Origin of the sequence: Sphingomonas oligoaromativorans (genome assembly GCF_011762195.1) — a bacterium.
In the GTDB taxonomy this organism is placed as follows: domain Bacteria; phylum Pseudomonadota; class Alphaproteobacteria; order Sphingomonadales; family Sphingomonadaceae; genus Solisphingomonas; species Solisphingomonas oligoaromativorans.
In genome coordinates this window covers 107,489-218,341 of record NZ_JAASQK010000001.1, presented here as the reverse complement: position 1 = coordinate 218,341, position 110,853 = coordinate 107,489, and the positions used below count along the sequence as shown (strand labels likewise).

The window sequence follows — 110,853 nt, the reverse complement described above, 5'->3', positions numbered from 1 at the left end:
GATTGCGAACTGCTCCTCGGTGAAGCCGCCCGAGGTCGCCGGATCGGGGAGCAGCGTGATCGTCTCGCCCTCCCACTGCGCCCAGGCGCGGGCGGCCGAGACCTTCTCGCCTTCGTCGTCGCCGGTCAGCCGCTTGCGGAAGGCTTCGAGCAGGTCGCCGCGCTCGGCCTCGGGGATGGGGGCGAGGAAACGCTCCCACTTGTCCGGGAAGAGCCACGCCGCCCCGCCCTGATAATACCAGTCCACCTCCATCCGACGCAGCAGGAAGATGCCGCGCAGGATCAGCTCGGACACGCGCCCCGGATGCGTCTCGGCATAAGCGAGCGAGAGCGTCGAGCCCCAGCTTCCGCCGAACACCAGCCATGCCTCATGCCCGCATATCTCCCGCAGCCGCTCGATGTCGGCGACGAGATGCCAGGTGGTGTTGGCCTCCAGCTCGGCATGGGGCTCGGAGCGCCCACAGCCGCGCTGATCGAACAGCAGCACGTCGTAGCGCGCCGGGTCGAAGAGCTGACGATGCGCCGGGCTGCACCCGCCGCCCGGCCCACCATGCAGGAACACCGCCGGAATGCCGCCCGGTTTGCCTACCCGCTCCCAATAGACGCGATGCCCGTCGCCCACGTCGAGCAGGCCGGAGGCATAGGGCTCGATCGGCGCATAGGGCTGGCGCAGCGTCTCGGTCATGCGGGAATCTCCTGAAGCGTCGCCCGGCATCGCAGAGCGCGCGGCGTTCGCCAAGTGCGCTTGCCGCCGTTCCCCGCCGGGGACTAGCATCGCGCCACGCCGGGCGGACTCGGCACCCGTTGAGGGAGCAGCAGCATGAGCGACGAACTCGTCTTCTACACCAATCCCATGTCGCGCGGGCGGATCGCGCGATGGATGCTCGAAGAGGTCGGCCAGCCCTATCGCACCGAAGTCCTCGAATATGCCGCCTCGATGAAGGGCGCCGCCTATCTGGCGATCAACCCGATGGGCAAGGTTCCGGCGATCACCCATCGCGGGCAGACCATCACCGAATGCGCCGCGATCTGCGCCTATCTGGCCGATGCCTTCCCCGAGGCCGGGCTCGCGCCCCCGCCGCAGGATCGCGCCCGTTATTATCGCTGGCTGTTCTTCGCCGCCGGGCCGGTAGAGCAGGCCGTCACCATCAAGGCGCTCCAGGTCGAGGTGCCGGCCGAGCGCGAACGGATGGTCGGCTACGGCACCATGACCTGTATGCTCGACGCGCTGGAAGGCGCGCTCGACGGGCGGGACTATATCGCCGCCGACCGCTTCACCGCGGCGGACTGCTATGTCGGCGCGCAGCTCAACTGGGGGATGATGTTCGGCACGGTGGAGAAGCGGCCGACCTTCGAAGCCTATGTCGCGAGGCTCTCCGAGCGCCCCGCCTACAAGCGCGCCGTGGAGATCGATGACGCCCTCATGCCCGCGCCCGCGCCGGCCGGCTGATCCATACGGAAAAGGCCCGGCGGAGCGATCCGCCGGGCCTTTTCGCATTCAGGCCTGAGCCCCGATCAGTTGCGCTGGTTGCCCATGAAGCGCAGCAGGAAGAGGAACAGGTTGATGAAGTCGAGATAGAGCTGCAACGCGCCCATCACCGCCGACTTGCCGGCATAGGCCGTGCCGCGCACCGCGAAATAGCCGCTCTTGATGCGCTGCGTGTCATAAGCGGTGAGGCCCGCGAACAGCAGCACGCCCACGGCCGAGATCAGCAGGTTCATCGCCGACGAGTGGACGAACATGTTGATGAGCATCGCCACGATCAGGCCGAACACGCCCATGATGAGGAAGGTGCCGAACGCCGACAGATCCTTCTTCGTGGTATAGCCGAACAGGCTCAGCGCCGCGAAGCTCGCCGCCGTCGCGAAGAAGGCCTGCGCGACCGAACCGCCGGTATAGACCAGCAGGATCGTCGACAGCGACAGGCCCATCAGCACGGCATAGGCCCAGAACAGCGCCTTGGCGGTGCCTTCCGAGATGCGGTTGATGCCGAAGCTCAGCCACATCACGACGCCCAGCGGCGCGAGCATTACCAGGAAGCGCAGCAGGCCGCCCTGCATGAAGAGCTGCGCGGCCATCGAGTCCGCACCGCCGCGCGCGAACAGCATCGCGGTGATGCCGGTCAGCAGCACGCCCGAGGCCATGTAATTGTAAACGGACAGCATGTAGGACCGCAGCCCTGCGTCGAACGCCGCCTCACGGGCGCCCGTCGCAGCGCGAGGCACCGCGGTCGTCCGGGGGTCAGACCAGTTCGCCATCGAAGATACTCTCCTTGCCATCGACGATCAGCGTCGACACCGGCAATATCAGGCTTCCCGGTCCGGCTTTCAAGCGAAACCGGACCAGAGCCGGAAGGAGGAGCATGGCGCATCACCGCCTTTTCGTCGCGTTGAGGCCGCCGGCGGCGGTACGCGGGGCTTTGCTGAGGGCGATGGGTGGCGTGCCCGGCGCCCGCTGGCAGAGCGACGAACAGCTCCATATCACGCTGCGTTTCATCGGCGAGGTGGACCGTCACCGGGCCGAGGATATCGCCGCTTCGCTGGGCCATATCCGCCACCCCGGCTTCCCGCTGACGCTGACGGAGAGCGGCACGTTCGAGCGCAATGGCCGGGTCGACGCGCTGTGGATCGGCGTGCAGCCCCGAGAGCGGATCAAGGCGCTCCACGACAAGATCGACCGGACGCTCGCTCAGGCCGGAGTCGCGCCGGATGGCCGCGCCTTCCTGCCCCACATCACCCTCGCCCGCTTCGCCCGCAGCGCCGCGCCGCCACCGGATGCAGCGGCCGGAATCGTCGCGCCGTCGCTCGATCCGTTCGCGGTCACCAGCTTCGAGCTGTTCGAAAGCCATCTGGGCTCCGAAGGCGCCGTCTACGATACGATCGCGCGCTATCCGCTCGATCCGGTCGAGACCTGACGACAGGTCGGACCGCGAAGCCTCCCGACTCTCCGACAACCGCTCCCGCCTCGGCGTTCGGAGCACCCTCCTGCGATTATCGCGCGCCCGTCACTCCAAACCCGACGCACAAAAAAAGGGAGCCGGCATAAAGCCGACTCCCCTCTTTTCCGTCGAGCCTCGTAAAGAGGCCCTCGCGGGAAGACCTTACTGACCCGAACCCGGACCGAAGGTGATTTCCACGCGACGGTTCTGCGGCTCGCGCACGCCATCGGCGGTCTGCACCAGGAGGTGCGTTTCGCCGAAGGCCTGGGTCTGGAGCGCCGTGTCCGGCACGCCCTTGCCCGCGAGGTACGACTTCACCGAGTCCGCGCGACGCTGCGACAGGCCCATGTTGTACTTCGGCGTGCCCGACGTGTCGGTGTAGCCGGCCAGCATGACCGAAGCCGAACCGGTCTGCGCATAGGCAGCGGCGGCGTTGTCGAGGATCGAAGCCGCTTCCGGCGTGATATCCGACTTGTTCCAGTCGAAGAACACGATGAACGGACCCGGGTTCGCCGGCGGAGGCGGCGGCGGCGGAGGCGGCGGCGGAGGCGGCGGAGGCGGCGGCGGCGGAGGCGGCGGAGGCGGCGGAGCAGCCGGTTCGCCGAAGTTGAAGATCACGCTCGCCAGAAGGCTGTGCGACCGGAAACGACCCTTGGTCTGCTCGCCGTCGAGGTCCGTCAGCTTGACGTTGCGGACGTTGAAGAAGCGATACTTCAGACCCACGTCGATCTTGTCGGTGACCGGCGCGCGGACGCCGGCGATCGCCTGCCACGCGAAGCGCGTGCTGCTGTCGTCGACCAGATCCGGGAAGTCGGCACCGAAGCGCCAGGAATCGGCCTTCACGCGGGCGACACCGGCACCACCGCCGACGTAGCCGCTGATGCCCTTCTCGTCACCGAAGTCGAGCAGAGCGTTGACCATGAAGCTGAGAGCGCTGGTGTTGCCGGTGCGCGAGTTCTTATACTCGCCCGGCAGCGCGCCGCCGACGGCAATCGTGTTGGTCAGCTTCTCGACTTCGGAACGCTTGTAGCCGACTTCGCCTTCCACGCGGACAGGACCGAAATCATAACCCGCGACGCCGTCGACGTCGAAGCCGACCTTCTGGTCGACCTTGAGGGCGCCACTGGTCGATCCAATGCTGTAGTGCGAGTCTTCGACGAGCATTGCGCCGCCTTCGACACCCACATACCACGCCTTGTCCTTCGCGAAGGCGGGACCGGCCAACGCGGTGGAGGCCAGCGCCACAACAAGGGCGAGCTTCCGCTGCATATTAATCCCCTTTCTATCAATTCCCGACTGGGAACGAAAAAAGCCTAACCAATGAGGAATATCCGCGCAAGCGCGCATATTCGGCACCTGTTGCACATTCGCCACACTCGAATGGCCGTCGTTGATGTCCTCCCCGGCAGACTTCCCGAAAACCCATCGATCGCCAATCGGTTTCCCCCCGTCGCAAAAAAATCAGATCGCGACGAGACCGTGGTTTCTGAGCGCAGCGAGGATCGCAACGATCGCAGCCCGCGATTCTGCGTCCGAAACGGTTCCTCCGGCGGGGTCCGCGATGGCCGACTGTTGCACACTCACCACTTGCCGTCCTCCGACGATAACCCGCTGGGCGACGACATCGCCCATCCTCCACAGCGCGCCATCGAACCAGACGAACAGCTTGTCGGCATTCGACCAAAGGATCATCCCCGCCCTGCCCGCGACGAAGCGCCATCCGCCCTCCGTCCAACTGGCCAGCGCATCCGGCTGACCGGCCCATGCGCCCGTGGGGGCCGCGCCGGTGATCCAGCACTGCCCCGGAACCGGGGCCGAAGGCGGGTCGTCCACCGCCACCGCCTCCACCGCGGCCTGAAGCAGCGCGTCGATGCGGGTCAGGGCTTCGTTGTGGAACAGTTCCTTCTGCGCCTGACCGGGCGCGATGAAGGGCAGCGCGAGGCGGGCGGTGGCGTCGGACATCTCAGTCTCCCAGCGACAAGGTGAAGGTGGCGGGCGGCAGCGAGGCGGCACTGGTGCCCACCTGCGCGACCGACAGGAGGAGCGCGCCCTGCCCCAGCCCCGCGAGATCGGCGGCCGAAAGCGTCGCCGAGGGGGCCGCCGTCTCCAGCATCAGCGGCATCGGGCCGGAGCGGCCGGCGGTGAGGCGATACCGTTCGCTCTCCTCGGCGAGCGGCGCGTCGGTGTCGTCGAGCCAGTCCCAGCCGATGCGGCTCCGGCGCGTCCAGCCGATCTGGATCGAGCCATCGGCCTCTCTCGTCGCGGTGAGCGCCGCCGGCGCGGGCGGGCGGAGGGCGCGGGCCTGGAAGAGGATATCCGCTTCGCTCGCCGCCTCGTCGCCGATCCCGCTCGCGGCGATGCGGATCGTCCCGCCGGTCTGCCCGGCCGGAAGCGTCCAGGAGAAGAGCTTGTCCGGCTCGATCAGCACGAAGCTTTCGCCCGCGACATGGCCGGCCGTCGCCCATTCGCTCCCGCGCCGTCCACGCAGAAGGCCCGAAAGCCGGAACAGGCGCGGCCCGATCTGCTGCGCGGAGGCGAACTGGACCAGCTCGTCGCCGATCAGCGCCAGATTGGCCGAGGCCGATGCCCCCACGGCGTCGCTGCCCATGAGCGCCATCGCATCGTTGAGCAGTTCGACATCGACCGTCGACACCATGTCACGCAGCATCGCGCCGCCGGGCCGGAGCGCCGTCCGCGCCGTGCCCATCACCGCCGGCGGAGCCGTCTGCCCGATCGCCTGCCAGCTTGCGCCGTCGTCGAGGCTCGCCAGCAGCGTCGCCCCGCGCCAGCCGGCCGAGGCGCCCGCCGCCGCGATCAGCAGCGCGGCGCTCGATGGCGCGTCATGGCCGAGCGAGGGCAGGTCGAGCAGCGCGAGGTTACGCGTAGAGCATCGCCACCGGCTCGGCCCGCGCCGCCTTGCCCTGCCGCGCATGGACGAGCTGAACGGGCAGCCGCGAGTCCGCCGCGCGCAGCACGCTTTCAACCATCGCCCCGCCATTGTTCGCCTCGGCGACGATCCGATCGGCGCGGTGTCGCTCGGCGGCCGACGCCACGGCGCGCGCCCAGCCCTCCGGCCCGAGCCCCTGCACGCTCGCATCCTCGATCACATGGCCGACGCCCTCCGCATCGAGCGCGGCAACCACGATCCCGCACGCATCCGAACCCTCGCCAGCGCCCGCCGGGGGATCGACCCCGATCACGACGCGGACCGCCTCCGGCGCCGCGCGCACCCGGCAGCGCTCGATCAGCTCGCGGCTCCAGAGCGCGCCCTCGACCTCCTCGATCAGCTCGCCGTCCAGCTCCTGCCGCCCGAAGCGCGTGCCGCCATAGGCCTGCTCGACCGCGCCCAGGAAATCCGGCGGCAGGTTCGCGCGGTTATCCACGCTCCGCCCGCCGGTGACCGCGACATCCCCCCGTCCGACCAGCGCCCGCACCAACGGCACCGGGCGCGGCGTGGTGGTCGCGACGACGCGGGGCCGCTTGCCCAGCCTCAGGCCCAGCATCAGATTGTCCCACGCCATCGGGCCGTGCGGCCATTTGGCGATCTCGTCGCACCAGCCATGGCTGTGCTGCGGCCCGCGCAGACTCTCGGGCTCGGCGGCGGAGTAGAGGGTCGCGATCGCGCCGTTCGGCCATGTCAGCCGCCGCAGCGACGGCTCCCACACCGGGCGGGCGGCGTCGGGCGCGATCGCGAGAAGGCCGCTTTCCCCCTCCACCATCACCGCCCGCGCCTCGGCCAGCGTGCTGCCCACCAGCGCGATCCGGGCGCCGCCGTCGGTTTCGGCGATGGAGCGCACCCACTCCGCCCCGGCCCGCGTCTTGCCGAAGCCGCGCCCCGCCAGCAGCAGCCAGATGCGCCAATCGTCATGGTCGGGCGCAAGCTGCTCCGGCCTCGCCCAGAAGCGCCAGTCCGATCGAAGCGCCTCGGCCTGCGCCACCGGCATCAGCCGCAGCATCCGCGCCCGCTCCGTATCGGGCAGGCGCGCGAGATCGGCGGCGGTGTGCGTCTCGCTCCGCGTCATCCGGCTTCTCCTCTCTTTCGGCTGCTATATTCTTCGCGTCACCCCGGACTTGATCCGGGGTCCAGAGTTACAAGCGATACCGCCCGAGGCTCTGGATGCCGGATCAAGTCCGGCATGACGGAAGGGAACGGAGAGGCGCCCTCACCCCTCCTCGCCCAGCCGCCGATGCATCTCGGCGAGCTTGCGCGCGAGCCAGTCGCGGGCATTCTCCCCCTCCTCGCGCACGCCCGGCCGCGCCGCCATCGCGGAGGCCCGGTGCGCGGTCAGCAGCGCCATGCCGAGCCGGTCCGAATATTCGACCGTCTCGCTGCCATCCTCGGATTTCTTCACCCGCCGCGTGATGCCGAGCAGCGCGCGTTCCAGCATGGTGTGCTCGAGCCGCGCATAGCCTTCCGCCAGCGCCTCCCGCCACGCCGCTTCGAAGCCTGGCGAGCGGCGGCGTTCGCGATACGCACTGCCCACCGGCATCTTCGCCTTGCGCTCGGAAGCGGCGACGTTGGACGTCTGGGCCAGCGTTTCGAGGAAGGTCCGCTGGCGCGCCTGCGTCCAGCGACGCGGCGCTTTCTTCTTCGTCACGGTCATGGGGCAAGCCCTCCAGACATGCGAAGGGCCGGACACGGTGTCGCCACCGCCCGGCCCCAAACGCAATTCTCTAGCTTGCCCCGCTTATGTCACATCAGCGGTTCGCTGTCAATATGAAAAACACCAAACAGGTTCGTCATGCTTCACTCATGGCGCTTTCCAGCGCCTCGCTCGCCTCGACCCAATCGACCTCGACCGCCTCCAGCAATCCCTCGACGCTGCCGCGCCGCTTCATGAGCTGGCCCATCGTCATCAGCTTGAGCGTGGGGGTCGGCGTGCCGGCCAGCGCCTCGTCGATCTCGCCGAGCTGCTTCTGGAGGCGGGCGATTTCCGTCTCCGCCTCCTTCACGCGCTTGCGCAGGCCCTGCGTCGCCTCGCGCCGTTCGGCCGCCGCGCGGCGATCCTCCTTGCGGTTGCCGCCGGACGCCGCCGAGGCCGCGCTCGCCTTGGTCGCGTCGCTGCCGCCGGAGATCACGAACTTCGCATATTCCTCCAGCGTCCCGTCGAACTCCTTGACCGCCCCGCCGTCGACCAGCAGCAGCCGGTCGGCGACCAGCTCCAGCATATGCTTGTCGTGGCTGACCAGCACGACCGCGCCGCGGAACTCGGCCAGCGCCTGGACCAGCGCCTCGCGGGTATCGACGTCGAGGTGGTTGGTCGGCTCGTCGAGGATGAGCAGGTTCGGTGCCGAGTGCGTCACCAGCGCCAGCGCCAGACGCGCGCGTTCGCCGCCCGAGAGCTTGCCGACCTTGGTCAGCGCCTTGTCGCCGGAGAAGCCGAAGCGCCCGAGCTGCGAGCGCACCGCCACCGGAGTCGCGCCCTTCATGAGGCGGCCCATCAGGTCGACGGGCGTCTCGGTCGGGTCCAGCTCCTCGACCTGATACTGGGTGAAGTAGCCGACATTGAGCTTGGGCGCGCCGGTCATCACGCCGTCCATCGGCTTCAGCTCGCCGGCGAGCAGCTTGGCGAGCGTGGACTTGCCGTTGCCGTTGCGGCCGAGCAGCGCGACCCGGTCGTCCGGGTCGAGCCGGATGCCGAGCCGCGTCAGGATCGGCTTGCCCGCCTCATAGCCGACGCTGGCATTGTCGAGCGTGAGGAGCGGCGGGCGCAGCCCTTCCGGGTTCGGGAAGGAGAAGGTGAGCGAGGGATCGTCCGCCACCGCCGCGATCGGCTGCATCCGGGCGAGCGCCTTGACGCGGCTCTGCGCCTGCTTGGCCTTGGACGCCTTCGCCTTCCAGCGATCGACGAAGGCCTGCAACTTCTCGCGCTCGGCCTGCTGCTTCTCGCGGGCGGCGGTCTGCTGGGCGGCGCGCTCGGCGCGCTGGCGCTCGAAGGCGTCGTAGCCGCCGACATAGAGCGTCGTCTGCCCGCGATCGAGGTGGAGGATATGATCCGCCACATTGTTGAGCAGATCGCGCTCGTGGGAGATCAGCAGGATCGTGCCGCGATAGGCGCGCAGATAGCCTTCGAGCCACATCACCGCTTCGAGATCGAGGTGATTGCTCGGCTCGTCGAGCAGCAGCAGGTCCGGCCCGGTGAACAGCAGCGAGGCGAGCGCGACGCGCATCCGCCAGCCACCCGAGAAGCTCTCCATCGGCCGCGCCTGCATCGCGTCGTCGAAGCCGAGGCCCTTGAGGATGCGCCCCGCGCGCGCAGGCGCGGTGTGGGCGTCGATGGCGTTCAGGCGCTCGTGGATCTCGGCGATGCGATGCGGGTCGTGCGCCGTCTCGCTCTCGGCGAGGAGCTGGGCGCGCTCGGTGTCGGCTTCGAGCACCGTCTCGAACGGCGTCATCGGGCCGCCGGGCGCGTCCTGCCGCAGATAGCCGAACCTGGCGCCGCGCGGGATATCGACGCTGCCGCCGTCGGGCTCGATCATGCCCGCGAGCGCCTTCATCAGCGTCGACTTGCCCGCGCCGTTGCGGCCGATGAAGCCGACGCGCGCGCGCTGCGGGATGGCGGCGGAAGCGCCCTCGATGATGGCGCGGCCGCCGAGGCGCACCGTGATGTCCTTGAAGCTCAGCATGGCCGCGCGGTTAGCAGGGCGCGGCGGCGAGCCCAAGCCCGATATGCGGCGATGCGGTTGCGCGGCGGAGCGCACGCCCCGCCGCGCCCCATGCCATCAGAGGTTGGAACCGCCGCTCACTTCGATCGAGCGGCCGTCGATCCAGCGCGAGCGATCGGACGCGAGCAGCGCCACCGCGTCGGCGATATCCTCCGGCTGGCCGATTCGCTTCAGCGCCTGCATACCCTTCACGAATTCGCGGCTTTCCTCGGTGCCGAGGAAGTCCTGCGCCATGTCGGTGTCGATCGCGCCGGGGGCGATGGCGTTCACGCGGATGCCGCGCGGCCCCAGTTCCTTGGCGAGGTTGCGCGTCAGCACCTCGACCGCGCCCTTGGTCGCCGAATAGATGGCCGTGCCGTCGAACGCCACGCGTGCGACCACCGAGGAGAGGAAGATCACGCTGCTGCCCTCGCCGAGGATCGGCAGCAGTTGCTGGACGAGGAAGAAAGGCGAGCGGACGTTCACCGCGAACTGGCGATCGAAGGATTCGACCGTCTGCGTCTCGATCGGCTGCATCTCGGCGATGCCGGCATTGGCGACGAGCACGTCCAGCCGCGCGATGCCAAGCGCCTTGACGGCATCGGCCAGCTTATGCCCGCCATCCGGGGCGGCAAGATCGGCACCGAGCACATCGGCCTGGCCGCCCTTGGCGCGGATTTCGGCCGCCAGCGTATCGGCGGCATCCCGGCTGGCGCCATAATGCACGATCACGCGCGCGCCCAGCTCGGCGAGGCGCAGGGCTGTCGCGCGGCCCAGGCCCCGCGACGCGCCGGTGACGAGAGCGACACGGTTGGACAATTCGGACATGATATTGCTCCGTAGAAGAGGAGCCGCTGAGATAGACCCGCCTTGCCCGGCCCCAACCAAACGACTTCTATACCGGCCGTTATAAAAACTCGCCATCCCCCTCCCCGAGGCCCGCACGGAGAGGGGAACAGCCTTTACCGGAACGGCGGCTCGTCGAACGAACGCAGCTTGCGCGAGTGGAGCTTGGTGCCCTCCGAGCGCAGGATGTCGATCGTCTCCAGACCGATCCGCAGATGCTGCGAGATCGCCCGCTCGTAGAAGCGGTTGGCCTGGCCCGGCAGCTTGATCTCGCCATGGATCGGCTTGTCCGACACGCACAGCAAAGTCCCGTAAGGCACGCGGAAGCGATAGCCCTGCGCGGCGATGGTGGCCGACTCCATGTCGATCGCCACCGCGCGGCTCTGGTTGAAGCGCAGCGCCGAGAGCGTGTAGCGCAGCTCCCAGTTGCGATCGTCGGTGGTGACGACGGTGCCCGTGCGCAGGCGGCGCTTCAGCTCGTCGCCGCTCTCGCCCGAGACGCTCTCGGCCGCCGCGAACAACGCCTGCTGCACCTCGGCGATCGGCGGGATCGGGATCTCCACCGGCAGCACGTCGTCCAGCACATGATCGTCGCGCAGATAGGCGTGGGCCAGCACATAGTCGCCGATCGTCTGCGAGGGACGAAGCCCGCCGCAATGGCCGATCATCAGCCACGCCTCGGGGCGGAGCACCGCGAGATGGTCGCAGATCGTCTTGGCGTTGGACGGGCCGACGCCGATATTGACCAGCGTCACGCCGCGGCCGTTCGGGCCGATCAGGTGATAGGCCGGCATCTGCACCTTGCGCCACGGCCCTTCGGCGATCGCGCGCTCGGGGTTGGGCGTGTCGCGCGTCACCAGCACATGCCCCGCGACCGAGAGCGCCTCATAGGGGCTGTCGGGCTTCTTCAGCTCGGCGAGCGCCCAGGCGACGAACTCGTCGACATAGCGGATATAGTTGGTGAACAGGATGTAGGGCCGGAAATCCTCGGCCGGCGTGCCGCTATAATGCTTGAGGCGCGCGAGCGAGAAATCCACGCGCGGCCCCTCGAACAGCGAGAGCGGCCGGGTCGGATCGTTGGCGAGCGCGAACTGGCCGTCGGCGATCTCGTCGCCGATGTCGGAGAGGCGGACGCTCGGGAACCAGCGCGCCAGCTCCTGCGGCACGGCGCCGTCGAGCGACAGCTCGTCCGAACCGTCCAGCACATAGGGATAGGGGATTTCCTGATCCGACAGGCCGACCGACACGCGCACCTTATAGTCGCGCACCAGCAGCGTGAGCTGGTCCTCCAGATAGCGGCGGAACATGCGGGGGCGCGTGATGCTGGTCGCATAGCTGCCCGACTGGTTCAGGCGGCCGAAGGCGCGGGTGATGCGGGGATGCCCCTCCGCCTCATAATCGACGCGCAGCTCCGGGTAAGCGAACATGCCGCGACCGCGCGCCTCGGTGTCGGGCAGGGTCCGGTCGGAAAGATAGGCCGCAATCGCGCGACGCAGATTGGTGACGGAACGCTCGTGGCGTTCGATCAGCTCGTCGAGGATCGCGGGGATGTCCTGGATCGTGGTGTTCAAGCGGAAGGTCTCCTTCTCTTTTGTTGTTGGCGGATGCTTCGCACCTCGCAGGCCGGCGGTTAGCCGTCCGTTCCCCGCCCTAGCGCAAAATTGTGGCAAGGGGGAGACGGCGCGGGCACGAGCCGCCTCCCACGTCCGGTCAGGGCGCGATGGTATAGGTGACGGTGAGGCGGACTTGCGTCTCCACCGGTTGCGGCGTGAGCTTCACCGGCACGGGCGGTGGTGGTGGGGGCGCCGACGGAGCACGCATGGCGCTGACGACGACATCCTCCCCGAGAGCGCGCGGCTGGGCGTCCCCGACATAATAGAGATTGCCGAGCCGCACGCCCGCCCCTTTCGCGATCGCCTCGGCCTGCGCCCGCGCATCGGCCAGCGCGGCGGCCGTCGCCTTGCGACGCGCTTCGGCATCGTCGGACAGGGTGAAGCCGCTCAACTGCACCTCACTGCCGCCGAGCCGGGCGATGAGGCCCGTCGCCGTTCCCGCCTTGTCGACGCGGCTGAACTTCAGCGTCACATCCATGTTGGCGATATAGCCGCGCACTGCGCACTCCCCTTCGGAGAGACGGCCACGGGCCTGCCATTCGTTCTGGCACTCCTTGTCGCGCGCCTCGACGACGGAGAGATTGCTGGTCCTGAGCGGCGCGCCTCCCGTCATCGAGGCGATGCCGCTCTCGATCGCCTCGCGCCGACTGGCGAGCACGCGCACCGCCGCGTCGGATGTCGCCCCCTCGCCCCGGATATGGAAAGAGAGCGAGGCGGTGTCGGGCGGAGTTCGGACGATGCCCGTGCCGGCCACCACGATGCGGGGCGGCGGAGGCGCCTCCTGCGCCATCGCAGGCGCCGAGGCAGCAAGCAGGAGCGCGGCCATCGCCGGCGCCGGACATGGCGATACGGTTCGACTCACAGACATGTCTCCACGGAAATTCCCCCTGGACGAGCAAACTATGGCCCGCCCAGGACACCCACAAGCGATCAGGGCAATCCATAGAAATCCGCCAGCCGATCGAGCGCCAGCGTCAGCACCACGCGCCCCGCCCGCGCGGGCCAGCCGAGCGCGCGTTCGGCCGTCTCCATCCCCTCGCCCGCGCAGACGATCCGCCAGAGCACATCCCTGAGCCCCGGCCCGACAGCATCGAGCGCCGCCTCCATCCGCCGCTTCGCCGCGATCTGGGCGAGCGTCGGGTCGAGCGCATCGGGCGCGCCCCGCGCCGTCGGGGAGCGCGGCGTCGCGTCCCAGCGCATCGTCACGCGTGGGGCCATCTCGGCCATCGTCCAGTCGCCGCGCAGCCGCTCGCCGGCCTCGAACTGCCGATCGTCGACGAGGCCCCGCGCCTTCAGCCAGCCGAGCGGCGACTCGGCGAGGTTGACGGTGACGCTCCGCGCCCGGCGCGCGCCCTTCCCCTCCCCGTCCTGCGGCAGCGCGCGCTCGGCGAGCAAGCGGTTCGCGCCGCCCTCCCGCCGGCAGCACCAGGCAAGGCCGGCATCGCCCAGCACCAGCCCCTCACCCGCGCGGCGGACCAGCCCCTTGCGCTCCAGATCCGCGATCAGACTGTCCGGCGCGACCAGAGGCCCCGCCGCCCATCCGCCCGGCCGCCGCCGGAGTCGCCTCCCCGCGCCGATCGCCTCGACTACCCGTTGGCCCTGCACGCTCAGCGGACGAATCATGAATTTTGTTCTCCTTTCGTTCCGGCTGGCATCAGATGCCACAAAGGCTATGATGTAGGAAAGCGAATAACCGGTTCGGTTATGGAGGCAGTATGATAACTCGCATCCGCGATGTGCGCCGTGCCAAGGGCATGACACTCGCCGAAGTGGCGGAGCACTGCGAGCCCCCCACCACCGCGCAGACCATCGGTCGGCTCGAGACGGGCACGCGCACCGTGTCGGTCGGCTGGCTCAACCGCATCGCCAAGGCGCTGGGGGTGGAAGCCGCCGATCTGGTGCGCCTGCCCGATGTGGCGGATCTGCCGGTCGCCGCGATCCTCGGCGCCGGCGGAGCGGTCGCGCCGCGCCAGTCCTCGGTGGTGACGCCGCCCCGCCCCGAAGCGGGGGCGCTGGCGCTGATCGTCGAGGCCGGCCAGGGCGACTATCGCGCGGGCGATATCCTCTGGCTCGATCGGCTGGCCCCGGATGCGTTCGGCCAGGCGCTCAACCGCGACGTGCTGCTGCCGCGCCCGGCCGGGCGGTTCCTGTTCGGGCGGCTGATCGGGCGCGACCCGGATCGGCTGCATGTGCTGCCGCTGGCCGGCGGCGGGCGGCAGCAGGTGATCGCCGATCCGCCGTGGATCGGCGTCGCGACGCGGCTCGTGCGCTCGCTCGGTTGAACGATTCGGATTTCGGGGGGCAAAAAAAAGGCGGCTCTCGACGAGGCCGCCTGTTGCCATGAATGGCGCGAGTGACGGGACTTGAACCCGCGACCTCCGGCGTGACAGGCCGGCGCTCTAACCAACTGAGCTACACCCGCGTATCAGCGTCCCACGGCTGGGACGATACACCTTCCAAGGCACCGGGGATACCCGATCCTGTTCCGGGAGGCGGGAGCCTGCCGGGCGGTTGCGGCGCCCAGACTCCAATACCAAATGGCGCGAGTGACGGGACTTGAACCCGCGACCTCCGGCGTGACAGGCCGGCGCTCTAACCAACTGAGCTACACCCGCGCTTTGGCACCCCATCGCTGGGGTGGAGGGGCCTCTAAGGGACGCTCCCCACCCTGTCAACGGCCGAGTTGGCCCCGTCCCAATCTTTCTTCGCCCGCCCCGCCAGCGTGCCGCGCTCGAACAGGAAACCCGCGATATCCGGCCTGCCCGCCGTATCGAGCACGGTGTGGATGATGATGAGCAGCGGCACCGCCAGCACCGCGCCCACCGTGCCCCACACCCAGCCCCAGAAGCTGAGCGCGACGAGGATCAGCAGCGGGCTGAGCGTCAGTTTCCGGCCCACGATCATCGGCGTGACGATGTTCGCCTCGATCAGGTGGAGCCCGACGAAGATCAGCGGCGGCATCGCGGCGGCCCAGGGATCGGCGAAGGTCATGAGCCCGCCCAGCCCGAGCAGCGCGGCGGCCGCGATCGGCCCGAGATAGGGCACATAGTTGAGCAGCGCGACCAGCCCGCCCCACATCAGCGGCGTCGGCAGGCCGAGCAGGTAGACGGCCCCCGCCACGATCAGCCCCAGCGTCACGTTGATGGTGGTGATGGTGGCGATGTAGCGGGATGTCGCGTCGACCACGTCCTGGATCACGCGCGCCAGCGTCATGGCGCTGTCGAAGGTGGCGCGGCTGGTGATGGTGTGGCGGCGCGCCCGCGTCCATCCGGCGAGGAAGAAATAGATCACCAGCATCGCGAAGAAGATCTGGATGATCGCGAACGGTGCCGAGGTGGTCAGCAGCGAGAGCAGGGAGTTGGGCGTCTCGATCGTCACCGTGCGGGCGTGCGCCGCCTTGTGGAGCGCGATGGTGTTGGCCATCTCGTTGATCGATCGGTTCAGGCTCGAATAGACGTCGACCAGCGGGCGCACCGTGGTGCGGATGCGGCCCAGCCGCTGGGGCAGCAGCGAGACCCAGTTGCTCGCCGGCACGACGATCGCCGCGATCGCGACATTGGCGATGCCAAGGAAGAAGATCAGGCAGAAGAAGGCCGCCAGCCCCGACGGCACGCCGCGCCGCTCCAGCCATTCGAGCGGCGGCACCAGCGCGATCGCGATCACCAGCGCGGCGGTGACGGGCAGGAAGAACTCCGCCCCCGCCCGGAGCGCGAAGGGCAGCGCCAGCGCGAGGCCCAGCCCCAGCGCGAGCGCGATCGAGGCGAGCAGCCGGTCGCGATGATAGCCGCCCTCGGCCGCCGCGGCGGTCGCCTTCGATTCGGCGACGGAAGGCGCGGGTTCCGGCGCGGGCGCGGACGCCGTGAGGTCGGGCAATTCGCCCGCGTCCCCATTGTCGTTCGTCACGCCGTCCGCCTTGGACTGCCCCATCACCGCCGCCTTGCTCCACCGCCAGCCGCCCGGCCGCCTGTCCGCGCTTAGCACGACCGGCCGGGCTTCGCGATGTCGGCGCGAGACTTAAAAGGGGCGGCTCCCCAGCACGTTGCCGGGGCGGGCATAGCGGCAGACGAGGAAGTCATATTGGGAATTGCTGGCGATCGCGCAGCCCACCTCGCGCGTGTCGCGCCAAACCATCTGGGTGTAGTGGCCCACCGCCTCGAACGTCCGGCCATTCTGGTCCCAGCGGCGGACGCGGCGGAAGACGCGCTTTTCGTCGGACCAATATCCGATCATCTGGTCCACCCGATAGGCGCGGGCGGTGCCCATGAAGAGGTTCTCCCCCTCCCCGTTGTCGGGTTCGCCCATCGATCCGTAATGGATCATGGTGTTGATGCGCGCGAGGTGTACGGCCCAGCGCTCGGCATCGGCGGCGAGCTTCGCGCTCCACTGGATCGGCCCCACGCCGACGGCGGCGCGCTCGCTGTTGTGCGCGGCAAGCACGGTCGCCCGCTCGCCGAGCGTCATCCCCATCGAAAAGGCCGGCGCCGAAGGGAGCGCAGCCACCAACACCGCCAGCACGAAGCCAGAGCGCATCGTTCCGATCCTCGATTCCGTTGAAATCCGCGGCAACGATCAGGACCATCGGCCCGGAAGGGCCATCGCCGCCGCACCCCGCGACTCGTTCGCGCGAAGGCAGGGATCGCCTAAGCCCCACGTTGCAGATTGCAACCCTTCCGCCGCACGACAGGGCCAAGCAGAACACGCCTCGTCGCGCAGTTCGGTCATGTCATCGTCATGATCCCATTCCGCCGCCGTTCCGCAAAGGACACATACGCAACGAACCGATACACAAGCCGACTTGGCGACTTGTTCGAGGGGCAAGGGCAGATCTTCGCAAACCGCCACCCTCTTCGGCAGGGACTGTGAGCCCATGACGTTAACAGACCGTTTACCGCGCCCGTCAGGACAGGCACGGTTCGACCATCGGCTTAGGGTGACAGGAACAAGGAAAAGGCGCCGACTCCCGGTCGGCCGATGGTGCGGGCGGTCGGGCTCGAACCGACACTCCTTGCGGAACCGGATTTTGAGTCCGGCGCGTCTACCAATTTCACCACGCCCGCGCAGCCGCTCGGCTGGAACGGCGCCGGAGCGCCCTTCGCGGGCTCCTATGCAACAGGTGGAAGGCGAACGCCAGATGGAACGACGCCTCTCCCGCCGGACTTGACGACTACATCCGTAGTCATATACGACTACACCTGTAATCGATGGAGTCGTGCCCGGTGTCCGAGCGGATCAGCGAAGCGGAGCTTGTCGTGATGGAGGCGCTGTGGTCGGCTAACGAGCCGCTCACCGCCGCCGAAGTGACGGAACGCATCGACGCCTCCCGCGAATGGAGCGACCGGACGGTGAAGACCATGCTCGGCCGGCTGCTCGCCAAGGGCGTGCTGGCGCATGAGGAAGACGGCCGCCGCTATCTCTATCGCCCCGCGGTGGCGCGCGAACGCTATGTGGCGGGCGAGTCCCGCCGGTTGGTGGACCGCCTCTTCGGCGGCCGCGCCGCGCCGCTGGTCGCCCACCTCGCCGAGGGCGACGGCCTCACCCCCGACGACATCGCCGAGCTGGAAGCCCTCCTCAAGGAGCTGCGCCCGTGACCGAGTGGACCCTTCAGACCCTGATCGCCACCACCCTGCTGGCGCTGCTCGTGCTGGCGCTGCGCAAGCCGGCGGCCGCCGCCTTCGGGCCGCGCATGGCCTACTGGCTGTGGGCGTTGCCCGCGCTGCGCTTCCTGATGCCATCGCTGCCGGGCTGGCGGACGCTCTATGTGCCCGTGTTCCATATCGGCCACCAATATAAGCTCGTCGGGCTGGCCGATCATCCGAGCGCCGTGAAGATCGTCGCCGATCCGACCATCTCGCTCGCCCCGATGGCGCCGCTTCCATCGCTGCCGCCCGTCGTCGCGCCGTATCACCTGCCCTATGCCGAGATGCTGATCGCATTCTGGCTGGGCGGCGCGGCGCTGTGGTTCGGCTGGCAGATGCTGCGCTATTTCGGCTTCCTGCGCCATGCGATGCGCTCGGCCGTATTGCTGACCCGCGAGTGCGGGGTCGACATCCTCGTCACCGGGCAGGTGGACGGCCCGGTCGCGGCCGGTGTCCTCAAGCGCCGCATCTTCCTGCCCGCCGACTTCATGCAACGCTACAGCCCGGCCGAGCGGCGCCTCGCTCTGCTGCACGAGGGCGCGCATCATGACCGTAACGACATCCTCGCCAATCTGGTCGCGCTCTTCGTGCTGGCGCTCCACTGGTGGAACCCGCTGGCGCACAAGGCCTATCGGCTGTTCCGCGCCGATCAGGAGCTGGCCTGCGACGCCACCGTGCTGGCGGGCGTCAGCGCCGCCGAGCGCCATGCCTATGGCAGCGCCGTCCTCAAGTCCGTGTCCGCCCGGATGCCGGGCGTGGCCTGTGCGCTCAGCCACAAGGCCGAGCTGAAGCGCCGCCTCCAGACGATGGCGCGCCGGCCGATCGGCTCGGCCCGGCTGTGGCTGGGTGGTGTGCTGGCGCTGGGTGCGATCGGCGCCGGGCTGCTGGTCACCGCCTCGGGCGAGGCGAACGTCTCCGAGCCCGCCATCCTCTCGCAGGCCGACATCGCCCAGATCCGCGCCGACGCCGAACAGGCGCGTCAGGAAGCGCGCCGCGCCGCCGAGGAAGGCCGCCGCGAGGCCGCCGAAGCACGCCGCGAAGCCGCGGAAGGCCATCGCGAAGTCGCCGAGGCCCACCGTGCCGCCGCCCTCGCCCGCGTGGCGCATCCCGTCCGCCCGGTCGAGCCCATGATGGCGCGGGAGCAGATCGCCTCCACCCGCCACGCGATGGCCGCCACCTGCGGCGCGCAGGGAATGCCCGTCTCCGAAACCGCCGACTGGCAGACACTCGCGCTGTGCGGGCGGGACATCGACAAGATCGTCAGCGACGCGATGGGCGAGCGGGACCGCGCGCTCTCCGCCGCCGAGCGCGCGCGGGAGCAGGCCGAGGCGCGGCGCGAACAGGCGCTGGCCATGGCCGACGCGGAACGGGATCGCGCCCTCGCCCAGGCCGAGGCCCAGCGCGAGCGTGCGCTGGCGACCGCCGAGCGGGTTCGCGAACATGCCTTTGCCGAGCGTGATCGCGCTCTCGCGGCCGCCCGCAACGACGCCCGTTAAGCCCGCCGAACCGCGCCGGCTCCCTCGATCCGGTGCAACCCATCCGAAGGTCGCGGCCCTTCTGCCTCGCATTCTCTGATAAATGCGATATTTGGCGAAGTGAGCCTCAACGAGCCCAAGGATGACCATGAAAGAGACGACACGCCGCCTCCGCTGGCTGAGTTTGACGACGGCTGTTAGCGCTATCGGCCTTTCCACCGCCGCGCTGGCGGCTCCGATGGCCACTGTCGATCGCTATGGCGCGTTCGTCTCGGTCGAGCCCTATGCCGCCAACATCGTCCGCGTGACGATCGCCACCGACGAGTCGCTCTCGGCCGGGAAGCCCGGCTACGGCGTCTCCGCCCATGCCGACGCCACGGGCTGGACCCACTCGACCGACGCGAGCGGCGACGTCTTCGCCTCCTCGAAGCTCAACGTCACCGTGGCCACCGGGCCGCAGCCGACGCCGCCGACCCAGATGCAGCGCTATTTCGCGCCCGCTCTCCCCGGCGCGACCGTCATCATCAAGGGCGCGGACGGCAAGCCGATCGTCACCATGAACGGCTGGGACATGGCGCCCCACACCGTCAACGGCGAGAAGACCTTCCGGGTCGGCGCCAGCTTCTCGACAACGCCGGACGAGCATTTCTACGGCCTCGGCCAGAATCAGGAGGGCATCCTCGATCTGCGCGGCCGCACCATCGATTGCCGCCACAATTACGACGCGCCCGCCGGCGAGACGGTCTGCGTGCCCTATCTGCTCTCCAGCAAGGGCTACGGCATCCTGTGGGACAATCCGGCCGCGACCACGGTGTCCGCCGGGCTCAACGGCCGGACGCACATCACCTCGGAAGTGGGCGAGCGCGTCTCCTTCTTCGTCGTCACCGGCCCGACCAGCGACGATCTCACCGCCGGCTACGCCAGGCTGACCGGCCCGACCCCGCTGCCGCCCAAGGCCGCCTTCGGCCTCATCCAGAGCAAGGCCCGCTACGAAACCCAGGCCGAACTGATGTCGGTCGCGGAAGGGTATCGCCAGCGCAAGCTGCCGCTCGACGTGATGGTGCTCGACTGGTTCTACTGGACGCGGATGGGCCAGCTCGACATCGATCCCACCGCCTTTCCCGACCCCGCCGGCATGAACGCCAAGCTGCACGCGATGGGGATGCACTCGATCATCTCGGTGTGGCCGCGCTTCGAGAAGGAATCGCGCTACTTCAACTTCCTCGCCTCGAAGGAATGGCTGCTCCACGATAAGGACGGCAACCCGATCGACGGCCTCGCGATCCGATCGGACCGCGCCGGAGCGCTGCTCGACGCGACCAATCCTGAGGCCCGCCAGTGGTTCTGGGGCAAGATCCGCGACAATATCGCGTCCAAGGGATTCGACTGGTTCTGGCTCGACGAGACCGAGCCCGATCTGGTGCCGGACGGCGCCTTCTATTCGATCGGTTCGGGCGATCGTTATCACAACCTCTTCCCGCTGCTCCACACCAGCAGCGTGGCGGAAGGATCGGCCAAGGATCGCCCCGGCTTCCGCAACCTGATCCTGTGCCGCGCCGCCTATCTGGGCGCGCAGCGCAACGGCTGCCTGTTCTGGTCGTCGGACGTCGATTCGAGCTGGGAGGCGCTGAAGCGCCAGGTGCCGACCGGCCTGAACTTCACCGCCACCGGCCTCGCTTATTGGGGCAGCGACACCGGCGGCTGGCAGACCCCCGGCGCGCACACGCCCGAGCGCCCGCTGCTGCTCGATCCGGCCGGATCGGATGCCGCGAACCCGAACTACCCGGATTACCCGGATTACCCGGAGCTGTTCACCCGCTGGTTCGAATACAACACCTTCACCCCGACGCTGCGCATCCACGGCCAGCGCCCGGCGACGGCGCTCTGGTCCTACGGCAAGGCGGCGGAGCCGGTGCTGGAGAAGTTCCTGCGCCTGCGCTACGCGCTGATCCCCTATCTCTACAGCCTCGGCCATCACACCAGCGAGACCGGCACGCCCTTCATGCGCGCGCTGTTCATGGATTTCCCGAACGACCCGGCGGTCGCCAATATCGGCGACGAATATATGCTGGGTTCGGCCTTCCTCGTGGCGCCCGTCACCGATCAGGGCGTGACAGCCCGCAAGGTCTATCTGCCGACCGGCAGCGACTGGTATGACTGGTGGACCAACAAGCGCATCGCCGGCGGCCAGTGGATCGAGGCGGCGGCGCCGATCGACCGCATCCCGCTCTATGTCCGCGCCGGCTCGATCGTGCCGATGGGCGCGCAGGTGCCGAGCACGATGAACAAGCAGCCGCTGGAGGAAATCCGCGTCTATCCGGGCCGCGACGCGCGGTTCACGCTGTTCGACGACGATGGCGTCAGCACCAGGGCGGGCAAGACCGCCACGCTCGACTGGGACGACAAGGCCCGCCGCCTCACGGCGACGGGCACCCTGCCGACCGGTCAGGCCCCGGCGTCACTCCTCCGCATCATGGGCGAGTGACGCCGTAGGGGCGGCGCTCAGGCGCCGCCCTTCACACCCTGCCCTGCGGGGAGCCAGCGCTCGGGCAGCGTCACCTCCACGCTCTCCCCCTGATCCGCCGCCGAAGTGGCGAGCGTCACACGATAGCGGCCGGCGGCGACATGCCAGCCATGGCGCCCCTCGTCCCAGGTTGCGAGCAGACGCGGATCGATCGTGACGGTCGCCTCCTCCGCCTGCCCCGGTGCGAGCGTCAGCTTGCGGAAGCCGCCGAGCCGCTTGGCCGACTCCCAGCCGCCCGCCACAGGCGACACATAGATCTGGCCGACATCCGCGCCCGCCACCTTGCCGGTGTTGCGCAGGCGGAAGCTCACCCGAAGGTCCGCGCCGACCAGCTTCGCCGACACGCCGTCGCCCGCGAAGCTCGTGTAGCTGAGGCCGTGACCGAACGGGAACAGCGGGGTCGCGCCCTGCTTGTCCAGCCATTTGTAGCCGACCGCCGCGCCCTCGCTGTAGGTGACGTCGAACACCTGCTTCTCGGGCAGGCCTTTGCCGGCGATCGTGGCGCGGGGGAACTGCTCGGCCGAACGCGGAAAGCTGATCGGCAGATGGCCCGACGGGTTCACCGCGCCGGTCAGCACCCGCGCGATCGCCGGGCCGCCGCGCGTGCCGGGATACCAGGCCTCGACCACGCCCTTCACGCTGTCGATCCACGGCATCGTCACGGCGCCGCCCGTCTCCAGCACGACGATGGTGTTGGGGTTGGCCGCCGCCACCGCCGCGACCAGCGCATCCTGATCGTTCGGCAGCGTCAGCGGGAAATCGAGCGACTCCGCCGTCCATTGCGTCACGAAGACGATGGCGACATCCGCCCCCTTAGCCGCGGCGGCCGCCGCCGCCGGATCGGTGCCGGCGTTGTAGGAGATCGCGGCACCCGGCCGCTCGGCCTTGAGCGCCTCCACCGGCGAGGACTTGTCATAGACGATCGGCCCCGGCCACGCCTTCGGCCCGAGCCCGCGCACCGCATTGCCCCCCGGCGAATAGACCTGCGCCGAGCCGCCGCCCGACAGCACGCCGACATCGGCATGGCCGCCGATCACCGCGATCTTCCGCGCCGAACCGGCGAGCGGCAGGATGCCGCCCTCATTCTTGAGCAGCACGATGCCGGCTTCCGCATCGGCCTGCGACACCTTGGCATGGGCGGCGAAATCGATCGGCGCGAGGGCGACCGGATGATCGATCGCGCCGCTCGCGATCAGCGCGCGGGCGATGCGGCGCACCTTGTCGTCCAGCACCGCCATCGGCACCTTGCCTTCGGCGATCGCGGCCTTGAGCTTGTCGCGCCAGACATAATTGTCGGCCTTCGAGACGCCGGTCTCCTGATCGAGCCCGCCCAGCGCATCCTTCACCGTGTCATGCTGGGCGCCCCAATCCGACATGACGAAGCCCTTATAGCCCCAGTCGCCCTTCAGCACCTTGTTGAGCAGCCAGTCGTTCTGGCAGGCGTGCGTGCCGTTCACGAGGTTGTAGGAGCACATCACCGAGCCCGGATCGCCCTTCTCGATGGCGATCTGGAAGGCGAGCAGATCGGACATGCGCGCCGCCGTCGGATCGATATGGACGTCGACCGTGTTGCGGCCCGTCTCCTGATCGTTGAAGGCATAATGCTTGATCGTGGTGACGATCTTGTTGGACTGGATGCCCTTGATGAAGGCACCCACCATCGTGCCCGCGAGCAGCGGATCTTCGCCGCCATATTCGAAGTTGCGGCCGTTGCCGGGCTCGCGATCGAGATCGATGCCGCCGGCAAGCTGGACGTTGAAGCCCGACGCGCGCGCCTCCGCGCCGACCATGCGGCCGCCGGCCTCCGCCATCCCGGGATCCCAGGTCGAGGCGCTGAGGATGCCCGACGGCAGCGCGGTGCGCTCCAGGGCCGGGGTCGCCTCGCCCTGCGTCGCGACGCCGCTGCCGGCATCGCTCTGCCATTGCGGGGTGAAGCCGAGGCGCGGCACGCCCGGCACGAAGCCCGCCGACTGGAGCCGCGCCTCGGGGAAGCGGAACTTGTTCCAGTCCTGCTGCACGCCGAAATAGCCGGTGACGACCACCAGCTTCTCGTCCTCGGTCATCGCCTTCACCAGCAGGTCGGCGCGCTGATCGGCGGAGAGCGCGGTGTTCTTCCACGCGGTGGGGCTGATGGCGGGAGCAGCCTCGGGAGCGGCGGCGGTGGCCGCGCTCGCCAGCGCGCAGGCGATGGCGGTGGTCAGGAACAACGAAGCGCGCATGGGCATCCTCTCAGGTGGGCCGGACGGTCGGCGATGATGTCGGGGCAGGCCGGAACGACCGCCCCCCGGAGCACCGGCCAGGCGAGGTCCGGGAGGCGCGCGAACGCCCCGATCGCTGAACTGGCCATGCCCCTCCTCGCGCCGCCTGTCTGTGTCGCGGCGCGAGCCCATCGTCGGACGACAACGTTGTCCGGGTCAAGCCTCTAATGGTAGCGTTCGCACGCCCCGCCTAGCGGAACGTCTCGCTGAGATCGGACATGTCGGCCAGCGGATCAGGCCCGAAACGGTTGGGGCCGGGCGTGCCGCGCAGGCAGTACCAGACCAGCAGCACGATCGCGCCGACGAAGCCCAGAAACATCATCAGGCCGGCCACGATGAAGGTGTGGACGCTCGCCATCAGGATGAAGCCCAGCGCATAGGGTGCCACCGGCATCAGAATCCACCAGCCGCTGCGGTTGATGTCATGCAGCCGGCGGACGCTGACGGCGATGTTGGGCACCAGCACGGCCAGGCTGAACAGGCCGGTGAGCCAGCCGCCCCGCGTCGCGGCGCCATAGCTGAAACCGGACGCGTCAGGCCCGGCGAGGCTGGTATGCGTGAGGCTGTTGGAGCCGCCGAGCCCCAGCACCCCGTCGACGATGCTGAGCACGATCGACACGATGATGAGGAACACCACCCACATCCAGAATTCGCGCCGCGTCGAGCGGCCGTTGAATTGGGCGTAGCGCTTGAGCGGCAGGATCATCCATTCCATCTTCGTCCCTCCCCTGTCAGTTGACCGGCGCCCTCCGCCGATAGCTCAACGCCTCCGCGATGTGGACGCGCCCGACGATCTCCGCGCCGGCCAGATCCGCGATCGTTCGCGCGACGCGCAAAACCCGGTGATAGCCGCGTGCGGAGAGCCGCATCGCCTCCGCCGCCTGCGCGAGGAGCGCGCGGCCCGCCTCGTCGGGCGTGGCGACGCGATCGAGCAGATCGCCGTCCGCCTCCGCGTTGGTGCGGGCCGCATGTCCCCGGTAGCGCGCCGTCTGCACGCCCCGCGCCTCTGCGACGCGCCCCGCCACTTCGGACGACCCCTCCGCGGGCGGCGGCAGGACGAGATCGGCGGCCGACACCGCCTGCACCTCGACATGCAGATCGATGCGATCGAGCAGCGGCCCCGACACCTTGGCCTGATAATCGGCGGCGCAGCGCGGCGCGCGGGCGCAGGCCAGCGAGGCATCGCCGAGATGCCCGCACCGACATGGGTTCATCGCCGCCACCAACTGCACCCGTGCCGGGAAGGTGACATGCGCATTCGCCCGCGCGACCGACACCTTGCCCGTCTCGATCGGCTGGCGCAGCGAATCGAGCACCGGGCGCTGGAACTCCGCCAATTCGTCGAGGAACAGCACGCCGAGATGGGCGAGGCTCACCTCTCCGGGCCTGGCGCGCAGGCCTCCCCCGGTCAGCGCCGCCATCGAGGCGGAATGATGCGGGCTGCGGAACGGCCGGGCGCGGAGCAGCCTGCCGCCGGGCAGCTCCCCCGCGACGCTCGCCACCATCGACACCTCCAGCGCCTCGGCCGGCGCAAGATCGGGAAGAATTCCCGGCAGGCATGAGGCCAGCAGCGACTTGCCCGCTCCCGGCGGGCCGACCATCAGCATGTTATGGCCGCCCGCCGCCGCGATCTCCAGCGCGCGCTTGGCGGTCTCCTGCCCCTTCACTTGCTTGAGGTCCGGCCCCATCACCGGCGGCTCGACCTGCCCGGCGCCCGGCGGCGCGATCTGGCCGCTGCCCTTCAGATGATTGATGAGCGCCAGCAGGTCCGGCGCCGCGACCACCTCGATACGGCCCGCCCACGCCGCCTCCGGCCCCTGTGAGGCGGGGCAGATCAGCCCCTTCTCTTGCTCCGATGCATGAAGCGCCGCCAGCAGCACGCCGGGCGCGGGCGCGACGCGGCCGTCCAGCCCCAGCTCGCCCACCGCGACGAAACCGCTCAGCGTCTCATGATCCACCACGCCCATCGCGGCGAGCAGGCCGAGCGCGATCGGCAGATCGAAATGCGAACCCTCCTTGGGGAGGTCGGCGGGCGAGAGATTGACGGTGATGCGCTTGGGCGGCAGCGCCAGCCCGATCGCGGCGAGCGCCGCGCGCACCCGCTCCCGGCTCTCGCCCACCGCCTTGTCGGGCAGGCCGACCATCACGAACGCCGGCAGCCCCGCCGCGAGCTGCACCTGCACCTCGACGGCCCTCGCCTCCAGCCCCAGAAACGCCACGGTCGAGACAATCGCGACCACGCTACCCCCCGATATGCCCCGATCCGCACCCTAGCCGCGCCGAAGCGCCTGTCCAGCGATTGCGATTGTCATACGCATCCCCCACATTCATCCCCGATGACATGGCGCGCACGATGGCAGACATGGCGACGCACCCACGCGATGCGGCATATGCTGTTCGCGTTCGGCTGGGTGCTGATCCTGTCCGCGCCGATCGTCGGCCTGCTGCCGGGGCCGGGCGGCATCTTCGTGCTGGCGGCGGGCTTCGCGCTGCTGCTGGAGACGTCGCCCTGGGCGCGGCGCTTCTATGTCCGCACCAAGCGCCGCTGGCCCAGGCTCGGCGAATGGGTGGACTGGGGAATGCGCCGCCGCAGCGCCCGCCGGCGCCGCGAGAGGGAAAAACCGGCGCTCGCCGTCCCTCTGGATTGACTCCGCGCGCCCATTTCCCTATCGGACCGACCAACCGTGGCCGCCACCTTCCGGCGGCCCTTTTTCGTTCGCAGACGTTCAAGGGATTGACCGATGAAGCGCACTTTCCAGCCCAGCAACCTCGTGCGCAAGCGTCGCCATGGTTTCCGCAACCGTTCGGCCACCGCCGCCGGCCGCAAGGTTCTCGCCGCCCGCCGCGCGCGTGGCCGCAAGTCGCTCTCGGCCTGAGCGACCTCGTCCTCACGAAACTCCGGCGCCGCGCGGATTTCCTCGCGGCGAACGGAGGCTTGCGCCGGGCTATGCCCGGCTTCGTGCTGTTGGTGAGGAAGCGCGAGGATGATGACCCGACCATGCGCGTCGGCATCACCATCACCAAGAAGGTCGGCAACGCGGTGGTTCGCAACCGCATGAAGCGCCGTTTCCGGGCGCTCGCCGCCGAATTGCTGCCGGTCCACGGATTCGCGGGCGCCGATCATATCCTGATCGGCCGCAATGGCGGGATCGAGCGCGATTTCGCCCTGCTGCGCGACGAATTCGGCGCGGCGCTCCGAAAGCTCGCCCGGTGACATCGAAAGGCCTCGCCACGCGTGGCCTCGTCGCCGTGGCGCGCGCCTGGCAGGCAGGCCCTTCCGCGATGATGGGGCCGACCTGTCGTTTCATTCCTTCCTGTTCGGCCTATGCGATCGAGGCCTGGACGCGCTATGGCGCAGCGCGCGGCTCCTGGCTGGCGGCGCGGCGCATCTGCCGCTGCCACCCGCTGGGCGGCCATGGATATGACCCGGTGCCCTGACAGGGGCGTCCGAACCTGCTTTTCCTCTTGGGGGTGTTTCGGTGAACGAACAGCGCAATCTGATCCTCGCGCTCGTATTGTCCGCACTCGTGCTTCTGGGCTGGGCGCTGATCTCTGACCGCGTCTTCCCGACCGCCAACAAGCCCAGCACCCAGATCGTGCATGGCAAGACGGTTCCGCTGCCGAGCGCGACGCCCGTGTCCAACGGCCCCGCCGCCGTGCGGGATCGCAATGTGGTGCTCGCCGAATCGCCCCGCGTGAAGATCGAGACGCCGCTGCTCGCCGGCTCGATCGATCTCAAGGGCGCGCGCCTCGACGATCTGGTGCTCACCACCCAGCGCGAGACGATCGCCAAGGATTCGCCGCCCGTCCGCATCTTCTCGCCGGAAGGCAGCGCGGACGCCTATTTCGCCGGCTTCGGCTGGACCGGACAGGGCGTGGCGCTGCCCGACGCCAACACCGTGTGGACCGCGACCGGCGACGTGCTGGCGCCGAACAAGCCTGTGACGCTGACGTGGAGCAACGGCCAGGGCCAGGCCTTCGCCATCAAGCTCTCGGTCGACGACGGCTATCTCTTCACGGTCCAGCAGAGCGTCACCAACGGCGCGCAGACCGCGATCGTCACCCGCCCCTACAGCTTCGTGAACCGCACCGGCCAGTCGAAGGATCCGACCAGCCACGCGCAGCATGTCGGCCCGATCGGCGTGTTCAACAACGCCGCCGACTATTCGGTCGACTGGAAGGATCTCGACGAGGCCGGCGGCACCGGCAAGTCTTTCCAGACCACCGGCGGCTGGCTCGGCTTCGGCGACAAATACTGGCTGACGGCGGTCGCGCCCGACCAGTCGCAGCCGGTCGACGCCGAGTTCCGCGGGCAGAACGGCCAGTATCAGGCCGAGTTCAGCACCGCCCCCAAGACCGTGTCGCCGACCCAGTCCGCCACCGTGCAGTCCTATCTGTTCGCGGGCGGCAAGGATGCCGCGCTGCTGGATCGCTATGTCGGCAAGCCCGGCATCGCCAAGCTGGACCGCGCGATCGACTGGGGCTGGTTCATCTGGTTCGAGAAGCCGATCTTCAAGATCCTCGACTGGCTGTTCAAGCAGGTCGGCAATTTCGGCGTCGCCATCATCCTGCTGACCGTGCTGGTCCGCGCGGTGATGTTCCCGATCGCCCACAAGCAGTTCAAGTCGGCCCATCAGATGAAGCTGGTGCAGCCGAAGATGAAGGCCCTCCAGGAGCGTCACAAGGGCGACAAGCCCAAGCTCCAGGAGGAGATGATGAAGCTGTACCGCGAGGAGAAGATCAATCCCCTCGCCGGCTGCCTGCCCGTCTTCCTCCAGATTCCGATCTTCTACGCGCTCTACAAGGTGCTGACGCTGACGCTCGAAATGCGCCATCAGCCCTTCATGCTGTGGATCAAGGATCTCTCCGCGCCCGATCCGCTGACGCCCGTCAACCTGTTCGGCTTCCTGCCGTTCGAGCCGACCGGCTTCATGCATCTGTCGGTGCTGGCGATCATCCTCGGCATCACCATGTGGCTCCAGTTCAAGCTCAATCCGCAGATGACGATGGACCCGAGCCAGAAGCAGATCTTCGCGCTGATGCCGTGGTTCATGATGTTCATCATGTCGCCCTTCGCGGCGGGCCTTCAGATCTACTACATCGCGTCCAACCTCATCACGGTCGCGCAGATGCAGTGGCTGAACCGGCGCAATCCGGTTCCGGCGGCGACCAAGTGAACGACACGCTCACCCCTGAGGAGGCGGCCGAGCGGCTGGAGGCGGCGCGCAAACTGTTCGCCGGCCACGTCGCCTTCCTCAAGTCCGCGCCGGACCTGAAGTTCCTCCCCGATCCGAACGCCCCGGAAGTGGCGTTCGCCGGGCGGTCGAACGTCGGCAAGTCGACGCTCATCAACGCGCTGGTCAACCGCAGCGCGCTGGCCCGCACGTCGAACACGCCGGGCCGGACGCAGGAGCTGAACCTGTTCGACGTCGGCGATCCGCTGGCTTTCCGGCTGGTCGACATGCCGGGCTACGGCTTCGCCAAGGCCCCCAAGGACATGGTGAAGCGCTGGAAGTTCCTCGTGAACGACTATCTGCGCGGCCGGGCCGTGCTGTCGCGCGTGCTCGTGCTGGTCGACAGCCGCCATGGCCTGAAGGACGTCGATCGCGAGCTGATGACTATGCTCGACAAGGCGGCGGTGAGCTATCAGCTCGTCCTCACCAAGGCCGACAAGATCAAGCCGACCGAACTCGCCAAGGTGATGGCCGAGACGGAGGCCGAGGCGCGCAAGCATGTCGCCGCGCACCCGGTGATCCTGCCGACGTCGAGCGAGACGGGCGCGGGCATCCCGGAACTGCGCGCCGCCGTTCTGGACGCGATCGCGGCCTGAACTCCCCTCCCTCAGAGGGAGGGGTCGGGGGTGGGTTCGCTTGGGGCGGGTGGAACGCCGATACGGAGCCAGACCCACCCCAACCCCTCCCTTCCAGGGAGGGGCTCAAGAAGGTTGACCTCGGCCCGCCTCCCCGCGACAACCCGGCCCATGCTCAAGCTCATCATCGGCAACAAGGCCTATTCCTCCTGGTCGCTGCGCGGCTGGCTGGCGGTCAAGCAATCCGGCCTCCCCTTCGAGGAGATCGTCGTGCCGCTGTACGACGAGGCGTGGGACAAGGTGCGCGAGGGCGATGAGTTCGCCCCCTCCTCCGGCAAGGTGCCGATCCTGTGGGACGGCGACACCGTCGTCTGGGACTCGCTCGCCATCGTCGACTGGCTCGCCGATCGCGTCGGCCGCGAGAAATTCTGGCCGGAGGACGATGCCGCCCGCGCCATGGCCCGCTCGATGGCCGCCGAGATGCATTCGAGCTTCGCGGCGCTGCGCCGCGAATGCAGCATGAACATCCGCCGCCGCTTCCCGGACTATAAGCCCTCCGAAGCGGTCCAGGCCGATCTCGCGCGCCTCTACGAGCTGTGGGCGCAGGCCCGCGCCCGCTTCGGCAGCAGCGGCGAGTTCCTGTTCGGCCAGTTCAGCGCGGCGGACATCATGTTCGCGCCGGTCTGCACGCGGATCGTCACCTATGCCCTGCCGGTGCCGCGTTTCGCGCTGCCCTACATGCAGGCGATCTTCTCGCACCCCTTCATGCAGGACTGGATCGCCGGCGCGCAGGCCGAGGACTGGGTGATCGAGAAGTTCGAGACGCTCCCGGATCAGGAATAGGGCGTCCCGTCCCTGTGCAGATAGCGGTCGGCGGCCGCGTCGTAGAGCAGGTCGGCGTCGGGATAGTGGCAGAGGCTCGTCTCGGCCACCCCGATCACCACGAAGGTGCAGCCCCCGTCGCCCGCGATGACATGATGGCCGTTGCCGTCATTCCTGGGGAAGGCCGCGCAGTCGCCGGGGGCGAGCGGCGTCTCCCCCGAATCGTCGACCAGCATCGCGCTGCCGGCGATCATCACGAGGAACTCATCCTCCCCCTCATGCCAGTGCCGCTGGCTGGACCAGGCGCCGGGCGGCAGGATGACATGATTGGCCTCGAAGTCGGCCAGCCCCGCCGGGCGTGAGAGCGGCCGCACCTGCCGCTTCTGCGCGGCGAGGTTATAGGGCTCGGGATAGCCGCTGCCGGTCTTCGGCTCGATCATATTGAGGTCAATCCGGGGCATGGGGCACCTGTTCAAGTCGCGCCCATAAGGTTAACCGCTGTGGCATGACCGGTCCAATCGATCCCGTGGCGCTCACCGCCGATCTCATCCGCTGCGCCAGCGTCACCCCCGCCGATGCCGGCGCGCAGGATGTGCTGAGCCAAGCGCTGGAGGCTCAGGGCTTCACCGTCCACCGCTTCTCCTCGGGCGAGGCGCCGCATGGGCCGGTGGAGAACCTCGTCGCGATCCGCGGCCATGGCGCGCCGCACTTCGCCTTCGCGGGGCACAGCGACGTGGTGCCGGCGGGCGGCGGCTGGACCTCCGGCGCGTTCGAGCCGGTGATCCGGGGCGATCTGCTCTACGGACGCGGCGCCGTCGACATGAAGGGCGCGATCGGCGCCTTCATCGCGGCGGCGGAGCGCGTGCCCGAGCACAAGGGCACGATCAGCCTGCTCATCACCGGCGACGAGGAAGGCCCCGCCATCCACGGCACCCGCGCGATCATCGCGTGGATGGCCGAGCGCGGCATCCGCCCGGACATGATCCTCGTCGGCGAGCCCACATCCGACGCGCGGCTCGGCGACACGATCAAGATCGGCCGGCGCGGATCGATCAACGCGTGGATCGAGGTGCCCGGCACGCAGGGCCATGTCGCCTACCCCCACCTCGCGGACAATCCGGTGACGCGGCTGGTCCGCATCCTCGACCGGCTGAAGAGCTGGCGGCTCGATCATGGCAATGCCTGGTTCCAGCCCTCCAACCTGGAGGTGACCGACATCGAGGTGGGCAACAGCGCCACCAACGTCATCCCCGGCGGCGCGCGGGCGCGGCTCAACATCCGCTTCAACGACGAGCAGAAGGGCCATGCGCTGGAGGCGGAAATCCGCCGCATCGTCGCCGAGGAGGCCCCGCGCGCAAGCGTCGAGGCGATGATCTCCGGCGAGGCCTTCCTCACCGAGCCGGGGGCGCTGTCCACTTTGGTGTCGGAGGCGATCCACGAGGTGATCGACATCACGGCGCAGCTCTCGACCACGGGCGGCACGTCGGACGCGCGCTTCCTCTCCCAGATCGCGCCGACTGTGGAGTTCGGCCTGCCCAACGCAACAATGCACAAGCTGGACGAAGCGGCGGCAGTGGATGACCTGCGACAGTTGGCGGATATCTATGAAGCGGTGCTGCGGAAGGTGGTGGGGTGAGGCGGGGATTGGTGGACTTCGGTCAGATTCTCTACTGTTTTATTCACTGAATAACGGACGAAGACCCTGGAGTACCAAGATATTTTTGAATCACCCCTTGACTGATTAACGCTACTGCTGCGGCCGAAAACGCTTGGTCGATAATCAGATTGAGGCCGCTCGCCTGGAATTTTAACGATTGGCCAGTCCCCTCTGTCGTCACCGTTTCAACCACTTGCTGCTTACTACGGTCGTAAATTTGCCATTCAACAGAGATCGCGATAGCGCCTTTCAAGCCACCGATTGAATCGCAGACGTTAACAGTCTGTGGACGCAGCGTGGCACCAACCAAGAAATCTGGCTTGGCGCTGTTGCCTTCACCCTCAAACATATCCGCAGATTTCGCAATGGCTTTAAAACCATGGGCATTAAGCGCCGTTGAAAAAAGCCTATCAAATCTCTCGTAGTTAAGCGTGCGCTCTTGAGATCCAAAATTGATCGGGCTTCCAGCCCACAAGCAGATACTGCCTGACTTCACGTGCTGATTGGCTTTAGGGATATCCGGATTGATAACAATTTTACTTAGTTGCGCCGATTTTATCGAGGTTGCCACGACTTGAGCATTGCCCGCCGAAGAGATGCAGAGCCCTATACCCACCAATGCGTAATGAATTATATTCATAAGCCCCCCGTCTACTAAGAATACCACACACGGGAATTTTGACATCACTGGATAGAATCAATCTGGTGTTTTTATCTAAATGGTCTTCGACCGCAGGACAGGGTCGGATGGTCCCGATGCCGAAACGGAGGATGCTCGGCGGATCGGCCTATTGTGTCGCTATTTATAACCTACCCCCTAGTCCGCCGCAGCACCACATAGAGCGCCCCAGCCCCGCCATGCCTCGGGTGCGCGCTGCGCACCGCCGCGATGTGGCTGGAGTGCCGCGAATGGTGCAGCCAGTCCCCGATCGAGGCGCGGATGGCGCCGCGCACCGGTCGCCCGTCGATCCGCTCGGTGGAGTCGCGCGGCGGGCGGCCCGTCACCAGCAGCACCAGTCGCGCATGGCGCTGGATCGCACGGCCCAGCTCCGCCTCCAGCACCTCATGCGCGGCCGTCAGCGTGTAGCCGTGCAGGTCGATGGTGAGGTCCGGCCCCACCACGCCGCGCCGCAGCCGCCGGTCCCAGCCGCCATCGAGCGTGTCGCCAGGCGTGGTCGCCTTGGCGATCGGCCTGGGCGCAGGCGCGCGCACCGGGATCGGCTTTTCGACCGGCACCACCGGCAGCGCCGCCTTCCTGAGCAGGCGACGCCCCTTCAGAGGCCGGACGGTCTCGGCGACACGCTGCCAGAGCGCGCGCGCGTCAGGGTCGAGCGGCTTGTCCGGCATCGCCGTTCAGCCGTGCGACCGTGCCGACCGGCAACAGCAGGAACGCGGAGCCCCGCGCGGACATGCCGCCCGCGATCCGCGCCGCGTCGTCGCCCGCGCCCCAGAAGGTGTCGAAGCGGTTGGCGCCCTTGATCGCGCCGCCGGTATCCTGCGCCACCCACAGGCCAGCCGCGTCCGTCCGGTCCGCCGAGAGCCAGACCGGCGCGCCCAGAGGCGTGAAGGCCGGGTCAGCCGCCACCGTGGCGCGCGGCGTCACCGGCACGCCCATGGCGCCCAGCGGGCCGGCACCGGCCAACGGCTTGAAGAAGATGAAGCTGCGGTTCTGCCGCATCACGCCGTCCGCCTGATCGGGGTGCGCGCGCAGCCAGCCGACGATGCCCTGCATTGATCCCTGCGCGGGCGTGATGAGCCCCTGCGCGATCATCGCCTTGCCGATACCGGTGTAGGAGAGGCCGTTCTGCCCGGCATAGCCGATCCGCACCACGCTGCCGTCGGGCAGGCGCAGGCGGCCGGAACCCTGGATCTGGAGAAAGAAGAATTCGATCTTGTCGGCGGCATAGGCCAGCACCGGGGCATGGTCCTGCATCGCGCCGGCCTCGATCTGGGTGCGGTCGAAATAGGGGACGAACTTGCCGTTCACCGCATGGCCGCGAATCTTGCGGCCCTTGAGGTCCGCCGCCCACAGGCCGAGATCGGCCTCGGCCAGATCGTCGGGCACGCCGTAGATCGGCACGTCGTATCCGGGCGCCTGCTGAAGCGAGGCGGCGATCTCGGGTTCGAAATAGCCGGTGGCGTAGAGCCGCCCGCCGCCCACCTCGGCCGTCTCGAAATAACGCTGGAAGAAGCCGGCCGCCTGCGCATCCGGCCAGCCCGGTGCGGCGGTGCAGGCGGGCTGCCAGTCGGCCCCACGGGTGAGGCCGCTCCTGTCCGTCCGCTTGAGCAGCGCCGGGCAGGACAGGCGGAACGCGGCCAGCGCCCCCCGCGCCCGCACCGGATCGATCGGCAGCGAGGCGATCGACGGCCCCGGCCGCACGCCGGCGGTCAGCGCCGTGCCGGTGGTGACGGTGGGAACCGGCCCCTTGCCCGTGGAGGGCGGCGGCGCCGGATGGACGGGAGGCGGCGTCACGGGCCGCACCGGAGCCGCGCCATGCGGCGCGACGCAGGCCGATACGGTCAGCGCGAGCGCGGCAACGGCCGCGAGCCGGAGACGGCTCATGCCGCCTCGTCGGTCTCGATCAGGATCCAGTTGGGATCGTCGATCCGCACATTGCGGCTGAACGTCCACAGATCGTGGGTCTGCACGGCGTCGGTCAGCGATCCGGCGACGACATTGCCTTCGGCGTCGCGGGTGATGGCCGCGATATCCGCGTCGAATCGGACGGCGACCACCGCCATCTGCCCCGCCATGCCGGCACTGTGGATTTGCGAGCGCTCGATCGCGACGAGGCGATTCTCCACCGTCTCGCCCGCCTCGCGGCGCGCCTCGATGGATTCGCGGAAGGCGTCATACACCTCATCGTCGACCAGACGGCGCAGTTCCGCCTCGTCACCGCGCCAGAACGCCTCCAGCACCATGCGATAGGCCGAGCGAGCGCCATCGAGGAAGCCCGCCACGTCGAAATGCGGATCGGCGGAGACGACGGAGCGCACCCCGTCCAGCGCGTGCGGATCGATCATCGCGGAGGCGGCCCCCACGGCTTCGACCTTGCGCTCCACCACCGGTTCGGCGGCCGGGCGGACGACCAGCGGCGAAGGCTGCACGTCCGCGGGCTTGACGATCGACTGCTCATGGCCGGTGCGGCGGCCAAGCACGGCATAGAGCCGCAGGCCGACAAACAGGGCGACGCAAGCCAGGATGATGATCTCGGGCACCGAACCTCCACAGTCGGGCGCCAAGCCGCGCCCGCAGGTCATAACTCTCGCCCTACATAGGGGAGCCGGGCTCCGGTTTCAAATCTCGCACGGTCAGTCCGTCTCGCGGGCGGGTGGCATTGCCCTTGCCGGGCACGGCTGCTACGCGCCGAACATGCCTCGCGGCCACCGCAGGCAGCCAGATCAAGCCAACAAGGATGACGCCAGATGGCCGAGAACGAGGCCCCCGATTTCCTGACCGTGCCGCAGCCCAATGGCGAGGAAAGCGCGCCGCAGGTCGGCATGTTGGCGCAATATGTGAAGGATTTCTCCTTCGAGAATCCGAACGCCCCGGCCGTCTACAATTGGCAGAACCAGCCGCAGATCGATGTGCAGTTCAACATCGGCACCCAGCAGATCGCCGACGAGCTGCACGAATCCGCGCTGCGCATCGAGATCACCGCGACCGCGCCCGAAGGCGTCGCCTTCAAGCTGGAGCTGCTCTATGGCGGCCTCTTCGCGCTGCGCAACGTGCCGGCCGAGGCGACCCAGCCCTTCCTGCTCGGCGAAGCGCCGCGCCTGCTCTTCCCCTTCGCCCGCCGCGTGGTGGCCGATGCGGTGCGCGACGGCGGCTTCCCGCCGCTGATGCTCGATCCGATCGACTTCAACGCGCTCTATTTCTCGCAGCTTGCCCAGCAGGGCGGGATCATGGGCGAGCCGGCCGGCCAGGCCTGATCTTCCCGTTAGACTGACCAACGGCCGGGGGCGCGGGGGCGGATGAGTCTCGTCAGGAACACCGCCACCATCGGCGGGTTGACGCTCGTCAGCCGCGTCCTCGGTTTCGTCCGCGATCAGTTGATGGCGCATTTCGTCGGCGCGGGGTTCGCCAACGACGCCTTCCTGGTCGCGTGGCGACTGCCCAATCTGTTCCGCTCGCTGTTCGCCGAGGGTGCCTTCTCCGCCGCCTTCGTGCCGATGTTCAACCGCGTCGTGGGGCAAGCCGAAGCGGAAGGGCGAGAGGGCCTGCCCGATGGCCTGCGCTTCGCCGAGAATGTGCTCTCGGTGCTGCTGCCCTTCCTGGCGGTGTTCACCACGCTCATCATAGCCTTTCCCCGGCCGATCGTGTGGCTCATCACCTTCGGCTTCAAGGACGGCGGAGGACCGGCCAAGTTCGATCTGGCCGTCCACCTGACGCAGCTCACCTTCCCCTATCTGGCGCTGATCTCGCTGGTGTCGCTGCTCGGCGGCATCATGAACTCGCTCAACCGCTTCTGGGTGAACGCGGCGGCGCCGGTGCTGCTCAATATCTGCATGATCGTGGCGCTGCTCTTCTTCCGGGGCAACGACGCGATCGACATCGCCCATACGCAGGCGCTGGCCGTCACCATCTCGGGCGTCGCGCAATTGCTGTGGCTGATCCTCGCCGCGCGATCGGCGGGCGTGAAGCTGAGGCTCAAGCGCCCGACCCTCAATCCCGAGGTGAGGAAGCTGCTCTCGGTGATCTGGCCCGCCGCGATCGGCGCGGGGGCGGTGCAGTTCAACCTGCTCGTCATCACCATGCTGGCGGCCGGCTTCCTCGGCCAGGGCGCCGTCTCCTACATCTATTATGCGGATCGGCTGAACCAGTTGCCGCTCGCGCTGGTCGGCATCGGGGTCGGCACCGCGATCCTGCCCGTCATCTCCCGACAGATCGGCCAGGGCGACGAGAAGGCCGCGATCGTCACGCAGAACCGCGCGATCGAGCTGTCGCTGCTGCTCACCCTCCCCGCGACCGCCGGGCTGATGATCGGCTCGACCACGCTGATCCGCGCGCTGTTCCAGACGGGCGCCTTCACCGCCCACGACACGCAGGCGTCGGCGGCGGTGCTGACCGCCTTCTCGTGCGGGCTGCCGGCCTACATCCTCATCAAGGTGTTCACGCCCGGCTTCTACGCCCGCGCCGACACCAGGACGCCCGTCCGCATCGCGATGACCGAGATGGCGTGCAACATGGCGCTCAACCTGTTCTTCGTGTTCGGCACCAACCTCTCTTATGTCGGCCTCGCGATCTCGGGCGCGAGCTGCGCGTGGATCAATGTCGGCCTGCTCTACTGGGTGCTGCACCGGCGCGGGCATTTCGCGATCGACGCGCAACTGAAGCGCCGCGCGATCCGGCTGGCACTGGCCGCGCTGGCGATGGCGGCGCTGCTGCTGTGGCTCGATCCGTTCTGCGCGGCGCGGGCCGGCGGCTCGGTGGGCGCGCGGATCGTGGCGCTGCTGATGCTGATCGTGCCGGCGGGCATCTGCTATTTCGGCTGCGCCTTCCTGTTCGGCGCGTTCGACTGGCGCGAGACGAAAGCGCTGCTCCGCCGCCGCCGCGCTTGACCTGAGCCTCCGCGCGGGCGACACGCGTCGCCACTATGGCAAAACGCGTCGTCTCGGGCATCCAGCCCACCGGAAACCTTCATCTCGGCAATTATCTGGGCGCGATCCGCAACTGGGTCCGTATGCAGGACGAAGTGGCCCGCGATGGCGGCGAATGTTTCTTCTTCCTCGCCGATCTCCACGCCATCACCGTGTTCAACGAGCCGGCGCAGCTTCGCGCCAACGTCCGCTCGATGGCGGCGGCGCTGATCGCGGCGGGGGTCGATCCCGAGAAGTCCACCCTGTTCAACCAGGCGGCCGTCTCCGCCCATGCCGAGCTGGCGTGGCTGCTCAACTGCACCGCGCGGATCGGCTGGCTGAACCGCATGACGCAGTTCAAGGAAAAGTCCGGCAAGCATCGCGAGGGCGCCTCGGTCGGCCTGTTCGCCTATCCGGTGCTGCAAGCCGCGGACGTGCTGATCTACCGCGCCACGCATGTGCCGGTCGGCGAGGACCAGAAGCAGCATCTCGAACTGGCGCGCGACATCGCCACCAAGTTCAACACGGACTTCGCCACCGAGCTGTTCGTGCTGCCCGATCCGATGATCCCGCCGGCGGCGGCGCGCATCATGAGCCTCCGCGACGGCGGCGCGAAGATGTCCAAGTCCGATCCTTCGGATATGAGCCGCATCAACCTCACCGACGATGCCGACACCATCGCATCGAAGATTCGCAAGGCCAAGACCGACCCGGAACCCATCCCCGCCGACGCCGCCGGTCTCGACGCCCGGCCCGAGGCGAAGAACCTCATTGGCATCTACGCCGCGCTCTCCGACGAGTCGGTGGCGGACGTGGTGGCCCGCTTCGCGGGGCAGGGCTTCGGCGCGTTCAAGCCGGCGCTGGCCGAACTGCTCGTCGAGACTCTTCGGCCCATTTCGGGACGTCTCGCCGAGTTGGAGAAGGATCCGGCCGAGCTGGACCGCATCCTCGCCCACGGCGCGGCCAAGGCGCGCGCGGCGGCGGAGCCTATCGTCGCAGGAGCCTATTCGGCACTCGGTCTCACGCGTGAAACACGGTGACAGATCAACACGTTCAACGCATATTCAGCACGGTTGGCGGAGGAGTGGCCGTCACGCCCCGGTAATGCGGATGTCTCCGCCAAGAGGTCGACCATGAACATCAAACGCGCGCTGCTCGGTTTCGCTGCTCCCCTTGCCCTGCTCACCATGAGCGGCTGCGCGAGCAATTTCACTGCCCATGTCTCGCGCTTCCAGCGCTTGCCGGCGCCGCAGGGCCAGACGTTCCGCGTCGAACCCACCGAGGCGCAGAATCGCGGCGGGCTGGAATTCGCCACCTATGCCGACAAGGTCGCGGCGCACCTGACCCAGCTTGGCTATCGCCCGGCCGTGTCGGATTCGCCGGCGGACCTGATCGTGCAGGTCGGCTATGGCGTCGACCATGGCCAGCAGAAGGTCACCACCACCCCCGGCTTCAACTGCGGCTGGGGCGGCTATGGCGGTTTCGGCGGCTGGGGTCGCGGTTGGGGCGGCTGGGGCGGTGGCTGGGGCGGCTGGGGTGGTCGCGGCTGGGGCTATGGCTGGGGCGATCCCTTCTGGGGAAGCTGCCCGGACGTGGAGAGCTACACCATCTATTCGAGCTTCCTCGGCATGACGATCACGGGCGCCGACGGCAAGCGCCTGTTCGAGGGCCGCGCCCGCGCCCATTCGGCGACGGACGACCTGACCCAGATCGTGCCCAACCTGATCGACGCGATGTTCACGGGCTTCCCCGGCAATTCGGGGCAGGACATCCGCATCACCATCCCGAACAAGCCCAAGCAGAAGGGCTGAGCTTACCAAAAAGGCGTGAAAGGCGTCGGAGGGCCTCCTCCGGCGCCTTTTTCTTTGTGCGCGGAAGCTGCTGCCCTTGCTCGTCACCCCAGCGAAGGCTGGGGTCCATTCCCGCAACGCCTCTTCCTCTCGCCGAGCGGTGATGGCCCCTGGCCTTCGTCAGGGTGCCATCCCGGCCAACAAAAAACCCTCTCCCCGAAGGGAGAGGGCTCAGAGCTGGGGGAGGTTGCCCTCCCCCGCCGGGAAACTGTCCTCAGGCCTCGAGCTGGCGGAGCAGCAGGCGCACGTCGGCGTCCAGCTCGGCATCCGCCTTGCGGAGCTTCTCGATCTGCCGGACCGCGTGGATGACCGTGGTGTGATCGCGCCCGCCAAAGCGGCGACCGATCTCGGGCAGCGAGCGCGGGGTGAGCTGCTTGGCGAGGTACATCGCGATCTGACGCGGGCGGGCAACCTCGCGCGCGCGACGCGCGGACGTCATCTCCGACTGACGGATGCGGTAATGGTCGGACACCTTGCGCTGGATCTCGTCGATCGTGATGCGGCGCTGGTGGGCGCGCAGCACGTCGGTCAGCGTCTCTTCCACGAAGGCGACGTCGATCGGGCGGTTCGACAGCATCGCATAGGCGACGACGCGGTTGAGCGCACCTTCCAGCTCGCGGACGTTGGACGCGATGCGCTTGGCGAGGAAGAGCTGCACCTCCTGCGGCACGTTGACGTGCGGCATCGTCTCCAGCTTGCGCGCGATGATGTTGAGGCGGAGTTCGAAGTCGGCCGGGTTGACGTCCGCCACCAGCCCCCAGGAGAGGCGCGAGAGGATACGGCTCTCGATGCCTTCCAGATCCTGGGGCGAGCGATCGGCGGTAATCACCAGTCGCTTGCCGGCCGAGATGATCTCGTTCATCGTGTGGAAGAATTCCTCCTGGGTGGAATCCTTGCCGGCGATGAACTGCACGTCGTCGATCATCAGCAGATCGGCGGAACGCAGACGCTGCTTGAACCCATGCGTGTTCTTCGCACGCAACGCGCCCACAAACTCGAACATGAACTTTTCGGCCGACATGTAGACGATCTTCGATCGCGGATGACGGCGGCGATACTCATGGCCCATGGCGTGCATCAGGTGGGTCTTGCCCAGCCCGGTGCTGCCGTGGAGGAACAGCGGATTGAAGGTGAGCGCGCCCCCTTCGGCCACCGTGCGGGCGGCGTTGTAGGCCACCTCGTTGGGCTTGCCGATCACGAAGCTGTCGAAGGTGTAGCGCGCCTCGAGCTGGATGCCCTCGATGCTGCCGGCCTCCGCCTCGCCGGCCTCGGCCGGGGCGTTCTCGACGATCGCCGCCTCGGCGGGCTCGGCCGCGTCGATCGTGAACAGCACCGGCTTGGGCGCCTCGCCGCCCGCGAGCACCACCACACGGCGGACCTGCGGCAGATGCGCGCGCCACGCGTGGAGCAGGCGCTCACCATAATGCGTATCGACCCAGTTCGCCATGAACTCGGATGGGAGCGCGACGCGGACGGTGCCGTCCTCGTCATCGAAGCCCGCGAGGCGGGCCGGCTTCAGCCAGTTGTCGAACGTGCGCGCGCCGCAATCGCGGCGCAGGCCGGCACGGATCGATTCCCAGGCCAGCTCGACCGGATCGTCGTGCTGCCCCGTCATCATCCCGATCGTGCCGACAGCCTGATTCACGCAACCTCCCCCGTCCCCGCTCGTACAAGCGGTTCGCCGCAGACAAAGCTATACCGTCACCGGAGGCGCCCCCGCCCACCGGCCTCGAATGGCCCGATTACAAAATTGTCCCCCTTCACGCCGACCGAACTGATTCGACGCTGCCGGGAAGATCGTTTTAGGGAGACGTCGCCCCCCCGATCAAGGCCCACAAACGTCACGAGGGTGAAATATACCGCCTTGACACGCAAACCCGCCCATTTTGGGGAAATGGCGTAGTTAATGCTGCAACATCAACATGTTACATTCTCGCGTCGAAGGCCATGCCTCGCGAATCGTGCATTGAGGCCGACTTCTGCTTGTCACATCGGCGTCATGCAAAAAGCCCGCCGATCGGATGATCGACGGGCCTTTAAGGACGAAGGTGTAATATTACAGCGATCAGCCGAGCGCGGCGACCGCCTTCGTCAGGCGCGAGAACTTCCGCGCGACGGTGTTCTTGTGGAGAACGCCCTTCGACACGCCACGCTGCATCTCCGGCTGCGCGAGCTTCAGCGCGGCCGCGGCCACATCCTTGTCGCCCGCGACGATCGCCGCCTCGACCTTCTTGATGAAGGTGCGGATGCGGCTGACGCGCGCGCCGTTGATCTCGTTACGGCGCTCGTTACGACGGATGCGCTTTTTGGCCTGCGGCGTGTTCGCCATGTGTGTCCTCGAACCTGCTCAAATGGATATGCGGCACGGGCACAGCCGGGCCGGGAAGGCGTGCCCTCTACGCAAGAAGCGTCGTTTCGTCAACGCCTTTGGGAAACAACGCCGTCCTAGCGCTGGCAACGGGTGCAATGGAAGGTGGAACGCCCGCCGTCGATCCGCCGCACGACCGTTCCGCCGCAGGGGCAGGCCTCGCCTTCGCGCCCGTAGACGCGGAACCGATGCGAGAAATAGCCGAGTTCGCCATCCGGCCGGGCATAGTCGCGCAGCGTCGATCCCCCCGCCTCGATCGCGGCGGCGAGCACCTCCCGAATCGCCTCGACCAGCCGCTCCAGCCTCGGGCGGGTGATCCGGCCTGCCTCGCGGGTCGGCGCGATGCGGGACATGTTGAGCGCCTCGCACACATAGATATTGCCGAGTCCCGCCACGATCCGCTGATCGAGCAGCATCGCCTTGATCGGCGCCACCCGTCCTTCCAGCGCCTTCTCCAGCGCGGCGGCATGGAAGTCCGGCCCGAGGGGCTCCGGCCCCATCGCGGCGAAGGCGGGCCATTGCTCCAGCGCCCCGGTCGGCACCAGATCGACCGAGCCGAAGCGACGCGGATCGGCCAGCGACAATCGCCGCGCCTCGTCCGTCTCCAGCACGAGATGGTCGTGCGTGCCCAATTCCTCGGGATCGATCCGCCATTTGCCCGACATGCCGAGATGGAACACCATCGTGTCGCCCCGATCCGTATCGATCAGGCCATATTTGGCCCGCCGCCCGAGCCCCGTGACGCGCGCGCCGGTCAGCCGCTGGCGCAGATCGGGCGGGAAGGCCCGCCGCAAGTCCGCGCGGCGCGGCTCGACGAGCGTGAGGCGGCGACCGTCCAGAACGGTCGCGAGGCCTCGTACGGTGGTTTCGACTTCGGGAAGCTCGGGCATAATGTGCGGCAAGAGCTAGGATCGAATTGCTTGGGCGGCAAGGCTTGGGCTAAGCGCGGCCCATGAGCAGCGACACCGTATCGTTCGGCTACAGCGAGGTAGCCCCCGAGGATAAGACGCGCATGGTCGGCGACGTCTTCCAGCGCGTGGCCAAGCGCTACGACATCATGAACGATGCGATGTCGGGCGGCCTCCACCGCCTCTGGAAGGATCATTTCGTCGGGCAGGTGCGCCCGCGCCAGAGCGAGGCGATCCTCGACATGGCGGGCGGCACCGGCGACATCGCCTTCCGCATGGCGCGCCGCGGCGCCGACGTGACCGTGTCGGACATCAATCCGCACATGCTGGCGGTCGGCATGGAGCGCGCGCAGAAGAAGGGCATCGAAGGCCTGCTCTGGAGCGAGCAGAACGCCGAGACGCTGAGCTTCGGCGACAAGGAGTTCGACGCCTACACGATCGCCTTCGGCATTCGGAACGTGACGGACATCCCCAAGGCGCTGCGCGAGGCCTATCGCGTGCTCAAGCGCGGCGGACGCTTCTACTGCCTCGAATTCTCGACCACCACCTGGCCGGGCTTCAAGGAAGTCTATGACGCCTATTCGCACAAGATCGTGCCCAAGGTCGGCAAGCTGATCGCGCATGACGAGGACAGCTATCGCTACCTGATCGAATCGATCCGCCGCTTCCCCGACATGCCGACCTTCAAGCGCATGATCGGCGAGGCCGGCTTCGTGAACACCAGGGTCGAGCCGATCCTCGGCGGCCTCGTCGCGATCCACAGCGGCTGGAAGATCTGACCTTGCGCCACGCCTCCCATGACGGTCGCGTGACGCGATGACCGGCACGCCCACGCATCTCTGGCGCCTGCTTCGCTGGGGGCGCACGCTCGCCCGCCATGGCGCGCTGACCGGCATCGAGCGCGATCCGCTGACGCCGGCGCCGCTGCGTCGTCTGGTGCGCATCGCCCGCTTCGGCGCGCGCGTGCCCGAGCAGCCGCGCTATGCCGACGCGCTGGAGGCGATCGGCCCCGCCGCGATCAAGTTCGGGCAGGCGCTCGCCACCCGTCCCGATCTAGTCGGCGAGGCCGCCGCGCTCGATCTCTATCGGCTTCAGGACGCGCTGCCGCCCGTCCCCTTCCCGCTCATCAAGGCGTCGATCGAGCAGTCGCTCGGGCGGCCGATCGCGGAGCTGTTCCAGAGCATCGAGGAGGTGCCGGTCGGCGCCGCCTCGATCGCGCAGGTCCATCGCGCCATCACCACCGACGGGCGGCAGGTCGCGGTCAAGGTGCTGCGCCCCGGCGTCGAGGACGAGTTCGCCCGCGCCACCGAAACCTATGAGTGGGCCGCAGCCCAGGCCGAAGCGATGGCCGGCGAGCTGGCGCGGCTGCGCCCGCGCCTCGTCGTGGCGACCTTCAAGCAATGGACCGCGCGCGAACTCGATCTGCGTCGCGAGGCGGCCTCCGCCTCCGAGCTGGGCCGCGCGATGGAGGCTGAGCCCGGCTTCCACATCCCGACGATCGACTGGCAGCGCACCGCCCGCCGGGTGCTGACGCTCGAATGGCTGGACGGCATCAAGCTCTCCGACCGCGCCGCGCTGATCGAGGCGGGGCATGATCCCAAGACGCTGGCGAGCACGCTGGTGCGCGTCTTCCTGCGGCAGGCGATCGCGGAGGGCTTCTTCCACGCCGATCTCCATCAGGGCAACCTGTTCGCGCTGGCGGACGGGCGGCTGGCGGCGATCGACTTCGGCATCATGGGCCGGATCAACCGGCAGGCGCGGCTGTGGCTGGCGGAGATTCTCCACGGCCTCATCACCGGCAATTATGCGCGGGTGGCCGAGATCCATTTCGAGGCCGGCTATGTGCCCGCCCACCACAATCTCGCCGAGTTCGCGACGGCGCTCCGGGCTGTCGGCGAGCCGATCCGGGGGCTTCCGGTCAAGGACATCTCGATCGGGCAGATGCTCGACGGGCTGTTCGCGATCACCCGCGACTTCGACATGCCGACCCAGCCGCACCTGCTGCTGCTCCAGAAGACGATGGTGATGGTGGAGGGCGTGGCGACCAGCCTCGATCCCGACATCAACATGTGGGAGGTCGCCGCCCCCTTCGTGCGCGAATGGCTGCGCGGCGAGCTGGGGCCGGAAGCCGCGATCGCGGATCGCCTGCTCGATTTCGGCCGCATCCTGCGCCGAATGCCCGACCTGCTGGACCGCATCGAGCGGGCTTTCCCGAAGCCGGGCGCCGCGCCGCCTCCGCCGCCGCTGCCGGACGTGCCGCTGGTCACGGGCGGCCATGGCTGGCGCTATGCCGCCGTGGCGATCCTGTCGGCAGCGGCCGGCGCGTTCGCGATGTGGTGGATGTAGGGACTGTTCGGGACCGGCCCTTCCTGCGCTTACCCCCTTCGTCATACTGACGAACGTCAGGATTCAGGACTTCAAGCGCAGCGCCCGAGACTCTGGATCCCGGATCAAGTCCGGGATGACGGAAACAGAAACGTCAGAACGGCGAAGAAAAGCGCCCCGATCAGCCGATCGGCACTTCCTTCGACGGCAGCGGCTCGCGGCCGGCCGGCACCGGGGTCGGCTCCGGCGGATCGAAACGCTGCCAGCCGGCGGCGGTGAGCCGCTCGACCGGGCGGAAGCGCGTCTTGTACTGCATCCGCGCCGAGCCATCGACCCAATAGCCCAGATAGACATAGGGCAGCCTGGCCTCCGCCGCGCGGCGGATATGGTCGAGGATGATGTAGGTGCCGAGGCCGTGGCGCTCGGCATGATCGGGCTCGAAGAAGCTGTAGATCATCGACAGCCCGTCACCCTGCTGGTCGGTGAGGCAAGCGCCGACCAGGCGGCCGGGGCGGCCATCCCTGCCGGCGGGCTCGCGATACTCGATGACGAAGCTCTTGACCGGCGTCTGCTCCACCATGTCGGCGAAGTCGAACTCGTCCATGTCCGCCATGCCGCCGCCGGGGTGGCGCGCGCCCAGATAGCGGCGCAGCAGATCGAACTGCTCCTCCGTCGTCCAGGGCTTGCAGGCGGAGACGACCAGATCCGAATGACGGCGCAGCAGACGGCGCTGCGTGGCGCTGGGCGCGAAATCATCCGCCACCACGCGGATCGAGACGCAGGCCGAACACCCCTGACAGCTCGGCCGATAGGCGACGGCCTGCGAGCGCCGGAAGCCGATCCGGCCCAGCGCATCGTTCAGCTCGCTGGCGTGCGGGCCGGAAAGCTCGGTGAACACCTTCCGCTCCGTCCGGCCCGGCAGATAGGGGCACGGGCTCGGCGTCGTCACGAAGAATCGCGGGAAACGGAAGGGTGCGCTCACCGTCCTGGCCGTCCTCTCGTGCCAAACAAAGTTCCTGAACCTTATATGAGGCAAGTGCCGCCCGCGCGGAAGAGTCACCAGCCGTTAAAAGAAAGTTAACGGCCCGTTTCGCGACGATTCACCCCAAAGCGGGCCATTTTTCGTCAAGCCAGCTCGACGCGGCTGACCTCATAGCCATGGTTCGTCAGCGCCGCGACCAGCCGATCGAGATGGCGGGAATCGCGAGTCTCGCACTCGATATCGGTGATGAGTCCCTTGGCCGGCAGCGTGGTGAAGACACGCTGGTGATAGATCTCGATGATGTTCACCTGCTGCTCGTCGAACACCCGCGCGACGTTGAACAGCGCGCCCGGACGATCCTGAAGCCGGATGCGCAGGCGCGCGAGCCTCCCCGAGCGGGCGAGATCGCGCAGCAGCACGTTGGCGAGCAGGCGCGTGTCGATATTGCCGCCCGTCAGCACGAGGCCGACATTGCGCCCCGCGAAGCGCTGCGGATGGGCGAGCAGCGCGGCGAGGCCCGCCGCACCGGCGCCCTCCACCACCGTCTTCTCGATCTGGAGCAGCAGCGCCACCGCCTCCTCCAGCCCGCGTTCGGACACCAGCACCACGTCACGGATCAGCGCACGCACGATCTCGCGGGTGAGATTGCCCGGCCGCTTGACCGCGATGCCCTCGGCCAGCGTATCGCCCTCGCACGGCAGGTCGACATGGTTCAGCTCGGCATACATGGACGGATACAGTTCCGCCTGCACGCCGACCACGTCGATGTCCGCGCGAATCGCCTTCGCCGCCGTCGCGCAGCCCGAGATCAGCCCGCCGCCGCCGATCGGGATCGCCAGCGTGTCGATCTGGGGAACGTCCTCCAGCATCTCGACCGCGACCGTCCCCTGCCCCGCGATGATCGCCGGATCGTCGAACGGGTGGACGAAGGTGAGGCCGCGCTGGGCCGCGATCTCATAGGCCGTCGCCTGCGCATCGTCGAAGCGCTCGCCGGTCTGGATCACCTCGGCGCCATGGCCTTCGGTCTGCTGCACCTTCACGGTCGGCGTCGGCCTCGGCATCACGATCGTGACCGGGATACCCAGCCGCGCGCCATGATAAGCGAGGCCCTGCGCATGGTTGCCGGCCGATGCCGCGATCACGCCGCGCGCCTTCTCCTCGTCGGTGAGCTGGAGCAGCCTGTTGAGTGCGCCCCGCTCCTTGTAGGCGGCGGTGAACTGGAGATTCTCGAACTTCAGCCAGACATTGGCGCCCGTCAGCGCGGAAAGCGTCTTCGAATAAAGCGTGGGCGTGCGGACGATACTGGGAGCAATGCGCTCGTGCGCGATCCGAATGTCCGCCATGGTGACGACGGGGTGATCCTCGGGGCGGCGTGCGGTTGCTTCTAGCGTTGCCATGATGGAGCGGGCCTAGACCATCTGGCGGCGGCAAGAAAGGTGCGTTATGCCCCCGGCCCTATGGCGAAACTGGCATATCTCGGGCTGGGCGTGATGGGCGCCCCGATGGCCCGTCACCTCGCGGCCGCCGGCCACGATCTCACCGTCTACAACCGGAGCGCGGCGAAGGCCGAAGCCTGGGTCGCGGCCCATGGCGGCCGGATGGCCACCAGCGCGGCGGAGGCCGCGGAAGGCGCGGACGCGGTCTTCTCCTGTGTCGGCACCGACGACGATCTGGCGGAGGTGACGCTCGGGCCGAAGGGCGCCTTCCGCGCGATGAGGCCCGGCGCGCTGTTCGTCGATCACACCACCGTCTCCGCCCGCATCGCGCGCCAGCTCGGCGTCGAGGGCAAGGATCACGGCCTGCTGGTGCTCGACGCGCCGGTATCGGGCGGGCAGGCGGGCGCCGAGAAGGGCCAGCTTTCGATCATGTGCGGCGGCTCGAAGGCGGCGTTCGAGGCCGCCCAGCCGCTGATGCAGGCCTATGCCGCGCGCATGGTCCATATCGGCAAATCGGGCGCCGGGCAGACCGCCAAGATGGTGAACCAGATCGCCATCGCCGGCGTGGTGCAGGGCCTCTCCGAGGCGCTTCGCTTCGCGCAGGCGGCCGATCTCGATCTCGATCGCACCTTCGAGGCCGTGTCGGGCGGCGCCGCGTCGAGCTGGCAGATGGTCAACCGCTGGGGGACGATGGCGAAGGACGAGTTCGACTTCGGCTTCGCGGTGGACTGGATGCGCAAGGATCTCGGCCTCGCGCTGGAAGAGGCGCGGGCCAATGGCGCGACGCTTCCGGTCGCGGCCTTGGTCGACCAGTTCTACGCCGAGGTGCAGGCGATGGGCGGCGGGCGGCAGGATACGTCGTCGCTGGTCCGGCGGCTGCCCAGGTGAGGGCCACGCTCGCCGCGCTGGCGGCCCTCGCAGCGCTGGCGAGCCCCGCCGCGGCGAAGAAACAGCCGCAGGCCTATGCCCCCGCCCCGCCCACCGTCGGCGGGCTGCTCGACAATGTGAACGGCTATACCGTCGGCAAGGACGGGCAGATCGAGCATTTCACCGGCCTGCTGATCGGCAAGGACGGCAAGGTCGCCAAGCTCCTCCAGCCCGGCGACAAGCGCCCCGAATGGCTGGACTTCAAGCTCGACGGCAAGGGGCGGACGCTCCTCCCCGGCCTGATCGACGCGCATGGGCATGTCATGGAGTTGGGCTTCCAGCTCACCCATGTCGATCTCTCGGGCACGACCAGCCTCGCCGACGCGCAGACCAAGGTGGCGAACTACGCCGCCAGCCATCCGCAGCCGGCATGGGTGCAGGGTTTCGGCTGGAATCAGGAGAAATGGGGCCTCGGCCGCTTCCCGACCGCCGCCGATCTCGATCTGGCGGTGAAGGATCGCCCGGTCGTGCTCACCCGCGTCGACGGCCATGCGCTGCTCGCCAACACGGCGGCGATGGCGGCGGCGGGGATCAGCGCCTCCACCAAAGACCCGGCCGGCGGCCGCATCGAGCGTGACGCCAAGGGCAAGCCGACCGGCGTCTTCGTCGATGCCGCGAAGGATCTGATCCTGCGCGCCGTGCCGCAGCCCGCCCCGCTGGAACGCGACGACGCCTTCCGCAAGGCGCAGGAGGCGCTGCTCGGCTTCGGCATCACCGCCACCTGCGACATGGGCACCAGCGCCGACGACTGGAACGTGCTGCGCCGCGCGGGCGATGCCGGGCAGCTCCGGGTTCGGATCGTGAGCTATGGGCTCGGCGTCGACACCGCGCTGTCGGTGGCGGGCACCGGGCCGACGCCGTGGCTCTACGACGGGCATCTACGGATGGTCGGCGTCAAGCTGTTCGCGGACGGCGCGCTCGGTTCGCGCGGCGCATGGCTGAAACAGCCTTATGCCGACAAGCCCGACACGCGCGGCCTCCAGTTCCTCGACGACACCAAGCTCAAGAACCTGATGAGCCGTGCCGCGATGGACGGTTTTCAGGTGGCCGTCCACGCCATCGGGGATGCGGCCAACGCGCAGGTGCTCGGCGCCTATGAGGAGCTGGCCGAAACCTACAAAGGCGATCGCCGCTGGCGGATCGAACACGCCCAGATCGTCGACCCGGCCGACCTGCCGCGCTTCGCCAGGAACGGCATCGTCGCCTCGATGCAGCCGACCCACGAGACGAGCGACTGGAAGATGGCGGAAGCGCGCCTAGGCCCCGAGCGGCTCAAGGGCGCCTATGCCTGGGCGACGATGGAGGCCGAGCATGTGCCGCTCGCCTTCGGATCGGATTATCCGGTCGAGAGCCCCAACCCCTTCCCCGGCCTCGCCGCCGCGGTGAGCCGCGAGGATGCGCAGGGGCAGCCGCCGGGCGGCTGGCAGCCGTCTGAAAAGATCACCATGCCGCAAGCGCTCGCCGCCTTCACGAGCGGGGCGGCCTATGCGGCGAAGGCGGAGGATCGGCTGGGGTCGCTGGAGCCCGGCCATATGGCCGATTTCGTGCTGGTCGATCGCGACCCGCTGACGACCACCGATCCGCAGGCCATCCGCGCCACGCAGGTGCAGGAGACGTGGATCGGCGGCCAGCGCGTGTGGGTGAAGAAGTAACGGGCGGACGCGAAGGGCGTCGACTGCCGCCTCGCCTCTCCGCCCCGTCATCCCGGACTTGATCCGAGATGACGGGAGAGTTTCGGCGCCCGCTCAGAAACGTGCAGGCAAAAGAAGAAGGGCTCGCGCCCTTACTTCCCCATCTTGTCGATCTTGTCCTGAAGGCTGGCGAGCTGCGCCTTGAGCGTGGCCAGTTCGTCATCCTTGGCGGCCGGCGCTTCCGCGCCGGATGCGGTGCCGGCGGGCGTGCTGCCCGGCTTGAAGGCGGTGGCGGCGGCCTCGAACATCGCCATGTTGCGCTTGGCGATCTCGGCGAAGGGGCCGCCCGAGAAGGCGCCTTCCATGGCCGAGCGGAACTGCTGCTGGTTGCGGCGGAACGCCTCCATCGAGGCTTCCAGATATTGCGGCACCATCGACTGCATCGAATCGCCGTAAAGCGCGATCAACTGCCGGAGGAAGTTGACCGGCAGCAAGGTCTGCCCGCGCGTTTCCTCGTCCATGATGATCTGGGTGAGGACGGCGTGGGTGATGTCCTCGTCGCTGCGCGCGTCGAGCACCTTGAAGTCGCGCCCCTCACGCGTCATCGCGGCGAGGTGGTCCAGCGTGATGTAGCTCGACGTCTCGGTGTTGTAGAGCCGGCGATTAGCGTACTTCTTGATAATGACCGTATCGGACCCGGAAGCTGACTTCGCCATGACTCGTCCTTCTCCCCCCGGCATGTTGCCGTGCCAAGATACGCTAACATCAAAGCATTCCGCATCGCAACACAGGCCGAGGCCCCTTCCCCTCTTTCTCGCCATGCTGCGCAGCGAAACGGCGGGAGAGCCCGAAAAGATGGCCGCAGCGCTGCATGGATTGCGGGCCTATCAGGCCGCCCCCCGCGAGCCCCGCCCCGCCCCGATGCCCGAGATCGCGCGGATCGGGCGGGCTTCCCTGCTGGATTATGGCGGCGAAGGGCGGCCGGTGGTCTTCGTGCCCTCGCTCATCAATCCGCCGCATGTGCTCGATCTGCTGCCCGACGTCTCGATGCTGCGCTGGCTCTCGACGCAGAGGCTGAGGCCGCTGCTGGTCGACTGGGGCGAGCCCGACAGGACGGAAGCGGGCCTCACCATCGCCGGCCATGTCGAGACGCTGCTGCTGCCCTTGATGGAGACGGTCGGCCCCGATGCGGCGATCGCGGGCTATTGCCTCGGCGGCACCATGGCGCTCGCCGCCGCGACGCTCCGACCGCCGGCAGCCCTGGCGCTGATCGCAACGCCGTGGCGCTTCTCGGGCTTCCCGGACGAGGCGCGGCGCGGCATGGTCGAAATCTGGGAACAGGCTCGCCCCACGGCCGACGCGATGGGCCTCCTCCCCGTCGAGGTGTTGCAGGCGGCCTTCTGGCGGCTCGATCCGCGCCGGACGGTCGAGAAGTTCATCGCCTTCGGGCAGAGTGAGCGCGGCGCGCAGGCAACCCGCCGCTTCGTCGCGCTGGAGGACTGGGCGAACGACGGCGCCCCCCTCACCCCCGCCGCCGGCCGCGAGCTGGCGGAGGCCATGTTCGGGCGCGACGATCCGGGCGAGGGCCGCTGGACGGTCGGCGGACGCGTGGTCGATCCGGCGGCGCTCGCCTGCCCGCTGCTCGACATCGTCTCCACGACCGACCGCATCGTCCCTGCGGCGAGCGCCACGGGGGCCGGAGAGCGCGTCACATTGGCGCAAGGACATGTCGGCATGGTGGTCGGCGGCCGGGCGCGCGCCAGCTTGTGGCAAACGCTGGCCGAATGGCTGACACGTCCCCATATGGCCTGATAAGGTTCCATGCAGTCCCAGCAGGAGTTTTGATTCATGACTGACGTCGTCATCACCGCGGCGAAGCGTACCCCGGTGGGCAGCTTCCTCGGCGCGTTCGGCTCGACGCCCGCGCACGAGCTCGGCCGCGTCGCCATCGAGGCGGCGCTGGCACAGGCCGGCGTTTCCGGTGAGGAGGTTTCCGAGGTCATCCTCGGCCAGGTGTTGACGGCGGCGCAGGGCCAGAACCCGGCGCGTCAGGCGTCGATCGCGGCGGGCATCCCCAAGGAAGTGCCGGCGTGGAGCGTCAATCAGGTGTGCGGATCGGGCCTGCGCGCGGTGGCGCTGGGGATGCAGTCGATCGCCAACGGCGACGCCTCGATCATCGTCGCGGGCGGTCAGGAGAGCATGTCGCTCGCTCCCCACGCGCAGAATCTGCGCGGCGGCACCAAGATGGGCAACCTCACCATGGTCGACACGATGATCGTCGACGGCCTGTGGGATGCCTTCAACAACTACCATATGGGCATCACCGCCGAGAACCTCGCCGAGAAGTATCAGATCAGCCGCGCGGATCAGGACAAGTTCTCGGTAGCCAGCCAGAACAAGGCGGAGAAGGCGCGCGCCTCGGGCCGCTTCAAGGACGAGATCGCGCCCGTCACCGTCAAGGGCCGCAAGGGCGACACGATCGTCGAGAATGACGAATATATCCGCGACGGCGCCACCATCGAGGCGATGGAGAAACTGAAGCCCGCCTTCAAAAAGGACGGCACGGTAACCGCCGCCAACGCCTCCGGCCTCAACGACGGCGCCGCCGCGCTGGTGCTGATGTCGGCCGAGGAAGCGGCGAAGCGCGGCTCCAAGGTGCTCGCCAAGGTGAAGAGCTGGGCGTCGACCGGCGTCGATCCGGCTATCATGGGCATCGGCCCCGTCACCGCGACCAGGAAGGCGCTGGAAAAGGCCGGCTGGACCATCGACGATCTCGATCTGATCGAAGCCAACGAGGCATTCGCCTCGCAGGCGATGTCGGTCTGTCAGGAGCTGGGGCTCCCGGCCGAGAAGGTGAACGTCAACGGCGGCGCGATCGCCATCGGCCACCCGATCGGCGCGTCGGGCGCGCGCATCCTCACCACGCTGATCTACGAGATGGAGAAGCGCGACGCCAAGAAGGGCCTCGCCACGCTCTGCATCGGCGGCGGCATGGGCATCGCGCTCTGCGTCGAGCGGTAAGAGGTTGAGTCAGGGCCGGCGCGCGGGGCCTGAGGGCTCCGCGCGCCTTATTTCTGGGATTGGTGGATTGCGGCCCTCAACTCCCCTCCCTGAAAGGGAGGGGGCGGGGGTGGGTTCGCCCGAGGCGGGCTTCGACGGTAGACAGGATTGCATCGGCCACGCCATCGGGATGGGCGCGTATGTCGCTGTTCCAAAAACGCAGGACTTGCCAGCCGAGGCTTTCGAGAAACGTGGTCCGGGCCACGTCATACGCAACGGCATCGAGATGCTGGCTGCCATCAAGCTCCACCACGATCCTTGCGGCCCGACAAGCGAAGTCGACGATATAACCACCAACGGGCAACTGGCGCGTGAAGCGCGGGTGGGCATGGCGAAGCCGCTTCCAGAGCAGGCGTTCCTCCTCCGTTGCACTTCTGCGCAAGGCGCGCGCTTTCGAAGTCATGTCAGGGGCGACGCGAGGCATATCCTCATGCTGCCGTCGCGTCATACGGAGGGCAACCCACCCCCGCCCCCTCCCTTCCAGGGAGGGGAGATATGCCCGCATCAGGGCGTTAGCCGCCCATGAACTCAGCGCTCGTAAAGCTCCAGCGGCAGGCCGTCCGGGTCCGCGAAGAAGGTGAAGCGGCGGCCGGTATATTCGTCCACGCGGATCGGCTCGCAAGCCACCTCATGCCCCTCCAGATGGGCCACCGCCGCATCCAGATCGGCCACCGACAGCGCGAGATGGCGCAGGCCGCACGCCTCCGGCCGCGACACGCGCGCCGGCGGGTTGGGGAAGGAGAACAGCTCCACCTGCGCATCGCCCAGCTTCAGGTCGAGCTTCCAGCTATCCCGCTCGGCGCGATAGGCCTCGGCGATCACCGGCAGGCCCAGCACCCCGGTGTAGAACGCCTTCGACCGCGCATAATCCGAAGCGATGATCGCGACATGGTGGATGTGATCGAACATCACCCGCGCGCTCAGCGGATCGGGCCGTCCGCCCGCCCCTGGACGAACTGGTCCACATAGGGGTTGCCGCTGTCGTAGAGGCGGTCGCGCGGGCCGTGCCAGATGATGCGGCCGTTGTAGAGCATCGCCACCCGATCCGCGATCTTGCGGGCCGAACTCATGTCGTGGGTGATGGTGAGCGCGGTCACGCCCAGATCCTTCACCAGGCTGGTGATGAGATCGTTAATCATGTCCGCGCGGATCGGGTCGAGGCCGGTGGTCGGCTCGTCGAAGAAGATGATCTCCGGGCGCGGCGCGATCGCGCGGGCCAGCGCCACGCGCTTCTGCATACCGCCGGAAAGCTCGTTGGGACGGAGGTTCAGGATGTCCCTGCCGAGGCCCACGCGCTCCAGATTCTCCTCGGCGATGTGGCGCATCCGGGCCGGTTCGCGCATCCGGCCCTGCGTCAGGCCGAAGGTGACGTTGCGCCATACCGGCATCGAATCGAACAGCGCGCCGCCCTGGAAGAGCATCCCGAACTTGGCGCGGATCCTGGCGATCTCGCTGGAGCGCGCGCCGACGATCTCCTGCCCGTCGATCTCGATCGACCCGCTGTCCGGGATGAGCAGCGCGAGGATGCACTTCAAGGTCACCGACTTGCCGGTGCCAGAGCCGCCGATGATCGCCACCGACTCGCCTGGCTCGACCGACAGGTTCACCCCGTCGAGCACGCACTTCTCGCCGAAACGCTTCACCACGTCGGTGAGCTTGATCTTGGGGGTCATGCCCGTCGCCATCAGCCGAACGCCACGATGGTGATGACCAGATCCGAGAACAGGATCAGCACGAAGGACGATACCACCGCATCGGTGGTCGCCTTGCCCACGCCCGCGGCGCCGCCGCGCGTGTGCAGGCCGTTATAGCAGCCCATCAGCGCGATGATGAAGCCGAACACGGCGGCCTTCACGACCGCCATGCGTATATCGTCCCACTCCAGGAACTGGCGCGTGGTGGCGAGATAGGAGGCCGGGTTGAAGCCCAGCTTGTAGATCGACAGCAGATAGCCGCCCATGATGCCGATCGAATTGGCGATCAGCACCATCACCGGCAGCGCCAGCACCGCCGCCACGAGGCGCGGCGCGATCAGGTAGCGATAGCTGTCCGTCCGCAGCGTCGCGAGCGCGTCGAGCTGCTCGGTGACGCGCATCGTGCCCAGCTCCGCCGCCATCGCCGAGGCGACGCGGCCGGCGACCATCAGGCCGACGAGCACCGGCCCCAGCTCGCGCACCATGCCGAACACCACGATGGCGGGCACGGTGGACGACGCGTTGAAGCGCGATCCGCCGGTGTAGATCTGCTGCGCCAGCGCCGATCCCGTGAAGATCGCGGTCAGCCCCACGACGGGGAGCGAGAACCAGCCGATCTCCATGATCTGCGCGAACAGGCGCGCCGGATAATAAGGCGGCGTCACCGCGCGCACGATCGTGGTGAGCGCGAACTTCGTCACCCGGCCGACCATCGCGAGCAGCCCCACGACGAGGCGCCCGATCGCGGCGAAGGCAAGAAGGGGGAAAGCGGGGATGGCTTTTATCATGTCCACCGGCGCTGATAGCGGCGGCCGAGGCCTGTCAGCAACTCATATTGCGACAGGCCCGAGCGGCGGGCCGCGTCGGGAAGGTCGGGATCGAGCGCGAGCCAGTCCCCCTCGCCCACGTCATGGCCGGTCGCGTCGACCGCCAGAAGGTCCATGGAGACGCGCCCGACGACCGGCAGCCAGGCATCGCCCGCGCGCACCCGCCCGACATTGGAGAAACCACGCAGATAGCCGTCGGCATAGCCGATGTTGAGGATCGCGATGCGGCTGTCACGAGGCGCCGTCCAGGTCGCGCCATAGCCCACCGTCTCGCCGGTGGGCACGGTGCGGAGCTGGATCAGCTCGGCCTCGACCAGCGCGACGGGGCGGATATGCCCCTCCGCCTCGACGCGCGGCACGCCGCCATAGAGGGCGAGGCCAGGGCGCGTGAGATCGAAGCCATAATCAGGCCCCATGCAGATGCCCGCCGAATTGGCGAGGCTCAGCCGCCGCGCCGGCACCCCGGTCGCCACCTCGGCGAAGCGGGCGCGCTGGGCTTCGTTGAGCGGATGACCCGGCTCGTCGGCGCAGGCGAGATGGCTCATCGCCGTCTCGATGGCGAGGCCGTCCAGCAGCCCGATCTGATCGGGGCCGAGGCCGAGCCGGTTCATGCCCGTGTCGATCATCACGTCGCACGGCCCGCCGCCCGCCGCCTTCCACCGCGCGACCTGCTCGGGCGAGTTCAGCACCGGGCGCGCGAAACCGGCGCGCGCAGGCGCCATGTCCGCCTCGCGCACGCCGTGGAGGACGGACAGCGTCGCGCCTTCGGGCATCCGCCCGAGCTTCACCGCCTCGGCCCAGCTCGACACGAAGAAGTCGCGGCAGCCCTCGCGTGCCAGCCGGGCGACCGCCTCGCGCGCGCCGAGGCCATAGCCGTCGGCCTTGACGGCAGCGCCACAGGCGGCCGCCCCGCCCTGTCGGCGGAGCCAGCGCCAGTTGGCGGCGAGCGCATCGCCATCGGCGGTCAGGCGCAGGGCGGGAAGAGCGGGATCAGACACGCAGGCGGCGATAGCGGGGGCGGAGCGGCTAGTCGAGATCGGCGCCCACCGTCTCGGGCACCCAGAAGATCGTCACGATCAGCGCCATCGCCACCACCGCGAAGGTATACCAGAGGCCGGCGAAGGGATTGCCCGACCGCGCGACGATATACTGGCTGATGAACGGCAGGAATCCGCCGAAATAGCCGGTGCCGACATGATAGGGGATCGACATCGAGCTATAGCGGATGCGCGCCGGGAACAGTTCCGCCAGCAGGGCCGCCACCGGCCCGTATGTCATGCCCGACAACATGCCGAGCGCCGCCACCACCAGCACGATCACCACCGCGCCGCCGATCGTGGGCTTCACCTTCTCGACCGACCAGCCGGCGGCGGTCAGCGCCTTGTCGATGCCCACCGGAGACCGGTCCGCCACCGGCCTGCCGCCGACCACCAGCGCGATGCCGGGGGTGCGCATCTTGGTGTAGATCACGCCCTTGCTCGCCAGATGATCGAGGATCTGGCCGCACTCGTCGCGCTGCGTGCCCGAGGCGAAGGGGTTGTAGGCGCAATGCGGGCCGGAAACGATCACCGGAGCGCGCCGCGCCGCCTCCGCCATGCCGGGGTTCGCCGCGGAGGCCAGCGCGTGGAACAGCGGGAAAAGCAGGATCAGCGTCAGCCCATAGCCCAGCACGATCGACGGCTTGCGGCCGATCCGGTCGCTCAGCGTGCCGAACAGGATGAACCAGCCGAGGCTGATGACCGCGCCGATGCCGATCAGGATGCGCGTCCACATATCTTCGAGGCGCTGTGCGTTCTGGAGGAAATAGAGCGCGCCGAACTGCGCCGTGTACCAGATCACCGTCAGGCCCGCGGCGATGCCCAGCATGGTGACGATGATGAGCTTGAAATTGGCGAGGCTGGAAAAGCTCTCCTTCAGCGGGTTGCCGGAGACACGCCCGGCCGCCTTCATCGCCTGGAACACCGGGCTCTCGTGGAGGCGCAGCCGCATCCACAGGGACACGACCAGCAGCAGCAGCGAGAAGAGGAAGGGAATGCGCCAGCCCCACGCGTCCCACGCCTCGCGCGTCACGCTCGCCTGCGAGGAGAGCACGACGATCAGGCTCAGCAGGAAGCCGCCGATCACGCTCGCCTGGATGAAGCTGGTATAGAAGCCGCGCTTGTTGCGGGGTGCGTGCTCCGCGACATAGATGGTAGCACCACCATATTCGCCGCCCAGCGCCAGCCCCTGCGCGACGCGCAGCGCGATCAGGATCGCGGGCGCGGCGATGCCGATCTGCGCATAGCTCGGCACGAGGCCGACGCCGGCCGTGGCAAGGCCCATCACCGCGACCGTCACGAGGAAGGTATATTTGCGGCCCAGCCGGTCGCCCAGATAGCCGAACAGCGCCGCGCCGATCGGCCGCACGCCGAAACCCACCCCGAACGAGGCCAGCGCCAGCAGGAACTGCGCCGTCTCGTTCCCCGCCGGGAAGAACAGCCGGCCGATGATCGGCGCAAGCGTGCCGTAGATGAAGAAATCATACCATTCGAAGATGGTGCCGACCGAGGAGGCCGCGATCACCAGACGCGCACGCGCCGCCCCGATGGAGGCGCCCTCCTCGATTTCGACCGTATTCGTCGCCACCCCTGTCTTCCTCTTCATCCTGTTGAGCGCAACCCTACGGTCTTTGTGCCCGATCGAAAAGCGGATCGGCGCGCGTCCGCCGGGGCGGGAACCAGAAAAAAACTGTCCGGCTGCGGAACGATCCTGCCGTGCTGCGTTTGCTCATTAGCGACGCTCACCTTGCCGGAACCCGATGCCCGAATCCGTCTCCTCACTGCTCCCCGTCCCCGCCCATCTGGCCGAAGGACGGATCAGCCTCTTTCTCGATTTCGATGGTACTTTGGTGAACATCGCGGATCGGCACGATGCGGTGGTCGTCCCCGCCTCGCTGCGCGCGCTGATCGCGGCACTGGCGCGGCGGCTGGAGGGACGGCTCGCGGTGGTGAGCGGTCGCCCGGCGGACGAGATCGTCGCCTATCTCCATGCCGGGGAGAGCGCGCCGCCCTTCGCCATCGCCGGCAGCCACGGCCTCGAACTGCGCTGGACCGACGGCCGGCGCGAAGCCCCCGCCCCGCCCGGAGCGGTCGCCGCCGCGATCGACGCCTTCCGCCGCCTCGCGGACGCGCATTCCGGCATCGTCGTGGAGGACAAGCCGTTCGGCGTGGCGCTCCATTACCGGCAGGCGCCCGACATCGCTCCCGCCGCGATCGCGCTGGCCGAGCGGGTGGCGCACGAACAGGGCTTCTCGCTCCAGCACGGCAAGATGGTGTGCGAGCTGCGCGTCGCGGGCGCCGACAAGGGCGATGCTGTGCGCCGCTTCCTCGCCGAGCCGCCGATGGCGGGCAGCCGCCCCCTCTTCCTCGGCGACGACCTGACCGACGAGGCCGGCTTCGTCGCGGCAGACGCACTCGGCGGCGCAGGCATACTGGTCGGCGGCTGCGGGGAGCGGCAGACCGCGGCCCGCTACCGTCTCACCGACGTCGCGGCCGTGCATGACTGGCTCGGCCGCGTCGCCGACGCATCTTTGGCCCATCCATCACCGGAAGGTTCCCCATGACGACCAATCTCGATCTCTGGCCGATCGGCAATTGCCAGGTCTCCGGGCTGGTGGATCGCGCCGGACGGCTGGTCTGGGCCTGCCTGCCGCGCGTGGACGGGGAACCCGTCTTCTCCTCGCTGCTCTCGGGCACGGAGGCCGGCGACGCGGACGCCAAGGGCGTCTGGGCGATCGACCTCGAAGGCTGCGTGAAGAGCGATCAGGCCTATCTGCGCAACACCCCCATCCTCGTCACCCGCCATGAGGACGAGCAGGGCAATGCGGTGGAGATCATCGATTTCTGCCCGCGCTTCACCAGCAATGAACGCATCTATCGTCCGGTGGCGTTCGTGCGCGTCGTCCGCCCGGTATCGGGCAGCCCGCGCATCCGGGTGCGGCTGCGCCCGACACGCGGATGGGGCAACAGCGACGTCGAGCACACCGCCGGATCGCATCACGTCCGCTACATCCTCGATCGCGAGGCGGTGCGCCTCTCCACCAACGCGCCGATCGGCTATATCGTCGAGGAACGCGTCTTCCGGGTCGAGCATCCGCTCTATTTCTTCCTCGGCCCCGACGAGAGCTTCTCGACCGGCCTCGCCCCCGCCATCGAGCGGATGCTCCATGACACGACCGTGGAATGGCAGGCGTGGGTGCGCGGGCTCGCGACGCCGTTCGAGTGGCAGGACGTGGTGATCCGCTCGGCGATCACGCTCAAGCTCTGCCAGCATGAGGAGACGGGCGCGATCGTCGCGGCGCTCACCACCTCGATCCCCGAGCATGAGGATTCGGGGCGCAACTGGGATTATCGCTACTGCTGGATCAGGGACGCCTATTACACCGTGCAGGCGCTCAACCGGCTCGGCGCGCTGGACGTGCTGGAAAGCTATCTCACCTATCTGCGCAACATCGTCGAGGGCGCGCGAGGCGGGCATATCCAGCCGCTCTACGGCGTGCTGGGCGAGGCCAAGCTGGAGGAGCGGATCGAGCAAGGCCTCGCCGGCTATCGCGGACAAGGGCCGGTGCGGGTCGGCAACCAGGCCTATGAGCAGGTCCAGCACGACGCCTACGGCCAGATCGTGCTGTGCAACGTGCAGGCCTTCTTCGACCATCGGCTGTTCCGCATGGCGGGCGTCGAGGACTTCACCGCGCTGGAGGCGATCGGAGACCTCGCCTGGGAGGTGCATGACAAGCCCGACGCCGGCCTGTGGGAACTGCGCACGCGGCAGTCGGTCCATACCTATTCGGCGGCGATGTGCTGGGCGGCGTGCGATCGGCTGGCCAATGCCGCCCACCGCCTGGGCCTGCCCGACCGCGCGAACTTCTGGCAGGATCGCGCCGACAAGATCCACGCCACCGTCGTCGACATGGCGTGGCGGACGGATACGCAGCGCCTCTCCGCCACCTTCGACGGCGACAATCTCGACGCCAGCCTGATCCAGTTGCTGGACCTGCGCTTCCTTTCGCCGCAGGATCGCCGCTACCGCGCGACGCTCTACGCGCTGGAGACGGGTCTGCGGCGCGGCACCGACATGCTGCGCTATGACAGCGAGGATGATTTCGGCCTGCCCAAATCGGCCTTCAACGTCTGCACCTTCTGGCTGATCGAGGCGCTCTATCAGACCGGCCGCACCGAGGATGCCCGCCGCCTGTTCGAGGAGATGCTGCTCCGCCGCACCGCCGCCGGCCTGCTCTCCGAAGATATCGACCCCGCCACCGGCGAACTGTGGGGAAACTATCCGCAGACCTATTCGCTGGTGGGCATGATTAATTGCGCCGTTCTCCTATCCAAGCCCTGGGCCGCCATCCGATGAATCGTCTGATCGTCATTTCCAACCGTGTGTCCGCGCCCAAGGGCCAGTCCGGCGCGCAAGGGGGGCTCGCCGTCGCCTTTCAGGCGGCGCTGCGCGAATATCGGGGCATCTGGTTCGGCTGGTCCGGCGAGCAGACCGACGAGTTCACCGGCCAGATCAACTTCCAGCGCAGCGAGGGCGTCACCACCGCCACCATCGACCTCGAAGAGCAGGACATCGACGAATATTACAACGGCTACGCCAACCGGACGCTGTGGCCGCTGTTCCACTATCGCATCGATCTCGCCGAGTTCGAGCGCGGCTTCGCCGACGGATACCAGCGCGTCAACGAGCGCTTCGCCGATACCATCCGCCCGCTGATCGAGCCCGCCGACGTGGTGTGGGTGCAGGATTATCACATGATCCCGCTCGGCCATGAGCTGCGCAGGCGCGGCTGCCGCAACCGGATGGGCTTCTTCCTGCATATCCCCTGGCCGCCGCGCCGGCTGCTCTCGTCGCTGCCCCATGCGATCGAGCTGGTGGCGACGATGTTCGCCTATGACGTGGTGGGCTTCCACACCGAGGAATGGCTGGAGGCCTTCACCGATTTCGCCGTCCACGAGATGGGCGCGACGATCGGCGAGGACGGGCTGATCCATTATGGCGAGCGGCAGGTCCGCGCCATCGCCTGCCCGATCGGCATCGACACGCGCGAGTTCGTGGAGGCCGCCGCCAGCCCCGTCGCGCGGCTCACCTACCGCCGGATGCGCGACAGCGCGGACGGGCGGGACATGATCGTCGGCGTCGACCGGCTCGATTATTCCAAGGGGCTGGAAGAGCGCTTCAACGGCTATGAGAGGTTCCTCGTCGACCATCCCGAGCAGCGCAAGGAGGTCTTCCTCCTCCAGATCGCCCCGCCGTCGCGCGGCGATGTCGAGACCTATCAGCGCATCCGCCTCCAGCTCGAAGGGCTCTCCGGCCGGATCAACGGCGCCTATGCCGATATCGACTGGGTGCCGATCCGCTACGTCAACCAGGGTTTCCCGAGGCATGTGCTGGCCGGCATCTATCGCGCCGCGCGGATCGGGCTGGTCACGCCCTTGCGCGACGGCATGAACCTCGTCGCCAAGGAATATGTGGCCGCGCAAGACCCCGAAGACCCCGGCGTGCTGATCCTCTCGCGCTTCGCCGGCGCGGCGCTCCAGATGCGGGAGGCGGTGCTGGTCAATCCCTACAGCGCCGAGGAGATGTCCGACGCGATCGTCACCGCGCTCGGAATGCCCAAGGAAGAGCGTATCCGGCGATGGCGCGCGCTGATGGACGTGGTGGAGCGCGAGGACGTGCTGTGGTGGCGCCGGCGCTTCACCGACGCGCTATTGGGCGAGGATGTCGCCGCCGAGGCCGAGAGCGGCCCGGTTCAGGCGGGGTAAGCGCCATCGAACGGGACGATCCTCGCCGTCAGCCCATGGCCCTCATCGAGGCAGTGCCAGTTGATGCTGATGCCTTCCGGGTGCGAGCGGGGGCGATAATAGCTCTTGATTCCGCACTGCTTGCAGAAGATGTGCCGCGCCTTGCCGGTGCCGAAGCGATAGGTCGTCGTCTCGCCCATGCCCTCGACCAGACGGAAGCGCGTATCCGGTACGATCAGATGGAGATGGCCCGACATCCGGCAGATCGAGCAGTCGCAGTCGAGCAGCTCGACCTCCGGCCCGTCGACCCGCGCCTCGAACCGCACCATCCCGCAATGGCAGCCGCCCTCCACGATCATTCCCAATCTCCGTCTTGCTGTGTGCCGATGCCCTTAGACGGGAAAGGCGCCGGCATCTCCTCCAAACGTCATACCTCTCTTAACCCCTTGTTTCTGATGCCGATGCTATGGAACGTCTTCAACATTGCGAGGATCTGTGACGCGGGTAGCGGGATCGGCCGGCGGAAGGTGGCATCGCGTCGCAACAGGGCAGACCCTGCCCTGCGGCGTGGGGCTGCTGCTGTCCGCCCTGTCCGCCCGGCTGGCGAGCGAGGAGGGCCGAGGCCCATGGCTGGCCGGCGTCGCGGCGATATTGGCGGCGGGCTGCTTCGTCCGCGTGCTTCTGGTCGAGCGGCACAGCGCGGCGCGGGCGCGGCAGGCGGCGCCCCTCGCCCATGATCCCGCCCCCATCGAGCCGCCTCCTCCGATGAGCGACCTTCCCACGAGCGAGGCCCTGTTCGCGCGGATCGGGCAGGAGATCGAGGCCGGCGGCCTGCTCGGCGTGGTGACGCTCGCGGATTTCAGGAAGCTCAGCGTCTTCGAGCCCGAGCTGGCACGGCAGGCCTTCGCCGTCATCGTCGAGCGGGCGCGGCGGATGCTGGGCGAGGATCGGCTGATCGCGCATGTCGACCGCGCGCGGCTGGCGATCTGGTACGACGCGGGCTGGACGGCGGAGGCCGCCCTCGCCCAGCTCGACGCGCTGGCCTATGCGCTGGGCGATGCCATCCGCGACGGCGATCGCGAGATTCTCCCCGAAATCCGCATCGGCACCGCCCGCGCGCCGCAGGACGGCATCAGGCCGGACATCCTGCTGGCCCGCGCGATCGGAGGGATCGGCCCGTCCGGCGAGGGCGAGGATGCCGATCCCGTCGAGGCCGCCCGCCAGCATTACGGGCTGGAGCAGGATCTCCGCCGCGCCATCGACCGCAAGGAGCTGGAGCTGCATTTCCAGCCGCTGATCGACGCGAAGGCCGGCCGTGTCTTCGGTGCCGAGGCGCTGCTGCGCTGGAACCATCGCGAGCAGGGCCATGTCCCGCCCTCGCTGTTCGTGCCGATCATGGAGGCCTCGGATCTGGCGGACGAGGTCGGCCTCTGGGTGCTCAACCGCGCCTGCCGGGAAGCGCGCGACTGGCAGCGGGAGGGGCTGCCGGGCCTGCGCGTGGCGGTGAACATCTCCGGCCGGCAACTGGGCCGCGTCGACCTCGCCCGGCTGATCGAGCGGACGCTGACCCGCCATTCGCTCTCCCCCGGCACGCTCGAGATCGAGCTGACCGAGACGGTGGCGGCGATCGACGTCCAGCACAGCGCGCGGCTGTTCCAGCATCTGCGCGAACTGGGCGTGGCCATCGCCATCGACGATTTCGGCACCGGCTATTCGAGCTTCAGCACGCTGCGCAAAATGACCTTCGACAAGATGAAGATCGATCGCGAGTTCATCACCGACGTGGATCAGCGGGCGGACAGCCAGGCGATCTGCCGCGCCATCCTGGCGCTGGGCAAGGGGCTCGGCATCCGCGTGGTGGCCGAAGGCGTCGAGCGGCGCAGCGAATATCTGTGGCTGCGGCGCCATGGCTGCATCCATTTCCAGGGCTATTATTTCGCGCCGCCGCTCGATGCCGCGGCGTTCCGGGATTTCGTCCGCGACGAAGACCTCCTATCCGAACGGCTGGCGGCCGATCCGCCCGAAAGGCTTCGTGCATGATCCTCCGCCGCCTGCCTTCGAGCATCGCGCTTCTGTCCGCGCTGGCGCTGGCCGCCTGCACCGCCGGCGGGCCGGGCGGCGCGCCGCACCCCGCGACACCGGCGGCCAGAGCGGCGGCGAAGACGGCCGCGCAGACGGAGGCCGTCGTCGCCCTGCTCAATCAGGGCAAGGAGGCCGCCGCGCGCAGGAAGCTCCAGGCGATCCTGAAGCGCCGCCCCGACGATCCCGACGCGCACGTCCTGCTGGAATCGCTCGATCGCGATCCGGTGGAGCTGCTCGGCCCCAATTACCAGACGCGCGCGGTCCAGCCCGGCGAGACGATGATCGGGCTGGCCGAGCGCTTCCTCGGCAACCGGCTGAAATTCTACCAGCTCGCCCGTTACAACAACATCAAGGTGCCCGCGAACCTGGCGCCCGGCACGCCGCTGCGCATCCCCGGCGAGCCGCCGCGCCCGGTGACGCCGCCTCCACCTCCTCCGCCGCCGCCGCGCCCCAGGCCCGCGCCGCCACCGCCGCCGCCCGAGGCCCATCCGGCCAAGCCCACGCCGCCGCCCGCGCCGATCGCCAATCCCGCGCTCGCGCGGCAATTGCGCAGCGCCGGATTGAACGCGCTCAATCAGGGGCAGATCGGCCGCGCGCTGACGCTCTTGCGCCGAGCCGCGCTGCTCGATCCGGCGAACCCGCTGATCGCGCGAGACCTCGCCCGTGCGGAGCGCATCGCGCGCGCCGTCCAGGTCAAGAGATAAGCGGAACGTTTGCTTAACCATGACTGGGGTATAGGATGACCAGCGGAGTCTTTCCCGGGAACGCAACATGACGATGCTCGGCCGTTACAGGATCGACGATCGCATCGGCGAAGGGGCGATGGCGGAGGTGTTCCGCGCCTATGACACCGGGATCGACCGTGTCGTGGCGATCAAGGCCCTGAAGGCCGAATATCGCAGCGACCCCGATCTCAGCCGCCGCTTCGTCCGCGAGGCGACCGCCGCAGGCACGCTCAACCACCCGCATATCGCCACCATCCACGATGTCGGCGAGGCGGACGGCACCGCCTATATCGCGATGGAGATGGTCGCCGGGCAGCCGCTCGACGAGGTGCTCCAGACACATGGCCGCATGGGCTATGAGCGCGTGCTGGCGCTGGGCATCCAGATGGCGGACGCGCTCGCCTACGCCCATACGCGCGGCATCGTGCATCGCGACGTGAAGCCCTCCAACATCCTCATCTCGGCCGACGGGCAGACCGCCAAGCTGCTCGATTTCGGCGTGGCCCGCATCGGCGAGGCGGACCCGGTGTCCGGCGACGCGCAACTGCTCGGCACGCAGACCAGCCTGATGATCGGCACGCCGCGCTACATGAGCCCCGAGCAGGCGCTCGGCCTCGCGGTGGACCATCGTTCGGATCTCTTCTCGCTGGGCGCCGTCCTCTACGAGATGCTGACCGGTAAGCCCGCCTTCTCGGGCGGCACGCTCGCCACGCTGATGCTCCAGATCGCGCAGGCCGAGCCCGAGCCGATCGCCCATCTCGCGCCGGATTGCCCCAAGGGCCTGCGCTTCATCATCGACAAGCTGCTCTCCAAGAAGCCGGAGAAGCGCTTCGTCGACGGCGACCAGCTCCTCGCCGCGCTGCGCCGCGAGTGGGAAGCCTGTCGCCATGAGGAGCGCCCCCGCCGCCGGGGCCTCGCGCTGCGCTTCAAGCTGCCGCTGATGCTGGCCGGCGCCACCGCGCTGGCGCTCGCCGCCAGCGTCGTCACCGTGCTCGACCGGCAGGAGCGCGTGCTCGAGCACATGGCCGTCGTCTCGGGCTCGTCGATCACCGCCTTCGTCACCGGCAACGCCGCCGTGCTCGCCGCCGACAATGCCAGCCTGCCGATCGACCAGCAGGACTGGGCGCCGCTCCAGGCCTTCATCGAGACGGCCGGGCGTGACGGCAGCATCGCGCGCCTCGTCATCGTCGACGGCAGCGGCATGGTCCGCGCCGCGAGCGACCGGCAGCTTGTCGGCCGCCTCTATGTCGCGCCGCGCGGGGAAACGCCGGTCTCCACCCCCAGCCACGACGTCGTCACCAACGTGGCCGACCCGAACGGGCTGACCGGCTTCCGCTTCGTCAGCCCGATCCGCTATGCCGGGGCCGATTTCGGCAAGGTCGACCTCGTGCTGCGCCGCTCCTCGTTGGACGCCGCGATCGAGACCAGCCGTAACCTGCTGATCGCGCTTTCCGCCTTCGTGATGCTGGTCGTGCTGCTGATCGGCTGGCTCAGCGCCGACCTGATCGAGCGCCCGCTCCGCCGCCTGCAACAGGCACTGGAGGATGCGGCGGAGGGCAATTTCTCCTTCCGCATCTCGCATCGCCGCCGCGACGAGTTCGGGGCGACCTTCGATGCCTTCAACCACGCCGCCGCCGCGCTGGAGCCCCGTCTGGCCGCCGCCCCGGCGGAGGAGGAGCCTTCGCTGACATCCACCATCGTCGCACCCCGCCAGGCCGCCTGAGGGAAGACCGCCATGTTCATGCTGCGTCTGTTCGATGAGAGCGACCCGGTTCATCCCATCGACGCGCGGCTGCTGCGCGACGGCGTGCTGAGGATCGGCCGCGATCCGACATCGGACTGGCCGATCCCGGATACCGACCGCGAGATTTCGCGCCGCCACTGCGAATTCCACGCGCAGGACGGGCGGCTGCGGGTGCGCTGCCTCGGCGCCAACGGCGTCTTCGACGGGGCGACGGGGCTGCGCCTGCCCGACGACACCGACATCCTGCTCGATCTGCCGAGCACGCTGCGCCTCGGCCGCTTCCGGCTGGTGGCGGCGCCGGCGCCCAGCGAGCAGCTCTCGTCCGGGGCCGAGACGCGCACGATGATCCTGTCGCAGCCGCTCGGCAGTTCCACCGACGTGCCCGGCGAATGGGCGGACGCCCCGTCCGAAGCGCCCGCCTTTGAGGATGGCTCGCTGCTCGAGGCCTTCTGCCAGGGCGCGGGGCTCGACGCCTCCAGCCTCTCGGCGGAAGACCCGATGGAGATCATGCGCCGCGCGGGCGCTGTCTATCGCCAGATGGTGCTCGGCATCGGCGATCTGATGGCCGAGCGCGATCGCGCGCGCAGCCGCTTCAACCTCAACCAGACGACGATCGGCGATACCGGCAACAACCCGTTCAAATGGGCGCCGACCCAGCGCCTCGCGATCGACCTGCTGCTGGCGGGAACCAACGGCTTCCTTTCCGGCCCGGCGGCGCTGAAGGCGTCGTTCACCGACATCAAGCGCCATCTGGTGGCCACCTTCGCGGGCCTCCAGGCCTCGCTGCGCGTCGCGATCGACAGCTTCGGGCCGGAGGAGATCGACGCCGCGATCGCCGACCGCACCTCGCTGCTCAAGAGCCGCGCCTCGCTCCAGTGGCAGGAGGTGGCCGGCCGCCATGCCGATCTCCGCCGCCAGATCGACGAGGATACGGGCGGATCGCTGGAGGAAGCCTTCGTCCGCACCTACGGCAAGATCGCCCGCGTGCTGGAGCATGGCGAATCATGAAGTTCCCGCCGCGCCTCGCGGGCTGGTTTCGCGGGGCTTCCCCCACGCGGCCGCCGGCCGGGATGCGGCCGGTCTCCGTCTCGCGCAGCCATGTCGGCCGGGTGCGGACGATCAACGAGGATCGGGTGTTCGACAGCACCGCCGCCGGCCTCTGGGCGATCGCGGACGGCATGGGCGGGCACGCCTCGGGCGATGTCGCGGCGCAGGCGGTGGTGAGCGCGCTCCACCGGCTTTCCGAAAGCGCCGAACCGCTCGACGGCAGCGCGATCGAGGCCGCGCTGATCGAGGCCGGACGGCGCGTGCATGACGGCGCGCGGCGGCGGATGGCGCGGAGCGGGTCGACCGTGGTGGCGCTCCACATCGATGGCCCGCACGGCACCGTGCTCTGGGCCGGGGACAGCCGCGCCTACCGCCTGCGCGGCCAGCGCATCGAGCGGCTGACGCGCGATCATAGCCTGGTGCAGGATCTGATCGATTCCGGCGCGCTCCGCCCCGAGCAGGCCGATCACCATCCCGACGCCCATGTCATCACCCGCGCGCTCGGCACCGCCCCCTATGTCGCGATCGATCGCCGGGACATCGACGTGCGCGACGGCGATCTCTTCCTGCTCTGCTCGGACGGGCTGTTGCGCGGATGCCTCGACGGCACGCTGCCGGCGACCATGGGCGGATCGATCCGGGACATGGCGGATCGCCTCCTCGCCCGCGCGCTGGAGGCGGGCGGCAACGACAATATCAGCCTGTTGCTGGTCGGCATGGGCGAGCCCTGGGGGACGGACGAGGATCATGACGACTGAAGGAAAAGGAAGGTTCGTTCGGAACCGTAACGGCTCCGGGGCGTCGATCCCCGCATGAGCCATCAGGACTATCAGGCGGAGCTGGAAACGCTCCAGGTCGCGCTCGTCCGCACGCAGGCAGCGGCGATGAAATCCGGCGAGCGCATCGTGCTGGTGCTCGAAGGGCGGGACGGCGCCGGCAAGGACGGATCGATCAAGCGCATCACCGAGCATCTCTCGGTCCGCCAGACGCGCACCGTGGCGCTGCCCAAGCCGTCGGACCGCGAGCGGACGCAATGGTATTTCCAGCGCTACATGGCCCATCTGCCGGCGGCGGGCGAGTTCGTGATCTTCAACCGATCCTGGTACAACCGTGCCGGCGTCGAGGTGGTGATGGGCTTCTCCACGCCGGAGGAGCAGGCCATCTTCCTGCGCGACACCCCGGATTTCGAGCGGATGCTGGTGGAAAACGGCATCAGGCTGGTGAAGCTCTGGCTCGACATCAGCAAGGACGAGCAGGCCAGGCGCCTCGAATCCCGCCGCACCGATCCGCTGAAGGCGCTCAAGGTGTCCGACATGGACAAGGTCGCGCAGAAGAAATGGTCGGAATATTCCGACGCGCGCGACAGGATGCTGTCGCTCACCCATACGCAGCTCGCGCCCTGGCACGTCGTCCGCGCGGACGACAAGAAGAAGGCGCGCCTCGCCATCATCCGCCACCTGCTGCGCGAGGTCGCGCCCAAAAAGATCGCCGCCAAGGTGGACGCGCCCGATCCGAAGCTGCTCTTCCCCTTCGAGGCAAGCGCGATCGAGGACGGCCGCCTTTCCCGCTAGGGTCTCAGCGCCGCGCGCACGCTCGGCAGGATGCGGTGGATGATGATCGAGACCCCCTTCGCATTGGGATGCATCCCGTCCGCCTGGAGAAGCGCGATATCGGCCGCCACCCCGTCGAGGAAGAAGGGATAAAGCCGCGCGCCATATCGCTTCGCGAGGCGCGGATAGATCGGATCGAAACCCCTCGCATAGGCCGGCCCCATATTGGGCGCGGCGCGCATTCCGGCGATCAGCACGCGAATCCGGCGCCGCTTCAGCTCGGCCATGATGGCATCGAGATTGGCGGCCGTCTGTGAGGGCGGCATCCCGCGCAGCATGTCGTTGGCGCCGAGTTCGAGGATCACGAGGTCCGGCTTCACGCCCAGCCCGCGCAGGCCCCAGAGCAGCCGCGCCCGCCCTTGCGCGCTGGTATCGCCCGTGATGCCGCCGTTGCGCACCGTCGCGGGCACGCCCGCCTGCCGCAACGCCGCCTGCAACCGGTTGGTGAAGCCGTCCGCGGGCGGCAGGCCGTAGCCGGCCGTGAGGCTGTCGCCCAGCGCCCAGATCAGCGGCCCCGCCGCCTGCGCCGGAGCAGCCGTCATCAAGCCGAGATAGACAAGCGCCCAGCGGCCACCATATCTCCAGAGCCGTGCCATCCCTCGCCTCTCCGCAAGCCGCCGCGCCCTCCGATAGCATCGTGATCGAAGCGCGCAATCTGACGCTGTCGCTCGGCCGCCCACCGGCGCGGGTCGACATCCTGCGTGGGCTCGACCTTGCGGTGAGCGCGGGCGAGAGCGTCGCGCTGCTCGGGCCGTCGGGCTCGGGCAAATCCTCGCTGATGGCGGTGCTGAGCGGGCTGGAGCGGCCCAGCGGCGGCAGCATCCACGTCGCCGGGCTCGATTTCGCGGCGATGGACGAGGACGCGCTGGCGGTCGCCCGGCGCGGACGGATCGGGATCGTGTTGCAGGCCTTCCACCTGCTGCCGACCATGACCGCGCTCGAAAATGTCGCCGTGCCGCTGGAACTGGCGGGCGAACCCGACGCCTTCGCCCGCGCCGAGGCGGAGCTTGCCTCCGTCGGCCTCGGCCATCGCACCGGCCATTATCCGGCGCAGCTTTCCGGCGGCGAGCAGCAGCGCGTCGCCATCGCCCGCGCGCTCGCCCCCCGCCCGGCGCTGCTCTTCGCCGATGAGCCGACCGGCAATCTCGATCACGCCACCGGCGTCGCGATCATGGACCTGCTCTTCTCACGCCATCGCGAGGCGGGGACCACGCTGTTCGTCATCACCCATGATCCCTCGCTCGCGGCGCGCTGCGGGCGGGTGGTGTCGCTGGAGGACGGCCGCATCGTCTCGGACCGGCGCGGCGCATGAGGCTGAGCTGGCGGCTGGCGCTGCGTGACCTGCGGGCCGGCGGGCGCGGGCTCTGGCTGCTGGTGCTGTGCCTGTTCCTCGGCACGGCGGCGCTGGCCGGGATCGGGAGCCTCTCCGCCAGCATCCTCGGCGCGCTCGACGACCAGAGCCGCGCGATGCTGGGCGGCGATCTGGAGATGCGCGTCTCGCAACGCCGCGCGACCGTCGAGGAAGGCGCGGCCTTCGCCGCCGCCGGCCCCGTCGCCGAGACGATCCGCGCCCGTGCCATGGCCGAGCCGCTCAACGGGCAGGCCCCGGCGCTGGTGTCGCTGAAGGCCATCGACGAGCATTGGCCGCTGGTCGGGCGCTTCACGCTGGAGCGCGGCGCGCTGGCGCCCCGGCCGCATGGAGCGCAGGTGGCGGTCGCGCCGGCGCTGGCGGATCGGCTGGGCCTGCACGTCGGCGACACGATCCGCATCGGCATGGCGCGGCTCCGCGTCATCGGGCTGATCGACAGCGAGCCCGACCATCTCGGCGAAGGCTTCAGCCTCGGGCCGACGGTGCTGGTCGACATGGCCGGGCTCGACGCGACCGGCGTGATCCAGCCGGGCAGCCTCTATGAGAGCCGCTACCGCCTCCTCCTGCCACCCGGCGCCGACACCGCGCGGATCGGCGACGGCTTCATCCACCGCTTCCCGAGCGCCGGCTGGAGCAAGCGCACGCCCGACGATGCCGCCGGCTCGCTCAGGAAGGGCATCGCCCAGCTTGGCCAGTTCCTGCTCCTCGTCGGCCTCGCGGCGCTGGCGATCGCGGGGGTGGGCGTCGGCAGCGGGGTGAGCGCCTATCTCGCGGGCAAGACGAAGACGATCGCGACGCTCAAGGTGCTGGGCGCGCGCTCCGTCGCGATCGCGGCGATGTTCCTGATGCAGCTCGGGCTGGTGGCGGGCGGCGGCATCCTCGGCGGGCTGGCGCTGGGCGCCGCGGTGCCGGCGATCGTCGAGACGGTGGTGGGCGACGCGCTGCCCGTGCCGCCGCGCCTTGCCGTCTATCCGGGGCCGCTGCTGGTGGCCGCCGCGCTGGGGCTGCTGGTGGCGCTGCTGTTCGCGCTGCCGGCGCTCTCCCGCGCGCGCTCGGTGCCCGCCGCGACTCTGCTCCGCGACAGCCTCGCTCCGCTCACCCGCCCGAGCCTCGCCACGCTCGCGGGCATGGCGGCGCTGCTCGCGGCGCTGATCGGCATCGCCGTGCTGACCGCCAGCGACCGGGGCATCGCACTCGGCTTCGTCGGCGCGACGGCGGCGCTGGTGGTGGGGCTGTGGCTGCTCGGCTTCGCGCTCCGCCTCCTGCTCGCCCGCCTGCCGAGGCCGCGCCGGCCCTTCTTCCGCCTCGCGCTCGCCAATCTCCACCGTCCCGGCGCGCAGACCGACCGGCTGGTGGTGGCGCTGGGGCTCGGCTTCTCGCTGTTCGTGGCGCTGGCGGTGATCGACACCAGCCTGTCGAGCGAGATTCACGCCGCCGCTCCGGCCCGCGCCCCGCGCTTCTTCGCGATCGACCTCCAGCCCGAGGACTCCGCCCGCTTCCGCGCGCTCATCACGCAGGCCGCGCCGAATGCGCGGATCGAGACGGTGCCGTCGCTGCGCGGATCGATCGTGGCGCTGAAAGGCCAGCGCGTCGCCGACATGAAATCGATCCCCGAGGGCGCGTGGATATTGAAGGGCGACCGCACCATCACCTGGTCCGCCACCGTTCCGCCGCGCAACACAGTCGTCGCGGGGCGCTGGTGGCCGGCGGACTATCGCGGCCCGCCGCTCGTCTCGATGGAGGACAAGGCCGCCGAGACGCTCGGCCTGCATGTCGGCGACACGATCACCGTCGCGGTGCTCGGCGTCGAGGTGCCGGCCCGGATCGCGGCGCTCAGGAAGGTGGACTGGGGCGGCCTCGGCCTCAATTTCGCGCTGGTCTTCTCGCCCGGCTATATCGAGGAGGCGCCGCATGGCCTGCTTGCCAGCGTCTACGCCCCGCCCGCGCGCGACGGCGCGATCGCGCGGGCGGTGGCGGTGGGGCTGCCGTCGGTCACCATGGTCCGCACCGGCGACCTGATCGGCCAGGTGGGCGACCTCCTCGGCCAGATCGCGCTCGCGATCCGCGCGGCGGCGGCGGTGACGGTGGCGGCCGGGATCGTCGTGCTGGTCGGCGCGGTGGCGGCGTCCGGGCGGGCACGGCGCTATGACGTGCTGATCCTCAAGCTGCTCGGCGGGAACCGGCGGCAACTGCTCGGCGGGCAGGCGCTCGAATATGCGCTGCTCTCGGCGCTGCTGATCGCGGTGGCGGTCGCGGTGGGTGGCGGCGGCGGCTGGTATGTGGTGGTCAAGGTCTTCGCCCTGCCCTTCGCGCCGGACTGGGCGGTGGTGGCGGGGACGCTGGCCGCCGCGATCGCGATGACGCTCGGCATCGGCGTACTCGGCAGCCTGCCCGCGCTCGCGGCGCGCCCGGCGCAAGGCCTGCGCGAGATGTGAGCGGATCGGAAATGCGCTACAGCGGTTGGAAGATGGTTCGTCCCGCCGGTCGGAGGATTTGATGCGCGTCTTGCTGATTCCCATGCTCGCTTTGCCGTTGCTCGCCACCGCCCCCGCCGCCGCGCAGGAGAAGAGCGGCGTCGAGCGCGCCGCCACCGCGCCGCTGCGCGACACGCGGATCAAGGACGACAAGATCCCCGAGATCCTCCAGCTCGCGGCGTCGGCCCCTTATTCGCTGAAGGGCATCACCAACTGCGCCAGCATCTCGGCCGAAGTTCGCAAGCTCGATACCGCGCTCGGCACCGACGTGGACGTTCCGGCCAAGAAGAAAGGCGAAGGCTCCGCCATCGCGGCCGCGGCGGCGGGCGAAGCCGTGAAGAGCATCATCCCCGGCCTCGGCCTCGTCCGCGTGGTGACGGGCGCGGACAAGCAGCAGCGGCGCGTCGAGGCGGCGGTCTATGCGGGGGCGGTGCGGCGAGGCTATCTGAAGGGCATCGGCCTCAGCCGCCACTGCCCGCTCCCCGCCGCGCCGACGCGGCAGGCGCAGCTCGACACGCCCGAGATCGTCGCCCCCGAAGCGGACTGACGCCTCAGTCCATCATCGCGAGCAGATCGTCCACCGAGACGGTGGCGAAGGTCGCGAAATTGTCGGCGACGCCATAAGGCAGCAGCAGCGAGCGGCCATGCACCATCGCGCCGCAGCTATAGACGACATTGGGCACATAGCCGTCCCGATCCTCGGGGCCGGGGCGGAGCAGTGGCACGCGGGTGCGCTTGAGCAGCTTCGAGGGATCATCCTTGTCGAGCAGGCAGGCGCTGATCGTATAGTTCCTGACCAGCCCGACCCCGTGGATGATGAGGAGCCAGCCCTCGTCGATCTCGATCGGCGAGCCGCAATTGCCGATCTGGACATATTCCCACGGCCAGAAGGGCGTGACGATCTTCTCCGCGCCGTTCCAGTTATGGAGATCGTCGGAGCGCAGCAGCCAGATATTCTCATTGTCGTGCCGGCTCAGCATGACATAGCGGCCGTCGATCCGGCGCGGGAAGAGCGCCATGCCCTTGCCGCCCGCCGCGTCGCCCAGGAGCGGGCGCATCTCGAAGGTGCGGAAATCCTCGGTGCTCAGCAACTCGGAGCGAATGTCCGCGCCGCTATAGGCGGTATAGGTGCCGTAATAGGTGCATTTCCCGTCATCGTCGACGAAGCGGACGAGGCGGACGTCCTCGATCCCCTGTCGCTGGCTCGGCGCCATCGGGAAGATCACCGCCTCGGACAGATCCTGGCTTTCCTCGAAGAAGAGGCGGATGGCGGATTCGTCCGTCTCCCCCTCGATATGTTCCATGCGCGGCGGCACGGCATAGGGGCTCACCGGATCGACCTCGACCCGCTCGCCCGGCACCCAGATGCCCGTGCGGAAGGTGACGGAGGAGACATGCCCCTCCCCGATCCCGCGCAGCGACATCAGGAAACGGATGCCCCCTTCGGGCAGGTTGCTCTGGTCCCAATGGGTCACGATGCTGGGATTGAACAGCGCCGCCGCCTCGAAGCTGTATTCCTCGCTGAAGAAGCCCCCGATGATGAGCTGCTGGGCGTGGCTGATGCCATCCCGGCTGCACAGGCCCTCCATCTCGTGGAAGCGGCGGATCAGGATCGTCTCCATGTCGCGATGCCGCTCGCCGAGAATGGCGGTGGTGCGTTCGAGGCCGAGATGCAGCCAGCGTTCGTCGAGCTTGAGCAGCCGGTCCACGATCCGCTGCGCGCGCGGGTGGCTGGGGACGGCGAAGCCCGCCGGATCGGAAGGCGAGAATGGCCGGATCACCGTTCGCGACGCATCCGGCCGCAGCGTGATCGACAAGTGGCGCACGATGTCCGTCATGGATCGACCCTTTCCCTACCCGCCCTCGTCCGAGGATTGTGCGCTTAAACGGGCGATCGGCCAAACGGCTCCGGCCATTGGCGTGGGCGGCGGCATGGCCTATCGCGCGGACCATCATGCCCACCATCCTGCCCGTCTCCGAGCCCGACGATCCCCGGATCGAGGCCTATCGCAACATCCGCGAGCGCGATCTCGTCGGCCGCGAGGGTCTGTTCGTGGCGGAGGGTCAGGTGGTGCTGGCGATGCTGATCGCTTCGGCCGCCTATCGCCCGCAATCGCTGCTGATCGCGGCGCACCGCCTGCCGGCGCTCGCCGCGCTGATCGATCCGCTTCCCGACGATGTGCCGGTCTATGCGGCGGAGCAGCGCGTGCTCGATGCGATCGCGGGCTTCCCGCTCCATCGCGGCATCCTCGCGATCGGCCGCCGGATCGACACGCCCGACGCCGACACGCTGCTTGCGCGCCTTCCGCAAGAAGCGGACGTGCTGCTGCTTTCGGCGATCGCCAATCATGACAATATCGGCGGCATCTTCCGCAACGCGGCGGCCTTCGGGGTGAAGGCGGTGCTGCTCGACGCGGATTGCTGCGATCCGCTCTACCGCAAGGCCATCCGCGTGTCGGTGGGAGCGGCGCTGCTGGTGCCCTTCGCCCGCATCGCGCGGGAGGACGATCCGCTCGCGCTCCTCGACCGGCATGGCTTCACCGCGCTGGCGCTGAGCCCGTCGGGCGCGACGACGCTCTCGAAGGCGCCCGTCGCGCGGCGCAACGCGGTGCTGCTGGGCGCGGAAGGCCCCGGCCTGTCAGCGGACCTGCTGCGCCGCGCCACCAGCGTTCGCATCGCCATGGCGCCAGGATTCGACTCGCTCAACGTCGCGACGACGAGCGGCATCGTGCTCCACCATCTCGCGGCCGCGCGGGCCTAGTCCACCGCCGGGGTGCGCCGCAGACGGCGCACGAGGATGAAGATCGCCGACAGCCAGCTCTGCGCGTCCTGGATCTGCTGCGCCTCGGCCGCCGCCTTCACGCGGACGATGCCCTCCTCGATGCCGCCGCCGGCGCCATAGCCCCGGTCGAGTTCCTCGGCGCGCCTGATCGCCACAGCCTTCATTCGCCCTCTCCGATCGCGGGGAGCGCCCGGCCCAGCAGCTCATGCGCCAGATCGCCCCAATCCTCAAATTCCCAGTCGGCCGGGTCTTCCGGCGAGAGGATGCCGGGCGTCCCGATCGCCACATCCTCGGGCGGGAGCATGCAGCCCCTCGATATCGAATAGAAGGAGCGGACCGTCGGGCAGGCCGGTTCCTCAGGATTCTCGCCGACCACGATCGCCAACATGCTGTCGCGGACGCGCACCAGCGTGCCGACCGGGAAGATGCCGAGGCTCGCCATGAAGGCGACCAGCAGCTCGGGATCGAAATGCCCCTTCCAGCGCCGCATCGCGCCGAGCGCCTGCTGGGGCGTCCAGGCGTCCTTATAGGCCCGGTCGGAGGTCAGCGCGTCATAGACGTCGCAGATCGCCCCCATGCGCGCGAGCAGGCTCAGCCCCTCCCCGTCCCGGCCATGGGGATAGCCCGTCCCGTCGACGCGTTCATGATGGCTGAGGCACACGTCCAGCGCGAGTTCGGGGATGCCCCCGCTGGCGCGGAGCAGATCGTAGCCATTGCCCGGATGCCCCTTCATCACCGCGAATTCGCCCTCGGTGAGCCGGCCCGGCTTGTCGAGGATGTCGCTCGGGATCGCGATCTTGCCGACATCGTGGAGCAGGCCCGCCAGCCCGATCTCGGGCAGCAGCGCCTCGTCCAGCTCCAGATGCCGGGCGAAGTTCATCATCAGCGCCGAGACGGCCACCGAATGGACATAGGTATATTCGTCGCGATTCTTCAGCCGCAGCAGCCGCAGGATGAGGCGCGCGTTGCGATCCACCTCGTCCGCCAGCTCCGCGACGACGGGCGCGAGCCGCTCCGCCGAGATGTTCCGCCCCATCCGCACATCGTCGAACAGGCGGATCACCGCGCGCTTGCCCCTCGCGATGGCCTTGGAGGCGCGCTCCCGGTCGGGATCGGCGCTGCGCAGGGCGGGCGTCCGGCGCGACGCCGCCTCCTCAGGCGACAGCCCCTTGTCGGTATCGATGACGATCGCCTCGATCGCGCTGTGCCGCAGCCTTTGCAGATCGGCGGGGTTGTCCAGCCGGAAGCGGGATTGCCAGAACGGGCGGTCGGCCCAGCTCCCCTCGAAGGACACGATGAACATCCCGAGCTTCACATCCTTGGGAGGGAGCCTGAGGAGCATCGAGCGGAACCTGCCTCGTGGTTGAAAGACCCTGCGCGCCTGCGCGGCCGCTATGGTTAGACCTCAGTCGTAAATGAGCCGTTATCGCCGGGTCAGCCCCGCCAGCAGGCCGGGGGTGAGGATCTGCGGCAGCTCCTCGGGCTCGCTCTTGCCGGGCGCATACCAGAGATAGAGCGGCACGCCGGAGCGGTGATGCGCTTCGAGGAACTTGCCGATCTTCGCATCGCCGTCGGTCCAGTCGCCGACCATGGTGACGACACCGGCGGCGCGGAAGGCATCCTGCGTCTCGGCGCGCTCGATCGCGGTTTTCTCGTTGACCTTGCAGGAGAGGCACCAGTCCGCCGTGAAATAGAGGAAGACCGGCTTGCCCTCCGCGCGGAGCGACGCGAGCTTCGCCTCGTCGAAGGGCTGCGAGATAGCGGTCGCCTGCGCCTCGGCCCTGGCGCCGCCCCTGGGGAGCAGCGCGATCGAGCCGAGCGCGACCAGCAGCGCCACCGCCGCCGGCGCCCACGCCGCCGCCTTGAAGCCGCGCTGGCGGATGCCGGTGATCCACAGCCCCAGCGTCAGCAGCATCGCCGCGCCGATCGCTAGCACCACGCCGTTCGCCGCCGTCTGGTTGCCGAGCACCCAGCACAGCCCAAGCGCCGTCAGGAACATCGGCACGGCGAGGATGCGGCGGAACGTCTCCATCCAGCCGCCCGGCTTGGGCAAGCGCTTCCTCAGCGCCGGCACGAAGCCCAGCAGCAGGAAGGGCAGCGCGAGCCCCAGCCCCAGCCCCGCGAACACCAGCAGCGCGGCCGCCACCGGCAGCACCAGCGCCACGCCCAGCGCGGCGGCCATGAACGGCCCGGTGCAGGGCGTCGCCACGAACGCCGCCAGCGCCCCCGTCCAGAACGCGCCCGCGACGCCGCCCTTGCCGGCAAGGCCCGAGCCCGCCGACACCGTGCCCAGCTCGAACAGGCCGGCGAGGTTGAAGCCGATCGCGCTCGTCAGCAGGATCAGCACGAGGATCACGCGCGGGTCTTGCAACTGGAACGCCCAGCCGACCTGCGTCCCCGCCGCCCGGAGCGCGAGGATCAGCCCGCCCAGCGCCACGCAGACGAGAATGATGCCGGCGGTATAGGCGAGCGCTTCACGCCGCACCTCGCGCTCGTTGCCGCCCGCACGGGCTAGGCTCAGCGCCTTGAGGCTCAGGATCGGGAAGACGCAGGGCATGACGTTGAGGATCAGCCCGCCGAGGATCGCCCCGCCCAGCGCGATCAGCGCGAGGCTCAGCGTGCCCTGGCTCGCGGCGCCTGTCGCCGGAGCCTCGCTGCCGAGCGGCGCCCCCGCCGCCGGAACCGCGCCCGGAGCCGCCGTGAAGGAGAGGCCGCTGCCGTCGCCCAGCGCCAGCACGCCGTCGAAGCTCTTCGGCGCGCTCGGGCCAGCCTTCGTCTCGATGACGAGCGCGTCGCCGTCGCGCGAGAAATTCTGCGGCGCGGCATAATCCACCGCGCCGTCGGTCACCGCGAAGAGATGCGGATCGTGCAGCGCCACCGCCGCCGGCAGCGGCACGGCGAGGCGGAACTGGCCGCCCTTCGCCTCGAACGCCACCGGGGAACCCAGCGGACGGGGCAGCGCCTTGCGCCACTCCGCGAACCGCGCCGTCGCCGAAGGATCGGCCGCGCCGTCGCCGACGGCCAGCGTCGCCGACACGGTCGCGCTCTCGGGCACGCAGATGCTCGGATTGCAGACGAGATAATCGAGCTTGGCAGAGATCGGCAGCAGCGTGCCCTTGGCGAGCCCCGCCGGAACGTCGAACGGCACGAGCAGCGCATAGGGCTTCTCGTAGACATGGTTCATCAGCCCCGCGATCACCAGCGTGCCCGGCACCGGATAGGCCGGATCGCCCGCCTTCGCGCCCTTGGGCAGCGTCCAGGTGGCGCGGAGCGGGAAGCCGCTGTCGCCCGGCGTCTGCCAATAGCCGTGCCAGCCCGGCTGCGGCGTCATGCTGAGCGCCAGCGTGGTGCGCTGGCCGGCGGCAGGCGTCAGGCTCTCGGGCACCAGCGCGGTGGCGATATGCGGGCCATCGCCGCCGGGAAGCCCCTGCGCCGCCGCCGGCGACCCGAGACCGACCATCAACGCGCACAGCCAAGCGGCTGTCATCAATACGAAACGTAGCACCGCCATCGCCGCTTTCGATCCTGCTCTCACCCGCCATGCTTCGTGTGAGCGCGGCGAACCGTTACATTGGGGCATATAGATGCGTTCATCGATGATTGCAGGGGGCTTTGCGGCCTTCCTGGTGCTGGGCACCGCTCTCACCCCGGCGACGGCCGCCCCGCCGCCCGTGAAACCCAGGCTGATCGTCGCCATCTCGGTCGATCAATATTCGTCCGAGCTCTATCGCCGCTATCTGCCGAGCTACACCGGCGGGCTGAAGACGCTGTCGTCGGGCGTGTCCTTCCCGGTCGGCTATCAGAGCCACGCCGCGACCGAGACCTGCCCCGGCCACTCGACCATCCTCAGCGGCCGGCATCCTTCCGCCACCGGCATCGTCGCGAATAGCTGGTTCGACGCGAAGACCGGCTCCAGCATCTATTGCGTGCAGGCGCCGGGCTCGTCCGACCCGAACGCGCGCGGGCCGCAGAACATGCATGTCACCACGCTCGGCGACTGGGTGAAGGCCGCCGAGCCCGGCGCACGCAGCTTCGCCGTCTCCGGCAAGGACCGCGCCGCGATCACCATGGGCGGCAAGCACGCCGACGGCGTCTATTGGTGGGTGGACGGCGAAGGCTTCACCACCTCGCCCTTCGCCGGCCCGGCGACGCCCGCCGTCACCCGGCCTGCCGCGACGTTCAACAGCGCGCTGCTCGTCCGCTGGAAGGCGAGGAAGCCGGTACTCTGGGCCGCGCCGTCCGCCGCCTGCGCCGCGCTCGAACAGCCGCACCGCTTCGGCAGGATCGACATCTCCGGCCGCGTGCCGCCGGACATCGCCGCCCATGTCGAGGACAATCCGCAATTCCTCAAGACCACCGATTTCCAGGACAATCTGCGCGCCTCGCCGCTGTTCGACGCCACCGTCGAGCAGTTCGCCGAGCGGGTGATCGCCGGCAACCATCTCGGCCACGGCCCCGCCACCGACGTGCTGGCCGTCAGCCTCTCGGCCAACGACTATATCGGCCACCGCTACGGCAATGGCGGCGCCGAAATGTGCGTGCAGCAGGCCTCGCTCGACCGGACGCTGGGCCGGTTCGTGCAGTATCTCGACACGCTCGGCGTGCCGGTAATGGTGGTGCTGACCGCCGACCATGGCGCGACCGACGCCGCCGAGCGCGAGCATGAGCATGACGACAAGGCCAGCCGCCTCGACAGCTTCAACTTCGTGAGCCGCCTCAACGAGGCGGTGATGGAGCAGACCGGCCTCAGCTACGAGCCGATCGTCGGCGACGATCCGCAGCAGCTCACCATCAATGTCGGCCCGGACGAGGCGCTGCGCACGAAGGTGCGCGACGCGGCGCTGACATGGCTGAAACAGCAGCCCGAGGTGCGCGAGGTCTTCACCCGCGCGCAAGTCGAGGCCGCCGTCGTGCCGCCGCACACGCCGCCGACCGAGCTGAGCTTCGCCCAGCGCTTCCACGAAAGCTACGACAAGGATCGCTCGGGCGACATCGCGGTGGCTTACGGGGAACGCACCAGCTTCGGGATGCCGCGCGGCCCCGGCGACGTGGTCGCGGGCCACGGCTCGCCGTGGAACCATGACCGCGAGGTGCCGATCCTGTTCTGGTGGCCGGGCGCCACCGCCGAGGCCCGCGCCACGCCGATCGAGACGGTCGACATCGCCCCGACGCTCGCCGCCATCGCCCATGTGAAGACGCCCGAGGTCGACGGCCAATGCCTCGATCTCGGCGGGAACTGCGCGAAGTAAGGGCGCCCCTTCCCGTCATCCATACCCCTTCCGTCATCCCGGCGGAGGCCGGGATCCAGAGCCACAGGCGTGATCGCTTGAGGCTCTGGATCCCGGATCAAGTCCGGGATGACGAATAAGAGGGAGGCGGGACGGGCGCCTACCGCGTCTCGAAGCCGGTGATGCCCTTGGCGATGCTGTTGCCGCTGATCTTGAGCGGCTCATGGCTGAAATCGATCGCGAAGGCCGGGGTGTAATGCACGCCCGGCGCCAGCGTCGCGGTGTTGCCGGTGATGGTGAGGCCCGCCGACGGATTGGAGCGATCCTCCGCCGCGATCACGATGAAGCCGGAATGATTCTCCTTGTCCGGCCCCTGCACCATCACGTTGCGCGCGATGAGCCCGGTCGAGCCCGAGGGCAGATCGATGATGTAGTTGCTGCCGTGCCCCTGCGAATCGTCGAAGCTGTTGTCGGTGATCGACACCTGCGCCGAACGGCTCTTGAGATAATGGCCGCCGCGCCCTTTCTCGAAGCGGGTGCGCGTGACGTAGAGCTTGCCGTAATGGCCGATATAGATCGAGTGCGCGCAGGCCAGCCCCCGATCGCAGCGGCCAAGGCCCGAGAAGGTCGAGCGGTCGATGCGGATCGTGGCGTTCGGGTCATCGGCCGAGAGGATGCCCTCTTCCGAGTTGCGGAAGGTGGCGTTCATCACGGTCAGGTTGCCATGCTCGATGCGGATGCCGGCGCCGTTGCCGTCCTGCACGCGCAGGTTCTGGAAGGTGAGGCCGTCCACCATCGCGTCCTGCCCATGCAGCACCAGCGTCGCCTTGCCCTCGCAGATGCCGCCGTCGAAGATCGCGGTTCCCGTCGTGCGCGCGCGGAAGGCGACGCGGCCATGCTCGACCACCGTGCAATCGCGATAGGTGCCCGGCGCGATCAGGATGGTCGCATCCCCGCCATTGACCGAGCGCACCGCGTCGTCGAGCCGGTAGAAGCCCTTGCCCGTCTCCTCGACGGTGAAAGGCGCGTTCGACTGCGCCGAGGCGGCCGAGGCGAGGCCGAGGGCCATGAGCGGGAACAACAGGGACTTCATGGGCGCACTCCGATGAGACGGCGTGGACGCTGCCATGCGCTTGCCCCCCTCTCAAGCCCCCGAAACGACCGCCCTTAGTCCAGATTGGGACGCAGCCAGCGCGTCGCCGTCTCCAGATCGACGGCACGGCGGGCGGCATAATCCTCAAGCTGATCCTTGCCCACGCGGGCGACGCCGAAATATTCGGCATCCGAATGGCCGAAGTAAAAGCCCGAGACGGCCGCCGTCGGGAACATGGCGAAATGCTCGGTCAGCGTGATGCCGGTGGCTTCGGTGGCGTTCAGCAGATCGAACAGGATCGGCTTGAGGCTGTGATCCGGGCAGGCCGGATAGCCGGGCGCGGGGCGGATGCCGCGATACTGCTCGCGGATCAGCGCCTCGTTGGTGAGTTGCTCGTCCGGCGCATAACCCCACAGATCGGAGCGGACATGCGCGTGCAGGCGCTCGGCGAAGGCCTCGGCGAGGCGATCGGCCAACGCCTTGAGCATGATGTCCGAATAATCGTCATGCGCCGCGCGGAAGGCGGCGGAGCGCTCGTCGATGCCATGGCCGGCCGTCACCGCGAAGCCGCCGATCCAGTCACCTTGCGGAGAGATGAAATCGGCGAGGCACATGTTTGGGCGGCCCTCGCGCTTCTTGATCTGCTGGCGGAGCATGGGGAGCCTTGTTTCCGTCCCCTCCATCCCGTTCGCACTGAGCGAAGTCGAAGTGCGTGCATCAGACGCAGCGTTTGCGGCACGTCCTTCGACTTCGCTCAGGACGAACGGAGTATCGGGATCGCCCGTCCAAACCAGGATGTCGTCGCCCTCGCGGCGGCACGGCCAAAGGCCCGCCACGCCCTTCGCTGTCAGCCACTTCTCGGCGACGATCCTGTCCAGCATCGCCTGCGCGTCGGCGTAGAGCGAGCGGGCGCTCTCGCCCACCACAGCATCGTCGAGGATCGCCGGATAATTGCCGTGCAATTCCCAGGCGCGGAAGAAGGGCGTCCAGTCGATATAGTCGCGCAGGTCCGCGAGATCCCAGTCCTCATAGACATGCACGCCGGGCCTGGCCGCCGCTGGAGCCTTGTGCGCCTCGTCGAAGGGAAAGGCGTTGGCGCGGGCCTCTTCGAGCGTGGCGAGTTCGTTCTGCCCCTTGCCCTCGCGCGCCTTGCGGACGGCATCATATTCGGCAGCCGTCTTCTCGACGAAGCCGTCGCGCTGGGTGTCGCTCATCAGCGTGGACGCCACGCCGACCGCGCGGGAAGCGTCGAGTACGTGGATCACCGGGCCAGCATAAGCCGGCGCGATGCGGAGCGCGGTATGGACCTTGGAGGTCGTCGCCCCGCCGATCAGCAGCGGCATGTCCATGCCCGCGCGCTGCATCTCGGCCGCGACCGTCACCATCTCGTCGAGCGAGGGGGTGATGAGGCCCGAGAGGCCGATCATGTCCGCCTCATTCTCGTTCGCGGATTCGAGGATCGTCGTCCACGGCACCATCACGCCCAGGTCGATGATCTCATAGCCGTTGCAGGCCAGCACGACGCCGACGATGTTCTTGCCGATATCGTGGACGTCGCCCTTCACGGTCGCCATCACGATGCGGCCCTTGGCCTTGGCGCCGGCTTCCTTCTCGGCTTCGATGAAGGGCAGCAGATGCGCCACCGCCTTCTTCATCACGCGCGCGGACTTCACCACCTGCGGCAGGAACATCTTGCCCGAGCCGAACAGGTCGCCGACGACGTTCATGCCGTCCATCAGCGGCCCTTCGATCACCTCGATCGGGCGCGCGAAGCCTTGGCGGGCCTCCTCGGTGTCCTCGACGACGAAGGCGTCCAGACCTTTCACCAGCGCATGTTCCAGCCGCTTGGCGACCGGCCAGCCGCGCCACTCCTCGGCCGCCTTGTCCGCGACGACATCCTTCTGGCCGCGATATTTCTCGGCGATCGTGATGAGGCGCTCGGTGGCGTCGGGGTCGCGATTGAGGATGACGTCCTCGCACGCGACGCGCAGCTCCGGGTCGATCTGGTCATAGACGTCGAGCTGGCCGGCGTTGACGATCCCCATGTCCATCCCCGCCGGAATGGCGTGGTAGAGGAAGATCGAGTGCATCGCCCGGCGCACCGGCTCGTTGCCGCGGAACGAGAAGCTGAGGTTCGAAAGACCGCCCGAGATATGCGCGTGCGGGCAGCGCTTGCGGATCTCGCGCGTGGCCTCGATGAAATCGACGCCGTAATTGTTGTGCTCCTCGATCCCCGTCGCCACCGCGAAGATGTTGGGATCGAAGATGATGTCTTCCGGGGGGAAGCCGATGCCGGTCAGCAGCTTGTAGGCGCGCTCGCAAATCTCGATCTTGCGATCTTTCGTGTCCGCCTGCCCGACCGTGTCGAACGCCATCACGACCACGGCCGCGCCATAGGCCATGCATTTGCGCGCCTGCGCGAGGAAGGCCTCCTCGCCCTCCTTCATGCTGATCGAATTGACGATCGGCTTGCCCGAGACGCACTTCAGCCCCGCCTCGATCACGCTCCACTTGGACGAGTCGACCATCACCGGCACGCGCGCGATGTCGGGCTCGGCGGCGATCAGCTTGAGGAAGGTGGTCATGGCGTGCTCGGCGTCGAGCAGGCCCTCGTCCATGTTGACGTCGATCACCTGCGCGCCGTTCTCGACCTGCTGGCGCGCGACCTCGACGGCCTTGGCGTAGTCGCCGGCCATGATGAGTTTCTTGAACGCCGCCGATCCGGTGACGTTGGTGCGCTCGCCGATATTGACGAACATGGCGCGCGACTGCTGCGCCTCCTCGACGGGGAGTTCGGGTGCGGTGGCCATGGGTCTTCCGTCTGTCAGGCGGCGATGATGAAGGGTTCGAGGCCCGCGAGCGTCATGCGCACGGGCGGCGTCGGCAGCGCGCGGGGCGCGTGGCCCGCCACCGCCTTCGCCATCGCGGCGATATGCTCCGGCGTGGTGCCGCAGCAGCCGCCGACGACGTTCAGCAGGCCCGTCGCCGCCCATTCGGAGATGAAGCCTCCGGTGGTGTGCGGCTGCTCGTCATACTGGCCGAGATCGTTGGGCAGGCCCGCATTCGGATAGACCATCATCAGCGTGTCCGCGATGTGGCTGAGCGTCACGACATGCGGGCGAAGCTGCGGCGCGCCGAACGAGCAATTGAGCCCGATCGTCAGCGGCCGGGCATGGCGCACCGTCGCCCAGAAGGCCTCGACCGAATGGCCCGACAGATTGCGGCCGGACATGTCGGTGATGGTCATCGAGATCATCAGCGGCACGGGCTCTCCGCGTGCCTCGCCGGCCTCGATCACCGCCATCACGCCGGCCTTGGCGTTCAACGTATCGAAGATCGTCTCGATCAGGATGAAGTCGCAGCCGCCGTCCAGCAGCGCGTCGACCTGCTCGCGATACACATTCTTCAGCGTATCGAAGTCGATCGCGCGGAAGCCCGGATCGTTGACGTCGGGCGAGAGCGACAGCGTCTTGTTGGTCGGCCCCACCGCGCCCGCCACGAAGCGCGGGCGGCCGTCGGCGGCCTCGGCCTCGTCGGCGGCCAGCCTCGCGATGCGGGCGGCGGCGAGGTTCATCTCGCGCACCAGATGTTCGGCGCCATAATCCGCCTGGCTGATCGTGTTGGCGTTGAAGGTGTTGGTCGAGACGATGTCCGAACCGGCCTCCAGATATTGCTTCGTGATCGCCTCGATGATGTCCGGCCGGGTGAGTACGAGAAGGTCGTTATTGCCCTTCTGGTCGAAACCGGTGTCGTAGCCGCCGCGATAGGCGGCCTCGTCGAGCGAATAGCCCTGGATCATCGTGCCGAAGGCGCCATCGGTCAGCAGGATGCGCTTGGCGGCCTCGGCATGGAAGCGGATCGCCGCCGGGGAAACATGGTGGGTCATGCGGCCTTCTCCAGCGCCGCCTTGCCGGGGCGCAGACCGAGCAGGTGGCAGATGGCATAGGCCAGCTCCGCCCGGTTGAGCGTGTAGAAATGGAAGTTGCGCACGCCGCCCGCATAGAGCTTGCGGCACAGCTCCGCCGCGATCGTCGCGGCGACGAGCTGGCGGGCGGCGGGGTGGTCGTCCAGCCCCTCGAACAGCCGGTCCATCCAGCTCGGGATCGCCGCGCCGCAAAGCCCTGCGAACTTGCGCGTCTGCGCGACGTTCGAGACGGGCAGGATGCCGGGCACGATCTCGGCCGTGATCCCCGCCGCCGCCGCGCGATCGCGGAAGCGGAAGAAGCATTCCGGCGAGAAGAAGAACTGGCTGATCGCGCGGGTGGCGCCGGCGTCGATCTTGGCCTTCAGATTGTCGATGTCGGCCTGCGGATTGGCCGAATCAGGGTGGCATTCGGGATAGGCCGCCACCGAAATCTCGAACGGCGCGACCTTCTTCAGCCCCGCCACCAGATCGGCGGCGTTGCGATAGCCCTGGGGATGCGCCTCGAACGGCGCGCCCGCCTGCGGCATGTCGCCCCTGAGCGCCACGATATGGCGGACGCCCGCCTCCCAATAAGCGCGCGCGATCTCGTCCACCTCGTCGCGGCTCGCCTCGACGCAGGTGAGGTGCGCGGCGGCCGGGATCGCCGTCTCGCTGGCGATCCGCGCGACGGTGGCATGGGTGCGCTCGCGGGTCGAGCCGCCGGCGCCGTAGGTCACCGAGACGAAGCGCGGCCCCAGCGGCGCCAGCGTCTGGATCGCGGACCAGAGCTGCTCCTCCATCTTCTCGCTCTTGGGCGGGAAGAACTCGAACGACACCTTCGCATCGCCCGCGAGATCGGCGAACAGCGGCGCGTCAAGCGCGCGGCGCGCCTCTTCGAGATCGGCCATCGTCGGCATCAGGCAACCCTCCGCACGGGCTCGGCCGGGCGCTCGCCCAGCCACAGCTTCACCGTCAATTCATCCCCCTCAAGCGTATCCGCGACGGCAGGAGAAAGCCCCGCCGCGCCCATCCATTCGGCCATCTGCTGATCCGAGAAGCCCAGCCGCGCATGGGCAGCCTGATCGCGCAGCTCTTCCCGGTCATGCGGCGCGAAATCGGCGATCAGCAGGCGACCGCCCGGCCCCAGCAGGCGCGCCGCCTCGGCCACCGCCGCCGCCGGCTGCTGCGCGTAATGCAGCACCAGATGCAGCACGACGAGATCGGCCGAGCGATCGGCCAGCGGCAGCGCATACATGTCGCCCTGGCGCAGCTCGGCACGGGTGAGCGCGGGCTCCGCCTGCCCCGCCGCCGTCAGCCTGGCGCGCGCGAAGCGAAGCATCTCGGGGCTACGATCGATGCCGATGGCGCTCTCGGCGCGCGGGCCGAGCAGCTCCAGCATCCGCCCCGTGCCGGTGCCGATATCGACGAGCCGCCCGATCGGCCGCCCATCGAGCGCGCGACCGATCGCGCCTTCCACCTCGGCCTCGGCGACGTGGAGCGAGCGGATCGCGTCCCACTCGGCAGCATGGCCCTCGAAATAGCGCTCCGCCGCGGCCGAGCGCTCGGCCCGGACGGCATCGAGGCGCGCCAGATCGCCGTCGGTGTGGTGCGCGTCTTCCCACGCGTCGATCGCCGCGAACACCGGCGCCACCCGCCGCGTATCGCCGAGTGCCAGGAACACCCAGCTCCCCTCGCGCCGCCGCTCGGCCAGGCCCGCGTCGGCGAGAATCTTCACATGGCGGGAGACGCGCGGCTGGCTCTGCCCCAGCACCTGCGCCAGCTCGCCCACCGACAGCTCCATGACGCGCAGCAGCGCCACGATCCGCAACCTCGTCGGATCGGCCAGAGCCCGGAAGATGGCGAGCGCTTCCTTCATGCCGATAAGGATATAAGGATATCTTTATATCGGTCAATCGACTTGTACGGCCCCGGCCCAGATGGCAAGCGGCAACCTAATCCAGGGCGGGCCTGTTACACCCGTTCGAACATCAAAGGGATCGATGCGGATGCGCGCACTCCTCTGCCTGCCGGCGCTGGCCCTCCTCGCCGGCTGCGCCACCACCGGACCCAAGACCCCCGGTGATCCGTATGAGGGTTTCAACCGCAAGATGTGGAGCTTCGACCAGACGCTCGACAAGGCGGTGATGAAGCCGGTGGCTAAGGGCTATATCGCGGTGATGCCGCATCCGATCCGCCACGGTCTCTCCAACATGCTGGAGAATGTGTCGGAACCGTTCAACTTCATCAATGCGCTGCTCCAGGCGAAGCCCAAGCGCGCGTTGAACGCCATGGGTCGCTTCGTCATCAACACCACGATCGGCATCGGCGGCTTCCGCGATGTCGCCGGGCGCAACGGCTATCCGCAGACGCCCGAGGATCTGGGCCAGACCTTCGCCGTCTGGGGCGTGAAGAAGAGCACCTATCTGGTCCTCCCCTTCTATGGCCCGTCGACGATCCGTGACGGCGTCGGCACGGTCGCGTCGCAATGGGTCGATCCCTACAAGATCGTCGTCCGCAAGGAGCTGGACTTCTGGCCGGCGGCGGCGCTGACAGGCTTCGAATTCGTCGACGCGCGCGCCAATCTGATCGATTCCGGCGCGGATACGCTGCTCGATACCAGCGCGGATTCCTATGCCGTCGTCCGCTCGGCCTATCTCCAGCGTCGCCAGGCGCTGATCGAGGATCGCGATCAGGGCGATGCCGCCGGCGGCAGCGATGCCGACCTCAACGCCGCGCTGGACGAGCTTGGGCCGGACCAGAACACCCCCGCCGCCACGCCCGCCGCGCCCGCGCAGGAGCAGCCGGCCTCCCCTGCGCCGAACACCGCGTCGCCCGAACCCGCGCCGAAAAGCGATACGCCGCAATAGATCAGCTTCACGCTCGGCATTGCAAGGCGAGCGGAGAAACGCTAGGCCTCACCCCGGCTTGGGGGGCTTGCTAGTGCTTTGCACCCGGTAAGCCAAACCAGTGCTCCGTCATCAGGGAAGAGATGCACATGAAGAAGATTGTCGCGCTGCCGCTCATCGTCGCGGTTGCCATGGGCGTTGCCGCCTGCAAGAAGACCGAAACCGCCGCCAACAACGCGGACGTCTCGGCCGACCTGAACGCGGCCGCCAACGACGCGATCGCCGACGTCAACGCCGCCAACGAAGCGGCGCTCGACAACGGCGCTGCCGCGATGGACAACGCGGCCACCACCGAAGCCAACACCGCGAACGCGATGTAATGGCTTCGGCCGGGCCTCGCGCCCGGTCGGCTGTTTGCGAAAGGCCGCGCGCGCCCCATCCGGCGCCGCGGCCTTTTTGCTGTCCGGGGTATTGTGCGGGAACAGCGGGTTTCGCCCAGTTGCAGACCTACGTTGCGCGGAGGTCCTGGCTGCATTTCGAACAGGAGCGGCGTGGCCAAGGATGGCTTATACCCACGAAACCCATTCGGGTTGTGAACGGGGAAGTTCGGCAAACGGGGCAACGAAACAGCCATAGCGAAACAGCGCCATGCGCGAGCCAAAACGCCATGCCCGGCAATGCGGCAACCATTCCCCAGCGACTAACAGGCCAGAATAGCCAGAGAGGGGTCGTGACGAACATCAGCAGGGTCCAGCCGGTAAACAACCATGCTTTTCGGTAGAGGGACATCGGCCGAGATTAGGTGAAAAGGTGATGACCGGCAATGTCCGCTTCCCACCAACTCCCGTCATCCCAGCGAAGGCTGGGATCCATCACTAGCTCGGCAGGCGATGTGGCTATCGGAGAGAGATAGACCCCAGCCTCCGCTGGGGTGACGGCTGCTGGGGCGACGGTAAGGCGCAGCTCCACCAATCACCTGAGAACAAAAAGAAAGGGCCGGAGGATCGCTCCTCCGGCCCTTCCCTTTTGCTTCGGACGAAGTGGCAGGACTTAGAAGTCCATGCCGCCCATGCCGCCCATGCCACCCATGCCGCCGGGCATGGCCGGAGCCTTGTCCTCGGGCAGTTCGGCGATCGAGGCTTCCGTCGTGATGAGCAGGCCGGCCACCGAAGCGGCGTCCTGGATCGCGGTACGGACGACCTTGGTGGGGTCGATCACGCCGGCGGCGACGAGGTTCTCATACTTCTCGGTCTGCGCGTTGAAGCCGAGCGTCTCGTCGTTGCCTTCGATCAGCTTGCCGGCGACAACCGCACCGTCCACGCCCGCGTTCTGGGCGATCTGACGGACCGGAGCCTGCAGCGCCTTGCGGACGATGTCCACGCCACGGGTCTGGTCGTCGTTGGCGCCCTTGACGCCTTCGAGCGCCTTCGTCGCGTACAGCAGCGCAACGCCGCCGCCCGGAACGATGCCCTCTTCGACGGCCGCGCGGGTTGCGTGCAGCGCATCGTCAACGCGGTCCTTGCGCTCCTTGACCTCAACCTCGGTCGCACCGCCGACCTTGATGACGGCCACGCCGCCGGCCAGCTTCGCGAGGCGCTCCTGGAGCTTCTCACGATCATAGTCGGACGAGGTGACCTCGATCTGCTGGCGGATCTGCTCGACGCGGGCCTTGATCGCGGACTCCTCACCGGCGCCATCGACGATGGTCGTGTTGTCCTTGTCGATCGTGACGCGCTTGGCGGTGCCGAGCATGTTGAGCGTGACGTTCTCGAGCTTGATGCCGAGATCCTCGGAGATCATCTCGCCCTTGGTCAGGACGGCGATGTCCTCCAGCATCGCCTTGCGGCGATCGCCGAAGCCCGGCGCCTTGACGGCCGCGACCTTCAGGCCGCCACGCAGCTTGTTCACCACGAGCGTGGCCAGAGCCTCGCCCTCGATGTCCTCGGCGATGATGAGGAGCGGACGGCCCGACTGCACCACCGCTTCGAGGATCGGCAGCATCGCCTGGAGCGACGACAGCTTCTTCTCGTGGATCAGGATGAACGGATCCTGGAGTTCGACCTGCATCTTCTCCGGGTTGGTGATGAAGTAAGGCGACAGGTAGCCGCGATCGAACTGCATACCCTCGACGACGTCCAGCTCGAACTCGAGGCCCTTGGCTTCCTCGACGGTGATGACGCCTTCCTTGCCGACCTTCTCCATCGCTTCCGCGATCTTCTGGCCGACCTCGGTGTCACCATTGGCCGAGATGATGCCGACCTGGGCGACTTCGTTCGTGCCCGAAACCGGCTTCGAACGCGCCTTGATGTCGTCGACGACCTTGGCGACGGCGAGATCGATGCCGCGCTTCAGGTCCATCGGGTTCATGCCGGCGGAGACCGACTTCATGCCCTCGCGCACGATCGCCTGGGCGAGCACGGTCGCGGTGGTGGTGCCGTCGCCGGCCTTGTCGTTCTGCTTCGAGGCCACTTCGCGCATCATCTGCGCGCCCATGTTCTCGAACTTGTCCTTGAGCTCGACTTCCTTGGCGACGGTGACGCCGTCCTTGGTGATGCGCGGGGCGCCGAACGACTTGTCGATGACGACGTTGCGGCCCTTGGGGCCGAGCGTGACCTTCACCGCATCGGCGAGGATGTCGACGCCGCGCAGCAGGCGCTCACGGGCGTCACGCGAAAACTTGACGTCTTTCGCAGCCATTTGAAATTCCTTCTTCTAATCCGTCATCCCAGCGAAGGCTGGGATCTCGTGCGGCGGAGATGCCGCGCTTGAAGTCCTGAGATCCTGACTTTCGTCAGGATGGGCCTTCCCGGCTTGTTCAGCCGATGATGCCCAGGATGTCCGATTCCTTCATGATGAGGAGATCCTGACCGTCGATCTTCACCTCGGTGCCCGACCACTTGCCGAACAGGATGCGATCGCCGGCCTTGACGTCGAGCGGGGTCACCTTGCCCGCTTCGTCCTTGGCGCCGGCGCCGGCGGCGACGACTTCGCCTTCCTGCGGCTTTTCCTTGGCCGAATCCGGGATGATGATGCCGCCCGAGGTCTTTTCCTCGGCGTCGACACGCTTCACGAGCACGCGATCGTGCAGGGGACGGAAATTCATGAGGCTACCCTTTCCTCAGTGTGCGACCGGCCCGTCGTTCCCCGGACGGGGAGACTCGGGCCGGTGTCGAATGACGTGTTAGCACTCATCGATAGTGAGTGCCAACGGCGCGGATATGGCCCTGTGGATGCGAGCGTCAAGGCGCGCCCATCGAGAATTTTTCAACGTCCGCATCACGGGCCGTGCCCGCCACGCGACAGGCCGATTGCCAGCACCCCGCGCTTACTCTAGCCCGAGGACAAAGACGGAAAGGTGACGCGCATGCGCTTCTTGCGGGCTCTCTGGCGATTCCTGATGGCCGTGAAGGACGTGCTGGCGCTGATCGTGCTGCTGCTCTTCTTCGGCCTGATCTTCGTGGCGCTGTCGAGCGGCGGGCGGACGGCCATGCCGGCCGGCGGCGGCGCGCTGGTGCTGGACCTGCATGGCAGCCTCGCCGAGCAGCCCGCCGACGCGCGGCCGATCGATTTCGTCTCGGGCGCCGGCGGCCCCGACATCAACCAGTATCGCCTGCGCGACGTGGTCCGCGCCGTGGACGCCGCGGCCACCGACAAGCGCGTGAAGGCGGTGGTGCTCGATCTCGACGGCTTCATGGGCGGCGGACAGGCGGCGGTCTCCACGCTCGGCCGCTCGCTCGACAAGGTGCGCGCGGCGGGCAAGCCGGTGCTGGCCTATGGCACCGCCTATGACGATCCGAGCTACCAGCTCGCCTCCCATGCGAGCGAGGTCTGGCTCGATCCGCTGGGCGCGGTGCTGACGCCGGGGCCGGGCGGATCGCAGCTCTATTACAAGGGCCTGCTCGACAAGCTGGGCGTCAACGCGCACGTCTATCGCGTCGGCAAGTTCAAGTCGGCCGTCGAGCCCTATACCCGCACCGAAGCCTCGCCCGAGGCGCGTGCCGCCAATCAGGCGCTGGTGGACGCGCTCTGGACCCGCTGGCAGGCCGAGGTGGCGCAGGCGCGGCCCAAGGCGCATTTCGCCGACTATCTCGCCGGGCTGACCGCCGGGCGCATCCCCAACGGCACGCTGGCCCAGAGCGCCGAGGCATTCGGGCTGGTCGATCATCTCGGCGATCGTCTCGCCTTCGGGGATCGCGTGGCGCAGATCGTCGGCAAGCCCGACAAGGCGGCGCCGGGCGACTACAAGAAGATCGCGCTCGACGACTGGGAGAGCGCCAACCCCGTCCCCACCACCGGCGACGCCATCGGCGTGCTGACCGTCGCGGGCGATATCGTCGACGGCAAGGCGCCGGCCGGCACGGCGGGCGGAGACAGCATCGCCGACGCGCTCGGCAAGGCGGTGGCCAAGGGCAACCTCAAGGCGCTGGTCGTCCGCGTCGATTCGCCCGGCGGATCGGTGACGGGATCGGACCGCATCCGCTCGGCCATCCTCGCCGCCAAGGCGAAGGGGCTGCCGGTGGTCGTTTCGATGGGCACGCTGGCGGCGTCGGGCGGCTATTGGGTGTCGACGGCGGGCGACACGATCCTTGCCGATCCCGACACGATCACCGGATCGATCGGCGTGTTCGGCATCATCCCCACCTTCGAGGGCTCGCTCGGCAAGATCGGCCTCTCGGCGGACGGCGTGCGCGCCACGCCGCTCTCCGGCCAGCCCGACACGCTGCGCGGCACCACGCCGGAGGTCGACGCCCTCATCCAGGCGGGCATCACCCAGACCTATGCGCGTTTCACCGGCCTCGTCGCCGCCGCGCGGCACATGCCGGTCGAGCGGGTCGACGAGATCGGGCAGGGCCGCGTGTGGGATGGGGTCAGCGCGCAGAAGCTCGGGCTGGTCGATCGCTTCGGTTCGCTCGACGATGCCGTGGCCGAGGCCGCCCGCCGGGCGAAGCTCGATCCGGCGAAGGTCCACCCCGTCTATATCGAGCGCGAGAAGCCCGCCTTCCTGCGCCTGCTCCAGATGCTGGCGGGCAATTCGGGCAGCGTGGACGAGGCCCGCAGCGCCGATGCCTTCGCCGCGCTCGGCCAGCGGCCGGACTGGATGCTGGCCCGCGCGCTGGGCGATGCGCGGCGTATCCTGACCGGGCCGACCATCCAGGCACGCTGCATCGGCTGCGGCGACGTGCCCCCCTCGCCCGCCGACCTTGCGGCGGCGCGGCGGATGATGGCACGGGCGGGCCTATGACCATCCGCCCCGTCACGCTCGCCGACGCCGAAGCCATTGCCGCGATCTACCGCCCCTATGTGACCGACACGGTCATCACCTTCGAACTCGATCCGCCCGACGCCGCCGAGATGCGCCGCCGGATCGAGACGGTGACCGCCACCCACCCCTGGCTGGTCGCCGAGCGGGACGGCGTGGTGGTCGGCTATGCCTATGGCTCCACCTATCGCACCCGCGCGGCCTATCGCTGGGTGGCGGAGACGGGGATCTATCTCTCGGCCGCCGCGCATGGCCTCGGCCTCGGGCGGACGCTCTACGAGGCGCTGCTGGCGGCGCTCACCGAGCGCGGATTCGTCGCCGCGATGGGCGTGATGACGGCGGGCAATCCGGCGAGCACCGCGCTCCACGAGCGGCTCGGCTTCTTCCATGCCGGCACCCAGCCCGGCATCGGCTTCAAGCATGGCGCGTGGCACGACGTCGTCTTCTGGCAGCGCGACCTCGCCCCCCGGCAGGACGCTCCGCCCGAGCCTGCGCGAGGCTGAGCCGCCTCCCGATGGCCCTTGCCCCGAGGAAGGGCTATGATGCGGGCATGGAGGCTGGAGAGAAGCCATGAACGAAGCGAACGCCCTCATCGTCCGCCGCGCCTGGTGGCTGTGGGCCGGCACCTTCCTGCTGATCGCCTTCAACCTCTTCGCCGCGATGCATCGAGGCACGGCGCTCACCCTCGTGGCGCTCGCGCTGACGGGTTGCCTGGCGATCGCCGGCGTCGCGTTCGGGATATGGGCGGGCCGCACGCTCTCCCGCGCCCGCTCGAAGCCCTGAGGCGCTATTCCCGATAGGCGGGCAGCGCCAGCCCCCGCGCGATCGCCGCCGCGCGCAGGCTGAACCCCGCCAGCGCCGCGATCATCGCCGGCAGGGGCGAAGGCAGCCCCGCCACGGTCAGCGTCACGAACAGCCCCGAGGCGAGCGCCGCCGCCGTGACGTACAGCTCCGGCCGGAGGATGATCGAGGGCACACCCGCCACCACGTCGCGGATGATGCCGCCCATCGTCGCCGAGACGACCCCCATCACCATCGCCGGCAGGAACGGGATGCCGTAGCCCAGCGCCTTGCCCGCGCCATAGACGGCATAGGCGGCAAGCCCGATCGCGTCGCACCAGTCCAGCGCGCGCTCCGGCCACCAGCGGCGCGGCGTCAGGAACACCAGCATCGCCACGCCGAGGCAGATCGCGATCGGCACCGGATCATGCAGCCAGAACACCGGCGCGCCGATCAGCAGATCCCGCGTCGTGCCCCCGCCCGTGCCCGTCGCGCAGGCGAAGAAGCAGAAGGTGATGATCGTCTGCCGCGCCCGCGCCGCCTGCAACGCGCCCGAGGCCGCGAACACCGCCAGCCCGGCCATGTCGAGCCAGGGCAGATAGGGACTGATCGTCGGCAATGGCAGGGGAAGCGGGTGCATCCCCCCAACCCTAGGCGGCGGCGCGCCCGGAAGTCGAGAGGCGCGCGCAAGGAAAGCATAGGCCTCCCCGCGATTGCCGACTATTCACCGCCCCATGAATCTCGAAGCCATCATCGCCTCCATCGTCGAGGAGATGCGCGCCGCCCCCGATCGCGGCGAGGTCGCGACCTATATCCCGAGCCTCGCGGGCGTGGACCCGAGCCAGTTCGGCATCGCCGTGGCGACGGCGGACGGCGCGGTGGTGACGGGCGGCGATGCGGAGACCGCCTTCTCGATCCAGTCGATCTCCAAGGTGTTCGCGCTGACGCTGGCTTTGGGCAAGGTGGGCGACCGGCTGTGGAACCGCGTCGGGCGCGAGCCGTCGGGCAGCGCGTTCAATTCGATCGTCCAGCTCGAAGCCGAGCAGGGCATCCCCCGCAACCCTTTCATCAACGCCGGCGCGATCGTGGTGAGCGACGTCAATCTCGCCGGCCACGCCCCGCGCGAGGCGATCGGCGAGCTGGTCCACTTCATCCGCTATCTGGCCTCCGACGACGGCATCGCCATCGACGAGGCCGTCGCCCGCTCCGAACAGGAGACCGGCGAGCGCAACCGGGCGCTGGCGCATTACATGCGCGCCTTCGGCAATCTCCATCATCCCGTGGAGCTGACGCTGGGCGTCTATTTCCACGCCTGCGCGATCGCGATGAGCTGCCGGCAACTGGCGATGGCGGGGCGCTATCTGATGCATTGCGGCGCGCACCCGGAGGGCGGGCGCGTCATCTCGGACAAGCGCGCGCGGCGCATCAACGCGCTGATGCTCACCTGCGGCCATTACGACCAGAGCGGCGACTTCGCCTTTCGCGTCGGAATGCCCGGCAAATCGGGCGTCGGCGGCGGCATCCTTGCGATCGTGCCGGGCAAGGCCTCGATCGCGGTGTGGTCGCCGGGGCTCAGCCGCAACGGCAATTCCCAGCTCGGCGCGCTGGCGCTGGAGCGGCTCGCCGACGCGACCGGATGGAGCGTGTTCGGCGCGGATTGAGGCGCCGGTGCCCGTCATCCTGACGAAGGTCAGGATCCATTCCCGCTCCGCGAGAAGAAGAGGCGCTGCGCGAATGGATCCCGGATCAAGTCCGGGATGACGAAGGAAAAAGCCGGGTGCGATCCATGCAAGCCCCCCGAGACGGTCGGGCCGGAACCTCAGTCCACCGCTTCGAGGATGCGGATATCGCGCTCCGCCGTGCCGCCGAGCTTCTCCAGCGCGGCGCGATACGCCTCGCCCTGATACACGGCGAGCGCCTGCTCCAGGCTGTCCCACTCGATGATGAGCGAGCGCTGGTCGAGCCCCTGTTCCTTCACCGCCAGCGGCAGACCCCGCGCGATCACGCGGCCGCCCGCCTCGGCGATCGCCGGCCCCGCCAGCTCGACATAGGCCGTCCGCGTCGCCTCGTCGGTGGTCGCGCGGTAGAAGATGACGGTGAAGACCTTGGCCATGACGCCCTCCAGATGCGCGAAAGGGCCGGCCCCGCCCTGCGACGGAGCCGGCCCTTTCGTTCAGGATCAGATGTGGATTGGCTTGCCCGTCACCGCCATCGCGGCTTCCTTCACGGCTTCCGAGTGGGTCGGGTGCGCGTGGCAGGTGTAGGCGATGTCTTCGCTGGTCGCGCCGAACTCCATCGCCTGCGCGGCCTGCGCGATCATCGTGCCGGCCACCGACGCGATGATCCACACGCCCAGCACGCGATCGGTCTTGGCGTCGGCGATCACCTTCACGAAGCCGTCCGGCTCATGGTTGGTCTTGGCGCGCGAGTTGGCGAGCATCGGGAACTTGCCGACCTTCACCTCGCCACGCTCCTTGGCCGCTTCCTCGGTGAGGCCCACGCCCGCGATCTCGGGCATGGTGTAGACGACCGACGGGATCACGTCGTGGTTCACGATGCCGGTCTGGCCCGCGATATTCTCGGCGACCGCGATGCCCTCGTCCTCGGCCTTGTGGGCGAGCATCGGGCCGGGCGCGACGTCGCCGATCGCCCAGATGCCGGGAACGGACGTGCGGAAGTCATGGTCGATCTCGACCTGACCGCGCTGATTGGTGGCGAGCCCCGCCTTGTCGAGCGCGAGGCCCTCGGTGTTCGGCTTGCGCCCGATCGACACCAGCACCGCATCGGCTTCGAGCGTCTCAGGCGTGCCACCGGCGGCCGGCTCGATCGTCAGCGTCGCCTTGTCGCCATTGACCGTCACGCCCGTCACCTTGGTGGCGAGCTTCAGCTCAAGGCCCTGCTTCTTGAAGATCTTGGCGGCTTCCTTGCGGACTTCGCCGTCCATGCCGGGGAGAAGCTGGTCGAGGAACTCGACGACGGTGACCTTGGCGCCGAGGCGCTTCCACACCGAGCCCAGCTCCAGGCCGATCACGCCGCCGCCGATGACGACCATGTGACCCGGCACCTTCGGAAGCTCCAGCGCGCCGGTCGAGTCGACCACGACCTTCTGGTCGATCGTCACGCCCGGAAGCGGCGTCACCGAAGAGCCGGTGGCGATCACGATGTTCTTGGCGCGCACGGTGCGGTCGCCGACCTGAACCGTGTCCTTGCCGGTGAAGGCGGCATGGCCCTTCAGCCACTCGATCTTGTTCTTCTTGAACAGGAACTCGATGCCACCGGTCAGGCCCTTCACCGCATCCCTGCGCTGGCCGTGCATGGTGTCGAGGTCCAGCTCGACCTGCGCCTTGATGCCGAGCTTGGCGAGCTTGCCCGAGGCCGCCTCGTCATAGAGTTCGGACGCGTGCAGCATCGCCTTCGAAGGGATGCAGCCGACGTTGAGGCAGGTGCCGCCGAGCGTCTCGCGGCTTTCCACGCAGCCCGTCTTGAGGCCGAGCTGCGCCGCGCGGATCGCCGCGACGTAACCGCCGGGGCCTGCACCGATGACCAGAACGTCGAAATCGTAATCCGCCATGACCGAACTTTCTGCCGTGCGTCAAAAGATGGCGCCGACATAGAACTTGTGCCCGTCAAAGCAACCTTCCGGCGGAGGATTTCTCCGCGCGCTTCTTCCGGCCCGGCGCATCGGGGACGAAGCCGGGCCGGAAGCCCGTCGGCCTGTCGGGCTGGGCCTCTTCATGGCTGCTCGCTCGAATGGCCGAGGCCGCCCCCATGACGGGAGGCGGCCGGCTTCATCAGACGTGGATCGAGGCGCTGCCCGTCTTGCAGCCGACCAGCGGCGCGCAGACCTGCCCGCTGACGCTCAGCACCATCGTGCCGAAATTGAAGCTGACGGTCGCCTCGGCCTTGAACGGGCCGATGCTGCCGCCGAGGTTCACCGTCGGATTGTTCGGATCGAGTTCGGCGTTGATGATGGTGATGCTGCCGACCGGGGTCTGGAGCACGACGGTCACCTGAAGCGACATCGCCCCGAACGAATAGTTCAGCACCAGGCTGCACCCGAAGGCGGAGACGATGACGATCTGCCCACCCGTGGACGAGACCTTGTTCACCAGCAGGTTCGGATCGTCGACCTTCAGGTTCGCGTCCTGATAGTCGATGTGGGCAAGCGTATCTTCCTTCATCGATGCGACGTTCATGGCGGCCTCTCCTGCACCCTGCCCGGTCGTCCGGGCGCGCCTTTGTCTCGCGGAAGGCGGGGCGGGAGGTAGCGCAAGCCCATCCGTTACGGATCGAGCAGGCGGCAAGCGCATCCGTTTCGGAAGCAACCCCACAGCTAAACGGCGCCCCCGGCCTGTCGCCGGGAGCGCCGCAATGCGCGTCGGTGCGATCGCGCTTAGAGGTCGATCAGCAGGCGGGTCGGGTCTTCGATCGCGTTCTTGAGCGCGACGAGGAAGGTGACCGCCTCGCGGCCGTCGATCAGGCGATGATCGTAGCTGAGCGCGAGATACATCATCGGGCGGACGACGACCTGGCCGTTCACCACCACCGGACGCTCCTCGATACGGTGGAGGCCCAGCACCGCCGACTGCGGCGGGTTGATGATCGGGGTGGACATCAGCGAGCCGAACACGCCGCCGTTGGAGATGGTGAAGGTGCCGCCCTTCATCTCTTCCATCTTGAGTGTGCCGTCCTTGGCGCGCTTGCCGAAATCGCCGATGGTCTTCTCGATGCCGGCGACCGACAAATCCTGCGCGTCGCGGATCACCGGCACGACGAGGCCGTTCGGCGCCGAGACGGCAACCGAGACATCCACATAGTCGTGGTAGACGATCTCATCGCCCTCGATCGAGCCGTTCACCGCCGGGATATCGCGCAGCGCCTGCACGGCGGCCTTCACGAAGAAGCCCATGAAGCCGAGGCGGACGCCGTGCTTCTTCTCGAACAGATCCTTGTACTTGGCGCGCGCCTCGATCACGGCCGACATGTCCACGTCGTTGAACGTGGTGAGCATGGCGGCGGTGTTCTGCGCTTCCTTGAGGCGACGGGCGACCGTCTGGCGCAGGCGCGTCATCTTCACGCGCTCTTCCTTGCGCGCGCCGCCGGTCGAGGCCGGAGCGGCAGGAGCCGGAGCGGCGGCGGCCGGAGCCTTGGTCGCCGAGAGGATGTCCTCCTTGGTGACGCGGCCGTCCTTGCCGGTGCCGGCGACGGTCGAGACGTCCACGCCGGTCTCGATCGCGGCGCGCTTGGCCGACGGCGAGAGCGGCTGCGCCTCGGCGGCCGGAGCGGCGGCGGCCGGAGCCGGGGCCGCAGCGGCGGGGGCAGCGGCCGGGGCGGCAGCGGCGCCACCTTCCTCGATCGTGGCGAGCAGCGCGCCCACCTCGACGGTGTCGCCTTCCTTGACGACCAGCACACCGATCACGCCGGCGACCGGCGAGGGAACCTCGACGGCGACCTTGTCGGTCTCCAGGCTGGCGATCGGCTCATCCACGGCAACCGCCTCGCCCGGCTTCTTGAGCCACTGGCCCAGCGTCGCCTCGGTGATCGATTCGCCGAGTGTCGGCACCTTCACTTCGGTGGTCATATCTATGTCCTGCTGTCCTGGATCTGGGCTTAGCTGGCCTTGGCCAGCGCGGGGGTGGCGGAATGGCCGAGCGCATCGGCGACGAGCGCCTTCTGCTCGGCGACGTGGCGCTTGGCCGAGCCGGTCGCCGTGGAGGCGGCAGCCGCGCGGCCGGCATAGACCGGACGCTGCACCTTGCCGCCAGCCTCGGCCATGGCCTGCTCGATCAGTTCCTGCACGAAGAACCACGCGCCCTGGTTGCGCGGCTCCTCCTGCGCCCAGACGACCGTCTCGACGTTCGGGCTGGCCTTGAGCCGCTCGACGATCACATCCGTCGGGAACGGATAGATCTGCTCGACGCGGAGGATCTCGGTGTTCTTGTCGCCGGCCTCGTCGCGGGCTTCGAGCAGGTCGTAGCCCACCTTGCCGGTGCAGAGCACGAGGCGCTTCACATCCTTGTCCGCCGGGGCGCTCGGATCGAACAGCACGCGGTGGAAGCGGCTGTCGCCGGTGAACTCGTCCGCCGTCGACACCGCCGCCTTGTGGCGGAGCAGCGACTTCGGCGTCATGATGACCAGCGGCTTGCGGAACTCGCGGGTCATCTGGCGGCGCAGGATGTGGAAATAGTTGGCTGGCGTGGTGCAGTTGGCGACCTGGATATTATCCTCGGCGCAGAGCTGGAGATAGCGCTCCAGACGGGCCGACGAATGCTCCGGCCCCTGCCCCTCATAGCCATGCGGCAGCAGCAGCACGAGGCCGTTGGAACGCAGCCACTTCGACTCAGCGGCCGAGATGAACTGATCCATGATGACCTGCGCGGTGTTGGCGAAATCGCCGAACTGCGCTTCCCACATCACCAAGGTCTTGGGAGCCGCGGACGCATAGCCATATTCGAAGCCGAGCACGCCATATTCGCTCAAGGGGCTGTCCAGCACCTGGAAGGAGCGATCGACCTCCGACAGCGGATAATAGCGATGGCCGTCCTTCTGATCGGTCCAGCCGGCATGGCGGTGCGAGAAGGTGCCGCGGGTGACGTCCTGGCCCGAGAGGCGAACGCCATAGCCGTCCTGAAGCAGCGTGCCGAAGGCCAGCGCTTCGGCGGTCGCCCAGTCGAAACCCTCTCCGTTCGCGAACATCTGCTTCTTGGCATCCAGCACGCGCGACAGCGTCTTGTGGATGTTGAAGCCTTCCGGGACGTCGGTGAGGATCGGCGCCAGCGCGTCGATCTGCTCCTTGCGGGCGGCGGTGACGCCGGCGCGGCGGCCCTGCTCCCTGGCGATCGACAGGCCGACCCAGTCGCCCTCGAACCAGTCCGCCTTGTTGGGCTTGTAGCTCTTGCCCGCCTCGAACTCCTCGTCGAGCTTGGCGACCACGCCCGCTTCCTCGGCCGCGACCCACGCATCGTCGATCACGCCCTCGGCCTTCAGCCGCTCGGCATAGAGCGACGAGACCGGCGGATGCTTGCGGATCTCGTCATACATCTGCGGCTGGGTGAAGCCCGGCTCGTCGCCTTCGTTGTGGCCGAAGCGGCGATAGCACCACATGTCGATCACGACGTCGCGCTTGAAGGTCATGCGGAAGTCGGTCGCGAGCTTGGTCGCGAAGGTGACGGCCTCGGGATCGTCGCCGTTCACATGCAGGATCGGCGCCGACACCATCTTGGCGATGTCGCTCGGATAGGGCGACGAACGCGCGAACTGCGGCGAGGTGGTGAAGCCCACCTGGTTGTTCACGACGAAATGGATCGTGCCGCCCGTCGAATAACCGCGCAGGCCGGAGAAGCCGAAGCACTCCATGATGATGCCCTGCCCCGCAAAGGCGGCGTCGCCATGCAGCAGGATCGGCAGCACCTTGCCGCGCTCATTGTCCTTGATCTTGGTCTGCTTGGCGCGGGCCTTGCCCAGCACCACCGGGTCCACCGCCTCGAGGTGAGACGGGTTGGCGGCGAGGCTCATGTGAACCTTCACGCCCTCGAACTCGCGATCGGTCGAGGTGCCGAGGTGATACTTCACGTCGCCCGAGCCGCCCACGTCGTCCGGGTTGGCCGAGCCGCCCGCGAACTCGCTGAACACGGCGCGATAGGGCTTGCCCATGACGTTGACGAGCATGTTGAGGCGGCCGCGATGCGGCATACCCACCACGATCTCCTCGACGCCGGCGACACCGCCATATTTGATGATCGCTTCCATCGCCGGCAGCATCGATTCGCCGCCGTCGAGGCCGAAGCGCTTGGTGCCGACATATTTCTTGGCGAGGAACTTCTCGTACTGCTCGCCTTCGATCACCTTGGCGAGGATCGCCTTCTTGCCTTCCGGCGTGAAGTGGATCTCCTTGTCGCGGCCTTCCATCCGCTCCTGGAGGAAGCGCCGCTCCTCCACGTCGCCGATGTGCATATATTCGAGGCCGACATGGCCGCAGTAGTTGCGGCGCAGGATGTCGACGATCTCGCGCACCGTCGCGCGCTCCAGGCCGAGCGCGCCGCCCAGATAGATCGGGCGATCGAGATCGGCGGCGGTGAAGCCGTGATATTCCGGCGTCAGGTCGGCCGGCAGATCGCGCTTGGCGAGGCCGAGCGGATCGAGATCGGCGGCGAGATGGCCACGCACGCGATAGGTGCGGATCAGCATCATCGCGCGGATCGAGTCGAGCGCGGCCGCTTCGATGTTAGCGCTACCAGAAACGGCCGGGACCGGCACCGCAACGGCGGGCGCGGCCTTCCCCTTGGCGGGCTTCGGCGCGGGTTCCATCTGGGTCGGGTCGAGGCCCGCCGTCAGCGCGTCGGTGTCGGTGGGCGGCCAGTTCGGGCGTGCCCAGCTCGGGCCGCTCACGGCCTGCTCGACGCTTCCAAAATATTCGCTCCATGCCGGATCGACCGACGACCGATCCTGCTTCCAGCGACGATAGAGATCCTCGGCGAAAGCGGGGCTCACACCCGCCGCGACGTCCATCTCCTGGCCTTCGTAACCCATGTCCACCGTCCTTGGTGTTCCCCGGATGGAACAGCCATCCGGGGTTTCATGCTTCAGCCGCGTCGGCCGTCCGGTCGGCGCGTGACCCTTCTAATATAGTTCAGCCCTTGAGCAGAGCGGTCAGCGTGGTGCCAAGCTCCGAGGGGCTGGCCGCCACCTTGATGCCCGCCGCTTCCATCGCCGCGATCTTGTCCTCGGCGCCGCCCTGGCCGCCCGACACGATCGCGCCGGCATGGCCCATGCGGCGGCCCGGAGGCGCCGTGCGGCCCGCGATGAAGCCGACCATCGGCTTCTTGCGGCCACGCTTGGCCTCGTCCCGCAGGAACTGCGCGGCTTCCTCTTCGGCCGAGCCGCCGATCTCGCCGATCATGATGATCGACTCGGTCTTGTCGTCCGCGAGGAACAGCTCGAGCACGTCGATGAAGTTGGTGCCGTTGACCGGATCGCCGCCGATGCCGACTGCGGTGGTCTGGCCGAGGCCCTCGTTGGTGGTCTGGAACACGGCCTCATAGGTAAGCGTGCCCGAGCGCGAAACAACGCCCACCGAACCATTCGAGAAGATCGAGCCCGGCATGATGCCGATCTTGCACTCGCCCGGCGTCAGCACGCCCGGGCAGTTCGGCCCGATCAGGCGGGTCTTGGAACCCGACAGAGCGCGCTTCACCTTCACCATGTCGAGCACCGGAATGCCCTCGGTGATGCAGACGACCAGCGGCACTTCCGCGTCGATCGCTTCGAGGATCGAGTCCGCGGCGAAGGCCGGCGGCACATAGATCACGGAGGCGTCGGCGCCGGTCTTGGCGACCGCTTCCTTCACCGTGTCGAACACCGGCAGGCCGATGTGGGTCTGGCCGCCCTTACCGGGGGTGACGCCGCCGACCATCTTGGTGCCGTAGGCGATCGCCTGCTCGGAGTGGAAGGTGCCCTGGGCGCCCGTGAAGCCCTGGGTAATCACCTTGGTGTTCGCATTGACGAGGATCGACATGGCGGTCCCGCTATCCTTTCCGTGGGGGGCCGCACCGGCCACCGGGCCGGCGCGGTGATATGGTTATATTAGGCGAGGCTGCCGTCGATCGCGCGGCACGCGACCTGAAGTTCCTTCACGGCATCGACCGACGTCTGAAGGTTGGCCTTGGCCTCGGCCGAGAGCTTCACCTCGACGATCTTCTCGACGCCACCGGCGCCCAGCACGACCGGCACGCCGACATAGAGGCCGTCCACGCCATACTGGCCTTCGAGATAGGCGGCGCAGGGCAGGACGCGCTTCTTGTCCTTGAGATAGGCCTCGGCCATCTCGATCGCCGAGGTGGCGGGCGCATAGAAGGCCGAGCCGGTCTTCAGCAGGCCGACGATCTCGCCGCCGCCCGAACGGGTGCGCTGCACGATCGCGTCGATCTTGTCCTTGGTCGACCAGCCCATCTCGATGAGGTCCGGCACCGGGATGCCCGCGACGGTCGAATATTCGATCACCGGCACCATGGTGTCGCCATGACCGCCAAGCACGAACGCGTTCACGTCCTTCACCGAGACCTTGAACTCGTCGGCGAGGAAGTGACGGAAGCGCGCCGAGTCGAGCACGCCGGCCATGCCGACGACCTTGTTGTGCGGGAGCCCCGAGAACTCGCGCAGCGCCCACACCATGGCGTCGAGCGGGTTGGTGATGCAGATCACGAACGCGTCGGGGGCGTTGGCCTTGATGCCCTCGCCCACGGCCTTCATGACCTTCAGGTTGATGCCGAGCAGATCGTCGCGGCTCATGCCCGGCTTGCGGGCGACGCCGGCGGTGACGATGATGACGTCCGCGCCCGCGATGTCGGCGTAATCGTTGGTGCCCTTGAGGTTCGCGTCGAAACCCTCGACCGGGCCGCACTGCGCGAGGTCCAGAGCCTTGCCCTGGGGAACGCCCTCGACAACGTCGAAGAGGACGACGTCGCCCAGCTCCTTCGCAGCCGCGAGATGGGCGAGCGTGCCGCCAATGTTACCAGCGCCGATCAGAGCGATCTTATTGCGTGCCATGAAGCCTCCACGAGTCGAACAATGCGTGGGCGCGGCCGCGCGAGAACCGGCGGCCAGCCGGAAAGCGGGTTGCGCTTAGACCCATGCACGCGCCGGGGCAACCGCCCGCGTGACGGTTTCTCGGTAATTTGTCGGAGTGCCGTCAGGCCGATGGCGAGGGAGGATCGCCTTCGTCGACATAACGACGCTCGCCCGTCGCCGGATCGACCCATGCGGAGGTCACCCGGCCGGTCTCGGGATCGACGAAGCGTTCTCCGGTGAGGTTGAAGCGCGTATCCTGCGGAAATCCCTGCTGCGCCGCATGATAGCGCCGCTCCCACAGACACCCCATCGCGAACAGCAGCGCCGCCGCGAGCGCCGGCCAGGCGCCCGGCTCCTGCATCGTCACCACCAGCATGAACGCCACGCCCGCGATGGCGACGCCCGAGACGATCGTCCGCAGCATGGCGCTCAGGATTCCGGCTCGACGACCGCGGCGGTGCCATAGGCGACCACCTCGTTCATCGTCTGGCCGATCGATCCCGAGTCGAACCGCATCATCACGACGGCGTTGGCGCCCATCAGCGCGGCGTTCTGGACGAGGCGATCGACGGCATGGCGCCGGGTCTCCTCCACCAGCGCGGTATATTCCTTGATCTCACCGCCGATGATCGACCGCAGCCCCGCCGCGATATTGCCGCCGAGCCCGCGCGAGCGCACCACCACGCCGAACACCTGCCCCAGCGTCGCGACCGTCTTGTGGCCCGCCACCTTCTCGGTGGTGGAGACGATGATCTTGTCCATGGAAAGCCCCCTGCCCTGATGGATGGGGACGATAAGCGAGCGTGTGGAAAGAAGGAACGTCCTTTCCTTCCAACTCATCCCCGGCCCCCCTCTTCGTCATCCCGGACTTGATCCGGGATCCAGAGCCAGAAACACCACCGCCCGCCGCCCTGGATGCCGGGTCAAGCCCGGCATGACGGCCATGGGCACTCGGGGGGCTCCGCCCTATCCCTCGCTGCCGTGCCCCTTCGCCAGATAATCCGCCGAGCGCATCTCCATCAGGCGCGAGACGGTGCGGTCGAACTCGAAGGCGTCGTCGCCGCCGACATAGAGCTGCTCGGGCTCGGCATCGGCGGCGGCGAGCAGCTTCACGCCATGCTCGTAGAGCGTGTCCACCAGCAGCTTGAACCGCGTCGCCTCGTTGCGCAGTTCGGCCGACAGCTTCGGGATGCCGACGATGATGACCGTGTGATAGCGCCGCGCGATGGCGAGATAGTCCGGGATGCCGCGCGCCTCTCCACACAACCGCTTGAACGAGAACACCGCCACGCCCTTGAGGCTCTTGGGCACATGCATCGATCGGCCGCCGGGAATCGCCAGCTCCTCGGTCGGCACATGGGCGCGATCCTCCACCGGGAAGTCGGTGAGGCGGAAGAAGGCGCGGCTGAGCGCGTCGGTCGCCGCCTTGCCGTTGGGGACGTACCAGGTCGGGAAGCCGCCGAGGCGCTCCAGCCGGTAGTCGGTCGGCCCGTCGAGCGCGATCACATCGAGCTTCTCTTCGAGCAGCGCGATGAAGGGCAGGAAATGCTCGCGGTTGAGGCCGTTCAGATAGAGCTGGCCCGGCGCGCGGTTGGAGGTGGCCACAATCGTAACGTCATGGCTCATGATCCGCGTGAACAGGCGGGAGAGGATCATCGCGTCGGCCGAGTTGGTGACGATCATCTCGTCGAACGCCAGCAGGCGCACTTCGTCGGCGATCGCGTCCGCGACCGGCATCACCGGATCGGGCGTCTCCTTCTCGCGCTCGACGCGGAGGCGGTCATGCACCTCCTGCATGAACTCGTGGAAGTGGACGCGGCGTTTGCGCGGCCCGTCGACGCAGGCGAAGAACATGTCCATCAGCATGGACTTGCCGCGCCCGACGCCGCCCCAGAGATAGACGCCGCGCACCGCCTCCGGCCGACGCCCGAGCGCCCGCCACAGGATCGAACCGCGCCGCGGCCGCGCCTCCAGCTCGGCGGCGCAGCGATCCAGCCGCTCGGCCACCGCGCGCTGGGCGGGATCGGGACGCAGCTCGCCGGCGGAGACCGCCGCCTGATAGCGGGTAAGCACCTTGCCCATCGGATCAGCCGCGCGGCGGGCCGAGCTTGCGCAGCGTCGCCTGATAGCTGAGCACCGGGCGGCCCTCCTGCTCCATCTGCCCGCGCAGGAAGAGGAGCTTGCCCGTCTCGCTGACGATCTCCACCACGCAGTCGAGCGGGATGTCCGCCCGGCCCGGCCCGACGAACTGGGTCGCGAAGTTGAGCGTCACCGCGCCGTTGGGCGGCAGGCGGCCGATGGTGATCGGGCCGACGAACACCGCCTGATCGAGGAAGGCGAGCAGGAAGCCGCCGTGCAGCGCGCCATGCGGATTGGCGCGCTCCGGCCCCGTCCCGATGCGGACACGGGCGATAGTCTCGCCCTCCGGCCGGCACAGGATACGCCCGAAGGTGCCGTTGAAGCCCGGCCCGTCGAACGTCTTGGCATAGAAGCCGTCGGCGTCCGGCCCCTCGACGTGCGGGCCGGACGGACGGTCGATATCACCCATGGCGTCAGACCGCGCGCTCGACCTGCATCTTCTTGATCTCCGCGATCGCCTTGGCCGGGTTCAGACCCTTGGGGCAGGTGTTCGCGCAGTTCATGATGGTGTGGCAGCGATAGAGGCGGAAGGGATCTTCCAGCTCGTCGAGGCGCTCGCCGGTCATCTCGTCGCGGCTGTCGGCCAGCCAGCGATAGGCCTGGAGCAGGATCGCCGGGCCAAGGAAGCGGTCCGAGTTCCACCAGTAGCTCGGGCACGAGGTCGAGCAGCAGGCGCACAGGATGCACTCGTAGAGGCCGTCGAGCTTCTCGCGGTCTTCCGGCGACTGGAGACGCTCCTTGCCGGCCGGCGCGGGCGTCGCGGTCTGGAGCCACGGCTTGATCGAGGCGTATTGCGCGTAGAAGTGGGTGAGATCGGGAACCAGATCCTTCACCACCTCCTGATGCGGCAATGGCGTGATCTGAAGCTCGCCGCCCTTGCAGTCCTCGATCGAGGTGGTGCAGGCGAGCCCGTTCTTGCCGTCCATGTTCATCGCGCACGATCCGCAGATGCCCTCGCGGCAGGAACGCCGGAAGGTCAGCGTCGGATCGACCTCGTTCTTGATCTTGATGAGCGCGTCGAGGACCATCGGCCCCGTCTGGTCGAGATCCAGCTCATAGCGATCGTAGCGCGGGTTCTCGCCCGAATCCGGGTCATAGCGATAGACCTTGAAGGTGCGCTTGTTCTTGCCCTCGGACGTCGACTTGTACGACTGCCCGCGGCTCTTGATCTTCGAGTTCTTCGGAAGGGAGAATTCAGCCATCGTCCGTCCTCAGTAAACCCGCGCCTTGGGCTTGATATACTCGACCTCGTCGGTGAGCGTGTAATCATGCACCGGGCGGTAATCGATCTTCACGAGGCCGTCGTTCCGGCCCTTGGGGTCGAACCAGGCGACGGTGTGCTTCATCCACTCCCCGTCGTTCCGCGACGGGAAATCCTCGTGCATGTGCGCGCCGCGGCTTTCGTGGCGGTTCGAGGCGGAGTGCATGGTGATGACCGCCTGCGGGAGCATATTGTCCAGCTCCAGCGTCTCGATCAGATCGGTGTTCCAGATCAGCGAGCGATCCGAGACGCTGACGTCGGCCAGCTTCGCGAACACCGCGTCGATCTTGTGCTTGCCCTCATCGAGCAGCGCGCTGTCGCGGAACACGGCGGCGTGCTTCTGCATCGTGCGCTGCATGTCGAGGCGGATGTCCGCCGTCTTGGTGCTGCCCGAGGCATTGCGATAATGATCGAGGCGGGCCAGCGCCTTGTCGTCGGCGGCCGTCACGATCGCGCCATGCTTGCTGTTCGGCTGCACCAGCTCCGCGATGCGGAAGCCGGTCGCGCGGCCGAACACCACGAGGTCGATCAGCGAGTTGGAGCCGAGGCGGTTGGCGCCATGCACCGACACGCAGGCCGCCTCGCCCACCGCGAACAGGCCCTGCACCACGCTGTCCGGGTTGCCGTCCTTCAGGGTGACGACTTCGCCATGATAGTTACAGGGGATGCCGCCCATATTGTAGTGGACGGTCGGCGTCACCGGCAGCGGCTGGCGGGTCAGGTCGACACCGGCGAAGATCTTGCCAGTCTCGGTGATGCCCGGGAGCCGCTCGTGCAGCACCTTGGGATCGATATGATCGAGGTGCAGGTAGATGTAATCCTTGTTCGGGCCGACGCCGCGGCCTTCACGGATTTCCATCGCCATCGAGCGGGCCACGACGTCGCGCGACGCCAGATCCTTCGCCGACGGGGCATAGCGCTCCATGAAGCGCTCGCCCTCGGAGTTGGTGAGATAGCCGCCCTCGCCGCGCGCGCCCTCGGTGATGAGGACGCCGGCGCCGTAGATGCCGGTCGGGTGGAACTGCACGAACTCCATGTCCTGAAGCGGCAGGCCGGCGCGCAGCACCATGCCGCCGCCGTCGCCGGTGCAGGTGTGGGCCGAGGTCGCCGAGAAATACATGCGGCCGCCGCCGCCCGTCGCCAGCACGGTGGCGTGGCTGCGGAAGCGATGGATCGAGCCGTCTTCCATGCAGAGCGCGATCACGCCCTTGCAGACGCCGTCCTCCATGATGAGGTCGAGCGCGAAATATTCGATGTAGAAGTCCGCATCATACTTCAGGCTCTGCTGATAGAGCGCGTGAAGCATGGCATGACCGGTGCGGTCCGCCGCGGCGCAGGTGCGCTGCACGG

Annotated in this window: 106 protein-coding genes and 3 tRNA genes (2 of these 109 only partly in view); 44 read left to right on the top strand and 65 right to left on the bottom strand. The window is 68.4% G+C overall.

Annotated elements, in window-relative coordinates:
• On the bottom strand, positions 1-684 hold the 5' portion of the coding sequence (pip, locus tag FHS98_RS01125; protein WP_167098555.1) for a prolyl aminopeptidase. Its footprint begins 279 nt before the window's first position; only the first 684 of its 963 coding nucleotides appear in the window; the start codon lies at positions 682-684; the stop codon falls past the left edge of the window.
• Positions 685-819: 135 nt separating this feature from the next.
• Between pip and FHS98_RS01120 the strand changes: the two genes are divergently transcribed.
• Entirely contained in the window at positions 820-1,449 is a 630-nt protein-coding gene (locus FHS98_RS01120) for a glutathione S-transferase family protein (protein WP_167098552.1), read from the top strand.
• A gap of 65 nt (positions 1,450-1,514) precedes the next feature.
• Here the strand turns inward: FHS98_RS01120 and FHS98_RS01115 are convergent, their stop codons facing one another.
• Positions 1,515-2,258, bottom strand: coding sequence for a Bax inhibitor-1/YccA family protein (locus FHS98_RS01115; RefSeq protein WP_167098549.1), 744 nt, complete (start codon positions 2,256-2,258; stop codon positions 1,515-1,517).
• Positions 2,242-2,364 (bottom strand): hypothetical protein, encoded by a 123-nt coding sequence (locus FHS98_RS18935; protein ID WP_279588246.1) that lies wholly within the window; start codon positions 2,362-2,364, stop codon positions 2,242-2,244. Before FHS98_RS18935 ends, FHS98_RS01115 begins: the two co-directional genes overlap by 17 nt.
• On the opposite strand from FHS98_RS18935, the gene thpR reads away from it, so the two are divergent.
• Positions 2,363-2,914, top strand: coding sequence for an RNA 2',3'-cyclic phosphodiesterase (gene thpR, locus FHS98_RS01110; protein ID WP_167098546.1), 552 nt, complete (start codon positions 2,363-2,365; stop codon positions 2,912-2,914). The genes FHS98_RS18935 and thpR overlap by 2 nt on opposite strands.
• Before the next feature lie 186 nt (positions 2,915-3,100).
• On the opposite strand, the gene FHS98_RS01105 is transcribed toward thpR, so the two are convergent.
• The 10 genes from FHS98_RS01105 to FHS98_RS19120 form a co-directional block, all read right to left on the bottom strand.
• Positions 3,101-4,207, bottom strand: coding sequence for an OmpA family protein (locus tag FHS98_RS01105; protein WP_167100205.1), 1,107 nt, complete (start codon positions 4,205-4,207; stop codon positions 3,101-3,103).
• 192 nt (positions 4,208-4,399) lie between these two features.
• Positions 4,400-4,900, bottom strand: a complete 501-nt coding sequence (locus FHS98_RS01100) for a DUF2793 domain-containing protein (RefSeq protein ID WP_167098543.1) — start codon at positions 4,898-4,900, stop codon at positions 4,400-4,402.
• A gap of 1 nt (position 4,901) precedes the next feature.
• Entirely contained in the window at positions 4,902-5,870 is a 969-nt protein-coding gene (locus FHS98_RS01095) for a GTA baseplate fiber-binding domain-containing protein (RefSeq protein WP_208401898.1), read from the bottom strand.
• Positions 5,815-6,960 carry a DNA-packaging protein gene (locus tag FHS98_RS01090; protein WP_243847797.1) on the bottom strand — a complete coding sequence of 382 codons (1,146 nt, stop codon included), beginning with the start codon at positions 6,958-6,960 and terminating at the stop codon, positions 5,815-5,817. The genes FHS98_RS01095 and FHS98_RS01090 overlap by 56 nt, the downstream gene beginning before the upstream one ends.
• A 141-nt stretch (positions 6,961-7,101) precedes the next feature.
• The gene (locus tag FHS98_RS01085; RefSeq protein ID WP_167098540.1) at positions 7,102-7,542 is read right to left on the bottom strand and encodes a hypothetical protein; all 441 of its coding nucleotides are present in this window, start codon (positions 7,540-7,542) and stop codon (positions 7,102-7,104) included.
• Positions 7,543-7,678: 136 nt separating this feature from the next.
• On the bottom strand, positions 7,679-9,565 hold the full coding sequence (locus FHS98_RS01080; protein ID WP_167098537.1) for an ABC-F family ATP-binding cassette domain-containing protein: 1,887 nt from the start codon (positions 9,563-9,565) through the stop codon (positions 7,679-7,681).
• Positions 9,566-9,661: 96 nt separating this feature from the next.
• Entirely contained in the window at positions 9,662-10,411 is a 750-nt protein-coding gene (locus FHS98_RS01075) for an SDR family NAD(P)-dependent oxidoreductase (protein ID WP_167098534.1), read from the bottom strand.
• A gap of 134 nt (positions 10,412-10,545) precedes the next feature.
• Positions 10,546-12,000, bottom strand: a complete 1,455-nt coding sequence (locus FHS98_RS01070; protein ID WP_167098530.1) for an AMP nucleosidase — start codon at positions 11,998-12,000, stop codon at positions 10,546-10,548.
• A gap of 139 nt (positions 12,001-12,139) precedes the next feature.
• Positions 12,140-12,868, bottom strand: coding sequence for an SIMPL domain-containing protein (locus FHS98_RS01065; RefSeq protein WP_167098527.1), 729 nt, complete (start codon positions 12,866-12,868; stop codon positions 12,140-12,142).
• Between the two features lie 104 nt (positions 12,869-12,972).
• A complete protein-coding gene (locus FHS98_RS19120) occupies positions 12,973-13,665 on the bottom strand; it encodes a DUF6456 domain-containing protein (RefSeq protein WP_208401897.1) in 693 nt (230 codons plus the stop codon).
• Between the two features lie 92 nt (positions 13,666-13,757).
• On the opposite strand from FHS98_RS19120, the gene FHS98_RS01055 reads away from it, so the two are divergent.
• Positions 13,758-14,324: a helix-turn-helix domain-containing protein gene (locus FHS98_RS01055; RefSeq protein ID WP_167098524.1), complete on the top strand. Its 567-nt coding sequence runs from the start codon at positions 13,758-13,760 to the stop codon at positions 14,322-14,324.
• Between the two features lie 63 nt (positions 14,325-14,387).
• On the opposite strand, the gene FHS98_RS01050 is transcribed toward FHS98_RS01055, so the two are convergent.
• The 5 genes from FHS98_RS01050 to FHS98_RS01030 form a co-directional block, all read right to left on the bottom strand.
• Positions 14,388-14,464 (bottom strand) — tRNA-Asp (locus FHS98_RS01050).
• A 116-nt stretch (positions 14,465-14,580) separates the two neighbouring features.
• Positions 14,581-14,657 (bottom strand) — tRNA-Asp (locus FHS98_RS01045).
• 34 nt (positions 14,658-14,691) lie between these two features.
• A complete protein-coding gene (locus FHS98_RS01040; RefSeq protein WP_167100199.1) occupies positions 14,692-15,972 on the bottom strand; it encodes an AI-2E family transporter in 1,281 nt (426 codons plus the stop codon).
• An 84-nt stretch (positions 15,973-16,056) separates the two neighbouring features.
• Positions 16,057-16,572 carry a CAP domain-containing protein gene (locus FHS98_RS01035; RefSeq protein WP_167098521.1) on the bottom strand — a complete coding sequence of 172 codons (516 nt, stop codon included), beginning with the start codon at positions 16,570-16,572 and terminating at the stop codon, positions 16,057-16,059.
• Positions 16,573-17,014: 442 nt separating this feature from the next.
• Positions 17,015-17,099 (bottom strand) — tRNA-Leu (locus tag FHS98_RS01030).
• Between the two features lie 159 nt (positions 17,100-17,258).
• Between FHS98_RS01030 and FHS98_RS01025 the strand changes: the two genes are divergently transcribed.
• From FHS98_RS01025 to FHS98_RS01015, 3 genes are all read left to right on the top strand, one after another.
• Positions 17,259-17,630, top strand: a complete 372-nt coding sequence (locus FHS98_RS01025; protein WP_167098518.1) for a BlaI/MecI/CopY family transcriptional regulator — start codon at positions 17,259-17,261, stop codon at positions 17,628-17,630.
• A complete protein-coding gene (locus FHS98_RS01020; RefSeq protein ID WP_167098515.1) occupies positions 17,627-19,174 on the top strand; it encodes a M56 family metallopeptidase in 1,548 nt (515 codons plus the stop codon). The genes FHS98_RS01025 and FHS98_RS01020 overlap by 4 nt, the downstream gene beginning before the upstream one ends.
• Positions 19,175-19,301: 127 nt before the next feature.
• Positions 19,302-21,638, top strand: coding sequence for a glycoside hydrolase family 31 protein (locus tag FHS98_RS01015; RefSeq protein WP_167098510.1), 2,337 nt, complete (start codon positions 19,302-19,304; stop codon positions 21,636-21,638).
• Positions 21,639-21,655: 17 nt separating this feature from the next.
• Here FHS98_RS01015 and FHS98_RS01010 read toward each other — a convergent pair whose 3' ends face one another.
• The 3 genes from FHS98_RS01010 to FHS98_RS01000 form a co-directional block, all read right to left on the bottom strand.
• Positions 21,656-23,896 (bottom strand): beta-glucosidase, encoded by a 2,241-nt coding sequence (locus FHS98_RS01010; protein ID WP_167098506.1) that lies wholly within the window; start codon positions 23,894-23,896, stop codon positions 21,656-21,658.
• A 229-nt stretch (positions 23,897-24,125) separates the two neighbouring features.
• Positions 24,126-24,650, bottom strand: a complete 525-nt coding sequence (locus FHS98_RS01005) for a DUF805 domain-containing protein (protein WP_167098503.1) — start codon at positions 24,648-24,650, stop codon at positions 24,126-24,128.
• A gap of 16 nt (positions 24,651-24,666) precedes the next feature.
• Positions 24,667-26,175 carry a YifB family Mg chelatase-like AAA ATPase gene (locus FHS98_RS01000; RefSeq protein ID WP_167098500.1) on the bottom strand — a complete coding sequence of 503 codons (1,509 nt, stop codon included), beginning with the start codon at positions 26,173-26,175 and terminating at the stop codon, positions 24,667-24,669.
• Positions 26,176-26,271: 96 nt separating this feature from the next.
• Here FHS98_RS01000 and FHS98_RS00995 point away from each other — a divergent pair, with 96 nt between their 5' ends.
• The 7 genes from FHS98_RS00995 (at position 26,272) to FHS98_RS00965 (ending at position 30,587) form a co-directional block, all read left to right on the top strand.
• Positions 26,272-26,583 carry a hypothetical protein gene (locus FHS98_RS00995; protein ID WP_208401895.1) on the top strand — a complete coding sequence of 104 codons (312 nt, stop codon included), beginning with the start codon at positions 26,272-26,274 and terminating at the stop codon, positions 26,581-26,583.
• Between the two features lie 93 nt (positions 26,584-26,676).
• Positions 26,677-26,811, top strand: a complete 135-nt coding sequence (rpmH, locus tag FHS98_RS00990) for a 50S ribosomal protein L34 (RefSeq protein WP_167100190.1) — start codon at positions 26,677-26,679, stop codon at positions 26,809-26,811.
• A 59-nt stretch (positions 26,812-26,870) separates the two neighbouring features.
• A complete protein-coding gene (rnpA, locus tag FHS98_RS00985) occupies positions 26,871-27,149 on the top strand; it encodes a ribonuclease P protein component (protein WP_243847796.1) in 279 nt (92 codons plus the stop codon).
• Positions 27,146-27,373, top strand: coding sequence for a membrane protein insertion efficiency factor YidD (gene yidD / locus FHS98_RS00980; RefSeq protein WP_167098497.1), 228 nt, complete (start codon positions 27,146-27,148; stop codon positions 27,371-27,373). The genes rnpA and yidD overlap by 4 nt, the downstream gene beginning before the upstream one ends.
• Before the next feature lie 41 nt (positions 27,374-27,414).
• Positions 27,415-29,112, top strand: coding sequence for a membrane protein insertase YidC (yidC, locus tag FHS98_RS00975; protein ID WP_167098492.1), 1,698 nt, complete (start codon positions 27,415-27,417; stop codon positions 29,110-29,112).
• Positions 29,109-29,765, top strand: a complete 657-nt coding sequence (gene yihA / locus FHS98_RS00970) for a ribosome biogenesis GTP-binding protein YihA/YsxC (RefSeq protein ID WP_167098489.1) — start codon at positions 29,109-29,111, stop codon at positions 29,763-29,765. Before yidC ends, yihA begins: the two co-directional genes overlap by 4 nt.
• A 150-nt stretch (positions 29,766-29,915) precedes the next feature.
• Positions 29,916-30,587, top strand: a complete 672-nt coding sequence (locus tag FHS98_RS00965; RefSeq protein ID WP_167098485.1) for a glutathione S-transferase family protein — start codon at positions 29,916-29,918, stop codon at positions 30,585-30,587.
• Here FHS98_RS00965 and FHS98_RS00960 read toward each other — a convergent pair.
• The gene (locus tag FHS98_RS00960; RefSeq protein WP_341786000.1) at positions 30,578-31,006 is read right to left on the bottom strand and encodes a cupin domain-containing protein; all 429 of its coding nucleotides are present in this window, start codon (positions 31,004-31,006) and stop codon (positions 30,578-30,580) included. The genes FHS98_RS00965 and FHS98_RS00960 overlap by 10 nt on opposite strands.
• Before the next feature lie 65 nt (positions 31,007-31,071).
• Between FHS98_RS00960 and dapE the strand changes: the two genes are divergently transcribed.
• Positions 31,072-32,202: a succinyl-diaminopimelate desuccinylase gene (gene dapE, locus FHS98_RS00955; RefSeq protein WP_167098477.1), complete on the top strand. Its 1,131-nt coding sequence runs from the start codon at positions 31,072-31,074 to the stop codon at positions 32,200-32,202.
• 43 nt (positions 32,203-32,245) lie between these two features.
• Here dapE and FHS98_RS00950 read toward each other — a convergent pair whose 3' ends face one another.
• From FHS98_RS00950 to FHS98_RS00935, 4 genes are all read right to left on the bottom strand, one after another.
• On the bottom strand, positions 32,246-32,863 hold the full coding sequence (locus tag FHS98_RS00950) for a hypothetical protein (RefSeq protein ID WP_167098473.1): 618 nt from the start codon (positions 32,861-32,863) through the stop codon (positions 32,246-32,248).
• A gap of 170 nt (positions 32,864-33,033) precedes the next feature.
• Positions 33,034-33,570, bottom strand: coding sequence for a Smr/MutS family protein (locus FHS98_RS00945; RefSeq protein WP_167098469.1), 537 nt, complete (start codon positions 33,568-33,570; stop codon positions 33,034-33,036).
• Positions 33,545-34,786: a murein transglycosylase A gene (gene mltA / locus FHS98_RS00940; protein WP_167098466.1), complete on the bottom strand. Its 1,242-nt coding sequence runs from the start codon at positions 34,784-34,786 to the stop codon at positions 33,545-33,547. Before mltA ends, FHS98_RS00945 begins: the two co-directional genes overlap by 26 nt.
• The gene (locus FHS98_RS00935; RefSeq protein ID WP_167098463.1) at positions 34,783-35,442 is read right to left on the bottom strand and encodes a Tim44/TimA family putative adaptor protein; all 660 of its coding nucleotides are present in this window, start codon (positions 35,440-35,442) and stop codon (positions 34,783-34,785) included. The genes mltA and FHS98_RS00935 overlap by 4 nt, the downstream gene beginning before the upstream one ends.
• A gap of 207 nt (positions 35,443-35,649) precedes the next feature.
• On the opposite strand from FHS98_RS00935, the gene secB reads away from it, so the two are divergent.
• The 4 genes from secB to FHS98_RS00915 all read left to right on the top strand — a co-directional run bounded on the left by secB (position 35,650) and on the right by FHS98_RS00915 (position 39,614).
• Positions 35,650-36,156, top strand: a complete 507-nt coding sequence (gene secB / locus FHS98_RS00930; protein WP_167098460.1) for a protein-export chaperone SecB — start codon at positions 35,650-35,652, stop codon at positions 36,154-36,156.
• 42 nt (positions 36,157-36,198) lie between these two features.
• Positions 36,199-37,785 carry a murein biosynthesis integral membrane protein MurJ gene (gene murJ, locus FHS98_RS00925; protein ID WP_167098457.1) on the top strand — a complete coding sequence of 529 codons (1,587 nt, stop codon included), beginning with the start codon at positions 36,199-36,201 and terminating at the stop codon, positions 37,783-37,785.
• Positions 37,786-37,820: 35 nt separating this feature from the next.
• Entirely contained in the window at positions 37,821-38,843 is a 1,023-nt protein-coding gene (gene trpS / locus FHS98_RS00920) for a tryptophan--tRNA ligase (protein WP_167098454.1), read from the top strand.
• Between the two features lie 93 nt (positions 38,844-38,936).
• Entirely contained in the window at positions 38,937-39,614 is a 678-nt protein-coding gene (locus tag FHS98_RS00915; RefSeq protein ID WP_167098451.1) for a DUF4136 domain-containing protein, read from the top strand.
• 253 nt (positions 39,615-39,867) lie between these two features.
• Here FHS98_RS00915 and dnaA read toward each other — a convergent pair whose 3' ends face one another.
• The 3 genes from dnaA to mutM form a co-directional block, all read right to left on the bottom strand.
• Positions 39,868-41,268, bottom strand: coding sequence for a chromosomal replication initiator protein DnaA (gene dnaA / locus FHS98_RS00910; protein ID WP_167100187.1), 1,401 nt, complete (start codon positions 41,266-41,268; stop codon positions 39,868-39,870).
• A gap of 450 nt (positions 41,269-41,718) precedes the next feature.
• Complete coding sequence (gene rpsT, locus FHS98_RS00905) at positions 41,719-41,982, bottom strand: 30S ribosomal protein S20 (RefSeq protein WP_019832472.1); 264 nt, start codon at positions 41,980-41,982, stop codon at positions 41,719-41,721.
• A gap of 116 nt (positions 41,983-42,098) precedes the next feature.
• Positions 42,099-42,911 carry a bifunctional DNA-formamidopyrimidine glycosylase/DNA-(apurinic or apyrimidinic site) lyase gene (mutM, locus tag FHS98_RS00900; protein WP_167098448.1) on the bottom strand — a complete coding sequence of 271 codons (813 nt, stop codon included), beginning with the start codon at positions 42,909-42,911 and terminating at the stop codon, positions 42,099-42,101.
• Between the two features lie 62 nt (positions 42,912-42,973).
• Here mutM and FHS98_RS00895 point away from each other — a divergent pair, with 62 nt between their 5' ends.
• Positions 42,974-43,708, top strand: a complete 735-nt coding sequence (locus FHS98_RS00895) for a class I SAM-dependent methyltransferase (RefSeq protein ID WP_167098445.1) — start codon at positions 42,974-42,976, stop codon at positions 43,706-43,708.
• 37 nt (positions 43,709-43,745) lie between these two features.
• On the top strand, positions 43,746-45,275 hold the full coding sequence (gene ubiB / locus FHS98_RS00890) for a 2-polyprenylphenol 6-hydroxylase (RefSeq protein ID WP_167098442.1): 1,530 nt from the start codon (positions 43,746-43,748) through the stop codon (positions 45,273-45,275).
• 160 nt (positions 45,276-45,435) lie between these two features.
• Here the strand turns inward: ubiB and FHS98_RS00885 are convergent, their stop codons facing one another.
• Positions 45,436-46,236 (bottom strand): arginyltransferase, encoded by an 801-nt coding sequence (locus FHS98_RS00885; protein ID WP_167098439.1) that lies wholly within the window; start codon positions 46,234-46,236, stop codon positions 45,436-45,438.
• Positions 46,237-46,379: 143 nt separating this feature from the next.
• Complete coding sequence (locus tag FHS98_RS00880; RefSeq protein ID WP_167098436.1) at positions 46,380-47,633, bottom strand: threonine ammonia-lyase; 1,254 nt, start codon at positions 47,631-47,633, stop codon at positions 46,380-46,382.
• A 60-nt stretch (positions 47,634-47,693) separates the two neighbouring features.
• Between FHS98_RS00880 and FHS98_RS00875 the strand changes: the two genes are divergently transcribed.
• Positions 47,694-48,560 carry an NAD(P)-dependent oxidoreductase gene (locus FHS98_RS00875; protein ID WP_167098433.1) on the top strand — a complete coding sequence of 289 codons (867 nt, stop codon included), beginning with the start codon at positions 47,694-47,696 and terminating at the stop codon, positions 48,558-48,560.
• On the top strand, positions 48,557-50,251 hold the full coding sequence (locus FHS98_RS00870) for an amidohydrolase family protein (RefSeq protein ID WP_167098430.1): 1,695 nt from the start codon (positions 48,557-48,559) through the stop codon (positions 50,249-50,251). The genes FHS98_RS00875 and FHS98_RS00870 overlap by 4 nt, the downstream gene beginning before the upstream one ends.
• 131 nt (positions 50,252-50,382) lie before the next feature.
• Here the strand turns inward: FHS98_RS00870 and phaR are convergent, their stop codons facing one another.
• Positions 50,383-50,946, bottom strand: coding sequence for a polyhydroxyalkanoate synthesis repressor PhaR (gene phaR, locus FHS98_RS00865; RefSeq protein WP_167098427.1), 564 nt, complete (start codon positions 50,944-50,946; stop codon positions 50,383-50,385).
• 103 nt (positions 50,947-51,049) lie between these two features.
• On the opposite strand from phaR, the gene FHS98_RS00860 reads away from it, so the two are divergent.
• The gene (locus tag FHS98_RS00860; protein ID WP_208401892.1) at positions 51,050-52,042 is read left to right on the top strand and encodes an alpha/beta hydrolase; all 993 of its coding nucleotides are present in this window, start codon (positions 51,050-51,052) and stop codon (positions 52,040-52,042) included.
• Between the two features lie 36 nt (positions 52,043-52,078).
• The gene (locus FHS98_RS00855; protein WP_167098424.1) at positions 52,079-53,251 is read left to right on the top strand and encodes an acetyl-CoA C-acetyltransferase; all 1,173 of its coding nucleotides are present in this window, start codon (positions 52,079-52,081) and stop codon (positions 53,249-53,251) included.
• A gap of 76 nt (positions 53,252-53,327) precedes the next feature.
• Here FHS98_RS00855 and FHS98_RS00850 read toward each other — a convergent pair whose 3' ends face one another.
• The 6 genes from FHS98_RS00850 to FHS98_RS00825 form a co-directional block, all read right to left on the bottom strand.
• The gene (locus FHS98_RS00850; RefSeq protein WP_167098421.1) at positions 53,328-53,714 is read right to left on the bottom strand and encodes an endonuclease domain-containing protein; all 387 of its coding nucleotides are present in this window, start codon (positions 53,712-53,714) and stop codon (positions 53,328-53,330) included.
• Between the two features lie 104 nt (positions 53,715-53,818).
• Complete coding sequence (gloA2, locus tag FHS98_RS00845) at positions 53,819-54,199, bottom strand: SMU1112c/YaeR family gloxylase I-like metalloprotein (RefSeq protein ID WP_167100181.1); 381 nt, start codon at positions 54,197-54,199, stop codon at positions 53,819-53,821.
• An 11-nt stretch (positions 54,200-54,210) separates the two neighbouring features.
• Positions 54,211-54,963, bottom strand: a complete 753-nt coding sequence (locus FHS98_RS00840; protein ID WP_167098418.1) for an ABC transporter ATP-binding protein — start codon at positions 54,961-54,963, stop codon at positions 54,211-54,213.
• 11 nt (positions 54,964-54,974) lie between these two features.
• A complete protein-coding gene (locus FHS98_RS00835) occupies positions 54,975-55,772 on the bottom strand; it encodes an MlaE family ABC transporter permease (RefSeq protein WP_167100179.1) in 798 nt (265 codons plus the stop codon).
• Positions 55,769-56,809 (bottom strand): alanine racemase, encoded by a 1,041-nt coding sequence (alr, locus tag FHS98_RS00830; protein WP_167098415.1) that lies wholly within the window; start codon positions 56,807-56,809, stop codon positions 55,769-55,771. Before alr ends, FHS98_RS00835 begins: the two co-directional genes overlap by 4 nt.
• A gap of 28 nt (positions 56,810-56,837) precedes the next feature.
• The gene (locus tag FHS98_RS00825) at positions 56,838-58,436 is read right to left on the bottom strand and encodes an MFS transporter (protein ID WP_167098412.1); all 1,599 of its coding nucleotides are present in this window, start codon (positions 58,434-58,436) and stop codon (positions 56,838-56,840) included.
• A 172-nt stretch (positions 58,437-58,608) separates the two neighbouring features.
• Between FHS98_RS00825 and otsB the strand changes: the two genes are divergently transcribed.
• From otsB to FHS98_RS00810, 3 genes are read left to right on the top strand one after another with little or no spacing between them, the layout of a single operon-like run.
• A complete protein-coding gene (gene otsB / locus FHS98_RS00820; RefSeq protein WP_208401890.1) occupies positions 58,609-59,412 on the top strand; it encodes a trehalose-phosphatase in 804 nt (267 codons plus the stop codon).
• Positions 59,409-61,205 carry a glycoside hydrolase family 15 protein gene (locus FHS98_RS00815; RefSeq protein WP_167098410.1) on the top strand — a complete coding sequence of 599 codons (1,797 nt, stop codon included), beginning with the start codon at positions 59,409-59,411 and terminating at the stop codon, positions 61,203-61,205. Before otsB ends, FHS98_RS00815 begins: the two co-directional genes overlap by 4 nt.
• Positions 61,202-62,614: an alpha,alpha-trehalose-phosphate synthase (UDP-forming) gene (locus FHS98_RS00810; protein ID WP_167098406.1), complete on the top strand. Its 1,413-nt coding sequence runs from the start codon at positions 61,202-61,204 to the stop codon at positions 62,612-62,614. Before FHS98_RS00815 ends, FHS98_RS00810 begins: the two co-directional genes overlap by 4 nt.
• On the opposite strand, the gene FHS98_RS00805 is transcribed toward FHS98_RS00810, so the two are convergent.
• Positions 62,602-62,952 carry a GFA family protein gene (locus tag FHS98_RS00805; RefSeq protein ID WP_167098403.1) on the bottom strand — a complete coding sequence of 117 codons (351 nt, stop codon included), beginning with the start codon at positions 62,950-62,952 and terminating at the stop codon, positions 62,602-62,604. The two genes, FHS98_RS00810 and FHS98_RS00805, sit on opposite strands and share 13 nt — an antisense overlap.
• Positions 62,953-63,160: 208 nt before the next feature.
• Here FHS98_RS00805 and FHS98_RS00800 point away from each other — a divergent pair, with 208 nt between their 5' ends.
• From FHS98_RS00800 to ppk2, 6 genes are all read left to right on the top strand, one after another.
• Positions 63,161-64,633, top strand: coding sequence for a putative bifunctional diguanylate cyclase/phosphodiesterase (locus tag FHS98_RS00800; RefSeq protein ID WP_341785999.1), 1,473 nt, complete (start codon positions 63,161-63,163; stop codon positions 64,631-64,633).
• Positions 64,630-65,379: a LysM peptidoglycan-binding domain-containing protein gene (locus FHS98_RS00795; RefSeq protein ID WP_167098397.1), complete on the top strand. Its 750-nt coding sequence runs from the start codon at positions 64,630-64,632 to the stop codon at positions 65,377-65,379. The genes FHS98_RS00800 and FHS98_RS00795 overlap by 4 nt, the downstream gene beginning before the upstream one ends.
• Before the next feature lie 67 nt (positions 65,380-65,446).
• Positions 65,447-67,123, top strand: a complete 1,677-nt coding sequence (locus FHS98_RS00790; protein WP_167098394.1) for a protein kinase domain-containing protein — start codon at positions 65,447-65,449, stop codon at positions 67,121-67,123.
• Positions 67,124-67,135: 12 nt separating this feature from the next.
• The gene (gene tagH, locus FHS98_RS00785; protein ID WP_167098391.1) at positions 67,136-68,152 is read left to right on the top strand and encodes a type VI secretion system-associated FHA domain protein TagH; all 1,017 of its coding nucleotides are present in this window, start codon (positions 67,136-67,138) and stop codon (positions 68,150-68,152) included.
• Positions 68,149-68,949, top strand: coding sequence for a PP2C family protein-serine/threonine phosphatase (locus FHS98_RS00780; RefSeq protein WP_167098387.1), 801 nt, complete (start codon positions 68,149-68,151; stop codon positions 68,947-68,949). Before tagH ends, FHS98_RS00780 begins: the two co-directional genes overlap by 4 nt.
• Positions 68,950-69,003: 54 nt before the next feature.
• Positions 69,004-69,762: a polyphosphate kinase 2 gene (gene ppk2 / locus FHS98_RS00775; protein ID WP_167098385.1), complete on the top strand. Its 759-nt coding sequence runs from the start codon at positions 69,004-69,006 to the stop codon at positions 69,760-69,762.
• On the opposite strand, the gene FHS98_RS00770 is transcribed toward ppk2, so the two are convergent.
• Positions 69,759-70,397 (bottom strand): arylesterase, encoded by a 639-nt coding sequence (locus FHS98_RS00770; RefSeq protein WP_243847794.1) that lies wholly within the window; start codon positions 70,395-70,397, stop codon positions 69,759-69,761. The two genes, ppk2 and FHS98_RS00770, sit on opposite strands and share 4 nt — an antisense overlap.
• Positions 70,398-70,438: 41 nt before the next feature.
• Between FHS98_RS00770 and FHS98_RS00765 the strand changes: the two genes are divergently transcribed.
• From FHS98_RS00765 to FHS98_RS00755, 3 genes are all read left to right on the top strand, one after another.
• Positions 70,439-71,113 carry an ABC transporter ATP-binding protein gene (locus FHS98_RS00765; RefSeq protein WP_341785998.1) on the top strand — a complete coding sequence of 225 codons (675 nt, stop codon included), beginning with the start codon at positions 70,439-70,441 and terminating at the stop codon, positions 71,111-71,113.
• Entirely contained in the window at positions 71,110-73,605 is a 2,496-nt protein-coding gene (locus tag FHS98_RS00760; protein WP_167098380.1) for an ABC transporter permease, read from the top strand. Before FHS98_RS00765 ends, FHS98_RS00760 begins: the two co-directional genes overlap by 4 nt.
• 61 nt (positions 73,606-73,666) lie before the next feature.
• Entirely contained in the window at positions 73,667-74,191 is a 525-nt protein-coding gene (locus tag FHS98_RS00755; protein ID WP_167098377.1) for a hypothetical protein, read from the top strand.
• A 4-nt stretch (positions 74,192-74,195) separates the two neighbouring features.
• Here FHS98_RS00755 and FHS98_RS00750 read toward each other — a convergent pair whose 3' ends face one another.
• Positions 74,196-75,482, bottom strand: coding sequence for a glycoside hydrolase family 130 protein (locus tag FHS98_RS00750; RefSeq protein ID WP_167098374.1), 1,287 nt, complete (start codon positions 75,480-75,482; stop codon positions 74,196-74,198).
• A gap of 116 nt (positions 75,483-75,598) precedes the next feature.
• Between FHS98_RS00750 and FHS98_RS00745 the strand changes: the two genes are divergently transcribed.
• A complete protein-coding gene (locus FHS98_RS00745) occupies positions 75,599-76,405 on the top strand; it encodes a TrmH family RNA methyltransferase (protein WP_167098371.1) in 807 nt (268 codons plus the stop codon).
• Here FHS98_RS00745 and FHS98_RS00740 read toward each other — a convergent pair.
• The 3 genes from FHS98_RS00740 to FHS98_RS00730 form a co-directional block, all read right to left on the bottom strand.
• Positions 76,402-76,590: a hypothetical protein gene (locus FHS98_RS00740; RefSeq protein ID WP_167098368.1), complete on the bottom strand. Its 189-nt coding sequence runs from the start codon at positions 76,588-76,590 to the stop codon at positions 76,402-76,404. The genes FHS98_RS00745 and FHS98_RS00740 overlap by 4 nt on opposite strands.
• Positions 76,587-77,768 (bottom strand): HD-GYP domain-containing protein, encoded by a 1,182-nt coding sequence (locus tag FHS98_RS00735; RefSeq protein WP_167098365.1) that lies wholly within the window; start codon positions 77,766-77,768, stop codon positions 76,587-76,589. Before FHS98_RS00735 ends, FHS98_RS00740 begins: the two co-directional genes overlap by 4 nt.
• An 81-nt stretch (positions 77,769-77,849) precedes the next feature.
• Positions 77,850-79,886: a protein-disulfide reductase DsbD family protein gene (locus FHS98_RS00730; RefSeq protein ID WP_243847793.1), complete on the bottom strand. Its 2,037-nt coding sequence runs from the start codon at positions 79,884-79,886 to the stop codon at positions 77,850-77,852.
• Between the two features lie 124 nt (positions 79,887-80,010).
• Between FHS98_RS00730 and FHS98_RS00725 the strand changes: the two genes are divergently transcribed.
• Entirely contained in the window at positions 80,011-81,675 is a 1,665-nt protein-coding gene (locus FHS98_RS00725) for an alkaline phosphatase family protein (protein WP_243847792.1), read from the top strand.
• A 139-nt stretch (positions 81,676-81,814) separates the two neighbouring features.
• Here the strand turns inward: FHS98_RS00725 and FHS98_RS00720 are convergent, their stop codons facing one another.
• The 5 genes from FHS98_RS00720 to FHS98_RS00700 all read right to left on the bottom strand — a co-directional run bounded on the left by FHS98_RS00720 (position 81,815) and on the right by FHS98_RS00700 (position 88,527).
• The gene (locus FHS98_RS00720; RefSeq protein ID WP_167098359.1) at positions 81,815-82,747 is read right to left on the bottom strand and encodes a right-handed parallel beta-helix repeat-containing protein; all 933 of its coding nucleotides are present in this window, start codon (positions 82,745-82,747) and stop codon (positions 81,815-81,817) included.
• Between the two features lie 74 nt (positions 82,748-82,821).
• A complete protein-coding gene (metH, locus tag FHS98_RS00715; RefSeq protein ID WP_243847791.1) occupies positions 82,822-85,557 on the bottom strand; it encodes a methionine synthase in 2,736 nt (911 codons plus the stop codon).
• Between the two features lie 14 nt (positions 85,558-85,571).
• Positions 85,572-86,633, bottom strand: coding sequence for a homocysteine S-methyltransferase family protein (locus tag FHS98_RS00710; protein WP_167098356.1), 1,062 nt, complete (start codon positions 86,631-86,633; stop codon positions 85,572-85,574).
• Entirely contained in the window at positions 86,630-87,568 is a 939-nt protein-coding gene (gene metF, locus FHS98_RS00705) for a methylenetetrahydrofolate reductase (RefSeq protein WP_167098353.1), read from the bottom strand. Before metF ends, FHS98_RS00710 begins: the two co-directional genes overlap by 4 nt.
• Positions 87,568-88,527, bottom strand: a complete 960-nt coding sequence (locus FHS98_RS00700) for an ArsR/SmtB family transcription factor (RefSeq protein ID WP_167098350.1) — start codon at positions 88,525-88,527, stop codon at positions 87,568-87,570. Before FHS98_RS00700 ends, metF begins: the two co-directional genes overlap by 1 nt.
• A gap of 130 nt (positions 88,528-88,657) precedes the next feature.
• Here FHS98_RS00700 and FHS98_RS00695 point away from each other — a divergent pair, with 130 nt between their 5' ends.
• Both FHS98_RS00695 and FHS98_RS00690 read left to right on the top strand, forming a co-directional pair.
• Complete coding sequence (locus tag FHS98_RS00695) at positions 88,658-89,518, top strand: MlaA family lipoprotein (RefSeq protein WP_167098347.1); 861 nt, start codon at positions 88,658-88,660, stop codon at positions 89,516-89,518.
• A gap of 122 nt (positions 89,519-89,640) precedes the next feature.
• Positions 89,641-89,877, top strand: coding sequence for a hypothetical protein (locus FHS98_RS00690; protein WP_243847790.1), 237 nt, complete (start codon positions 89,641-89,643; stop codon positions 89,875-89,877).
• 670 nt (positions 89,878-90,547) lie between these two features.
• Here FHS98_RS00690 and groL read toward each other — a convergent pair.
• Both groL and groES read right to left on the bottom strand, forming a co-directional pair.
• A complete protein-coding gene (gene groL, locus FHS98_RS00685; RefSeq protein WP_167098344.1) occupies positions 90,548-92,194 on the bottom strand; it encodes a chaperonin GroEL in 1,647 nt (548 codons plus the stop codon).
• A gap of 118 nt (positions 92,195-92,312) precedes the next feature.
• Positions 92,313-92,600 carry a co-chaperone GroES gene (gene groES / locus FHS98_RS00680; RefSeq protein ID WP_167098341.1) on the bottom strand — a complete coding sequence of 96 codons (288 nt, stop codon included), beginning with the start codon at positions 92,598-92,600 and terminating at the stop codon, positions 92,313-92,315.
• 261 nt (positions 92,601-92,861) lie between these two features.
• On the opposite strand from groES, the gene sppA reads away from it, so the two are divergent.
• The 3 genes from sppA to FHS98_RS00665 all read left to right on the top strand — a co-directional run bounded on the left by sppA (position 92,862) and on the right by FHS98_RS00665 (position 95,540).
• Positions 92,862-94,739, top strand: coding sequence for a signal peptide peptidase SppA (gene sppA / locus FHS98_RS00675; protein WP_167098338.1), 1,878 nt, complete (start codon positions 92,862-92,864; stop codon positions 94,737-94,739).
• Positions 94,736-95,260: a GNAT family N-acetyltransferase gene (locus tag FHS98_RS00670; protein WP_167098335.1), complete on the top strand. Its 525-nt coding sequence runs from the start codon at positions 94,736-94,738 to the stop codon at positions 95,258-95,260. Before sppA ends, FHS98_RS00670 begins: the two co-directional genes overlap by 4 nt.
• Before the next feature lie 67 nt (positions 95,261-95,327).
• Entirely contained in the window at positions 95,328-95,540 is a 213-nt protein-coding gene (locus tag FHS98_RS00665) for a hypothetical protein (protein WP_167098332.1), read from the top strand.
• 4 nt (positions 95,541-95,544) lie between these two features.
• Here the strand turns inward: FHS98_RS00665 and FHS98_RS00660 are convergent, their stop codons facing one another.
• Positions 95,545-96,177 (bottom strand): trimeric intracellular cation channel family protein, encoded by a 633-nt coding sequence (locus FHS98_RS00660; RefSeq protein ID WP_167098329.1) that lies wholly within the window; start codon positions 96,175-96,177, stop codon positions 95,545-95,547.
• Between the two features lie 94 nt (positions 96,178-96,271).
• Here FHS98_RS00660 and FHS98_RS00655 point away from each other — a divergent pair, with 94 nt between their 5' ends.
• Complete coding sequence (locus tag FHS98_RS00655) at positions 96,272-97,198, top strand: glutaminase (protein ID WP_167098326.1); 927 nt, start codon at positions 96,272-96,274, stop codon at positions 97,196-97,198.
• 158 nt (positions 97,199-97,356) lie between these two features.
• On the opposite strand, the gene FHS98_RS00650 is transcribed toward FHS98_RS00655, so the two are convergent.
• From FHS98_RS00650 to sdhA, 13 genes are all read right to left on the bottom strand, one after another.
• Positions 97,357-97,650, bottom strand: a complete 294-nt coding sequence (locus FHS98_RS00650) for a DUF1330 domain-containing protein (RefSeq protein ID WP_167098323.1) — start codon at positions 97,648-97,650, stop codon at positions 97,357-97,359.
• A gap of 66 nt (positions 97,651-97,716) precedes the next feature.
• Positions 97,717-99,108, bottom strand: a complete 1,392-nt coding sequence (gene lpdA / locus FHS98_RS00645; protein WP_167098320.1) for a dihydrolipoyl dehydrogenase — start codon at positions 99,106-99,108, stop codon at positions 97,717-97,719.
• 220 nt (positions 99,109-99,328) lie between these two features.
• Positions 99,329-99,733 (bottom strand): hypothetical protein, encoded by a 405-nt coding sequence (locus FHS98_RS00640; RefSeq protein ID WP_167098317.1) that lies wholly within the window; start codon positions 99,731-99,733, stop codon positions 99,329-99,331.
• A 197-nt stretch (positions 99,734-99,930) separates the two neighbouring features.
• Positions 99,931-101,118, bottom strand: coding sequence for a 2-oxoglutarate dehydrogenase complex dihydrolipoyllysine-residue succinyltransferase (gene odhB, locus FHS98_RS00635; RefSeq protein WP_167098314.1), 1,188 nt, complete (start codon positions 101,116-101,118; stop codon positions 99,931-99,933).
• A gap of 29 nt (positions 101,119-101,147) precedes the next feature.
• Positions 101,148-104,066: a 2-oxoglutarate dehydrogenase E1 component gene (locus FHS98_RS00630; protein ID WP_167098311.1), complete on the bottom strand. Its 2,919-nt coding sequence runs from the start codon at positions 104,064-104,066 to the stop codon at positions 101,148-101,150.
• 100 nt (positions 104,067-104,166) lie between these two features.
• The gene (sucD, locus tag FHS98_RS00625) at positions 104,167-105,051 is read right to left on the bottom strand and encodes a succinate--CoA ligase subunit alpha (protein WP_167098308.1); all 885 of its coding nucleotides are present in this window, start codon (positions 105,049-105,051) and stop codon (positions 104,167-104,169) included.
• 68 nt (positions 105,052-105,119) lie between these two features.
• Positions 105,120-106,082 (bottom strand): malate dehydrogenase, encoded by a 963-nt coding sequence (gene mdh, locus FHS98_RS00620; RefSeq protein ID WP_167098305.1) that lies wholly within the window; start codon positions 106,080-106,082, stop codon positions 105,120-105,122.
• Positions 106,083-106,224: 142 nt separating this feature from the next.
• A complete protein-coding gene (locus tag FHS98_RS00615) occupies positions 106,225-106,527 on the bottom strand; it encodes a hypothetical protein (protein WP_167098302.1) in 303 nt (100 codons plus the stop codon).
• A 5-nt stretch (positions 106,528-106,532) separates the two neighbouring features.
• The gene (locus tag FHS98_RS00610; RefSeq protein WP_208401888.1) at positions 106,533-106,865 is read right to left on the bottom strand and encodes a heavy metal-binding domain-containing protein; all 333 of its coding nucleotides are present in this window, start codon (positions 106,863-106,865) and stop codon (positions 106,533-106,535) included.
• Positions 106,866-107,069: 204 nt separating this feature from the next.
• The gene (gene zapE / locus FHS98_RS00605; protein ID WP_167098299.1) at positions 107,070-108,185 is read right to left on the bottom strand and encodes a cell division protein ZapE; all 1,116 of its coding nucleotides are present in this window, start codon (positions 108,183-108,185) and stop codon (positions 107,070-107,072) included.
• A 4-nt stretch (positions 108,186-108,189) separates the two neighbouring features.
• Positions 108,190-108,651: a PaaI family thioesterase gene (locus tag FHS98_RS00600; protein WP_167098294.1), complete on the bottom strand. Its 462-nt coding sequence runs from the start codon at positions 108,649-108,651 to the stop codon at positions 108,190-108,192.
• A gap of 4 nt (positions 108,652-108,655) precedes the next feature.
• Entirely contained in the window at positions 108,656-109,444 is a 789-nt protein-coding gene (locus FHS98_RS00595; RefSeq protein WP_167098291.1) for a succinate dehydrogenase iron-sulfur subunit, read from the bottom strand.
• Positions 109,445-109,453: 9 nt separating this feature from the next.
• Positions 109,454-110,853 carry the 3' portion of a succinate dehydrogenase flavoprotein subunit gene (gene sdhA / locus FHS98_RS00590; RefSeq protein ID WP_167098288.1) on the bottom strand. The gene runs 403 nt beyond the window's last position, so the window shows 1,400 of its 1,803 coding nt (coding positions 404-1,803); its start codon lies beyond the right edge, outside the window; its stop codon occupies positions 109,454-109,456.

What these genes read in the sequence shown, in the direction of transcription:
- FHS98_RS01120 (WP_167098552.1), top strand. Translation starts at nt 820, where the DNA reads ATGAGCGACGAACTCGTCTTCTACACCAATCCCATGTCGCGCGGGCGG.
- FHS98_RS01115 (WP_167098549.1), bottom strand. Translation starts at nt 2,258, where the DNA reads ATGGCGAACTGGTCTGACCCCCGGACGACCGCGGTGCCTCGCGCTGCG.
- thpR (WP_167098546.1), top strand. Translation starts at nt 2,363, where the DNA reads ATGGCGCATCACCGCCTTTTCGTCGCGTTGAGGCCGCCGGCGGCGGTA.
- FHS98_RS18935 (WP_279588246.1), bottom strand. Translation starts at nt 2,364, where the DNA reads ATGCTCCTCCTTCCGGCTCTGGTCCGGTTTCGCTTGAAAGCCGGACCG.
- FHS98_RS01105 (WP_167100205.1), bottom strand. Translation starts at nt 4,207, where the DNA reads ATGCAGCGGAAGCTCGCCCTTGTTGTGGCGCTGGCCTCCACCGCGTTG.
- FHS98_RS01100 (WP_167098543.1), bottom strand. Translation starts at nt 4,900, where the DNA reads ATGTCCGACGCCACCGCCCGCCTCGCGCTGCCCTTCATCGCGCCCGGT.
- FHS98_RS01095 (WP_208401898.1), bottom strand. Translation starts at nt 5,870, where the DNA reads ATGCGCGGCAGGGCAAGGCGGCGCGGGCCGAGCCGGTGGCGATGCTCT.
- FHS98_RS01090 (WP_243847797.1), bottom strand. Translation starts at nt 6,960, where the DNA reads ATGACGCGGAGCGAGACGCACACCGCCGCCGATCTCGCGCGCCTGCCC.
- FHS98_RS01085 (WP_167098540.1), bottom strand. Translation starts at nt 7,542, where the DNA reads ATGACCGTGACGAAGAAGAAAGCGCCGCGTCGCTGGACGCAGGCGCGC.
- FHS98_RS01080 (WP_167098537.1), bottom strand. Translation starts at nt 9,565, where the DNA reads ATGCTGAGCTTCAAGGACATCACGGTGCGCCTCGGCGGCCGCGCCATC.
- FHS98_RS01075 (WP_167098534.1), bottom strand. Translation starts at nt 10,411, where the DNA reads ATGTCCGAATTGTCCAACCGTGTCGCTCTCGTCACCGGCGCGTCGCGG.
- FHS98_RS01065 (WP_167098527.1), bottom strand. Translation starts at nt 12,868, where the DNA reads ATGGCCGCGCTCCTGCTTGCTGCCTCGGCGCCTGCGATGGCGCAGGAG.
- FHS98_RS19120 (WP_208401897.1), bottom strand. Translation starts at nt 13,665, where the DNA reads ATGATTCGTCCGCTGAGCGTGCAGGGCCAACGGGTAGTCGAGGCGATC.
- FHS98_RS01055 (WP_167098524.1), top strand. Translation starts at nt 13,758, where the DNA reads ATGATAACTCGCATCCGCGATGTGCGCCGTGCCAAGGGCATGACACTC.
- FHS98_RS01035 (WP_167098521.1), bottom strand. Translation starts at nt 16,572, where the DNA reads ATGCGCTCTGGCTTCGTGCTGGCGGTGTTGGTGGCTGCGCTCCCTTCG.
- FHS98_RS01015 (WP_167098510.1), top strand. Translation starts at nt 19,302, where the DNA reads ATGAAAGAGACGACACGCCGCCTCCGCTGGCTGAGTTTGACGACGGCT.
- FHS98_RS01010 (WP_167098506.1), bottom strand. Translation starts at nt 23,896, where the DNA reads ATGCGCGCTTCGTTGTTCCTGACCACCGCCATCGCCTGCGCGCTGGCG.
- FHS98_RS01005 (WP_167098503.1), bottom strand. Translation starts at nt 24,650, where the DNA reads ATGGAATGGATGATCCTGCCGCTCAAGCGCTACGCCCAATTCAACGGC.
- FHS98_RS00995 (WP_208401895.1), top strand. Translation starts at nt 26,272, where the DNA reads ATGACATGGCGCGCACGATGGCAGACATGGCGACGCACCCACGCGATG.
- rpmH (WP_167100190.1), top strand. Translation starts at nt 26,677, where the DNA reads ATGAAGCGCACTTTCCAGCCCAGCAACCTCGTGCGCAAGCGTCGCCAT.
- FHS98_RS00965 (WP_167098485.1), top strand. Translation starts at nt 29,916, where the DNA reads ATGCTCAAGCTCATCATCGGCAACAAGGCCTATTCCTCCTGGTCGCTG.
- FHS98_RS00960 (WP_341786000.1), bottom strand. Translation starts at nt 31,006, where the DNA reads ATGATCGAGCCGAAGACCGGCAGCGGCTATCCCGAGCCCTATAACCTC.
- dapE (WP_167098477.1), top strand. Translation starts at nt 31,072, where the DNA reads ATGACCGGTCCAATCGATCCCGTGGCGCTCACCGCCGATCTCATCCGC.
- FHS98_RS00950 (WP_167098473.1), bottom strand. Translation starts at nt 32,863, where the DNA reads ATGAATATAATTCATTACGCATTGGTGGGTATAGGGCTCTGCATCTCT.
- FHS98_RS00945 (WP_167098469.1), bottom strand. Translation starts at nt 33,570, where the DNA reads ATGCCGGACAAGCCGCTCGACCCTGACGCGCGCGCGCTCTGGCAGCGT.
- mltA (WP_167098466.1), bottom strand. Translation starts at nt 34,786, where the DNA reads ATGAGCCGTCTCCGGCTCGCGGCCGTTGCCGCGCTCGCGCTGACCGTA.
- secB (WP_167098460.1), top strand. Translation starts at nt 35,650, where the DNA reads ATGGCCGAGAACGAGGCCCCCGATTTCCTGACCGTGCCGCAGCCCAAT.
- murJ (WP_167098457.1), top strand. Translation starts at nt 36,199, where the DNA reads ATGAGTCTCGTCAGGAACACCGCCACCATCGGCGGGTTGACGCTCGTC.
- trpS (WP_167098454.1), top strand. Translation starts at nt 37,821, where the DNA reads ATGGCAAAACGCGTCGTCTCGGGCATCCAGCCCACCGGAAACCTTCAT.
- FHS98_RS00915 (WP_167098451.1), top strand. Translation starts at nt 38,937, where the DNA reads ATGAACATCAAACGCGCGCTGCTCGGTTTCGCTGCTCCCCTTGCCCTG.
- dnaA (WP_167100187.1), bottom strand. Translation starts at nt 41,268, where the DNA reads ATGACGGGGCAGCACGACGATCCGGTCGAGCTGGCCTGGGAATCGATC.
- rpsT (WP_019832472.1), bottom strand. Translation starts at nt 41,982, where the DNA reads ATGGCGAACACGCCGCAGGCCAAAAAGCGCATCCGTCGTAACGAGCGC.
- mutM (WP_167098448.1), bottom strand. Translation starts at nt 42,911, where the DNA reads ATGCCCGAGCTTCCCGAAGTCGAAACCACCGTACGAGGCCTCGCGACC.
- FHS98_RS00895 (WP_167098445.1), top strand. Translation starts at nt 42,974, where the DNA reads ATGAGCAGCGACACCGTATCGTTCGGCTACAGCGAGGTAGCCCCCGAG.
- ubiB (WP_167098442.1), top strand. Translation starts at nt 43,746, where the DNA reads ATGACCGGCACGCCCACGCATCTCTGGCGCCTGCTTCGCTGGGGGCGC.
- FHS98_RS00880 (WP_167098436.1), bottom strand. Translation starts at nt 47,633, where the DNA reads ATGGCAACGCTAGAAGCAACCGCACGCCGCCCCGAGGATCACCCCGTC.
- FHS98_RS00875 (WP_167098433.1), top strand. Translation starts at nt 47,694, where the DNA reads ATGGCGAAACTGGCATATCTCGGGCTGGGCGTGATGGGCGCCCCGATG.
- phaR (WP_167098427.1), bottom strand. Translation starts at nt 50,946, where the DNA reads ATGGCGAAGTCAGCTTCCGGGTCCGATACGGTCATTATCAAGAAGTAC.
- FHS98_RS00860 (WP_208401892.1), top strand. Translation starts at nt 51,050, where the DNA reads ATGCTGCGCAGCGAAACGGCGGGAGAGCCCGAAAAGATGGCCGCAGCG.
- FHS98_RS00855 (WP_167098424.1), top strand. Translation starts at nt 52,079, where the DNA reads ATGACTGACGTCGTCATCACCGCGGCGAAGCGTACCCCGGTGGGCAGC.
- FHS98_RS00850 (WP_167098421.1), bottom strand. Translation starts at nt 53,714, where the DNA reads ATGCCTCGCGTCGCCCCTGACATGACTTCGAAAGCGCGCGCCTTGCGC.
- gloA2 (WP_167100181.1), bottom strand. Translation starts at nt 54,199, where the DNA reads ATGTTCGATCACATCCACCATGTCGCGATCATCGCTTCGGATTATGCG.
- FHS98_RS00840 (WP_167098418.1), bottom strand. Translation starts at nt 54,963, where the DNA reads ATGACCCCCAAGATCAAGCTCACCGACGTGGTGAAGCGTTTCGGCGAG.
- FHS98_RS00835 (WP_167100179.1), bottom strand. Translation starts at nt 55,772, where the DNA reads ATGATAAAAGCCATCCCCGCTTTCCCCCTTCTTGCCTTCGCCGCGATC.
- otsB (WP_208401890.1), top strand. Translation starts at nt 58,609, where the DNA reads ATGCCCGAATCCGTCTCCTCACTGCTCCCCGTCCCCGCCCATCTGGCC.
- FHS98_RS00815 (WP_167098410.1), top strand. Translation starts at nt 59,409, where the DNA reads ATGACGACCAATCTCGATCTCTGGCCGATCGGCAATTGCCAGGTCTCC.
- FHS98_RS00810 (WP_167098406.1), top strand. Translation starts at nt 61,202, where the DNA reads ATGAATCGTCTGATCGTCATTTCCAACCGTGTGTCCGCGCCCAAGGGC.
- FHS98_RS00805 (WP_167098403.1), bottom strand. Translation starts at nt 62,952, where the DNA reads ATGATCGTGGAGGGCGGCTGCCATTGCGGGATGGTGCGGTTCGAGGCG.
- FHS98_RS00795 (WP_167098397.1), top strand. Translation starts at nt 64,630, where the DNA reads ATGATCCTCCGCCGCCTGCCTTCGAGCATCGCGCTTCTGTCCGCGCTG.
- FHS98_RS00790 (WP_167098394.1), top strand. Translation starts at nt 65,447, where the DNA reads ATGACGATGCTCGGCCGTTACAGGATCGACGATCGCATCGGCGAAGGG.
- tagH (WP_167098391.1), top strand. Translation starts at nt 67,136, where the DNA reads ATGTTCATGCTGCGTCTGTTCGATGAGAGCGACCCGGTTCATCCCATC.
- FHS98_RS00780 (WP_167098387.1), top strand. Translation starts at nt 68,149, where the DNA reads ATGAAGTTCCCGCCGCGCCTCGCGGGCTGGTTTCGCGGGGCTTCCCCC.
- ppk2 (WP_167098385.1), top strand. Translation starts at nt 69,004, where the DNA reads ATGAGCCATCAGGACTATCAGGCGGAGCTGGAAACGCTCCAGGTCGCG.
- FHS98_RS00770 (WP_243847794.1), bottom strand. Translation starts at nt 70,397, where the DNA reads ATGGCACGGCTCTGGAGATATGGTGGCCGCTGGGCGCTTGTCTATCTC.
- FHS98_RS00760 (WP_167098380.1), top strand. Translation starts at nt 71,110, where the DNA reads ATGAGGCTGAGCTGGCGGCTGGCGCTGCGTGACCTGCGGGCCGGCGGG.
- FHS98_RS00755 (WP_167098377.1), top strand. Translation starts at nt 73,667, where the DNA reads ATGCGCGTCTTGCTGATTCCCATGCTCGCTTTGCCGTTGCTCGCCACC.
- FHS98_RS00750 (WP_167098374.1), bottom strand. Translation starts at nt 75,482, where the DNA reads ATGACGGACATCGTGCGCCACTTGTCGATCACGCTGCGGCCGGATGCG.
- FHS98_RS00745 (WP_167098371.1), top strand. Translation starts at nt 75,599, where the DNA reads ATGCCCACCATCCTGCCCGTCTCCGAGCCCGACGATCCCCGGATCGAG.
- FHS98_RS00740 (WP_167098368.1), bottom strand. Translation starts at nt 76,590, where the DNA reads ATGAAGGCTGTGGCGATCAGGCGCGCCGAGGAACTCGACCGGGGCTAT.
- FHS98_RS00735 (WP_167098365.1), bottom strand. Translation starts at nt 77,768, where the DNA reads ATGCTCCTCAGGCTCCCTCCCAAGGATGTGAAGCTCGGGATGTTCATC.
- FHS98_RS00730 (WP_243847793.1), bottom strand. Translation starts at nt 79,886, where the DNA reads ATGGTCGGTCTCGGGTCGCCGGCGGCGGCGCAGGGGCTTCCCGGCGGC.
- FHS98_RS00725 (WP_243847792.1), top strand. Translation starts at nt 80,011, where the DNA reads ATGCGTTCATCGATGATTGCAGGGGGCTTTGCGGCCTTCCTGGTGCTG.
- FHS98_RS00720 (WP_167098359.1), bottom strand. Translation starts at nt 82,747, where the DNA reads ATGAAGTCCCTGTTGTTCCCGCTCATGGCCCTCGGCCTCGCCTCGGCC.
- metH (WP_243847791.1), bottom strand. Translation starts at nt 85,557, where the DNA reads ATGGCCACCGCACCCGAACTCCCCGTCGAGGAGGCGCAGCAGTCGCGC.
- FHS98_RS00710 (WP_167098356.1), bottom strand. Translation starts at nt 86,633, where the DNA reads ATGACCCACCATGTTTCCCCGGCGGCGATCCGCTTCCATGCCGAGGCC.
- metF (WP_167098353.1), bottom strand. Translation starts at nt 87,568, where the DNA reads ATGCCGACGATGGCCGATCTCGAAGAGGCGCGCCGCGCGCTTGACGCG.
- FHS98_RS00700 (WP_167098350.1), bottom strand. Translation starts at nt 88,527, where the DNA reads ATGAAGGAAGCGCTCGCCATCTTCCGGGCTCTGGCCGATCCGACGAGG.
- FHS98_RS00695 (WP_167098347.1), top strand. Translation starts at nt 88,658, where the DNA reads ATGCGCGCACTCCTCTGCCTGCCGGCGCTGGCCCTCCTCGCCGGCTGC.
- FHS98_RS00690 (WP_243847790.1), top strand. Translation starts at nt 89,641, where the DNA reads ATGCACATGAAGAAGATTGTCGCGCTGCCGCTCATCGTCGCGGTTGCC.
- groL (WP_167098344.1), bottom strand. Translation starts at nt 92,194, where the DNA reads ATGGCTGCGAAAGACGTCAAGTTTTCGCGTGACGCCCGTGAGCGCCTG.
- groES (WP_167098341.1), bottom strand. Translation starts at nt 92,600, where the DNA reads ATGAATTTCCGTCCCCTGCACGATCGCGTGCTCGTGAAGCGTGTCGAC.
- sppA (WP_167098338.1), top strand. Translation starts at nt 92,862, where the DNA reads ATGCGCTTCTTGCGGGCTCTCTGGCGATTCCTGATGGCCGTGAAGGAC.
- FHS98_RS00670 (WP_167098335.1), top strand. Translation starts at nt 94,736, where the DNA reads ATGACCATCCGCCCCGTCACGCTCGCCGACGCCGAAGCCATTGCCGCG.
- FHS98_RS00665 (WP_167098332.1), top strand. Translation starts at nt 95,328, where the DNA reads ATGAACGAAGCGAACGCCCTCATCGTCCGCCGCGCCTGGTGGCTGTGG.
- FHS98_RS00660 (WP_167098329.1), bottom strand. Translation starts at nt 96,177, where the DNA reads ATGCACCCGCTTCCCCTGCCATTGCCGACGATCAGTCCCTATCTGCCC.
- FHS98_RS00655 (WP_167098326.1), top strand. Translation starts at nt 96,272, where the DNA reads ATGAATCTCGAAGCCATCATCGCCTCCATCGTCGAGGAGATGCGCGCC.
- FHS98_RS00650 (WP_167098323.1), bottom strand. Translation starts at nt 97,650, where the DNA reads ATGGCCAAGGTCTTCACCGTCATCTTCTACCGCGCGACCACCGACGAG.
- lpdA (WP_167098320.1), bottom strand. Translation starts at nt 99,108, where the DNA reads ATGGCGGATTACGATTTCGACGTTCTGGTCATCGGTGCAGGCCCCGGC.
- FHS98_RS00640 (WP_167098317.1), bottom strand. Translation starts at nt 99,733, where the DNA reads ATGAACGTCGCATCGATGAAGGAAGATACGCTTGCCCACATCGACTAT.
- odhB (WP_167098314.1), bottom strand. Translation starts at nt 101,118, where the DNA reads ATGACCACCGAAGTGAAGGTGCCGACACTCGGCGAATCGATCACCGAG.
- FHS98_RS00630 (WP_167098311.1), bottom strand. Translation starts at nt 104,066, where the DNA reads ATGGGTTACGAAGGCCAGGAGATGGACGTCGCGGCGGGTGTGAGCCCC.
- sucD (WP_167098308.1), bottom strand. Translation starts at nt 105,051, where the DNA reads ATGTCGATCCTCGTCAATGCGAACACCAAGGTGATTACCCAGGGCTTC.
- mdh (WP_167098305.1), bottom strand. Translation starts at nt 106,082, where the DNA reads ATGGCACGCAATAAGATCGCTCTGATCGGCGCTGGTAACATTGGCGGC.
- FHS98_RS00615 (WP_167098302.1), bottom strand. Translation starts at nt 106,527, where the DNA reads ATGCTGCGGACGATCGTCTCGGGCGTCGCCATCGCGGGCGTGGCGTTC.
- FHS98_RS00610 (WP_208401888.1), bottom strand. Translation starts at nt 106,865, where the DNA reads ATGGACAAGATCATCGTCTCCACCACCGAGAAGGTGGCGGGCCACAAG.
- zapE (WP_167098299.1), bottom strand. Translation starts at nt 108,185, where the DNA reads ATGGGCAAGGTGCTTACCCGCTATCAGGCGGCGGTCTCCGCCGGCGAG.
- FHS98_RS00600 (WP_167098294.1), bottom strand. Translation starts at nt 108,651, where the DNA reads ATGGGTGATATCGACCGTCCGTCCGGCCCGCACGTCGAGGGGCCGGAC.
- FHS98_RS00595 (WP_167098291.1), bottom strand. Translation starts at nt 109,444, where the DNA reads ATGGCTGAATTCTCCCTTCCGAAGAACTCGAAGATCAAGAGCCGCGGG.